The organism is Streptomyces sp. NPDC050619, assembly GCF_040654815.1.
Taxonomy (GTDB): domain Bacteria; phylum Actinomycetota; class Actinomycetes; order Streptomycetales; family Streptomycetaceae; genus Streptomyces.
The window spans coordinates 75,199-190,541 of the sequence record NZ_JBFAIR010000017.1; the positions used below are offsets into that span (position 1 = coordinate 75,199).

Genomic DNA, 115,343 nt, shown 5'->3' on the forward strand with positions numbered 1-115,343 from the left:
ATCCCGACGTTCAGCCAGCGCCGAACCGACCTTCATCCTGCGACGGCCCCGACGTTCAGCCAGCGCCGAACCGACCTTCATCCTGCGACGGCCCCGAGGTTCAGCCAGCGCCGATCCCGAGGTTCAGCCAGCGCCGAACCGACCTTCATCCTGCGACGGCCCCGACGTTCAGCCAGCGCCGAACCGACCTTCATCCTGCGACGGCCCCGACGTTCAGCCGACGGCCGGATGCCCCCACCGCAACCCCGCCAACGCCCTCGCCCGCGCCTCCACGACCGCCATCCGCGCCTCGCGTTCCGCCGGGTCCACGTGGGACGCCTGGCCCGTCGCCTGCCCCTCCCACTTGCGGTAGAGGAGCCCCACCTCCGCCGAGAACCAGCCGCGGCTCACCGCGTTCAACGCCAGCAGCAGGCCCGTGTCCTCGGAGGCGGGCAGCGCCATCCACCCGCCGAGCGCGAGGAGCAGATCCCGCCGTACGCACAGCGTCGCCGGATGGACCTGCGCACGGAAGCCGTTCGCCTTCCAGTGGTCGAGTAAGGCTCCCCGTCCGATGGGACCTGCCTCGGGGTCCCCGGGGAAGCCGGCCGTCGAGCCGTCCGGCAGGTAGTCGAGGACGCGTGAGGTCGCCCATCCGAGGGTGCGGTCGGCTTCGAGGACGGACAGGTCGCGGGCCAGGGTGTCCGGGGTGAGCCGGTCGTCGGCGTCCAGGACCTTCACGTACTCCCCGTCGGCGTGCGCGAGCGCGACGGTGCGGGCGACGCCGGGGCCGCCGGGCCGTCCCTGCCGGAACGTCACCCGGGCGTCGTCGGGGACGTACGGGGCGACACCGTCGGTGAACCCGTCCTCCTGGATCACCCAGTGCCACTCCCAGCCGCCCGGCAACTCCTGCTCGCGCAGCGACTTGTAGGCGTCCGGCAGGAAGGCGGCCGACGGGGCGTGGACCGCGGTGACGATGACGATGCGCCGGTTCACGGCGGCGTTCACGACCTTTCCGACGAGTCCGACGAGTCCGACGAGCCAAAAAAACGCTCGACCGCTGGCGACGGGGGATGCGCCAGCGGTCGAGCTATGGCCAAGACTAACAAGACTGCCTGCTCGGCGGGACCCGACTGCTCACGCACACCGAGGAGTTGTGATCGGGATCACGTTTTTCTCACTGCTCGCACGGAGCTTCGTAAGAGAGCCGTGGCAGGTACTCGTGCCACTTTTCCCTCGTCAGGACGCCCCGAGTGGTCGAGCAGATACGGCGGATGGCCTCGTCGACGTCCAGATTCCAGAGCCGGACGGTGTCCGTGCCGCTCGACACCCCGAGCATGTTGCTCTCGGGGCTGAACGCCAGGAAGTTGCCGGTCTTGGCGTTCGGGCTCATCGACTGGCCGATGGGCTCGGCGTCGGAAGGCCGGGCCATGTTCCACAGCCGGATCGTGTTGTCGTTGCCGCCGCTCGCCAGGGTGCGGCCGTCCTGACTGAACGTCAGCGACACGACCGCTTCGGTGTGGCCGGTGAGCGGGGAGCCCAGCCGACTCGCCCGGCCGGGGTCGGTGACGTTCCAGAGCCGGACCGTGTCGTCGTCGCTGCCGCTGGCCAGCGTATGGCCGTCCGGGCTGTAGGCGAGCACGTTGACGGGTCCGAGGTGCCCCTTGAGCGGTGTGCCGAACAGGGTGACACGAGCGGGGTCGGTGACGTTCCACAGCCGGACGGTGCCGTCCGCGCTGCCGCTGGCGAGGCTACGGCCGTCCGGGCTGAAGGCGAGCGAATTGACGTACCCCTTGTGCCCGGTGAGCTGCGCGCCGAGCGGAACGACGCGGGTCGGGTCGCTGACGTTCCACAGCTGAATGGTGCTGTCCTCGTAGCCGGTCGCCAGCGTGCGCCCGTCCGGAGCGAAGGCCAGCGCGTCCGGGCCCGTGAACCGGGTCCGCAGGGTGACGGGCGGACCGTAGGAGACCGGCCGGGCCGGGTCGGCGACGTTCCACAGATACACGTACCGGTTCGACGTCAGCACCGCGAGGGTGCGGCCGTCGGGGGAGAAGACCATCGAACGGAAGCCGTCGTCCGCGGGCATGAACGGTTCGCTCAGCGACACCGGCCGGTCGGGAGTCTGCACGTTCCACAGCCGGACCCGTCCGTCGCGCGCGGCCGTGGCGAGCACCTGCCCGTCCGGGCGGAACGCCCCGCTGCGGCCGATCATGTCCGACGTCGGTATCGACCACAGCCGGACCTTGCTGTCGCCGCTCCCGGTGGCCAGGGTCCGGCCGTCGGGGCTGAAGCCCAGGGCGTACATCTCGCCGCTGCTGCCCGCGAGCGGCTCGCCCACCTGCGAGGGGTAGGCCGGATCACTGACGTTCCACAGGCTCGCCGTGCTGTCCGCGCTGGCCGCGGCGAGCATCCTGCCGTCGGGACTGAAGGCCACCGACCACACGGGACCGGTGTGGCCGGTGAGCGGCGTGCCGATCTGTCCGGCATGCCGGAGGTCGGACACGTCCCACAGGCGGATGGTGTCGTCCGAGCTGCCGCTGGCGAGGGTGCGGCCGTCGGGGCTGAAGGCCACGGAGTGCACCGTGCCCGTATGGCCCTTCAGCACCGTGTCGAGCTGGGTCGGCCGGCGCCGATCGGCCATGTCCCACAGCCGGATGGTGTTGTCGTCGCCGCCGGCCGCCAGCGTCCGTCCGTCGGGGCTGAACGCCACGGAGCGTACGGCGGCGCTGTGGCCGGTCAGAACAGCGAGCTTGGCCGCCCGGCGCGGGTCGCTCATGTCCCACAGGCGGACGGTGCCGTCCTCGCCGGCGGAGACCAGCGTCCGGCCGTCCGGGCTGAAGGCGAGCAGGTAGATCGTGCCGGCGTGGCCGGTCAACGGCACCCCGAGCGGGCGCGGACGGCCCAGATCGCGTACGTCCCACAGCCGGATCGTGCCGTCGTCCGAGGCGCTGGCGAGGGTGTGGCCGTCCGGGCTGAAGACCGCGCTGCTCACCCAGCTCTTGTGCCCGGTGAGCGGCTTGCCCAACGCCTTGGGGCGAGACGGGTCGCTCACGTCCCACAGCCGTACGGTCCGGTCGTAGCTGGCGGTGGCCAGGGTCCGCCCGTCCGGGCTGAACGAGGTGAGGTAGACGGCGCCGGTGTGGCCGAGCAGCGGTGTGGCCAGCGGCGCGTTCACGATCGAGGCCAGCCGGTTGTTCGTCCCCTCGTCGTCCGGACGCAGCCGGTGGGCCACGAGGTCGAGCTGGGCGGACAGTGAGGGGTCCGTGTACTGGACGCGGTCGGCCTCGGCGACCACCTGCTCGAACACCGCGTCGTTGCGCTGCTGCCAGGCGACCACCGCCGCACCGACGGCCAGCATCGCCAGGACGACCAGCGCCGACACCGCACTCCGGCTGATCCACACGGTCCGTCTGCGCAGCCGTACCGAAGCGGCCAGGAAGTCCACCGCGCTGCGGGTCAGAAAGGTGTCACCGGCGGTCTTCGCCCAGTTGTGGGCCTGCTCCAGCCGGGAACCCCGGTAGAGCAGGGAGGTGTCGCGGTTCGAGCCCTCCCAGGCCCGGCCGTCCTCCTCCAGCCGCTGGCGCAGCAGATGGTCGCTGCGGTCCTCGTCGATCCACTCGCGCAGCCGCGGCCAGGCGTGCAGCAGCGCCTCATGGGTGATCTCCACGGTTTCCGCGTCGAGCGTCACCAACCGGGCGCGCACCAGCGCTTCGAGCGACTCCTCCGTCTTGTCCGGATCCGTCGACTCCTCCGCCAACTGCCGCCGCGTCCCCCGTCTCCGGGTGGCCTGGGTGTCCTCGCCCAGCCGCACCAGCCGCAGCAGGAGCAACCGCGCGGCCGTACGCGCCGCCGGGTCGAGGCTGGTCCAGGCCCGCTCGGCGGTGGCCGCCACCGCTCCCTGGATCCCGCCCGCCGCACGGTAACCGGCCAGCGTCAGCCGTCCCCCCTTGCGCCGCAGCCAGGTGGCGAGCAGGGCGTGCGAGAGGAGCGGCAGCACCCCCGCGTCATGTGCTCCCCGGGGGCCGTCGGCGCTCACCTCCCGGACGATCAGCTCCGCCAGCCCCGGTTCGAGCTCCAGCCCGACGGCCTTGGCCGGCCCGGTCACCGCGTCGCGCAGCTCGGCGGTGGTCAGCGGCCCGAGCACCATGTGGCGGTGCTGCAAGGCGTCGGCCAGTTCGGGGTACCCGAGGCACTGCTCGTAGAAGTCGGCCCGGATGCCGAGCACGACGAGGACGGGGGCCGGATCGTCCGGGCCGGCGGGCGTGCAGGCGGCATGCAGCAGCTGGACGAAGGTGCGCCTGCTCTCCTCGTCGGTACAGAGGGTGAACGCCTCCTCGAACTGATCCACGATGACGACCGGAGGGGCGGCGGAGGGGGAGGGGGTGTCGCGCCGCGCCCACGCGGAGAGGGCGTTGCGTACGGCGTGGGCGAAGGCGGGGGTACCGGGTTCGGCTACGTCCTCTACGTCCTCTACGTCGCCTACGTCCTTTACGTTCCCGGTCGGCACGACGGACTTGAGTTCGGGTATACGACCGGTCAGCTCGGCGAGCGGATCGGCGCCCGGCACGAGCTGCACCACCTCCCTCGCCGTCCCGTTGCGCAACGCGGGCACCAGACCGGCGTGCAGCAGGGAGGACTTTCCGGCCCCCGAGGCGCCCACGAGCATGACCAGACCCCCTGTCGGCTGCGCCGCGCACAGCTGAGCGACGAGGGCGTCCGTGCTCCGCTCCCGCCCGAAGAACCAGCGGGCGTCCTCCTGACGGTACGAAGCCAGGCCCCGGTAGGGGCACACGCCGGGGACGGTCGGCGCTTCGCCCGGTTGCGCCTCCGCCCCGTCCGCGGAGCTCTCGGAACGGTCGCCGCCGACCGGATCGGCCACGGCCCGCTCCCACAACCGCTGCCAGTGCCCCATGTCGTACAGCCCCGTGGACACCGGCGCGGGCCGCGAGCGCCGAGCCGGCGGGATCAGGATGTGCAGCACCGCGGCGAGGGCGGCGAACTGGGCGGGCACGTTCTTGGCCCGCCGCCAGTCGCTGATCCGCTGGGCGGACACCCGCACCGGCCGCCCTCGTTCGTCGACCCGCTGAAGGCGGACGACCGCTTCGGCCACACTCTTGAGGGGAGGGTTGCCGGCCTCCTTGTACAACAGGGCGAGACGCTCCGCGAAGGCCGTGCGTGCCCCTGAGTCGGAACTCAAGGTCTCCACCCCTTACTTCGCCGCGTTGGAACATCCGGTTGGAACATCCGGACCGGAAAACTCACTTTATATGGCTGACCTGCGGATTAGGCCGTCCGGTGGCACCGGAACCTCCTCGCGGTGAGCCACAACTGGCAGGATCACGTCCCACCAGCGCAACGATCGGGTATCGCCCGGATCAGGCCACCAGCTCAGCGCTCGGAGACACGACTCGACGCCGCGTGTTCTCGGCCAATTTTCACGGCTGCGGAACCTACGAGACCGACGAGACCTACGAGACGGTACGAGATTTACGAGGCCTACGAGACCTGCCGGTCTGCGCGATCTACGCGATCTACGCGATCTGCGGAACTTGCGGAGCCGCCCACATGGTTCGGCACCGGTCCCCACGAGGGGAGGGACCGGTGCCGAACGAGCACCCGGCGTCGTCCGGCTGCCGAAGCGTGCCCGCGCTCTGGTCGAGATGAACCGCCTCGGTGAAGAAATTGTCATGCCCTTGACATGCCTGTAAGGCGCAACTATACACGTGTGTCCGTTGTGTCTCCAGAGCAAGAAGGGCCCGGGGGATGGCAAGGCTCCGCACGTCATTGGTCAGCACGTTGGCCACGGTTCTGGTCGTCACCCTGATCGGTGCGGCTCCCGCGCCCCAGGACCAGAAAGACCAGCAACCGAAGGCGGTGGCGGCCGCCGACAGCGATCCGCGCGACGGCTGGAGGCCGAACAGCGAGAAGGACCGCGACGATTGGGCGAACGACGTCGAGGCCGGAGGGGACATCTCGCTCGACCGCTCACTGGGCTCGAAGGGGCCGGCCGGTGCGGGCGCCTGGAAGGTCGGCGGGATCGCCGACGGCTTACGGCTGGGCGCCTCCCGCCTCCTGCGGGCCACTGGCGCGGACCTGTCCTGGACCCCGTACACCGGCGACGACCTTGTCGAATACCAGGTGCACCGCGGCACGGAGAAGGGCTTCAAGCCCTCCGCCGCCACCCTGGTCGCCCCGCTCTCCCCGGACACCCACCGCTTCTCCGACCGTTCCGCACCGCCGGCACGTTCCGGCGAGGGGCGCACGTACCACTACCTGATCGCCGCCCGCACGAAGGACGGCAGACTGCTGACCAGCCCGGATCGGTCCTTCGAACTCCCGGTCGTCGGCAGCCTGCTGAAGAGCCTTGCCGGCCAGGACGGCGGCGACTCCGAGGACAGCACCCAGCTCACCCCCGCCGCCGACAAGGGGGCGACCTACTCCCTCCCCTACACCCCCACTCGCGCCATCCCCGGCCACCGCTACACCGTCGAGGCCACCCTCACCAACACCACCGACGAGGTGTGGCAGGCCGACCGGCGGATGCTCTCCTACCGCTGGCACCTCGAAGGCCACGACGTCTCCAACCTCTTCAACCAGAAGGCCACCAAGCTCCCCAAGGACCTCGCCCCCGGCGAGAGCACCACCTTCAAGGCCACGCTCCAGGTCCCCAAGCTGGCCAACCTCCTGGCCTCGCGCGTCGAGTACGAGCTCCAGTGGGACCTGCGCGACAAGCTCACCAAGCAGTGGCTCTCCGAGACCGACGACGTCCCGCCGTCCCAGCACGACGTGGTGGTCGAGAAGCCCACATCCAACGAGCTCGGCCTGGAGCAGTTCCACTCCTACGCGGGCCGGAACACCGGCGCCAACTCCACGCTGATGGGCAACCTCCACTCCGGCAACGCGGTGTGGTCGTACAACGCCTTCAACAACCCCTCGCGCGGCTTCTCCACCTCCGCCCGCCTCGCCTACAACTCGCAGGACTTCTCCAGCAGCCCGGCCGGCCGCGGCTGGTCGCTCCAGCTCGGCTCGCCCCTGCGGCTGGGCACGCCGCTGCACTTCTCCCCGTTGGGCCTGCTGCCGCTGAAGGTCCACATGACCGACGGGGACGGCACCACGCACGTCTTCCGCAAGGACAGCAAGGACAGCAAGGACAAGAAGAGCCACACCTGGCGAGCCCCCGCGGGCGTCAACATGCGGCTCAAGCAACTGCACAAGCCGTGCCTGCCGCTGCTCTCGCGCGAACGTGAGGCGTGGGAGCTGCTGCGCCCGGACCGCACCCGGTTCCTCTTCGACTGCCAGGGCTATCCGACGGCCATGGTGGACAAGAACGGCAACCGGATGGAGTTCACCTACGAGGAGGGCCTGCTCGGCAAGCGGCTCAAGAGCATCATCGACGCGGCGGGCCGCCGTACTCTCACCGTCGACTACTGGGACACGCTCGAGGACTACCGCTGGATCGACAAGGACGGCGAGGTCCGCGACGGCAAGCTCCTGCTCAACCCGCTCATCATCGGCAAGGTCAAGAGCGTCACCGACGTCTCCGGGCGGACGATGGAGCTGACCTACACCAAGAAGGGCCAGCTTGGCAGGCTGGAGGACGGCGCCGGCTCCGAGCAGCCCAAGGTCTTCCGCTTCGGTTACGGGCACGCCTGGGGGCTGCCGATCAGCAAGCTGGACTCGGTCACCGACCCGCGCGGGAACACCACCAAGCTCGACTACGTCTCCCCGCACGACGAGGGGCAGCTCCGCTACAAGGGCGACCTGAAGGAAATCACCGACCGGCGCGGCCATCCGACCAGGTTCACCTACGACGACCCGGACGGCCTCAAGGGCTCGTCCATCCGCAGCGTGGTCCGGGACGCCGAGGGCAACTCCACCCAGCAACTGCTCGACGGCTACGGCCGTCCGACCGAGATCACGGACGCCAAACAGCGGACCACCAAACTCGGTTGGGACCCGGAGAACAACGTCACCCGTCTCGAAGAACCCAACGGGGCCGTCAGCACCTGGAAGTACGACCAGAAAACCGGCTATCCCCTGGAGATCCGGGACGCCGAGGCCGTCGAACACGACCGGCCCGCGGCCAAGCTCGCCTATGCCAAGGGCGAGGACGGCTACATCGCCGACCTGAGCGAACGCATCAGCCCCGAGGGCCGCAAGTGGCGCTTCGGATACGACGACCGCGGCAACCTCACCTCGGTCACCGACCCCAAGGGCGTCGAGTCCGACGAGGACGGCGACTACACCACGACGTACGCCTACGACGACCTCGGCCAGCTCACCCGCGCCACCGACCCGGGCGGCCACGCCACCACGTACGGCGACTACTCCCCGGTGGGCTACCCCGGGACCGAGACGGACGCGCTGGGCAACCGCACGGTGACGACGTACGACGAGCGCGGCAACGTCACGGCCTTGGAGGAGGCCAACGGAGCGGAGACGACCCAGACCTACGACGTCTTCGGCCGGCCGCTGGAGAACCGGGCCCCCAAGGACCAGGACGCCGGCGAGTACATCACCACTCCGGCGCCCGAGTACGACGCCAACGACAACACCGTACGGTTCACGGCCCCCAACAGGGCCTCGACCACCAGCACGTACGACGCCGCCGACCAGCTCACCTCAGAGGTAGCCCCCAAGGACGACGCCGACTCCGACGAGCGCAAGACCACGTACACCTACGACAAGGTCGGCAACCAGCTCACCAAGACCGACCCGGCGGGCAACCTCACCGAGGACCCGGACGACTTCACCACGCGGACGAGCTACGACGAGAACAACCAGCCCGTCGCCGTCACCGACGCGGCCGGCAACCGGACGACGATGGCGTACGACTCGGTGGGCAACCAGATCAGGACCACCGATCCGCTCAAGAACGAGAGCGCGGACCCGGACGACTACACCAGCAAGTACACGTACGACCTGAACGGCCAGCTCACCAAGAGCACCGACGTGGCGGGCAACTCCACCGGCACCACCTACGACTGGGACGGCCTGGCCACCGTCGCCACCGACGCCGACGGCAACCGCACCGAGCAGGTGCTCGACGCGCGCGGCGCGCTCGCCGAGTCCAGGGTCCCGCACACCAAGGACACCACCAACGTCACGCGCTACGAGTACGACGAGACCGGCAACCAGACCAAGGAGATCACCCCGCGCGGCGTCGCCACCCCCGGCGACCCGGACGACTTCACCGCCGAGACCGTCTACGACGAGCTGAACCGGGTCAAGGAGACCCGTACCGCCTACGACCCGGACAACTCCCGGTACGACTCACCGGACAGCACCTTCTACAGCTACGACGAGGTCGGCAACGTCTCCAGGGTGAGCGCCCCGCCCTCCTCGGGCCAGGACGACCGCAACATCACCCGGTACTCGTACTTCGACAACGGCTGGACGAAGAGCTCCACCGACGCGTACGACATCCGGAACTCCTACGAGTACAACAACCTGGGCCAGCAGACCCAGAACACCCTCACCAGCGCGGGCGGTTCGGTCTCCCGGACCATGGACACCGCGTACTACCCGAGCGGCGCCATGAAGTCGCGTTCGGACGACGGCGTGCCCGTCGGCAAGGACGCGGTACTGGTGGACAACTCCGACATCAACAACACGTCGCGGCAGGGGACCTGGGACACCGGCAAGCCCGCGGGCGCGTACGGCCCCGACACCCACACGCACGCCCGGGGCAACGGCGACGCACGCTTCGCCTGGCAGCTGAACATCCCCAGGGGCGGAAAGTACGAGGTGTACGTCCGCTACCCGAAGGTCGACGACGCCGCCACCAACGCCTCCTACGAGATCAAGCACAAGGACGGCGAGACCAGGAAACGGGTCGACCAGACCGAGAACCCCGGCGCTTGGCGGTCCCTCGGCGCGTACGACTTCACGGAGAACGGCGCGCAGGCACTCACCCTCACCGATGACGCCGACGGTACGGTCGCAGCCGACGCGGTGCGGCTGGTGCGCGACAACTCCGGCGAGACCGACCGGGAAGCCAAGGACTTCGGCTACCGCTACGACGCCAACGGCAACCAGACCGAGGTCACCGACCGCAGCCCCGGCGCCGACATCGACCGCTACACGATGGCCTACGACGGCCTGAACCAGCTGACCAAGGTCCAGGAACACGACGGCGGTTCGGTCCGCAACACCACCAGCCTGACCTACGACGCGAACGGCAACACCCTCACCACCGAGCACGATCTGACCTGGAGCAAGCTCGAGTACGACGCCCTGGACCGGGTGCAGAAGATCACCAACGCGGACTCGCCGGACGCGGGCGACAAGCAGGTCACCGAGGTCGACTACACCGCCCGCGGCGAACTGGCGCGGCAGAAGAAGCCCAACGGCAACATCGCCACGTACTCCTACTACCTCGACGGCCCCACCCGGCAGCAGCGGGAGGAGCAGTCCGGCGGCGAACTGGTCTCCTCGCACAACCTCGAGTACAACCGCAACGGCCACAAGACCGAGGACGAGGTCCGGGTACGGAACGCCGACGGCGGCGGCACCAAGGACAACACCTACGCCTACTCCTACGACCCGCAGGACCGCATCTCCAAGGTCGAGAAGACCGGAGACAGCGCATCCACCGAGTCGTTCGTCCACGACGCGGCCGGCAACGTCACCAGCCAGACCGCCGACGGCCTGACAACCACCCACAGGTACGACCGCAACCGCCTGCTGACCTCCAGCGCGGGCGGCGTCTCCACGTCCTACAACTACGACCCACTCGGCCGCCTGGACACCACCTCAAGCGGCGGAGAGGTCACCCAGAAACAGCGCTACGACGGCTTCGACCGCACGGCGTCCACGACCACGGGCACCGGGGCGGCGAAGAAGACGAAAACCTTCTCCTACGATCCGTTCGACCGCACGACGAGGGAGAGGACGAGCGGGAACGAGAGCAAAACCACCGCCTTCACGTACCTAGGGATCACCTCGAAGTCCGTACGCGAGACGGTCACCGGCGAGGGCGCCGACTCCACCTCCTCCTTCCAGTACGCGCCGTGGGGCCAGAAGCTGACCCAGATCAAGGACAAGGACGGCGAGGCCGAGGAGACCGCGCAGTACCTCTACCACCCGCACGGCGACGTGGAGGGACTGACCAAGCCGAACGGCGACCCGAAGACGACGTACGGCTACACCGCCTACGGCAAGAACGACGAGGAACAGTTCAGCGGCATCGACAAGCCGGACGAGGACGGCGAGGAAAAGGAGGACCCGTACAACGCCTACCGCTACAACTCCATGCGCTACGACACCTCTTCGGGCTCGTACGACATGGGCTTCCGCAACTACGACCCGGGCCTCAACCGCTTCCTGACCCGCGACATGTACGGCGGCGCACTCGCCGACCTGAGCCTCACCACCGACCCGTACACCGGCAACCGCTACGCCTTCGCGGGCGGCAACCCGATCAGCTTCGTCGAGATCGACGGCCACCTGTTCGGGCTGTCATGGTCGGACGTCGGCCACGCGACCCTGGACGTCGCGGGCCTGATCCCGGTGATCGGTGAGGCCGCCGACCTGGGCAACTGCGCCTGGTACGGCGCCGAGGGCAAGGCCGTCGACGCGGCCCTCTCCTGCGCCTCCGCCGTCCCCTTCGCGGGTTACGCGGCCAGCGCGGCCAAGGGCGCCAAGTACGGCAGCAAGGCGGTGGACGCGGCCAACACCGCGAAGAAGACGGACAAGGCGGCGGACGCGGGCGATGCGGGCCGCAAGGGCGGCGACGGCGGCAACGGGTCTGGCGGCAACAAGGGAGGCGGCGACAGCGGCGGCTCTACGGGCGGCGGCAACAAGGGAGGGGGCGACAGCGGCGGCACTTCGGGCGGCGGCAACAAGGGGGGCGGCAACTCCGGCGGCAACACCGGCGGTGGAAGGGGCGGCGACACGGCCCCCGCCCCTTCCACGGCCCAGAAGGCCCCGGAGGCACCCCCGAACAGTGGCGCGACCTGCCGGGTCCCGAACAGCTTCGTGCCCGGTACGAAGGTCCTGATGGCCGACGGCAGCACGAAGCCGATCGAGGACGTGAAGACCGGCGACAAGGTAGCCGCGACGGACGTCGAGTCCTACGACTCCCGCGCCCGTACGGTCACCGACACCATCACCGGCAAGGGCGAGAAGCACCTCGTCAAGCTCACGGTCGACACGGACGGCCGCGACGGCAAGCACACCGACACCCTCACGGCCACCGACGAACACCCGTTCTGGAGCCCTGATGTCGGGCGCTGGATGGACGCGGGCGACCTCAAGCCCGGCGACTGGCTCAAGACCAGCAGCGGCACGTGGGTCCAGGCCAAGGCCATCAAGTCGTGGACCCAGAAGACCACGGTCCACAACCTCACTATCGCCGGGACGCATACGTACTATGTGGTGGCGGGGGCTACGCCGGTCTTGGTGCACAACGTCAATTCGCCGATTGACTGTGGACCGGGTGGTGAGCCGATTTACGACATCCCGGCGGGTTCGAGTGGTGGCTTCGGTGCCGGGAAGAAAATTCCGGCGAGTCAGCTAAAGGATTATGACGTCGGGAAGAATGCAGAGCCAGGATCGATCACCCCGCTCTGCTCGTATTGTCGAACCAATCCGGCAACGTCAATCGATCATGTTGAACCCCGGATCGGTGGCGGAGACCTCACTGATGCAAATACGACGCCCGCTTGCACATTCTGCAATAGCTCGAAACGCGACAGGCTGGCTCCGTTGAATCCGCCACCAAATTACACTGGTGCCTGGCCGCCGCCCTGGTGGCCTTCGAGGATGACGCCACCATAAGAGCCGCAAAGGGCAGAGATGGCCTGCGATAACCGGTATTTCTTCCAGCTATCGCAGGCCATCACGTTTGCCGCGGTCATCGTCGTGACTCCGCCAGATCACCTAGACTGCATGCGACTGTAGTCACCCCCCGTCCAGCCCTGACCTGGAGTGCCGCATGAAGTTCATCGTCCACGAGAGCCCAGTTCGACGGGGCGACAGCAACTATGTTGCGCGGGCTGACCTTGCGCCGTTTGGCCTGGATGGCGAGATGGAGCAGCTCTGGCTCCAGCGACTCGAAGGTGATCTTCTTGAGTTGTGCTGTATCCCCTTCCGAACCTATGGCCTGGCGCTCGGGGATGTTGTTTCACTTTCTCCGGATGGGACCACAGTGGTGCGGCTCGTTCGCAAGTCTGGGCGGCGGGTCTTGAGGACTCTCTTGATGCCTACCCCTAATGCGTCAGACGTGGCGAGTCAGATCGACGTTGAGGTCTCGAGGGGTGGCCTGATGAGTGAATGGAGTGGTGACAGGCACGTTGCAATCGATGTACCGACTGATACAGATGTCACCGAGCTGATCGGCATCTTCGAGCGAGAAGAGGCGGCGTCTCGGGCCTATTGGGAATGGGCTGATGTCACACCATTTTCTCCGACGAAAGCGTAAATTCGTGGCCCAGAGAGCGAATTTGAGGCCCCACCAGAAATGATTCCGTGGGGCCTTTGGGGTGTCTACTGAGGTTGAACTCGTGGTGTCGCAGGGGCTGACGGCTGGCTGTCGGCCGCCCGACAACAGTTCCCCCTCAACGACTCCTCATCGCCCCAACCAAGACAGCGAGGTTAGATCGCTGATGAGACGTCTGGCCGACCGCGCCTACGGGTGCGTGTCCGTGATCGCGATGACCTTGTCGAGGTGGTCCAGGGCGGCCTGAAGGTCGTCGATCTTGGCCTGGATGCGTTCGCGCTCGGCTCGCAGCATGGCTCGTTGCCCGGCGTCGGTGTGCCCGGCGTCCCAGCACGGCAGGAGTTCGGTGATCCTTCGGCTGGTGAGGCCGGCGGCGAACATCTGCTGGAAGAAGCGGACCAGGGGGATGGCGTCCTGCCGGTACAGGCGCTGGCCGGACGGGCTGCGCTCCGCGATGAGCAGCCCTTGCTGCTCGTAGTAGCGCACGGCGCGCACTGAGACGCCGGCACCTCGTGCCACCTCGCCGATGCGGATCAACCGCTCGGCTGCGGCCACTGTGACAGTCATGGTGATTCCTCTCACCCCTGGCCCTGACGAGCAGCACTTGCCTCTGACGCTAGCGTCAGGTTTTAGCGTACCGGCCATGGATATCAACAACTCCGTCGCCCTTGTCACCGGAGCCAACCGCGGCCTGGGCCGCGCCTTCGCCCAGCGCCTGCTCGAACGGGGCGCCCGCACGGTCTACGCGACGGCCCGCCGACCGGAGACCGTGGACCTGCCCGGGGTCGAGGTGCTGCCCCTCGACATCGCCGATCCCGCATCCGTGAGGGCCGCCGCCGAGGCCGCCCCGGACGTCTCGCTCCTCATCAACAACGCGGGAATCAGTACGGGGACCGACCTGGTGACCGGTTCGCTGGACGCGGTGCGGCACGAGCTGGAGACCAACATGTTCGGCCACCTGGGAGTGATCCGGGAGTTCGCGCCGGCGCTCGCCAGGAACGGCGGGGGCGCGATCGTCAACGTCCTCTCCGCCATGTCGTGGTTCGGGGGCAAGGGCGCCAATGCCTACCACCTGACCAAGGCCGCCGCCTGGGCCATGACCAACGGCGTCCGCCTGGAGCTCGCCGAGCAGGGCACGCTCGTGACAGCGGTACACCTCGGCCTGGCCGACACCGACATGGCGGCGGGCTGGCCCGTGGACAAGATGGCTCCGTCGGACCTGGCCGACGCGGCGCTCGACGGTGTTGAGGCGGGTTCCGCCGAGGTTCTCGCCGACCAGTGGAGTCGGGACGTCAAGTCCCGTCTGCCGCTGACGCCGGAAGAGTTCAACGCCGCAATGAACCGCGCCCTGGCGGCGCTGATGGCGGCCTGAGGGACCCCTCGGGCCGCACGGACTTCGGTCGGCTGCTTCTCCATCGGCCTCTCGAACTCCTCTACTTGAGGTTGAACTCGTGGTGTCGTGTCGCTGATCAGGCGGCTCCGATGGTCAGGCCGGTCTCGGCGAGGCAGCCGTCTATGAGGAGAAGCTTTTGCGCCCGTCGCGTCGGCCGTCGTCTCTGCGTGGCCACTGGTGGACTGTCGGTATTCGAGGGTTGCAGTATTCGCCGTAGAGCGAGCAGTTCCGTACCCGGCTCGGTCACGTCAGCGGTAACAAGGTGTAAAGCTCTCGCCGAACGGGCGCTGTCTGCGCGAAGACGCCGGAGCAAGAAGAAGACCAGCCTCTTGCGGTGAACCCGCGCCGGCCGCCCGCGCTCCGGTGCGGGCCTTCGCCCTCTGCCACCGCGCCGTACGGGCCCCTCCCGGCAGCGGCCATCCCGCGCGGCAGAAGGCTCACCCGGCGCTACGAGGTTCACGGCGCCGGTAGGGCACCGATCTGCTGCATCACCCCGAGGAGATCGGGCTGGCCCCGTTCGCCGACGATCCGGCCGTCGGCCAGGTAGTAGAAGTTCATGGCCTGCACCGAGATCTTGTTGCCGCTCGCCGGGATCCCGAAGAATTCACCGTCGTGGGTTCCCCGCATGGTGAACCGCGCGACCACGGTGTCGCCTTCGGTGACCGTCTCCTCCAGCGTCCACTGGACGTCCGGGAAGGCGCCGCGCATCATCCCGATGACTTCCATGTACCCCTCGGGCCCCCGCAGTGGTTCCGGGTGACTGGGCGCGTGGAACACCGCGTCCGGAGAAATGACCTCGCGGGCGAGATCCTCGTTGCCCGTGTTGATGAACTCGACGAAACGGTTCATCACTGACTCGGTGGACTGCGACGGCATCTGGCTGCCTCTCCAGAGACGTTTGGACGGGTAATTGCGAGCCTAACATCGAATCGATGTTCACATCGATTCGATGTCTGCGTGCGAAGATGGACTCATGCTGGAACTCGCGATACTCGGCTTCCTCGCCGAGGGACCCCTGCCCGGACACGAGCTGCGCCGCCGCATCTCACAGCTGACCGGCTATACGCGGCCGGTCAGTGACGGCAGCCTGTATCCGGCGATCAACCGCCTGACCAGGGCGGGCTTGATCGAGCGGCGCGCCGACCCGGCCGCGGGGGCGGCCCGATACGTGCTCAGCCTCACCGCGGCCGGACGGGCCGAGATGCTTCAGCGGCTGCGCAAGCCCGCCGACCACGAGATCACCGACTTCACCCGGTTCTACGTCGTCCTGGCATTCCTTTCCCACCTGCCCGACGTGGCCGAACAGCACGCGGTGCTGCGCAGACGGCTGGAGTTCCTGGAAGAACCGGCGAGCTTCTTCTACGACAACGAGCGGCCCCTGCGTGCCGAGGAGATCGCCGACCCCTACCGGCGAGGCATGCTGCTCACCGCCCGCGCCACCAGCCGCGCTGAACGGACCTGGCTGCGCGAGACCCTCGGGGAGAAGCCGCCCGTATTCGACACCGCATGCACCGACAGCGATCCGCATGCGCCCGCCGCTCCCGCGAGCTGACTGTCCACGGAGGTACCCCCATGCTTGCTTCCTGGTACGACGACCAGGGCACCGCCGCCGATGTCCTGCGCGTCGGTGAACTCCCTGATCCCGTCCCCGGCCCCGGCGAGGTCCGCGTCCGCGTCACCGTCTCGGGCGTCAACCCCGGCGACACCAAGAAACGGCGCGGCTGGCTCGGCTCGTCCATGCCCTTCCCGCGGGTGATCCCGCACAGCGACGCCGCCGGAGTCATCGACGCTGTGGGCGCCCAAGTCGACGTCCACCGCGTCGGACAGCGGGTCTGGGTATACGGCGCCCAGTCCTACCGCCCCTTCGGCACGGCCGCCCAGTACACAGTCGTACCTGACCACCAAGCCGTACCTCTGCCCGACCACCTCAGTGACGAGCTGGGGGCGAGCCTCGGCATCCCCGGAATCACCGCCCACCGCACCGTCTTCGCCGACGGCCCGGTCGACGGCCAACTGGTTCTGGTCCACGGAGTTCTCGGCGGCGTCGGCTCCCTGGCCGCCCAGCTCGCCCACTGGGCCGGCGCGACTGTGATCGCGACCGTCCGCCGCACCGCGGACCTCGACCACGTCGACCCGGCCGTCGTCTCCCACGCCATCGCCCTGGACACTGGCGAGCCCGCCGCGGCCATCCGCTCGTACGCGCCGCGGGGCGTCGACCGGATCATCGAGGTCGCGCTGTCCGACAACGCCGATCTCGACAACGCCGTCGCCGCCAACAACGCCGTCATCGCCGCCTACGCCACCCGCACGGACCGCACTGAGATCCCCTTCTGGCCGCTGCTGTTCAACAACGTCACCCTGCGGCTGCTCGGCAGCGACGACTTCCCCGCCGAGGCCAAGAGCCAGGCCGCCCGCGACCTCACCTCCGCAGCCGCCGTCGGCGCCCTCACCGTCGCCGTCGGAGACCGTCACCCGCTGGACGACATCGCCAAGGCCCACGACCACGTCGACGCCGGCGGTGGCCACGGCCGCATCCTGCTCACCATCACCCAATAGCGCGGACTCGGAACACTGCCCCTGCTCAACTGCCTAGCCCTACGGGTCGGCCCGTCGCGCTGCCCAGTAATCGAACCAGTACCCGCCGGCGAGAGTGGCCCAGCGTTCGGCTGTCTTGGGGTGGATGCCGAGCAGGTCGGCGATGACCATGGGCGGCAGGTCTACCAGGGCGTCCATCATGGCGGTGTTCCGTGCAGCGCGGGCGGGCAGACCGTGGTGTCTCAGGGTGTCGGCGAGGCCGAGGGGGTTGCGCGGGCGTCCAGGGCTGTGACCGGGCAAGAGGTATCTGCATCTGGAGAAACCGCGCGAACTGCTGCCGAGCCCTATGGATCACCGACAGCCCCGCCGGACGGCCGACACCCTGCCGACGTGGTGGCTCGCCAGCTGGGCCTGGATACGTCGGCACCCGTAGGTGCTGTCGGACATGCCGAAGGTCCGGCGCCGCGAGGCGTCACACCTTCTTGACGACGACCCTTCGCGGGACGAGCCTCTCCAGGTCGTCGACGTCCGACGTGAAGAGGGTGACGTTGCCCTTCTGCTGCCGCGCGATGACGGCGAGCACGGCATCGATCGCGTACTTGTGGCCGTGCAACCCGGCCCCGGCAAGAAGCCGACGCGCCTGTCGCGCTTCCTCCTTCCCCACATCCGCGACACCGACCCGGGAAAGCACCCAGTCCCAGCGTCGTTCGGTGGTCCGTCCGTCGTACGCCTCGACGAGCGTCAGCGGAGACGTGATCACCTCTGCCTCACCCTCGGCGGCGAGACTGAGCCGGGCGATCATCATCCGGTCGCCGCGCACAGCGAGCGACAGGGCCTCGCAGTCGAGGACGAAGACCCGGAGCGGTGGCTGATGCACACCGCTTCGCTTCTTCACGCGGCCTCCCCGGCGCGACTGTCGTCGGCATTGCGCTGCGCGTGCTCGGCATCGAGGTCCTCCAGCTCTCCCAGAGCCGCGGCACGCTCGCTGTCGGAGACTGGACCGTGCTCCTCCTCCAGCCAGCCGACCAGTTCCCGGAGCCGACCCCGGTCCCGCTTGAGACGAAGCGCTTCGGTGACATAGGCCGACATACCTCGCTCGCCCACCTCCGAACGGATCTCCTCAAGCAGGTCCTCGGGGATCGTGACCGTCACCTTCTTGGTTGCCATACAAAAAACCATACTCCTGGTACCTGTTCTCTTACCGTCTTGGCGGGAACGATCCCCTGCCCGGTCTGCCGCTCGGTGATCAGCAGGCCGCCCGACGCAGTCGCTCCCTGGACCGGCAGTCCCGGCACCGTCCGGGTTCCGGTGCGCGGAAGGCGAGGATGCCTGCCGGACGGGCGAGGAAGTCGCCGGGGAGCCTTGCGGTGAGCACCTCGGTGATCTGGTGTTCAGCCCACTAGGTCAGCTCCACACGACGTACCCGCACCGGCCGCACGCCCAGCGCACGAACCGCCCGGCAGCGGTGCCGGCCAGGGCGCCGCCGCACCACCGGAGGCAGGGCAACGGGTTCGGGTTCACTCCTCGCGCACCACGAAGGCGACCCAGGCAGCCGACCGGCTGAACTGCGTGTGGCCGCTCCTCCCGGTGTGCTGCATGCAGGCCAGGTCGACAGCCTCGGCGTCGGTGGTGGACAGCTCTGAAGCCCAACCGCAGGCGCTGCACTTCGCCTGGTGCTCCGGCTCGATATCCGGGTGCCGGATGATCCGATGCCGGACGTAGCGGAGGACGGCGCGGGTCATGAGGGCGCCTCAGCGGGCTGTGCGCGGCCGTCATCCAGAGCCAGGGGGAGGGTGTTCAGCAGCTTCACCGCCGAGTCGAGCGGGAGCGCCCCGATCTCCACGTACGCGTGGCCCTTGCCGGTGACCAGGGCTCGCACTCTTCGGGTGTGCTCCTCGGGGATTCCGGCACGCATGAGGGCTGCCCGTACCAACGCTGCCGTGTGCTCTGCCTCAGCGCGTGCGCTCTTGTACTGCGCCATGGGGATCATCAGTGCCGCCGCCCCTTGCTCTTGTGAGGGTGGTTGCGGATTTCGACATCGGCGTCCGTTGCGGCCGACAGGTCGCCTCTGTCGCGCGCTTCCTGTCTCTGCCGGACCAGCGCGGCGCAGACATCGCACTTCGGCGCCGGTTCGGGAGTCGCGAGCGGAAGCGACAGGTTCACCGGTCCCGTCATCGTCGTCTGCTGCCTGTGGCGCGTGGCTGCCATCGTGTCTCCCCGGCTTCGCTGTGCTCCGTGTTCAGCACGCTAGGGACACGGAGCCTGCCGTCTCAAGCGATGTTCACGAATGTTCGCGCTCACCTATTAGCCCTAGCCACTGGGGATTTGCGGTCTTGACGCGTCGCCCGTGTCGGGCAAAAGTTGCGAACATTGGTGCACGCGGTAGGAGTTAACCTGTGTCATTACAGTTCATCGGGATCGATCCGAACACCGGAGAAGGCGAGAGTCCCACCGTGTGGGCCGACCAGGAACGGCAGGAACTCGTCTTCCAGGGGTGGAAGGCCGGTCCTGAACTCGAAGCCGAGTGCGCGGCCTTCGAGGTTCCCGATCACGCGAAGGGCATCCCGGAGCATGAGGCAGTGATCCGGATCCCGGCCAGGATGGTGCAGATCGTCAGGGAGGCATGCGATGCCATCGAGCGTCCCCACGTGGGATGAACTCCTCGGCTCCGCCCAACGGTCGGCTGTCCACTGGGAGATGAGGGACTCGTACGCGGTGGACTACGAGACGGGGCCCTTCGCCGACTGGCGGGCCGGCGTGCGCCTCAACCCCGAGGACCGCGAGTCCTGGTGGCGCCCCTGGCACTCCCTGATCGCCGAGACGGTCGCCCGTCGTGTCGTCGTACGGCGAGTCCGGATCATCAGCGAACCTCCGAGCGAGTACACCCGCTTCCTGTACGACGGCACGTTCAAGAACATCAGTGCTGGGGAGCAGGTGCGTTGGCTCCCGCGCCGTCAGGCCTCGGACATCGCCCTCCCCGGCAACGATGGGTGGCTGATCGATGGCCGCCTCATCCGGTGGAACCACTTCACCGGGGACGGCGCCTCGGCGGGCGGCGAGATCAGCGAGGACCCGGCGGCGGCGAAACTGTGCGCCGACGCCTTCGAGGCGGCCTGGGCGCGGGCCATTCCGCACGAGAACTACAAGATCCGCTAGCGCAAAGGCAGACCAGCCAGCTCATGCCCATCTCTCCGTCGTCCGCTGCTCAGGCCGCGCGTGAATCTGTTGCTCAACGACTGCGCGAGCTTCGCTCCGAGGCTGGGATCACGGGAAGTGAGCTGGCCGTGCGCTGCGGGTGGACACACCCGAAGACCTCCCGGATCGAGAACGCGAAGACGCCTCCGTCGCCCGAGGACATCCGTCGGTGGAGCGAGGCGTGCGGCGCGGCCGACCAGGCGGCGGACATCATCGCCCAGTCGCACAATGCCGAAGCGATGTACATGGAATGGCGGCGCAAGCTGCAAACCGGGCTCAAGCAGCTCCAGAACAGTTATGTTCCGCTGTTCCAGGCCACCAACGTCTTCCGCATCTACTCCGGCACTTTGGTGCCCGGCCTGTTGCAGACCGAGGGGTACGCGACGGGGCTGATGACGGCCATCACGGACTTCCGCGAGATCCCCAACGACGTCACCGAGGCGGTCACGGCCCGCCTTGAGCGCTCCCGTGTCATACACGAGCCGGGGCGGCGGTTCGTCATGGTCGTCGAGGAGTCCGCCCTGTACCACCAGGTCGCCGACGCCGAGGCGATGGCCGCCCAGCTCGGCTATCTCCTGACCGCCGGAGCCCTTCCCGCCGTGTCCTTGGGCGTGATCCCGAAGGCGACACCGGCACGCGCCGTCTGGCCCATGGAGACCTTCCACGCGTACGACGACGCCCTCGTTTCGGTCGAGCTGCTGTCGGCCCGCGTCACGGTCACCCAGCCCAGCGACATAGTCCTCTATCTGAAGGCGTTCGAGCAGCTGCGGGGTCTGGCCGTCTACGGCGCCGAAGCACGCGCGCTGATCGTCAGGGCCATCGAGGCGCTGTAGGAGGCTCGTACGCGGGCCCCGAGGAGACCTTCGAGGAAGCGTTGGAAATCTGCGAGCTGCTTGGACTTGGCCACCCGCAGACTCTCAGCCCCTCGGCGACACGACGACCGAGATTCCGGTCCAGTAAAGGAAGAACTCAGGCGGCAAGGCGCACCACTGCTTGGCACAGCGCATCCACCTGCTCGGGCGTCATGTCGAAGTCGTACGCGATGTCCTCGATGGCCTCCCCGGCCTCCCACAGGTCGGTGATCGCCTTGACCGAGACACGATTGGCGGCCAGCACGGGAAGACCATGACAGAACCTGGGATCGATCACGACAGGGACCGAGTCCGGGTACTGCCTCAGCCGCAGGCTGGAGGGGAAGTCGTCGTCCGGCTCCCAAGTCAGGTAGCGGAGATAGTCGGAGGCCACTTCTTGGATGGGGGCCTGGCCGTCGCGGGCTCTGCGGAGATCGCCCAAACCATGTTCGACGAAGATGTCCTCACCGTCCGTGGCGATCCGCTTCGACACGAGGCCGTAGGGGGTGTCGAAGGCGTCCCGTACGGCGGCAGCCGCCTCCCTGATCTCGCTCATGCGGAGTCCCAGGGAACGCAGAGACCGGAGGGCGTGGGCCTCGGCCACCGCGATGAAAGGCACCGAAGGCTGACGCTTCCGTACCGGTTCCACCTGGTGCACCAGAGGCGCTCCGGCAGCCTTGCCCTTCAGCCATGACGTGAGGGTGGACTGCGGAATCTCAAGGTAGGAGGCCGTTTCCCTGGGCGTAAGAAGGCCGTCCTTGAACCTGTCGACCATGCCCCGCCTCCTCTTGATGCCGGGCCTCGCATCGTCCCACGTCAAGCCTCCCACCTGCGGGGCTACCGCACACCCAGCCATCGGCTCAGCCGGCCGCACGAAGACGGTTCCCGGCCCGGCAGTCCCGGCAGCGTCCGGGTTCCGGCGCGCGGAAGGCCCGGTCGCAGCCGTCGCAGGTCTGGAAGGGCAGGACAGCTGGACGTTCCACCGGGTCCGCTGCGTCGCGCAGGCTCACCGAGGGCGGTGGCCGGCACCGCCTCCAGCGGGGAGCGATACCCCCCTCAGCGGACCCCTCCCCACCCGGCCTCCGCGCTGCCCCTGGCAATCCTCGGGCGACTGCCCGCAGGCCAGCGGGGGTGACCTCTGCGGATCCAGCTGTCCGAGGCCGCGGGGCCGTCCTACACTGCTGGCGTGACCGCTGCATACGACTACGAGGACATGCACCACCTGGTGGACCGGCTCACCCCGACCCAGGTGCGACGCCTGCGTCTGCTCGTGACCCAGGATGAAGAACTGTCACAGGTTGCCCAGTCGCTGCCAGCAGTCGACGCGAACGAAGCCGAGGAGTCGGTTCCGGCCGGGCTGCTGGCCCTGATCGGCAGCGTGAATGGCCCAGAGGATCTGGCTGAACGGCACGACGACTACATCCGCGAGCGGATGCGCGAGCGCTTCGGCGACTCGGCGTGATCGCCACGGTCCTGGACACCGGCCCTCTGGCTGCGGCGTTCAACGCGGCCGACCGGCGTCACCCGGAGTGCGCCTCCCTGCTGACCTCGCTGACCGGCCGCCGTCTGCTGCCCAGCCCGGTCATGACCGAGGTTTGCTGGCTGCTGGAGCGCTGGCCCCAGGTCGAAGCAGCGTTCCTCGCCGAGGTCGCACGGGGAACATTCGAGCTGGTGCACCTCACTCCCGCCGACCTGACGCGCATGGGTGAGCTGGTCCTCCAGTACGCCGATTTCCCGCTCGGCGGGGTCGACGCCTCGGTCATCGCGGTGGCCGAGCGCTTCGGCGTGGACCGGGTAGCCACCCTCGACCGGCGGCACTTCAGCGTCGTCAAGCCCACCCACGTCCCCGCGCTGACACTCCTGCCGTAGTCTCTGAGGTGGCTCGTGCACACCGCTTTGCTTCTTCACTCGGCCTCCCCGGCACGGCCGTCGTCGGGATCGCGCCGCGCGTGCTCGGCATCGAGGTCCTCCAGCTCGCCCAGAGTCGCAGCGCGCTCGCTCTCGGAGACTGCTCCGTACTCCTCCTCCAGCCAGCCGACCAGTTCCCGGAGCCGGTCCCTGTCCCGCTTGATCAGCAGGCCTGACGCAGTCGCTGCCCGGACCGGCAGTCCCGGCACTGTCCGGGTTCCGGCGCGCGGAAGGCCCGGTCGCAGCCGTCACAAGTCTGGAAGGGCAGGACAGTCGGGCGGTCCATAGGGTGTGCCGGCGGGGGCGGGGCGGGCAGGGGTGTCTCGCGTAGGCGGAAGGCGAGGATGCCTGCCGGACGAGCGAGGTCGTTGGGGAGCCTTGCGGTGAGCAGCTCGGTGATCTGGTGTGCGCCGACGCCCGCTGCGAGCCACTCGGTGACGGCCGGTGCCAGTCGTGCGGCGTCTCGTCCGGAGAGGATCAGACGGGGATCGATCCGGCGCAGGGCGGTGAGTACGGCGATGGCTTGCGGGTCGGCGTCGGCCAGCGGGATCGGCTTCTCTGCCTCGGCCTGCGCGGGCGCGGCTTCCTCAACGGTGTCGGGTCGCTTTCGTGGCCGAGGCGGCTTCGGCGGCCCGCCCGGGTCAGGGGCACCGCCCGGTACGTCGTAGAAGCAGGTCCGGGTACGGATCTGCCCGGAGGACAGTCGCTCGCGGCGCCGCTCCAGGTACCCAGCCGCTTCAAGCTCCCTGAGCGCCCGAGAGATCAGGATCTCGCCCTCGCTGAAGTGCTCGCACAGGGCGGCGATGCTCACGGGGGAGCCGTCGGGCAGGGACAGGATGTAGACGGCCACGCCGATCGTGACCGCGCTGCCGCGCCGCTGTGCGAGGGCGTTGGAGATCACGGTGAAGTCGGCGGTGAGCCGGGTGCGAACGTGGATCACGCCGGTAGTCGGAGCTCCGGCGTCGGCGCGCAGGCGCGCGTTAGACTGCGGGTCAGCCATCGGGAAGGTCCTGTCTTCCTGGTTGGTCAGGCCCTCGATCGGGATTGCCGTCCCGGCCGGGGGCCGTATCTGTTTTCGGTTGTCGCGGCGAACGTAACCGTCCGTATCCCGCCCTCGCAAGCCGGTCACTCGGACGGGTGACGCGGGCCGGGAGGGTGGGTGGGTGGGGAGTTCTTTCCCCCGGTTCTTTAGGAGGCCGGCGGCCCGCCGGACCCTCGCGGACAAGGATCCGGCGGGCCCAGAAGACGGGTCGTGACCGGTGCTTGGTCGGCTCAGATGCGGTGCTGACCAGCCCTCAACTCGCCTATGAAGGCCGCCCAGGAGCCGGCTTCGAAGGTCAGAGCGGGCCCGTTCGGGACCTTGCTGTCACGGACGGGGACGGCGCCGGGGAACCCGCCCGCCACCTCCACGCAATCGCCCCCCTCCTGATTGCTGTAGCTGCTCTTGCGCCACACGGCGACGCTCAGATCGGGACGGGACATTCGCTCCACGGTTATAGCCCTCCATCACGGATCGGATCATGTCGAGCGACATGAGCGGGGGCAGGGCCTCCGCCCGTAGCCGATCGTAAGTCACCGCGAAGCGCCTGACCTGGCCCGGATCCTCGATGAGTTGGCCGAAGTGCGCGCCCTCCGTGTAGGCGACCTCGGAGCCGTCGGGCAGCGTCAGGACCGTCAGCGAACCGCCCATCGCGTCGTGCGCGCCCTGGTCGAACGGCAGCACCTGCACGATGATGTGGCGCTCCGCCGCCGCTTCGAGCAGCCGCTCCAACTGCGCACGCATCACCTCGCGCCCACCGATCGGACGCCTGAGGACCGCCTCGTCGAGCACTACCCACAGCTCCGGCCGGTCGGGCGAACTGAGCCGTTCCTGCCGTGTCATGCGGGCGGTGAGGCGTTCTTCCAACTGCTCGTCACCGGTGAGTGTCAGGCCGACGCTCAGAACGGCTCTCGCGTAGTCCTTGGTCTGCAACAGACCGGGCACCACATGCGCCACGTACTGCCGGATGGACACCGCCCGCTCCGAGTACTCCATGAACTTCCGCGACCAGTCCGGGAAGGTCTCCCGGTACACGTACGGCCACAGCTCGACCAGCAGATCATCCGCACCGAGGACGGCGTCGAGCGCCCGCGCCAGTTCCAGCGTCGGCTTCGCCCCGGAGGCCCGCTCGACCTGGGTGATCCGGGTGCTCACGACGTGCGTCTTCGTGCCGAGTTCCGCCTGGGTCAGTCCGGCAGCCGTACGGAGTCTTCGTACCCGCGAACCGAACAGCGCCGCCATCGACGTACTGGGGTCAATTCCGTTGGCCAAGGCGTCACTTCCGTTCCTTACGAACCAAAAGGTAAGGCTCTGTCACCTTCCGAGCGTAGGACTGTCTGCCGACTCTTGAGTACGGAACGTGACGACTCGCGCACACCACGAGACGTCCCAGGACTCGACGGGCAAGGACGGACACGCTGTGCTGACAGGAACCACCACCACCTCAGAGGAACGCCCCACGCTCGCAGCGCAGTTCGCCTCCTCGCCCCGAGGTGCGCGGCTCGCTCGACGGCTCGCCGTGCGGCGCATGGAGGAGTGGGGATACCCGCCGGCGTCGGACGCGTCGTGCACGGTCGCCCTCGTCGTCGGCGAGCTCACCGCGAACGCCGTACAGCACGGCCGCGTACCGGGCCACGACTGCCACCTCCGGCTCTGCCTCGACGAGGCATCGGGCCTGGTCCGTATCGAGGTCGCCGACGCGGCCACCACGAAACGGCCACCCGTCGCCCCACCCTCGTCGTACCCCGACGGCGAGTCGGGCCGCGGCCTGCTCCTGGTGGACGTCCTGGCCGTGCGCTGGGGGTCGGCGCCTCGACACCCCGTGGGCAAGACGGTCTGGGCGGAGTGTGCCTTGTAAGCGACTGTTCGATCACCTTGGCTCAGTCTCAGAGCCGACGCAGGCCGATCAGCACTCTCTCCATCAGCGCTTCGCACGGGGCATCGTCGGCGTCGGTCGCCGCCTCGTGGACGACGATCACCCCACGATCCGCCAGGTCACCGAGGAGCACCTTGGCCACGCCCAGCGGCACTTCGAGCAGCGCCGCCACCTCGGCCACCGACCTCGGTTCGCGGCACAGGTCCAGCACCGCGAGGTCCGACTGCGTCGTAGCGCTGGGAGCGAAACTCGGGTCCGCGGTAGAGACCAGGGTCTCGACCTCGAAATGATGGTGCGAACTGGTCCGGCCGCCCGTCCACACGTAGGCGCGAGCGAATGCGGCCTGCTCGAGCGGCTCGGCGGCAGGCTGCGGCTCGGCTTCGTCGCTCTCGTGGTGCGCCATGTCCTGCGGCGTGCCGCGCGTCCCGGAGTTCTTCCGCTTGCGTCGTCCGGTGCCGAAACTGAACGCGTTGAGCACGTCGGCGAAGGTCTGTTCGTCCTCCGCTTCCGGATCTCTTCGAGGGTCGGACGGGCCTCCACCGGCGCTCATGATCTCCCCGTCCCGGCTATCCGGCCGCAGCCTGCTGGAATTGCTGCAACTCGGTACGGAGTTCCGGAGTCAGCATCTCGCCGACCTGGTTGACGAGCACGGACATCTCGTAGGCGACCTGGCCGATTTCGCAGTCCGGAGCGGCCAGGGCGACCAGACACGAGCCGTCCCGGATCGACATCATCAGCATGTTGCCGCGCTCCATCTGGACCACCGTGCGCAGCACGTTCCCGGTGTCCAAACAGAGGGCAGCACCCTGGGTCAGGCTGATGGCACCCGCCGCGATGGTCGAGATCTGCTCGGCGCGATCGTCCTCCAGCCCGTCGGACGCGATGAGCAGCAGTCCGTCGGCTGAGATCACCACGGCGTGCGCCACATTCGGAACTCGCTCCGTGAAGTTGGTGACCAGCCATCCGAACTGGCTCACCTCCGGGGAGTGGGGGGATGTCATGGGTTCTTCCTGCCCGTCGCCGATGGATTCTGCGTCTGGTCGGGCTGCGCCGCCCGACGGATGCCCGACTGGTAGCTACTGAGGAAGCTCTGGGCGCGGCGGGCGGCCGGGCTCGCATCCGCTCCGTCCTCGGTGGCGCTGGTGGCCCCGGTGGCCCCGGTGGCAGACCGTTCAGCCGGAGCCGGAGCGGATGGCCTACTGCGAACCCTCTTGGGCAACCCGGCCTGTGTGACGCCGGCCGACTGGTCGGACTCCTCCGTCGCGGCGCGCCGCCGCACCGGTGTGGCCACGGTGTTCCCTGCGGCACCGGCGGCACCGGCGGCACCGGCGGCCCCGACGGAGATCGGCCGCCGCGGCAGGCCTGTGCGGGCCGGCGCCGGAGCCTGCGCCTGCGCCTGCGCCTGCGCCTGCGCCGTGATCAGTCTGGCCGGTACCAGAACATGGGCCCGCAGTCCCGTTCCCGTGACGCTCCTGCGCGGGCTCAGGTTGACGGCGATGCCATGCCGGCCGGCCAGGCGACCGACCACGAACAGTCCCAGCTGCCGCGACTCGGGCGTATCCGTCGAGGCGTCCGCCGCCACGCGCCGGTTGGCGTTGGCCAGGTCGCTCTCGGTCATCCCGATTCCCTCGTCCTGGATCTCGATCAGTAGCGAGCCGTCGGGCCGCCGGTTACTGCCGATGACCACCTGGGTGTGCGGCGGGGAGAACATGGTGGCGTTGTCGAGCAGTTCGGCGACCAGCCGGCCCAGGTCACTGGCCGCGTACCCGACCACGTCGACGGGAGGGCTGGGCTGAACGAGCACGCGCTGGTAGTGCTCGATCTCGGAGACGGCACCCCTCAGCACGGTGTCCAGCGCCACACTGTGGGAAGGGCGCACCAGAGTGCTGCCGCACAGGACCATCATGTTCTCGTTGTTGCGCCGCATACGGGTCGCCAGGTGATCGAGCGTGAAGAGGCTGGCCAGTTGCTCCGGGTCCTCTTCGTGCCGCTCGAGGTGCTCCATCAGCAGCAGCAGGCGGTCCACCAGGCTCTGGCTGCGCCGGGAGAGGTTGACCAGGGTGTTCCTGAGGTCGCCGCGCAGTGCGGCCTGCTCCGCTGCCAGGCGCACGGCCTGAGAGTGCACCGTGTCGAACGCCCTGGCGAGCTGACCGAACTCCTCTGTGGTGTGGACCGGCACGACGTCGACCACGGCGTCCGCCTTCCGCCCCTCGCGCATGCTCACGACCGCGGCGGGCAGCCGGTGCTCCGCCACATCGAGTGCTGTCGAGCGCAGGACGGTCAGCGACCGCAGCAGATGCCGGCCGATCGCGAGACCGATGGCGAAGGCGAGCAGGAGCACGGCGAAGAGGATGACGGACGTCACGCCTGCTTGGTTGCTCGTCTGGTCCTGGAGCTTGGCCGACGTGGTGCGCATCGTGTGGAGAAAGCCGTCCGCCACCTTGTCGACGAGCGTTCCGGTGGCCTCCGAATCGCGGTTCCAGTTGTCGACCGAGACAGACAGCGAGGTGGTGGCGTCCTGCTGTGCGCCCGACCCGAGGGGCGCAGCCAGCGCGGCGCGCACCACGTGCGCACGCCGGCTGACGGCCGGGCCGGTGACCGTCCGCTGGTAATCGCTCAGCTCCGTGGGGGTGGCCACGGCCCGGAAGTCGCCGAGCTTGTCCCGCAGGCGTATGTCGGCCTCTTGCAGCGCCTTGATGAGTGCGGGGGTCATCGGATGGCCCCGGTCGGGTGCCTGTAGCAGGATCGCGTGTTCGAGGTGGATCTGCTCCTCGGCCGCCTGTAGGTCGTACAACGCGGTCGCCGGCCTGGTGAGTTGGGGGGCGGCGAACCCGCCGACGAGTGCTTCCTCCAGGTCGAGCAGCCCCGTGGTGATCGTGTCGTAGTCATTGAGCGCGGTCCAGGAACCGATGCTGCCGGACGCCACCTTGGCGCGCAGGGCAGGCAGGTGGGCCAGGAGGCCGAGGGCGTCCTGATAGCGCCGCGCCGCAACGCCCTCGAGAGGGACTTCCTGCTTCCTCGTGCTGATGACGGCGGCCTGGGCGCTGTCGACGTCCCGATTCCGCTGTCGTAGATCGGACGGATCAACGGCGGCGTCGCCACTCAGCCGCTCGACGGACATCGTGCGTTCCATCTGCAGAGCTTCCAGGAAAGTCCGCAGTTCACCATGCATCTTGACCAGCCGTTGCATGTCCGCGTAGGAGTTGGCGCGCGCGACGTCACCATGGATCTGTTCGACGCCCAGGCCGACGGCGAGCAGGGCGGGTACGACCAGCACCGCCGCCAACTTCACCAGCAGCCGCCAGTTCCGCCACTGCACTAGTGGAGCCCACCGCGATGGCCTCGCTGTGCGTTCGGCCGCATGCCTCGCCGCGGTCACGAGATGAGCTCCGGGAATCCATCTCTCAGTTCTCGGATGTGATCCGATCCCCACACGTTATGTGCCCACCCGTCAAGTTCTGTGAATCCTGGCGAGTTTAGGACAGTCGGTTGAACGGCAACAACCCGGTCACCGAAGAACCAACCCCTTACTCACACGTTCTGCACACTCTGCGGGGCCGGTCGGCGACGCCGTGCGACGAATTCCTCGGTTTGGCAAAGGTAAACCAAAGGGAAGATCAAGTCACCTTAAATTGACCATCGCTCAGGACGTCGATCGGTCAAGCAGACCCCAAGGGCACGTCAAGACGTCCATGCGGTTCTCGGTAACTCACCGCGTGAGCCGTGGGCCGTTGTTTGACGGCGCGCGGCACCTCACTACACTCTCCATCCCTCACCAAGGAACAGGAAGAGGAACGTGACCAGGTCGGAGTTCATCGACCCCAGTGGCGAAGGCGAGCCCGACTACCGCGCGATTCAGGAGAGTCCGGAGTTCGTCCGGCTGCGCAGACGGCTTCGGTTGTTCGTCTTCCCGATGACCGCGCTCTTCTTCTTCTGGTACATGACGTTCACTCTGCTTTCCGCCTACGCCCACGGGTTCATGAGTCACAAGGTGACAGGCGAAATCAACACGGGCACCGTCCTCGGCCTGATGCAGTTCGCGTCCACGCTCGCGATCGTCCTGGCGTACCGGCGTTTCGCCCGGAAGAAGCTTGATCCGGAGGCGGACAGGATCCACGAACTGGCAGGAGCCGACAAGGAATGACATCGCAGCTCGCGGCTCCCGCGACCGGTAGCCCCACGCTCAATCTGAGCGTGTTCCTGATATTTGTCTGCATCACTCTGCTCATCGTCTACAAGGTCACCAACAGAAATCAGACGGCGTCCGACTACTACGCCGCGGGCAGCGCCTTCACCGGTGCGCAGAACGGCATCGCGATGTCCGGCGACTTCCTCTCCGCGGCCTCCTTCCTGGGGATTTCCGGAGCGATCGCCGTCCATGGTTACGACGGATTCCTCTATTCCGTCGGATGGCTCGTCGCCTGGCTGGTCGCCCTCCTCCTCATCGGTGAGCGACTGCGCAACACCGGACGATTCACCGTGGGTGACGTGATGGCCTTCCGCATGCGGCAGCGCCCGGTGCGCGCCGCGGCGGCCAACGCCACCCTGGTGATCACGTTCTTCTACATGCTCGCCCAGATGGCCGGCGCCGGCGGGCTGATCGCCTTGCTGCTGAACGTGCACACCAAGGGCGGGAAGGCGCTCCTCATCACCGGCGTGGGCGTCGTCATGCTCCTTTATGTGCTGGTGGGCGGAATGAAGGGCACGACCTGGGTGCAGATCATCAAGGCCGGTCTGCTCCTCATCTGCGTGACCTTCATCAGCGTTTTCATCATCGCCAAGTTCGGATTCAGCTTCTCCGCGCTTCTTCACCAGGCCACACAGAACAGCCCGTTGGGCGAACGACTGCTCGAGCCGGGCAACACGTACGGCCAAGACGCGACAAGCCGACTCGACTTCGTCTCGCTGGCCCTGTCACTCGTCCTCGGCATCTCCAGCCTGCCGCACGTACTGATGCGCTTCTATACCGTGCCCAATGCCAAGGAGGCGCGCAGGTCGGTGGTGTGGTGTTCCTGGTCGATGTTCACGTTCTACCTGGGAATCCTGATCGTCGGTTACGGTGCCACCGCCCTGGTCGGTTCCGACGCGATAGTTCACGCCCCCGGCGGGGAGAACTCCGCGGCGCCTCTGCTCGCCTTCCACATCGGTGGAGTCGTGCTCCTGGGAATCGTCTCGGCGGTGGCCTTCGCGACGATCCTGGCGGTCGTGGCCGGTCTGACGCTGGCCGCTTCGGCTTCGTTCGCCCATGACGTCTACGCCAACGTGATACGGCGCGGAAAGGCGGATCCCCGCTCCGAGATACGGGTCGCCCGCCTGACGGCGATCGTGATCGGTTTCCTGGCCATCGTCGGCGGCATCGTGGCCGAAGGCCAGAACGTCGCCTTCCTCGTCTCGCTGGCCCTCGCGCTCGCCGCGTCCGCCAACCTGCCGACGTTGCTCTACACCCTGTTCTGGAAACGCTTCAACACCTCAGGGACGTTGTGGAGCATTTACGGCGGCCTGGCGTCCTGCCTCGTGCTCATCGTTTTCTCACCGGCGGTCTCGGGCACCCCCACGTCGATCATCACGAGCGTCGACTTCCACTTGGTCCCGCTCACCAACCCCGGCATCGTGTCGATTCCGCTCTCGTTCCTGTGCGGATTCCTCGGCACCGTGTTCAGCAGGCGCCCCGCGGATCCGGACAAGCAGGCGGAGATGGAAGTCCGGGCGCTGACCGGGATCGGCGTCGAGTTGTAGGCGGCCCGGGCCCCAGGTGGGGCCTGGTGCGCGAGCCCTCGAGGGGGAGGAGGAAGCTTTGTGCTGACAACTCTCCTTGGAGGTACGTGAGATGACGAGCCGTCTGCCGCGCCGTACGGTGCTGGGCGGAATGATCGGCGGTCTGGCGCTGGCCTCGGCCGCCGCCGGCGCGGGGGCCGGATCCGCCCTCGCCGCAGGACGCGCACCGGGCGCCACCGGACAAGGGGCCGGCTGGGAGCCGTACGTGCCGGTGGCCGTGGGCAGTGGGGGCGGACCCGTCGGATCGGACCAGGTGCACGTCCTCAAGGTCGGTCCGGACACGGCGGACACCGTCCTCGTGCTGGTGCCTGGCTTCTTCGGCGCGGCCAATGACTTCCGCCTCGTGGCCCGTGACCTGGTCGCGGCCGTGCCCGGGTTGCAGGTGTGGGCCTTCGACCGGCGGGAGGAGAACCTGGCCGACAAGTCGGGGTTCGCGACCGCCGACCCCGTCGGCTACTACCTGGACGGCCACTACCGCACCCAGGACCCGGCCGCCTCCCCCTTCGCCGCGCACTGGGGCCTGCCCCTCACCCTCACGGATCTCCGGGCCGTCGTCCGGGCGGCGGGCCGGGGTGGCCGGCGCGTGGTGCTCGGCGGGCACTCCTGGGGAGCGACGACCGCGATGGCGTACGCGGCCTGGGACTTCGACGGCTCCCCCGGATACCGGGGCCTTGCCGGGCTGGCGGTCATCGACGGCGGGGTGCGCGGCGCGTTCGACGGGACGGGCGATACGGTCCGCGACTCACCGGAGGAGGTAAAGGAGCGGCTGGCGGACATCGACGCCGGGGCGGTCTTCGACCTGACCCTGAGCGCAGTGGGGCTGGGCAGCCGCGTGGAGAGCACCCAGATCTGGTATCAGCTCGCCGGCCACTACGCCCTGCACGACCCCGACGGCCGCTCGGTGCTCCAGCCCCGCCTGCCCGACGCCCTGCGCCCGCCGTACACCGTCACCAACGCGGGCCTGCTGGGCGTCCTGGTGGACGCGAGCTTCGGCTGGCCGAACACCATCAGCGTGCACTCCGGACACCTCGCCGACAGCGGGGACATACGCGGCTGGGTCGACACCGGCATCACGCCGATCGGCGGGGTCGCCGAGGCGTACGCCGGACCGGTGCCGGCCGTGTGGGAGTGGTACTGGCCGGCCCGGATGTCCATCGACCTCGACGTCACGGACGCCTACACCGACTCCGCGCTGGCCCGCTCCCTTGACCTGCGCCTGCGCCACGCCGACCAGCTCGACGTACCGCTGTACGCCTTCGAGACGAGCTACGCCAAGGGCACGATCAACAAGGCGGCAGCCACGGTGGTAGCCAACTCCCGCATCCCGTACGCCACCTACGAGACCGACAACGCCATGAACCACCTCGACCCACTCTTCGCCGCCCGGACCCACAACACCATGACCCGGACACTCGCGGCGTTCCTGAACGGCCCGGCGACGCACTGACAGAAGAGAACCCGAAACGAACCTGTCCGGCCGGTCGCCCTTCCACAGGCACCGGCCGGATGTGCATGCCGGCCCCCGGCTACGGCTGGCTCTTCTTCACGCGCCTTATGTAGAAGGTGTAGCCACCCCAGAAGAGGATGACGGCCGCGACGACCACCCCTCCGCGAGGCCTTCCCGACGTGAGGGTCAAAGTTTCGCGCGCCGGTGACGCCGCGCGGGCTGTAGGCAGTCCCAAGACGGTCCGCCGCTGGTTGCACCGCTTCAACTGCCTGGGCCTGGACGGGTTGGAGGATCTGGGTGGGCAGGGCCGCGGCGGCGGATCACCGAGGGACCGGACGTCCGCTCCGCCAGCGTGTTCCCGAGGACGGCCAGCAAGGCCCCGACGAGCATGACCACGGCGCCGGCCACCTGCGTGCCGGTGAACGACTCGCCCAGGAAGACCGTCGAGAAGAACGTGCCGAACACCGGCACCGTGAACATCATGACCGTGGCCATGGAAGCACTGACGCTGCGCAGCCCACGGTAGTAGAACAAATAGGCGATCGTGGTCGGTCCTACCGCGAGGAAGATGACGTTCGCCCAGGCCAGGCCGGGGACCGCGGACCACGCGACGTCGTCGGCCGTCGGAGCCGCCAGCACCCCGAGCCCCAGTGCGCCGACGGCGGTTCCCCAGGCTGTCGCCCGCAGCGGGGCGATCCCCGCCAGCAGCGACTTCGACAGGATGCTGTACGCCGCCCAGCACGCCGCCGCCGCGACGAAGACGAGGTCGCCGAGGAGCCGCTTCGTACCAGTGGTGTCCCCGCCTGCCCCGAGCAGGAAGACCGCCGCGCCGGCGAGGCCGACGAGCAGGCCCGCGATGCGCACCCACGACGCGCTTTCACGACGCAGCATCAGCAACGCGGCGGTGGTCAGGATGGGGCTCAGCACGGGCACGACAATGCTGCCGTCGAGTGCCGGGGCCAGCGACAGCCCCCAGAAGAAAAAGAAGTTGTAGGCCAGCACGCCGAGCAGGCCGACCAGACCCGCACGGATCGCGGCGGTCCGTCCGATGGGGGCGGACCGCCGGCGCAGCCCGGCGGCCAGAACGATCAGCAGCACCCCTCCGCCCCCGAACCGAAGCGCCGCGGCCATCTGGTGCGGCATCGCTTCGACGACCACCTTGGAGCTGGCGAACGCGCTGCCGAACATGACCATGGTCACGAGCAGATTCAGATACGGAGCGGCGGCGGGGCCCGCCGCCGCGGCCGGACGCGTAACGTCGGATGTCATCGCTGTTCTCCAGCTTCTAGCGGCCGGCCACTCGGTCCCGGACCTTGTCACCGTCGGGGCCGCGCCGCGCATTGATGATCTTCTTGTGCGGGTCGCTGTCCATGACCAGGGGGAGGACCCCCGTCTGAGTGCCCTTGTCGGCGGACGGTGACCACAGCGGCCCGTCGTGCAGCGCCCGAAGGTCGGTCAGGCTCAGCCCGCTCAGCCGCTCGAGGCGCGCGGCGAGCCAGCCATGTGTCTCCTGGCCGGCCAGCGTCGCGCGGATGCGGTCCTCCTCGGGCAGCAGGTCGGGGCACTCCCCGGCCAGGTACGCGTGCAGGTTCGCCGCCCGGCCGGCGAAGGGCGAGTAGACCATGCAGACCAACTGCTCGGTGTCGACTCCGAAGGCGTCCTCCCCGTAGCGGGTGGCGGCCTCGCGCATGCGCTCGACGCCTTCCCCGGTGCGGTAACGGTCCGCTATCTCCTCGACCAGGTGCTCGGGGAAGTGCTTCTTGCGCATCAGCTCCAAGGCGAAGTCCACGTACTGGGCGATGCCTTCGCGGTAGCTGCGCCCATACGCGCGCTCGGTCCGCAGCCCCCGCAGATGCGCCATGAGCGCCGGGTTGGCGCAGTCGGACTCGGTGAAGTTGAAGGCGATCTCGTCGAAGACGAAGCCGAGGAAGTCCGTCAGCAGTCGCCAGTGCGCCCCGGAGGCGTAACTGGTGTAGTCGTAGATGGAGTAGAACTCCAGTGTCGTGGGGACGTCGGAGGTCACACCCCGCTCCCTGACCCGGTCGGGGTTGCCCAGGCCGTGGATCTCCTGGAAGTACGCCTGCGCCAGTCCGTCCAAGGTCTCCAGCGTCCCCCGGAACCGCTTCTTGCTGTCGGCGGGCTTCTGCCCCGCCCCGCGGGCCAGTTGACGGATCCACAGCGCGTAGTCCCGCTGCTCCTGCGGCGAGTCACCCGTGATGATCAGGTCGACGCCTGCCCCGTGGCGGGCGGCGACGCCGAACGAACTGGCCACGTTCAGGTTGCAGGCGTTGCAGAACGTTGCACGGCCGTCGCCGTAGGTGCGGTGGCCGGACATCAGCATGTCGGTCCGGTTGAAGGCGATCAGACGGTGCGGCATGCTCCGGTCCCGGTCGAAGGGGACCACGCGGTCGCGCTCGATCAGCAGCAGTTCGACATCCGGGTCCTCGTACAGGCCCAGCGCCTGATAGGTCCGGTCGATGTTGAGCATCACCTGGTAGGGCATGCCCGCGTGCCGCATGGTCACCACCCGCAGGTTGAAGGTGGCCCCGTGGCGCTCGGCGAGAGCCAGGTGGACCGCGCGCACGAACGACACCGCGTACGCGCTGTCCTTGCCGCCGCCGTAGGCGACCATGACGGTGTTCCGGCTGAGGTCGTCCTTGTACGGCAGGGCTTCGTGCAGTTCCGTGACGCACTCCTCGACGGCCGGAACATCGTGTTCCGGCAGTGCGCCCCTCAGGTTGTCCAGCACTGTCGCGCGCATGTGCCCCTCCTGGGTTCTGGGTTCTGGTTCCGACGGCGGCGAATTCGACACACGGACGGTAAAGGCCGAGGAGCGGGGTTGAGCGGCCTGGACCGTGCATTGCATCGAAAGATGTAGGCCGCACGGCCCCGCCCCGCACCTTTCGTCGCATGCCGCCCCGGTACGCCGCCGCGTGCTGCACGGTCGTATCGGATTCGCGGTGACCCAAGCGGACCCATTCCCAGTGCTTCGGAGGACGAAGATGCATGAATCCCGCTCCCCGCAGTTCGCGGCACAAAACGTCGAGATTCTCGACGCGACGCTGCGGGACGGTTCCTACGCGGTCGACTTCCAGCTCGACGAGGAGTTCGTGAGGAAACTGCTGCGTCGGCTCGAGACGACACCTATCAACAGGGTGGAGGTCGGGCACGGTCTCGGGTTCGAGGCGGAGCGGTCCGGAATCAGGGCGAGCAACATCGATCTGCCGAAATGGTGCGAGATCGCCGGCCAGGAGCTGTCCACCACGCCCTGGGGAATGTTCGCCCAGCCCGGCTTCAGCCGGCTCGAGACGCTCGCCGACCTGTGCAAGGAAGGCATGTCGTTCGTGCGGATCGGCATGGAACCGGAGAAGGTCCCGGACCACCTCGACTACCTCGAGCGCGCCGTCGGGATCTGCGGCGAGGTCCACCTCAACCTGATGAAGACCAGCAGCACCCCCGCACACGAGCTGCCCCGACTGCTCCGCGGCATACCCGACGTGGACGGCCTGTACGTCGTCGACTCCTGCGGTTCGATGATGCCCGACGACGTGCGCCGGTACGTGCGCGTGGCGAAGGAGATCTGCCCCGTCGTCGGATTCCACGGCCACGACAACCTCGGCATGGCGAACGCGAACAGCATCGCGGCCTTCGAGGCGGGCGCGACGATCGCCGACGGCACACTCGACGGAATCGGACGCGGTGCGGGGAACGCGGAGACGGAATCGCTCGCCGGAATCATGCGCGTGCTCGGCGAGGACCGGTTCGACTACCAGGAACTGGCCAGGCTCGCGCATTTCTGCCGAACCAGCCTTGAACCTCTTCCGGAGGACCGCAATATGCAGGTCCTCGGCGGAGTCATCGGAATTCACTCCGGTTTCTTCCCGTTCATCGACCAGCTCTGCGAGGAAATGGCGGTCGAGCCGGCGCCGCTGATGGAGACCGCTGTCGGCCTGTCCCGGTACAGCGCCGAGAAGAGCGACCTGCGAGCCGCCGCGCGGTATCTCTCGCGGCAGACGGTCGCGGCCTGAGGCTTCGCCGGCACAAGTCGCGGCTTGAAGCTTCGCCGGCCCAACTCGAATCGCCGGGCACAGCTCGAATCGTCGGCGCACAACTCGAATCGTCGGCACAACTCAAGAGGAACGACATGCGATTGGCACGCATCAACACCCAGGACGGCCCGCGGACGGCAGTAGCCCACCGCGACCGCTGGATACCGCTCTCGGCCCTGGAGGCTGTCGCGGGCCGGCCCCTGCCGGCCCGTCTCGGCGACCTGCTGGGCGCCGTTCAGCGGCAGGAACTCGCCGGGCTCCTCGAGCGCGCGACGTACGTCGAGCCGCTCGACGTACGCCTGGAGGAGGCCCTCACCATCATCGACACCGGCGACATCTGGGGCGCCGGCCTCAACTACCTGGGACACTCCCAGGACCTCAGCACCCCGCAGCCCGCTTCCGGGCCCGGCTCGTACCTGCGACCGCGGGGCTGCCTCATCGACAACGGCGGGCAGATCGAACTCCCCGCGCAGAGCGGCCGGGTGACGGCGGAGGCGGAACTCGGGCTCGTCATCGGCACGGAGTGCAAGAACGTGCGGCGTGAGCAGTGGCGCTCGGTGGTCGCGGGCGTGACGGCGGTCCTGGACCTGACCGCGGAGGACGTGATCCGCGAGAACCCGCGATACATCCCCTGGGCGAAGGGCTTCGACACGTTCTGCAGCGTGGGCCCCCAGCTGGTGACGCTCGACGAGTTCGACGACGAGGCGCTGCGGTCGACGCGGGTCTCCACCGTACGCAACGGGCAGGTCGTCGCCTCCGCACCCGTGGCGGACATGAAGTACGACCTCGCCCACCTCGTCGAGTACTTCAGCGCCGGACGCACCCTCGTGCCCGGCACCGTCATCTGCACCGGCACGCCGGGGGCGGCCGTGATCGAGCCGGGCGACACGATCACCTCGCTCGTCGAAGGCGTCGGCACTCTCTCCCACTCGGTGAAGGGCTGAGACCTTGACCAGAGCACACATCTCCGTGGCGGACGCCATCTTCCTGGCGGTCGAACGTCATCCGGACCGCGCCGCCGTCGAGACCGCGGACGACACCGTCACCTACCGTGAATTCGGCCGACGGGTCGGTGAGTTCGCCTCCGAGCTGGCGACGCTCTCGTCGCCCGGCGAGTTCATCGGCATCGAGGCCGTGCGCACTCCGGCCTCCGTCATCGCCATGGCCGCGGCCTTGCGGGCCGAGCGCCCGTTCGTGTTCCTCGACCCCCGCGACAGCGCCTCCTCCAACCATGCCAAGGTCTCCTCGCTCGGCGTCGAGTGGATCGCCGAGACTTCGGCGGGGACCCACTCGCCGGTGCTCGTGCCCACTCCCTCGCAGTGGCGCGCCACCGCTGAGGACCGCTCCCAGCCGGTCAGCACGCCGGTCGTGCCGCCCCAGGACCGGGTCGGTTACGCCATCCACACCTCGGGGTCGACCGGTGAGCCCAAGTGCGTGCTGGTCGGCGCCGACCCCTTGGCCGGGGTGATCGAGGACCACGTGCGCGTCCTGGAACTGGGGCCCGAATCCCGGACGCTCCAGTTCGCGCGGCTGACCTTCGACGGATGTCTCACCGAGATCCTGTGGACGCTGACCGCCGGCGCGTGCCTGGTGGTCCTGAGTGAGGAGAACCTCGGCCCCGGCGCCGTACTGCGGACGACGCTGGAGAAGTACCACGTCACCCACCTCAAGAGCACGCCGTACGCCCTGACCGCGACGGATCCGACGACGGCGATGAGCCTGCGGCACGTGGTCAACGGCGGCGGGGCCTGCCGTCCCGCGGTGGTCCGCAAGTGGTCCGGCCACGCGAACTTCCACAACGCCTACGGGACCACGGAGAGCACCGTCTGCAATCTCCTGAGCGCCCCGCTGGACCCCGGCGACTGCACCGATGCCGTTCCCCTGGGCACGGTGGTGGGGGAGTGCGGCCTGGAGGTGGTCCCGCTGCCCGGGGCGCAGGACGCGCCCGCGACCGGATCCGGTCCCCGTCGGGGGGAGCTGGTCATCACGGGGCCGAGTGTGGCCATCGGCTACCTCACCTCCCGCGGCCTGCGCCGCTTCGTCGACGACGACGCGAACCCTGCCTACCGCACGGGCGACCTCGTCGAGGTCCGCGACGGTCAGTACTACTTCGTCGAACGTCTGGACCGGCAGCTGAAGGTCCGCGGCTACCGACTCGACCCCGGAGAGATCGAGAGCGCGGCCTGCCGGCTCGACGCCGTCGTCGAGGCGGTGGTCGACGCCGAGGCGTACGACGGTGCGGACACCTCGGCGGCCGACGCCCTGGTGTGCCACTACCAGGGCGAGGCGACCCCTCGCGAGCTGCGCGCGCACCTGGAGGCGGTGCTGGACCCCTACAAGGTCCCCTCGGTGCTGCACCAGGTCGACGCGCTGCCCTACACCCGCAACGGCAAGGTCGACCGGGACGCCCTGCGGGCCGAGCGGCGGCGATCGAGCACGGCGGAGCGGAGCGCCGGGCCGGGGGAAGGGATCCTCGCCCTGGTGCGCCACCTGACCGGCGTGGACGACGCGGGCGAGGAGGACAACTTCTTCGACCTGGGAGGCGACTCGGCCTCCACCGTCATCCTCGTCAACAAGCTGAAGGCACTCGGCTGGATGGACGCCGGCGTACGCGACGTCCTCAGGGCACAGAACCTGAAGGTGCTGATCGACGCCGTGCGGACAAGGGAGGCGTGACCGGCATGTGTGGTGTGTGCGGGACCTACTCCCCGTCCGGCGTGACCGACCGCGGCATCGCCGCGGCCATGCAGGCACAGCTGGTCCACCGCGGACCGGACGAGACCTACTCACTGAACACCGAGTCGATCTGCGCCAAGCTCGGCCGCCTCGGCTTCACCGGTCTCACCGACGGCTGGCAGCCCGCGGAGGACCGCGGTGGCCGCTACGTCGCCATGACGAACGGCGAGATCTACAACGCCCGCGCGATACGGGCCCGGCTGGGGCTCGACGGGCGGGGCAACGGTGTCGACGTCTGCGTCATCCCCGAACTCTTCGCACGGTACGGATTCGAGGGACTGCGCCTGGTGGACGGGCAGTTCGCCACCGTTGTCCTGGACCGCGCCGACAACGCCCTCTACCTGGCGCGGGACCGCTTCGGCATCTGCCCGATGTACTACACCCAGGCCGGCTCCCAGGTGCATTTCTGCTCGGAGCTCAAGCCGCTGGTGCGGTGTGTCGACCGGTCCCGGAAGGTGGACCTGGGCGCGGTCGACCAGTACCTCTCCCTGGGGAACATCGTCGCGCCGCGCACTCTGGTGGAAGGGGTCCGAGCGGTTCCCCCGGGGTGCGCCGTCCGATTCGACGCCGACGGAAGCCGGACGCTGCGCTACTGGCGGTACGGCGAGTTCACGCCGGCGGCCGAACCCGTCACCGGTGAGGCGCTGCGGGAGGCGATGCGCGAGTCCGTACGAGCCCGGCTCGACGCGGATGTGGAGATCGGCGCGTATCTGAGCGGCGGCTTCGACTCGACCGCGATCGTGATGGAGGCGGCCGCCCTCTCCGATCAGCCGGTGCGCACCTTCTCGGTGGTCTTCGACGACCCCGGCCTCGACGAGGGCCGCTTCCAGCGGGAGGTGGCGCGGACCGTCGGCAGCAAGCACGAGCAGATCGCGTGCCGCCACGACGACATCACCGCGCGGTTCGAGGAGATGGTCCGGCACTGCTGCTACCCGCAGCGCGAGACCTACAACGTCGCCGCGATGATGCTCGCGGGCAGCGTACGGGACGCCGGTATCAAGGGTGTCGTGTCCGGGGAGGGCGCCGACGAGCTGTTCTTCGGGTACGACTCCTACGCCTTCGACGGCGTGGCCCGCGCACGCCGCCCCTCCTGCGCCCAGAACGAACAGGCCTGGGGGCGGCCGGACTTCGGATGGGAGGTGGACTGGGGCAAGGTCGCCCGCCGGCGGGCAGCCTTCCTGACGCCTTCGGCGCGCGAGGCCCTGGCGGGCGACGAGTTCTGGCGCTCACGGCTCATCCCGTTCTCCGACCAGGAGGTGCGGCGCCTCTCCCGGATGCAGCTGCGCTCCATCGCCGACGTGTACGTCCAGATGTCCGGCCACCTGCTCGGCGACCACGGGGACGCGATGGTCATGCGCCACTCCGTCGAGGGCCGCTATCCGTTTCTCGCCAACTCCGTCGTCGCACTCGCCCTCCAGACACAGGACGACAGGAAGATGGCCTCCTTCGAGGGCAAGGCATGCCTCAGATCGGCCTACGAGGGCATCGTCCCGCAGTCCGTCCTGCGACGCGGAAAGCACGGCTTCACCGCCTACGACCTGCGCTCGAGCACGAGCGCCCGCACCTGGGACGACTGGCGTGCCCTGGTCGAGGCCTGCGGCCTGTTCACCCCCGGCTGTCTGGACCGGCCGGCGGAGGCCGACAAATGGGACTTCAGGATCAGCGCGATCAGCATGGCGATGATCATGGACGAGCTGGGCCTCACCCTCTGACCCGAAAAGGAGAAAGGGAGAAAGGGAGACACCGGTGACTACGGAAGTGACTGCGGAAGTGACTACGGAAGTGACTGCGGAAAGGCTGGGCACTCTCGTCCTGCCCGGGGCAGGATCCTTCGGCGGTGAACTCAAGCCGCTCCTGGACGAACTGCGGCCCTCTGCCCGGATCGCCCGGTACCCGGGCCGCTTCGGCCGCGACTTCGGCAAGGACACGACGTTCGCCGAGGTCGTCGACGCCTGCGCGGACCAGGCGCGAAACCTGCCCGCTGAGCGGGTGATGCTGGTGGGCCACAGCTTCGGCGCCTACGTCGCCCACGCCACGGCGGCGGAACTGGAGCGGCGCGGGACCCCCGTCCACGCGCTGGTCGTCGTCGGTGCCGACGCGCCGCGGCTGCTCGCCGTACCACAGGCCGTGGGTTCGGACCGGGAGGCCGTCGCCGCCTATCTGGAGCGCATCGACCCCCGCCTGCTGCCGGATCCGTCCGACGAGTGGCGCGATGTCGTCCTGGACACCGCCATGCGGGACCTGCGCCTGCTCAGGCACTACAGCGCCGCACCGCGGCCCCACCCGCGGTGCCCGGTCTTCGCCGCCCGAGGGGCGAGGGATCCGCTCACCTCCGCCGAGGGCACGGGGGAGTGGGCCGGCGCCACCGCCGGAACATGCGCCCAGCGCACCTTCCCCGGCGGCCACTCCGATCTGCTGAACACCTCCGCGTTCGCCGACTGGCTGCGCGCCGTCGCCACGCGCGCGTGACACCTGTTCCCACACGAAGAGAACCGGTCGCCACACGAAGAGAACGTGTCGCCACACGAAGAGAAATGGACACACAACCTGTGGACAGCCGTCCTCTCGGAGCCGGTGGACGCCTCGTGGTCGTCGGCGCCGGAGCCTCCGCCACCGCCGTGCTTCACCAGCTCGCGCGGCACGTCGACGTCCGGCCCGGCTCGGTGACAGTGGTCGACCCCCGGCCGGCCGGGTTCGGGGTGGCCTTCGGTACCGCCGACCCGCGCCTGCGCTGCAACACCTCGGTCGACGTCACCTCACTGCGCCGGGCCCATGAGTCCGACCTGCTGCGCTATCTGGCCGCGCGAGGATGGCCGGTGAGCCGGTCCGACTTCGTCCCGCGGGCACTGGTCGGCCAGTACTGCCGTGAGCGCTTCGCCGAGGCGCGCAGAACACTGGTGGCACGCGGCTGCACGTTGCGCCAGGTGACGGCCCGGGCCGACACGGTGCGGCCCGTCACAAGGCCGGGCCAGGGATACCTCGTCACCCTGGACGACGGCAGCGTCCTGGAAGCCACGGACGTGGTGGTGGCGGTAGGCGGCGACCGGCCCCGCCTGCCGGAAGAGCTTCGCGACCACGCGGACCATCCCGATCTGCTGGTGGGCCCCTACCCCTCCGACCGTCTGCGAGCACTGCCCGAGGACGCCAGGCCGCTGGTCCTGGGATCCAAGTTGTCCGCGATCGACGCCGCTCTCGTGCTGTGCGCGGCACCGCGGCATGTCACCCTCTGTTCGCCCTCCGGCGAACTCCCCGCCGTCCGGGACCAGCTGTGCCGCCCGGCCCGCCCCGCCGGTCTGCTGGCCGGGCTGCGCGATCTGGACCCCCGGTCCCCGAATTTCGACCTCGCGTTCACCAGGCTCCTGGTCCGCGCCGTACGGAACGCCTCACCACAGCCCTCGCCCACCCTCAAGAAGCAGTTCGGAACCGAACCCGAAGCGCTGCGGCGACTCGGCACCGAACTGCGGCAGACCGAGACCGGCGCCAACGCCTGGCAGTCCGTCATCGCCGAACTCATCGAGGCCGTGAACGACTGGACTCAGGGGTGGCCACGCCGCGACCGGGACCGCCTGCTCACCCGCTTTCGCCCACTGATCGCCCGCCATATCTCGGCCATCCCCGTCTCCAGTGCCCGAACCCTGGCACAGCACGGGCTGGCCGGCCGGCTCGTGGTACGGCGGGGGACCCCCACGTCACTCGCCCCCGCGCCCGGCGGCTGGCACGCCCGTTGGCGCCCTGAGGGGGCTGCCGAGCACTACACCCACGTGGTCGCGGCGTCCGGGTACCGGCCGCCCGCCTTGTGTACGCACGGGCCCGCCCTTCTCGCTTTCGGCACGGCCGCCTGCTCTCCCGGCTGTGCTCCGCCCCCCACCGACGCCCGCCTGAGGCTCACGCCCCCTGACGGCGGCGGCCCGGAGCGGATCTGGATGGTGGGAGCCGCGGGCGGGGCCCGCACCGCCATCGTCAACTACCTGTGGACCGCGGCGGCCCAGGCCGAGGTGGTGGCCAAGACCCTGGCCGCCACGTAGGGCCCGCCCCCAGCACGCACGAACTCGACTAAGACTCGACTAAGAGAGGCACCCGCATGTACGTACTCGTCGACCCCGTCTCCACCGGCCGTGAACTCGCCGCCGCCTTCCGTGAGGAGGGCGCCCACGTCCTCCACCTCTACGAAGCCGCCCTGCACGCCGAACACGCCCTCGACACCGCAGCCCACACCCACCTGCTGACGCGGACCGGCCCCGACGCCGTGCGGGAGGCGGCGGACGTGCTGCGCGACGAACCGGTCACGGCGGTGATCGCCGCGAGTGAGCGGGGCGTACTGTTCGCCGACGAACTCGCCCAGGTGCTCGAACTCCCGCACCACGAGCACCGGTTGGCCGCCGCCCGCCGGGACAAGGAGCTCATGGTGCGCGCCCTGGAAGACGCCGGCGTACCGGCGGCCCGCACCCGGACCATCGCCTCCGTCGCCGAACTCGACGAGGCACTCGACGCGTGGGGCACCGCCCCCGGTACACCAGTGGTGATCAAGCCGCGCGACAGCGCGGGCAGTGACGGCTGCACCGTGGTCACCAGCCGCGCCCAGGCGCACGCCGCGGTCGAGGCCACCCTGCTGCGGCCCAACCTCATGGGGGAGACCAACACCGACCTGCTGCTCCAGGAGCACCTCGCGGGCACCCAGTACATCGTCAACACGGTCAGCATGGCCGGCCGGCACCTGCTCACGGAGGTCTACCGAGAGCGCATCGACACCATCGACGGGGCCCCGGTCCTGCGCCACATCGTCTCCCGCCCACAACTCGACGAGCCTGAGCGCGACCTCGTCGACTACGTCCTGCGCTGCCTGGACGCCCTGGGAGTCAGGGAAGGCGCCGCCCACACCGAGGTGATGCTCACCGCCGCCGGACCGCGGCTGGTGGAGGTGAACTCCCGAGTCATGGGACCGTCGCTGGCCCCCGATCCGTACCACGCCGCCTTCGGCTACAGCCACCAGCACCTGGTGGCCGAACGATTCCTGCGGCCACAGGAGTTCGCCCGCCGGTTCGATCTCCCTTACGGCGGCTGCCGCACCCTCGCCAAGATCTTTCTGCGCGGCTTCCAGGACGGAGTACTCGCCTCCGTGGAGGGCGCGCGCATTCTGCGCCGCCTGCCCGGTTTCCACTCCATCGACAGGCTGCCCGCCATCGGCGCCCCGATTCCCGACCCGACCCTGACGACCGGGGCCCCGGGTATCGCCTACCTCGTCCACGAGGACGAGGAACTGCTGCACAGCTCGCTGGAGTTCGTCCACCATCTCGAGGACGACCACGCCTTCTACCGGATGGCCGACGTTCCCGCCCACCCGCGGCTTGCCGCGGCACCCGAGGGAGCGGCTGCCTGACCGTGCGCCCCATCGCCCTCATCGCGTTCTCGGTGCTGATGCAGGCCGCCGCGGAGGCCTTCCTCTCCGGCCGCATCAGCAGCGGTGACAGCCTCCGCTTCTCCCTGCTGGCCTTCCTCGGTTGCACCCTGCTCTTCACGGCGGTGGGCCGGGTGGGCCGGGTGGGCCGGACGAAGAACCGCCGACCCGCCCGTCCGTCGCCAGGTCCTGGGGCATGGCGCCTGTTCGCCGAGCTCAATGTGGCCAGCGCGGTGACCTTCCTCGGCCTGTATGTGGCGCTGGTGTGGGTACCGGCGGCGTTGGCGGCCAGCCTGATGGCGGGCATCGGCCCCCTTGCCGCGAGCACCCTCGCCCGCCTGTCGGGAGAAGCCCGGCCGGCCGCATACTGGGCCCGCTCAGTGGGCCTGTTCGGAGCCTCCCTGGTCTGCGCGGCAGCCGTGCAGCCCGCTGTGCTGGACACCTCTTCCTGGCAGTCCGGTCCGGCCGCGAGCGCCGCCGGAGCCGTACTCGCCCTGCTCGCGGGCATCGGAGCCGCGGTGCTCGCCCGGCTCTCCCGTCGGCTCGGGGAACGCGGAATCGCGCCGTCCGTCGTGATGACCCATCGCTTCCATCTGACCTACACGGTCGCCGCGCTCGCCCTGACCAGCCACCAGCTCGCCGAGCCGCCGCGGCTGGGCTGGGCGGTGACCGCCCTGGTCGCCTTCGGTGGCGTGGTCATCCCGCTCTACGCCCTCCAGATCGGCGCCCAGCGCACCGCGGCCCCGGTCACCATGGCCCTGCTCGCCGCTCAGCCCGGCCTCGCCTACCTCGTCCAGGGCGCTCTCGGCTACCCCGTCACCGTGCAGGGGACCGTGGCCGTCGTACTGCTGCTCCTCGCGGCGACCGCCGTGGCCCGTGCCGAACACCGCCTCCCTCGGGACGAGGCCGCGGCTCCCGTCCGACGCCACCCGGCAACACACCCGAGCGACGCCGCCGAAGCCCCACGCTGACGTCGGCCAGAGGCGTATCGCGGTACGTCGAGGTTGTTCAACTCCTGCCACCTTGGTAGTAGAAGGCCCCCGATGCGACAGGGGGCCTTCTACGCTCCGGCACATGGTTTCCACGGAAATGATGACCAGTCCCCGTTTATCCAGATGGATGACGATTCACGACGCCATGCGAACCGCCGGCCTGTGCTGGACGGAAGCACGGCCGGCCGTCCAGGGCGCCTTCCTCCTGAGGTTCGTGACGGGGGCGGCCTTCGCGATGCGAGACGATCTCGATCCTTCCCGACTCCTGGCCGGAGCGTCGGCCTGGTCGTGCGCGAGCGTCTCCGCTTACCTGTTCAACGGTGTGATGGACGTGGACGAGGACCGTCGCAACGGTTCCGACCGCCCCATCGCCCGCGGTGAACTGGCCTTCCGCAGCGCCGTCGGCGTCACGCTGGCGGCGGCGCTGCTCGCCCTGGCACTGTCCGTTCCAGCCGCCGGACTGATCGGCTGGGTCATCGCCTTCCTCGCACTGGGATGGGCATACTCGGCGCCGCCACTGGCCGCGAAGCGAAGAAGCCTTTCCTGCGCGATCGTGGTGTTCGGCCTCGGCTGGACGTCCTACGCGGGCGGTGCGGCAGTGGCCGGCAACGGCCTGGACGCTCCCGCCATCGTGTTCGCCACCGCCATGGCCGCATGGATGGCCCTGGTCGGTGCCGTGGTGAAGGACTTCAGCGACGCCGAAGGTGACAAGGAGGCCGGGAGACGCACGCTCGCCGCCACCCGCGGCCTGCACGTTGCCCGACGCCTCGCGGTCGCGGGGGCCGTGATCGTCGGTGCCGGCGCTCCCGCAGCCGCGTGGACCTGGGCGCCCGCCGCACTGCCGGGCACACTCCCGCTGACTCTCGGTGCCGGATGGGTGGTCGTGCGCTGCCTGCGTGGCAGGGACACCGAGCACAACGACCGGCATACGCGGCGCGACGCCTACCGGGCGTTCATGGTCACGCAGTACGTCGCGAATGTAGTCATGCTCGTGGCGTTAGTGGCCTCGCGATGACTCCGTCGCCCCTTCGACAGCCGGTCCTGGCCCGCCCGTGGAGACGGTCAATTTCGCCGTGCGCCTTGTGCGCCTTTCAGAACGGCGTCCATCCGGGACGTCGCCCCGAGTTTGTTGAAAACGTTGTAGAGATGGCGTTTCACGGTTCCCTCGCTGATGCCCAGCTTGCGGGCGATCTGCCGGTTGGTGAGGGCGCAGGCCACCGCATCGAGGATCTGACGCTCCCGCGCGGTCAGTTCCTCCGAGGAATCGTTCCTTTCCTCCCGTGCCGGTGCGGCGGCCGTGCGCGGCTGCGTCTCGCGGGAGTGGGAGTGGGAGGGGGAGTGAGGGTCGGCGGAGGTGAGGATACGATCACGTGTCTCGTCGTATCCCTGACACCCGGCGTAGAGGCGCACCGAGGCCGCGGCCCGGAAAGCCGCGCTCGCCTTCTGCTGGATCACCGCTCGTTGGTGCGGGGCCGCGGACGCCGCAGCCGCATGCACGGCCGGCTGAACGGCCGACCACAGCACCTCGGCAGCCCGCACCGACTCCGCGACCGAGACCCTCTGGAACGCCCGGTTCGCACCGAGAAGCCGGGTGTACTCCTGAGCCGCCGTCGTGTCCGGCGGGCATCCGTTCTCCAGCGTGGCGATGCAGTCCTCCAGGATCGCCACCGCCTGACGCCGGCACGACTGCCATGGCTCGGGCTGCTCGGTCAGCGCACTTTCCACATGCAGCAGACCGGCCTGGTAGGCGTCCAGCACGTCGGGTATGGCGGATCTCAGCGCCTGCGCGGCCCTTCGGTGAGTTTCGCCCTCCACGGATCCCCGGTCGACAGAGGGCTCTAATCCGTCAATTGCAATTCGGTTACGCGAACGAGGGCCGACGAGGTCCATACATCCTCCCAATTTCCACGCCGAGGAAGGGTCGAGCATCATCGGCGAGCCACGGTTCCCTGCTGGGGCAAGGGGTCCGCGGCAATGTAAATTGTTTGTGATGGTGTTGCAACGGCCGTTCCGCCCCTCGGACGCCCGGGCCGCCACCTCACCCCACAGCGCCTGCCTGAGCAGGACTCTTTCGAATCGCAAACGATCCAGGCTCCAGGATCCGCAGCGAGTAATCCGCGCACAGCGACACCCCACCCCTCTGCGACGAAGCGGGCGCCGTCGGTGCTCGCCGGCTCGCTTCTTCACGCGGCCTCTGCGGCGTAGTGCGTCACGAGCACGCGACGATGTGGCGCCGCCTTGGGGTGAGACCTGCCACCGGAACTCCCGATCCCTGCGCCACGGACGCGAAGTACTGCATCGAGTGCCCTCAGCCGCCGCACTGATTTCTCCAGGGCGTCCGTCGTACGCAGCCCGGCCGGGCAGCCGACTCTTCAGTCAGGGCCGTTCCAGTCGAATGGGAAGTACTTGCTCGATTTGCCGGAGCGTTCCCAGGAGAAGCCGAATGCGTCGGCGCGGTCGACGGTGGCCCGGCCCCACGTGGCGATCTGGCCCGGCCCCACTTCGGCGCCTGGGGCGTTGTGGACCTGGACGCGTGCGCCGTTCGGGGTGGTCGGGCCGGTGAGAGCCTCGGCCGTCGCCATGACAAGGCCTGGGATCTCGGCTCGCCAGGTGGCAAGGTCCTCGTCGATCTCCACGTGGATGGGGGCGATGTCCATGCCACGCATCTCGGGGTGGAACATCTCCCCGAACTGTGCCGGCCATCCGCCCGCCTCACCGCCGAAGACGGCCCCGAGTGCAGCCCGCTGCTGGTCGTCGGCGCGGTCGTCGAGGAATACCGCGGCGTACGGATCGGTATGCGTGCCGGCCCACGGGTTGCCCTCGAAGGAGCCGAGCATCAGGACGTTGAGACCGTCGAGCCGTACGTCGCCGAAGTTGCCTTCCCGGACGTGCCAGACCAGTACGCCTTCGCAGTCACCGTAGGTCGGGGGCTGCGCGAACGTGCAAGGGCAGGGTATGGCGCACTTGCACACGTCGAACCAGTCGCCGGCCAGGTGCCAGCGCGCAACTGTGGTGGCCTGTTCTGCCATCTCGCTTCCCTCCTGCCGAGCCCGAAAGAGCTCACTCGGAATCGCGAGACCGCGTATCCCGAGCCCGCTCCCGGGACCGGGAGGGTGGCCTCCCTTCCAGCTTGCACCTCACGCCCCGGCCGGGAAACCGGCCCACGTCGCCGATCGCCCCTGCGGTGGGCAGCGGCGCCGAGCCGCTCATCGAACGGACCCACATCTGACGAGTCGGCGGGAGCGCCAGGGAAGTGACCGCCCTCCGAGCGGAATGAGGACGACCATCAGTCCGGCGCAGCAGCCGACACAGTAGCCGCCGCGGTGGGCGCCCACCCACAGGTCGCGGACCGGATGGCTCAGCGGATCGCGGCAGCGCCGCAGGCAAACGTGCTTGAGGGGACCGAGTTGGTACAGGCCGCCCAGCAGAAAGGCGATCGAGCCGATCCAGCGTCCGGCGGTCGGATGGTCGTCCACCAAGCCGCCGGTGAAGGCCAGGGCCGCGATACGCAGCTCGTCGATGGGGGTGGACCTGGCCGGCGAAGCGCGCCGTTGGGGCCATGATCTTCGAGGTTCGAGCCAAGGCGGTGGGCCAAAAAGCACTGGCAGTCATCAGGGCACAAGACGTGGCACGCCGTGCCGAAGTCTCCGCTGACACGGTGCCCAATGTCCTCTTACCCGCCCGTTGCCGGCGCCCGCCTGACGATGTCGGACAGCGGTCCGCGATAGGTGGTACCGAGCTTGCTCACAACGCCCAGGGTGGGGCCGGGTCCGTTTTTCATGCGACTCACGTAGTTTTCGGGCACCAGTACCCGGTCGCCAACCTCAAGCGGGGTGCTCCCGCGCCAGCGGTAGGCGTATCCGCCGACATCCACAACCTGATGGCCGTCGATCTCGTACACGCGCTTCGCGTCGTCCAGTTGTTCCTCAAGCTCTTTGACGCGCTGTTCCAGTCGTTCGATCCGGGATTTGGAAAAGCTCGCGCTGCTCTCGCTGCCGGATTTGTAGCCTTCGCTCCATCCGCGTCGGTGGGCCTCGGCCACGGCTTTGTCCTGCTCCGTGGCATGCGTGCCGCACGCCACGTCCGAGCCCGATATCCGGACCTTGCACGGGTTACCGGAGCGGGTCGGGCGCCCGCAGGTGCGGTTGTGCTGGTCGGTCATGTGAGATCCCCCTGGAAGCAGCTGACCGTGATCTTCTCTCAGGTTTCTGCCGGGGGGACGGCGGAAATCAGACATACCTCGGATCTCTTGATTGGTGCGTGGCGGTGTCGTCGACCTGGCTCAATGGACGTATGGAGACCGGGGAATGCTGGGCGTATCGGGCCACACCGAAGGAGCTGGGTGGCGCGGTGCGCCAAGTGGAGATCGTCCGAGTCCGCGGCTCTGGAAGATCAGGGCGCGCGTACACGTCCGGTTCCTGGACGGTGATGAGGCTGGCCTGCAGGAGTGGGTGAGCCCCGTCTGCCTGGTGGCCTCGTGGAATGACGTCGAGTCCTTCAGGGCGGATGACACGGCGGAGCTGGCTCTGGCCGAGGTGTCGAGGGAGGTCCGGGGAAGCACGGAGTTCGAGGCGGCCCGGATGATCCTCGGCTTCGTCCGGCCCAAGGGCCGCTTGCGTCTGCGTAGGGCGGTGGCTGACGCGGGGGTCCTGGAGTTGGGCCACCTCGACGAGACGGCACCGCTTGTTGGCGCGGATCCCACCGGACTACGAGGCGATCCCGTGGTCCATGAGGACCGCAACGGCTTTTGCACGGTGGGCTGGCCGGTTACCGAGCGGATCGCACGGCAGGTCGCCCGGCGCCTGGCGGAGGAGATCCTGCCCGAGGTGGACCGCAAGCAGCAGGCAGTGGACGAGGAGCGGGCTCGCCCCGCCTACTACTCGTACCAGCGTCGGGACCACCGCAAGCTGGAAGAGGAGGCAGCCGTCCTGCGCACGGTGCGGGAGTGGTGCGGTGAGGACAAGGCGGAGCGCTACGACGAGTTGGTTGCCCTGCGCGCCGAGGTCATCCGGATCGGAGAGCTGGTCGAGATGGCGGTCAAGGCCCTACGCGACCGCGGCCACGGAGTCATCGCCTCCACCATTGAGCGCGACCTTGGCGTCCATATCTCCAGCCTTGATCCTGACGTGCGTCGATGAGACCGCGCCACGGATCTTGCTCCGCCTTGGGCGGCGCCGGCTGTGTAGCGGGCTTCTTCCCCTTCTCCGGCCGGTGTGGGTGCCAGCCGTCGAGGAACGGCCGCAGTTGATCTCCCGTCGGCTCCGCGTGGAAGTTGAGAGAAGCCAGGCCCTTGCCGCCAAGGGTGGGGTCGAGCCGGTCGGCCTCCGCGTTCCCCCAAGCCGACCACTCTCGCAGTCTCTCGGTTTCGAGGGCGCCTTCCGACGCGGCGGCGGCTTCATCCAGAGCGGCGCAGAACGTCCGGATCTCTCCTGCAGCCTGCCACCTCTCAAGGGCCGTACCGAAGTGCTCGGCCCGTACCGTGTGAACCGCCTTGATCGAAGCCACACTGACGGCGGCCTCCCACTCCCGCCGCTCGCGCTCCTCCCGCTCCGCTTCCAGGCGCCTGCGCTCGGCCTCCTGTCGCACCCGCTCCTCTCGCAGGCGCTGTTGCTCCGCCTCACGTTCCGGCCGAGCCCGCTCCTGCTCCTCCGCGCGGGCCTTCAACGCCCTGAAGACTGAACCGATCTGCTCTTCCAACGGCATCTTGGCGGTGTCGGCCCATTCCTTCTTCCAGCCGTAGCTGTAGTCCGACTGCTGGCTGACCAGCAGTTCCAGTTCGCCGGACGGCTCGAACTTCTGGGCTGGGGTGACGCGTTGCCAGTCGTACGTACGGCGGCCCGGCTGCTTGGGGACGTACCGGACCTGCTTCTGCCCCTCGCGGAAGCTGATCTCGTACGTCCTGCCGTGGACGGTGAGCAGCGGCCTCGGCTGCCTGCGCTTCATCGACACCGCGATCTCGCCGTGGCGTGAGAGGGCTTGCTCGGCGAGGAGACGGAGCAGCGAGAGCACCCGGGGGAGCACATCCCCCGAGATCCCGAAGACGCTGTGGTCTGCAGTGACTGCGGCGATCACGTCCTCGCCATCGGTGATCACACGACTGCGCGCCAGCCGTATCCGATTCCACTCGGTCTCGTCCTCGCCGGTCACCCTGAGCAGGCCGAGGAAGAAGTCCCCCTTCGCCCGCCCGCTGTACTTCAGGTGGTACCCGCACACTGCCGGGCTGCGTCGAACGCTCTGCGGTAGCGGGCCCGCTCCTCGGCGCTGGGATTCGGGATCCGGAGGAACCGCCCAGCCTGCTGAACCTCCGCGATCAAAGCGGCGCCGACTTCCGCCGGCGACGGCTGTGGGGGTTTGGCGGCACGCTGCGGCGCCGACTTCGTCGTGGGCGGGGCCGTGGCTTGCTCCTGCGGTCGAGAAGCCGGTAGCGCCTTTGGCTCAGAAGCCTTCGAACGTCGCTTGCGCGGTGCCGGTTCCGGCCGGTCCGGGTGATGGCCGTGCTCTAGGTAGAAGCGTCCCGCGTCCGCGATCTCTGCCTGCCACTTCCCATTCTGCTTGGGCATGGTGATCAGGCGCCGCTCCTTGAGCGCGCGGGCGGTAAGAGAGAGCTCGGTGCTGTCCGACGTGACGGGGTCGGTTCCGTCCTCGATGCGGGTGAGGAGTGCGAGCTGCCGGTCGTTTAGCGGAGACCATGGGTGCATGGCGATCGCCGTACTGTCTGTGGTCACCTCGGCACAAGCCAGACAGGGCTATTCGTCTTGGGGACCTACGAGTTCAACGGGCACGAATGCGTCAGCGTCAGCGTCCGGCGCCTCTAGCATGCTGGTCTGACAACCGGGCCCCAGGAGTAGTTGATTCCGGTCTTTCACCCGCTGTGGTGTGAGCTGAGGGCCGTGTGCTTGCTCGGATCGCAGCGCACGGTCTGCCCTGTGACCGGAGGGCTGGCGCTGGGCTCTGCGTTACCGGCCTTTGGCGTGATTTCGCCGGGCATGGCCATACGGAGTGCCATCTGCCGTGAGGCTTTGGCTGGGCGTGGGGGCGCTCTCGAAAACGGCCCATGGGGAGGAGACTCGGGTGAACGAGGATGGGGAGCTCATCGCGGCAGTGGAAGCACTGCTGTCGGATCCGCGTACAGATCCGGGTATCGATGTCGAGACCGTTGAACAGGCCGCTTGCGCGGTGGGGCTACTTGAAGAGGGACTTCGGACTGGGCCCGGCGTTTTCCGGCTGATGGCCGAGGGAGGGCAGAGGGGTGCAGAAACCCTGTCATCGGACCGGCTGCAAGTCTTGTCCGAAATGGTGCAGAACGCCGATGACATGGGGGCCTCCCAAGTCCGATTCATTTGGCGCCCCAAGGAGTTGTTGATCGCGCACGATGGCAAAGGCGTGCGCCTGGCCGACATCCTGTTGCTCGGTTTGCCGTGGCTCAGCGGAAAGACCTCCGACGCGGAGGCCACGGGACGATTCGGCATCGGGCTGGCGACCTTGCGCGCCCTGGCGACCACCTGGGAGGTTCACTGCCGCCCCTTCCACGTACGGTTCGCCGATCTGTCGATTCAGGCGGTCAAGCCGTTGATGGTGCCGGAACAACTCGCGGGGCCCGACTGGACGGTCTTCCGAATCCCCCTAGCCACCGGCGTACTGTCCGCCTCGGAGCTCTTCGAGTGGTTCGAGACGTGGAACGACAGCTCCTTGCTCTTTCTCCGGCATGTGACGCGAGTCGAAGCCCTCAGCGACTGCCCGGACGATCAGGAACCCGATGACGAGACGTCGCCAGTGACGCTCAGGCTGAGTTGGACGGAGATCGATCGACGAAGCCTTCGTATCGACGGTGAGGAAGCGGATGTCCGGGTCCGTGAGGCCAGGACGACCAGTGGAGCACTGTGGCGGGTCTACGACGCCCACGTCACACCGCACGGCACGAGTACCCGTCGGCACAAGGCGGTGGGATCCTCCACGCCGGTCGCCGTCGCGCTGCCGGTGCTCGGACCGGAACGGGGAAGTGTGCACGCAGGGCTACCGGTGGCTGAGTTGAGAACCGCAGCCCGCGTGCACGCCCAGTTCGACCCCGTCGTCAGCCGTGAAGGATTCGCTGCCAGCCGATGGAACAAGGATCTCGTCCCACTGGTCGCGGACCTCTGGGCTGCTGCCGTCCTCGACGTACTCAGCGGCGTCGAACCTTCGGCTTGGCACCTCGTTCCGCTGCCTTCACCCTCCGGCCCCTCGTCACCCACCCGGCTCCAGGACAGCATCCGGGCGGCGCTGGTCGACCGTTCCCGCACGTGGTTGGCGTCCCGGATCTCCCTGCCCTGCCCGGACGGGACCACGAAGCCACTCTCGGCGCTTGCCGTTGAGGAGCCGCAGTTGTCGGGAGTGCTGGCTGACAAGGACATTGCCCTGCTTGCCGGGCTGTCGAGTACGTTTCCGCGACGCGCCCGCGACGGTGCTCACCTGTGGCGCGAGGTCCTGACGGACTGGCGCTGCGAAGGCACCGCAGAACTCGCCGATGAAGTGCGGGTGAGGGACGCGCTCATCTCACTCGACGACACCGAGTACGACATCGGGCAGACCATCCGTCTCACGGCGGTCGCCATCGAGGAGGACCTCGGCTACCTGCTGCGCAGCCAGCCGTGCGTCATTGCTTCCGATGGCCGGCGTCTGCGACCTACAGCAACTGGCGTCGCGTTCGCGGAGTACCAGGACGACGAGCTACGCGGCACCAGCCCGCTGGACGCGCTGGGTATCGTCGTGAATCTCCATGCCGGTTACGCGGAGAACTCGCAGTGGTCCCAACATGTCCTTGAATGGCTGCGGAAACAGGACTGCCTCGTACGGCGTGATGACACCGCGGCCGTACTGCGCCGAATCGAACGGATGGGACGCGCGGGCAGGCGAATCGGAGGTGACACCGCATGCGAAGTCGAGCAACTTGTCGCCATCCAGCGGGGCTTGGGCGAAGTATCGAAGAAGGTACGTGAGCGACTCGGCCCCGGCATTGGACGGGCCGTGCTCCTGGACGGCTACACGCACGACCGCGAAGGCAACGAAAAGCCGTGCGTGGTGCAGCCCGCACATGCCTACCTTCCGCAAGCGCTGGAGAGCACGGACGGAGATCGTTTCGCCGTCGCGGCGGGGAAGACCCCCGGTATCAGATGGGTGCAGCGCTCATATGCCCGAACCCTGCTGTCGCAAGCGCAGTGCGGGCTGAGCCGTACGGCTTTCCTTCGACTCCTCGGGGTGGCGGACGCACCCCGGCTCAAGGAGATTCAGCCGGGCCGGGAGACCAAGGAGTACGAGGCGGACTCCCGCATAGGGTTGTCGCGTGACTGCTGGCTGTCGCCGCCTGCGCGTACGAGCGAGCTGCGCCGACTGGGCGCGTACTACACGCTGGACGACCGCAGCAGCCCGGACGTGGACGCTGTGGTGCAACACATCATCGCCGAGCAGAACCCGCTGGAGCGCAGGCGTCGTACGGCGGCCATGCTGCAGACGCTTGGCAGGCCCGGCATGATCAGCTCCTCCGAACACGCAGACGTACAGGCGGCGGACGCGTATCACCGCTGGAACGTGCGTGGCCAGACGGCAGCCCTCTGGGTCTGGCGCCTTCGGGAGACGGCCTGGCTGGAGGACAGCAGCGGCAAACTTCGCACTCCGCAGCAGGTGCACTTGCGCACACGTGACGCACAGGCGCTCTATGGCCAGGATGACCCGGGGTACCTGCACCCTGCGATCCAGCAGACCACGTCCAACAGAGTTGATGTCCTGGCCGCTCTTGGGGTGAACGGAGACCCTGATGTTCCTCAACTGATCAATCGATTGCGGGAACTTCGGAAGCGTTCCACGGCCCCTGGCTTGGTGGACGACCGTCTCAAGGCCGAGGTTTATCTCGTCTATCAGGCTCTGGCGGGGCGGCTGAGGAGCGAGGCGCCGGGAACGTCCCACAACGAGCTGCGAAGGAAGGTCCGGGATGCCTTCAACCGCACCGACTTCGTGCTCACCGACCAGGGGTGGCGGAGGCCGAGCGACTGCTTCCGTGGTCCCACGATCCTGCGCGGCTTCCGGCCTTTCACCATCCCTGACCCCGAGTTGAATCCGCTCTGGGACGCTCTATGGATCGAGGAGCCGAGGCCCGAGGACCTCGCTGATGTGCTGAAGGAGATCGCTCAGTCCGGCGCTCAGCTCCAGGCCGACCAGCAGCGTGTGATGCTGGAGGCGTTGAGGTCCCTTGCAGACACGGTCACTTCGGCTGATGGCCCCGTCTCCCTCGGCCTGCGGGCCAAGCTGCGCTGGCTGCCGCTCCGCACCACCCTCGGCTGGACAAAGGAGCGGCCCGTCTACGCGGTAGACCACCCCGCCATCGCGCGCACGCTCGGCGAGCACCTTCACGTTTGGCAGCCCGGCGGAGATCTGCAGCAATTCGCCGGCCTGTTGGGTGTTCTCAAGGTGCACAGGATGGAGGCGTCGGAAGCGTGTGTCGTCGCTCCGGACCGTGCTCGCCCTGATCGGCAGATGACCGAGGGCTTCCGGTGGGCGGTTACCAGTCTGCAGGACATTCTCGTACGGGACGAGCCGGCCGCCGCTGAGGCTTTCACGGACTGGGCGTGGCTTATGGAGCTTGAGGTACGAGTCTTGCCGGGGCTGCGGATTCGGCTGAACTTGGGCGAGGGCCATGACGTGATCGAGGTCCCGGTCGATGCACATGTCGATAGGGAAGCCAAGGCGCTCTTCGTCAGTGACCCCGAGGCGCTGAAGACGACCCGGGGAGGCGGGTTGGCCGTGGCCGCCCTCTTCTCCGCGGAGCGCGCTCACGTCGGCCACCGCTGGCGTGATCTCTGGGAGGAGGACCGGCCGCAGGACGCTCCCGTCACCCCGCTCGTCCCGTCCGGCCAGCAAGACCATGAGGACCGCGAGCGTTTGGCCTCGCAATTGCGGAAGCGAGAATTGTCGAGGCCCTCGGGCCCTGTGGTTCCGGCCCAACCGGGCGGTCCGGTGAACCCACCCACCGGAGTCCCGTCACCTCCGTCGACCCCTGCGCCTCTGCTGACTCCCACGCCTTCTGGCGTGGCGTCCCCACCCATCCCGCCGTCGGCTGAGCCTCGCAAGCTGGTCTCCTTGGCCGAACTGCAAGCGCGTAGTCCACAGGCGACCCGTACTGTTTCCCCGTCGCAGCCTCGCTCCGCGTCCTCCTCGAAAGGCCGACGTGCAGCTTCCCTGCCGCAACCACGCCAGGGCGGGGCCGCACCCAACGAGCGCTCCGGGCTGCTCGGCTACCAGGACCGGGACAAGGAGAAGACCGTCCTGGCATTGCTTGCCGGAATTCTTGGCGAGAGCGGGAGGACGCTGGAAGACCAGCGAGGTCTTCAACGACTGGGGGCGGACGCCGTCGACTCAACAGGCCATTTCTACGAGATCAAGGCTCACGGCGGGTCTGAGCCCGCCGACGTCTCACTCACCAGCGCGGAACTCACGCGTGCGCTTGCAGAGGGAAGCAACTACTCGCTCGTCATCGCCTCGAACCTGGAGGAGGGCAGGGGAGTCCCGACGCTGCGGATCATCACTGATCCGTTGCGCTTCTTCGAGGTCGAATCCATGGCTGACGTGAAGCTGAAGGGCGTACGTGACGCGGATGCCGACGCGACCTTGTGGCAATGGCCGGATGCCGGGGTGTGAGAGGTCTGCCCCGTGCGTCGCGCGGATGCTCACACACGCTCTGACGATCGTGAGGGACGAAGAGCACGGCTTCCCGCGCGCCGTGCTTGGTGAGTGATCGAGCGGCCTTGGCGACGGGGTGATGGGAGTCGTTTGGGAGCCGGGATATGAAGTCGGCTCCCAAACGGCTCCCAAAACGGTCCCCGGAACCACTCAGAGGCCTGACCCGCGATGCGGATCAGGCCCCTGACCTGGTGTTACAGCTGTCGGGGTGGCGGGATTTGAACCCACGACCTCTTCGTCCCGAACGAAGCGCGCTACCAAGCTGCGCCACACCCCGATTGTCGCTGCTCGTCGCGGCGACGTCGTTTACTTTAGCCCACCGGTGGCCCGAGGCGAAATCCGGTTTTCGGGCGGTGGCGGGTCGGGTTGGGGCGGAGGTGGTCGAGGGCTACGAGGAGGAGAGCGAGGGCGTAGATGGAGAGGCCGAGGAGGAGGGCGTTGGCGAGGACGCTCTTGTAGCCGTGGTGGTCGACGTCCAGGAAGGGGTAGAGGTAGCGGCCGGGTGTGCCGGGGGCGAGCAGTTCGCCGCGGATGAGGGAGAACGCCAGGTAGGCGACGGGGTACAGCAGCCATGTGCTCGCCTGGCGCAGGTGCAGGCGGTCGGGGGCCGTCAGGAGGAGCCAGTCCAGGAGTGCCGCTACGGGGACCGCCGTGTGCAGGAGCGCGTTGGAGAGCGCGTGCCAGCCCGTCGCGGTCGCGGCCTCGCCCGTCAGGGCGAAGGGGCTCGCCTGGTTCGCCAGGAGCAGGTGGTACACCAGGCCTGTGATGGTGATGTAGAGCAGGGCCGCGCCTGTCAGGGCGGACGGCAGGGGGCGGCGGGCCGTCCAGGCCCGGCCGGCCGAGAACACGAGGACCAGTGCCAGCAGGGCGTTGCTCTGGATCGCGAAGTAGCTGACGACCTGGGCCGGGCTGCCCAGGAGCAGCTCGATCGTCACGCCCGCTGCCGCCGAGAGGGCGATCAGGAGGCGGTACACGGCGACCAGGGGGCGGCGTACAGGCGTCACCACCGCCGTGGCGGGGACGGGCGTGGGCAGCAGCGTGGGCATGCCCGGGAGGGCGGGCAGGTCAGGGATGTCCCTGGGTATCGGGGCGGTCATGCCCCTCACGCTAAGCAGGGTCGACAAAAGGGGCGATACGGGCGGGCCGGGTGGGTTAACCCCGGCTCACTGTCATGACCCCCCGACTGATCAACACCCACCAACACCCGCCAACACCCAGTAACCCGGTTACTCCCGCTCCACCAACGTCAACAACGTCACCTCCGGCGGGCAGGCGAACCGTACCGGCGTGTAGCGGTTCGTCCCGCAGCCCGCCGACACGTGCAGGTATGCCGTACGGCCCTCCGCCGTATGCGTGGACAGGCCCTTCACGCGGTCCGTGTCCAGGTCGCAGTTGGTGACGAAGGCGCCGTAGAAGGGGAGGCAGAGCTGGCCGCCGTGGGTGTGGCCGGCCAGGATCAACGGGTAGTCGTCGGCCGTGAAGGCGTCCAGGACCCGAAGGTACGGGGCGTGGGCGACGCCCATCGAGAAGTCGGCGTCGGCCGACGGGCCGCCGGCCACCTGTGCGTAGCGGTCCCGTTTGATGTGCGGGTCGTCCAGGCCCGTGAGCTCGATCGACGCGCCCTCGATCTTCAGCGTGCCCCGGGTGTTCGTCAGGTTCAGCCAGCCCGCCGCGTCGAAGCCGTCCCGCAGGTCTTCCCAGGGGTTGTGGATCGCGTTCACGGCGGGCGGGTTGCCGTTCAGGCCGTAACGGCCCTGGGCCCTCTCGAACAAGTACCGGGCGGGGTTGCGGAGTTTGGGGCCGTAGTAGTCGTTGGAGCCGAAGACGTACGCCCCCGGGAACTCCATCAGCGGTCCGAGTGAGTCCAGGACCTCAGGGATGCCCTCCGGGTCGGAGAGGTTGTCGCCCGTGTTGATCACGAAGTCGGGGCGCAGGCCGGCCAGCGAGCGCAGCCAGCGCTGTTTCTTGCGCTGGCCGCCGACCATGTGGATGTCGGAGACCTGGAGCACGCGCAGGGGGCGCATCCCGGCAGGGAGGACGGGGACCGTCACTCGTCGGAGGCGGAAGGAGCGGGCCTCGAAACCCGCCGAATACACCAGACCGGCGGCGCCGGCCGCCGCAATGGACAGGGGTACTCCGTATCGCGCGCGCATACGACCATCGTGTCAGACCGGCAGACGCCGAGACCCTGCCGGTGTCCCCGTCCCCCACTGCCCCTAAATGAGCGGGCACCGAGCCGCCCGTACCTGCGACAATCAAACCCATGACCACGCTCAAGTCGAAGCTGCAGGAAGACCTCAACGCCGCCATCAAGGAGCGCGACGAGCTCCGCTCCTCGACGCTCCGGCTGACGCTCACCGCGATCACCAAGGAGGAGGTCGCGGGCAAGCAGAAGCGCGAGCTCTCCGACGACGAAGTGCAGAAGGTGATCACGCGCGAGGCGAAGAAGCGCCGCGAGGCCGCGGACGCCTTCGCGCAGGGTGGTCGCGCCGAGAGCGCCGAGCGGGAGAAGGCGGAGGGCGAGGTGCTTGCCACGTACCTGCCCAAGCAGCTCGGCGACGAGGAGCTGAACACCATCGTCGCCCAGGCCGTCGAGGAGGCGAAGGCGGCGGGTGCCGAGGGGCCGCGTGCCATGGGTGCGGTCATGAAGATCGTGAACCCGAAGGTCGCGGGCCAGGCCGAGGGCGGCCGCGTCGCCGCCGCGGTCAAGAAACTCCTGGCCGGCTGACCAACCCGGTCACCCGTTAACTCCGGTCACCCGTTAACTCCGGTCACCCGTTAACTCCGGTCACCCGTCAACTCCGGTCACCCGTCAACTCCGGTGACCTGCGGGCCCAAACAGTCCCTAACAACAAACGGCCCCTTTCTCCCCGTACGGGAAAAGGGGCCGTCCCCGTTCACCGGCGATCTCCGGCGACCTCAGGCGCTTTCAGAGCACCGCCTCACCCACGCCCCCCGCCATTCCCGTTCCCCCCATTCGTCTGCCCCTGGAAGAACCCCTCGGGGATGGAGAAGGTGGGATCCGGGGTCGTGCCGCCGTCCGTGCCGCCGTCCGTGCCGCCGTCGGTCAGGCCCCCGATGAAGCCGCCGTCGTCATCGCCGTTCCCGTTCCCGTTCCCGTTGCCATTCCCGTTTCCGTTGCCGTTCCCATCGCCGTCGCCCTTCTTCTTGGGGTCCGGGATGTTGACGAGGTTGAAGTTCTCCGCGGTCTTGCCCTCCAGGGCGCCGGACATGGCGTCCCGCCAGATGGGGCCGGGGGTGTCACCGCCGTAGACCTGGGCGTGGTAGACGCCGCCGATGGTGATTCGGTTCATCTCGACCTGCTGGGAGGCGCTGCCGACCCAGACGGCGCCCGACATGTTCGGCGTGTAGCCGGCGAACCAGGCATTCTTCCGCTTGTCCGTCGTACCGGTCTTGCCGGCGCTCTCGCGGCCCGACAGGCCGGCCTCCTTACCCGTACCGGAGTCGACCACGCCGCGCAGGAGCGTGTTGATGGTGTCCGCGGTCTTCTCGCTCATCGCGCGCGAGCACGTCGACTTCGGCACCTCCAGCGACTTCTTCTCGCCGGCGACGGTCCGGGTGATCGACTCGATGGCGACCGGCGTGCAGTACATGCCCCGGCTGGCGAAGGCCGCGTACGCGCTCGCCATCGTCAGCGGGGAGAGGCCGGTGGAGCCGAGAGTCATCGACGACGGCACCTCGGGGACCTTCGTGCCGTTGCCCTGAACCACGCCCAGCGCGTTGGTCATCTTCACCACGGGGCACATGCCGATGTCGGCCAGCATCTCCACGAAGTAGGTGTTGACGGACTTTTCCATGGCCGTCTTGAGCGGGTAGGGCCCGACCTCGGACTTGCTCTCGTTCTCGAGCTTGTAGTCCTTGTCGTTGACCCAGGGCTTCCCGCTGCACGTCTGGACCTTGGCCGGGTACGGCATCTGGTACGGCGCGGGGTAGATCTGGGTGGGCGGCTTGCCCTCCTCCAGTGCGGCCGCGGCCAGGAAGGGCTTGAACGTCGAACCGGTCGGGAAGCCGTAGTTGGAGCCGCCGTAGGCGGCGTCGACCGAGTAGTTGATCACGGTCTGGTTCTGCTTGACGTTGGTGCCGTACGGCTTCGACTGCCCCATCGCCACGATCTTGCCGGTGCCGGGTTCGACGAGGGTGGCCGCGGCGGCGACCTTGTCGCTCTCGTAGACGCGGTCTTTCAGCGACCGCTGGACGGAATCCTGGGCCTGAGGGGCGAGCGTCGTACGGATCGTCAGACCGCCCTGGTTCCAGACCTTGGCCCGGGCCTCTTGGGTCTTACCGAAGACCGGGTCGCTCAGGAACACCTCGCGCACGTAGTCGCAGAAGAAGCCGGCGCCCTTGACCGCGGTGATGCAGCCGTTCCTGGGCCGGCTGATCTTCAGGCCCAGCGGCTGCTTCATGGCCTCGGCGGCCGCGGCCCGGGAGACGTCACCGACCTCGGCCATGCGCTGGAGCACGATGTTGCGCCGCTTGGTGGCCTCCGTCTCGTCGTTGACCGGGTCGTACCGGCTGGGCGACTGGACGATGCCCGCGAGGAGCGCCGACTCCTGGAGGTTGAGGTCCTTCGCGTGCTTGGAGAAGTAACGCTGGGCCGCGGCCTCGACGCCGTAGGCCTGCTGGCCGAAGAACGTGATGTTCAGGTAGTTCTCGAGGATCTTCTTCTTGCCGAGCTCCTCCTCGACCTGGATCGCGTACTTCAGCTCCTTGATCTTGCGGCCGAGGGTCTGCTGCGTGGCCTGCGCGACCTTCGTCGGGTCGTCGCCCGCCTCCTCCACGAAGACGTTCTTCACGTACTGCTGCGTGAGCGTGGAGGCACCCTGCGAGACGCCGCCGCTCTGCGCGTTCTTGTTGAGCGCGCGCAGGACGCCCTTGAGGTCGACCGCGCCGTGCTTGTAGAAGCGTGAGTCCTCGATCGCGACGATCGCCTTCTGCATGTCCGGCGCGACGTCCTTGAGGCCGACCACCGTGCGGTCGCGCGAGTAGACCGTGGCGATTTGGCCGCCGTTGGCATCGAGGATCGTGGTGCGCTGGCTCAGCGGCGGTGCCTTGAGGGTGGCCGGGAGCTCGTCGAAGCTCTCCACCGATCCCTTGGCCGCGAGTCCGAGCGCGCCGGCCGCAGGCAGCGCGATGCCGGCCATCACGGCTCCCGCGAGCACACTGACTCCGAGGAACTTGGCGGCCTGCTGTGTGGAGGTCAGACCACCGCCCGAGCGCTTTTTTGGCATGGGGGCAGCCTACGTTCTCATTCGCCGGACACGCGTATAGGCCTTGGCCTAAGCTGCTCTCAACTGTCACAGCAGTAGGGCTACGTATCAATACGTCCGGCGACCCCGAATCGTTCCGGTCGGCACCCAACTTTTTTGTTGGGCACGTGTCCGAATCCGCCTTGTGTGTCACCCGGCGTCCGTTGTGACGCCATGCAACTGTCCCGGTTTGCCGGAACAGTCACGTATGTCGCCAGCTCACTCCCCCGGGTGATCTGCCGCTTACCCATAGTCCGTTCGGGCCATTCAAGATTGGGCCCGAAGGGGGTGTTGCGCTGTGCCCACCTTCCGTAACGTCCTCAACTGGCGGCGGTGAATATGCCGCTGCCGCCGTGGGGGAGCCTCGATTCGGGAGAGGACGGCGCCGGTATGGGCTGGGTAACCGACTGGAGTGCGCAGGCGGCCTGCCGCACTACCGATCCAGATGAACTGTTCGTTCAAGGAGCAGCGCAGAACAGGGCCAAGGCGGTGTGCACCGGATGTCCGGTGCGGACCGAGTGCCTTGCCGACGCGCTGGACAACCGCGTCGAGTTCGGCGTGTGGGGAGGGATGACGGAGCGGGAACGCCGCGCGTTGCTGCGCAGGCGGCCGACTGTCACTTCATGGCGCCGACTCCTTGAGACTGCGCGCACGGAGTACGAGCGGGGGGCGGGCATTCTGCCTCTCGACGACGACGAGGTCTACGAGCACTACGCAGCGGTGGGCTGAGGGGGCATCGCCGGGCGCCAAGGCCCTACGCGGGGTTACGGCACCACCGGGCGCTACGGCTTCGGCGCATAGGCGCGCTACGGCTACGGCACTACGGCGCGCTACGGCACTACGGGGGACTAGGGGCGCAGCTCGGAGGCACGCGGGGGGACTGAAACTGCCCCTCGGGTCCCCCGGGCCCCCTCGCCCTCGGGTCTCCCGGGCTCCTTTCGGGCCCTCCTCGGGCCTCTCAGGCCTCAGGCCCTTCAGGTGCCGACTTCGGGGACCTTGGGTTCGGGCAGCTCCGGCCGACCGGCCGCGAGCCGGTTTCCGATGTCCCGCAGCCCCGCCAGATCGTGTACATCGCCGGGCAGCGCGGCCACTTCGGCCACCGCCACCTCGGGGTGGAGCGAGGTGAAGCGGTCACGCGTGCGCTGCTCGCGGGAGAGCAGCCGCATGCGCTCGGCGTGCAGCCTCAGCAGGCCTGCCGTGAGTTGTTCGACGGTCCGCTCCCGCTGCGTGGCGTCCGCGTCCTGGTCATCCTGGTCCGCAGCGGCGTCCGTAACTGCGTCCGTAACTGCGTCGGTAGCAGCGTCTGCGGCGGCCGAGGGATCCGTGGTGGCGGTGTCCGTGGTGGCGGGGGAGCCTTCGTCGGGCGCCGGTGACGCGGAAGCGGGAGAGCCGGAAGCGGAAGATTCGGAAGTGTCGGAAGCGGGGGGTTCTGAACTGCCGTACGTGTCAGGAGAGTTACGAAGTACTGCTTTCCCGTCCCCCTGATCCACAATGCGGGGCTCTTCAAGATTTTCCGCCGCGGCGAGCGCCCGCTCGGCCGACAGCCGGGCGGCGCCGCTGCCGTGGACCCGGTTGAGCACCAGGCCGGCCAGCGGCATGTCCTCGGCGGCCAGCCGCTCCACGAAGTACGCGGCCTCCCGCAGCGCGTCCCGCTCCGGCGCCGCGACCACCAGGAACGCCGTCCCGGGCGCCTGGAGCAGCTTGTACGTCGCGTCCGCGCGCGTCCGGAACCCGCCGAAGGTGGTGTCCATCGCCGCCACGAACGTCTGGACGTCCTTGAGGAGCTGACCGCCGAGCAGCTTGCCGAGGGTGCCGGTCATCATCGACATCCCGACGTTCAGGAACTTCATCCCGGCGCGGCCACCCAGCTTCGCCGGGGCCGTCAGCAGCCGGATCAGCCGCCCGTCCAGGAAGGACCCCAGCCGCTTCGGCGCGTCCAGGAAGTCGAGCGCCGAGCGGGACGGGGGCGTGTCGACGACGATCAGGTCCCACTCGTCCCGGGACCGCAGCTGCCCCAGCTTCTCCATCGCCATGTACTCCTGCGTGCCCGCGAAGCCCGCCGAAAGCGACTGGTAGAAGGGGTTGTTCAGGATCGCGGCCGCCCGCTCGCCGTCCGCGTGCGCCTCGACGATCTCGTCGAAGGTGCGCTTCATGTCGAGCATCATGGCGTGCAGTTCGCCGCTCGCCGAGTCGTCGACGCCCTTCACTCGACGCGGGATGTTGTCGAGCGAGTCGATGCCCATCGACTGGGCCAGCCGACGGGCCGGGTCGATGGTGAGGACGACGACCTTGCGGCCCCGCTCGGCCGCGCGCAGGCCGAGGGCCGCCGCCGTGGTCGTCTTGCCCACGCCGCCCGAGCCGCAGCACACGACGATGCGGGTCTTCGGATCGTCGAGCAGCGGGTCGATGTCGAGCACGCGCGTGGGGGAGAGATGGTGGTGCCGGGCGCTGTCCTGGGTGTGGGCCGGGTCCGGACTCATGACATCCCCTGTTTCCGCAGCTCGGTGGCGAGTTCGTACAGGCCCGCCAGGTCCATTCCCTCGGCGAGCAGCGGCAGTTCGTGCAGCGGCAGGCCCAGCTCGGCCAGGACGGCCCGCTGCTCGTGCTCCAGCGCGTACCGCTCGGCGTACTCCCCGGCCTGCTCGACGAGCGGATCGACCAGCCGCTCGGCATGGCCCCCGCGCCGCGCCCCGCCGAGCCCGGCCGCCGACAGCGACTTGGCGACGGCCGTGCGCGGGGCCGTCCGTACGAGTTCCAGGTCGGCCGCGTCCAGCACCTCCGGCCGCACCATGTTCACCATGATCCGCCCCACCGGCAGCCGGGCCGCCCGCAGCTCGGCGATCCCGTCGGAGGTCTCCTGGACGGGCATCTCCTCGAGGAGCGTCACCAGGTGGACCGACGTTTCCGGCGACTTCAGCACCCGCATCACGGCCTGCGCCTGATTGTGTATCGGCCCGATCTTGGCGAGCCCCGCCACCTCGTCGTTGACGTTCAGGAAGCGGGTGATGCGGCCGGTGGGCGGCGCGTCCATGACGACGTAGTCGTAGACGAACCTTCCGCTCTTGGTCTTCCGCCGTACCGCCTCACACGCTTTCCCGGTCAGGAGTACGTCCCTGAGGCCGGGCGCGATGGTGGTGGCGAAGTCGATCGCGCCGAGCTTCTTCAGGGCCCGGCCGGCGCCGCCCAGTTTGTAGAACATCTGGAGGTAGTCCAGAAGGGCCAGTTCGGGGTCGATGGCGAGGGCGTACACCTCCCCGCCCCCGGGAGCGACGGCGATCTTCCGCTCCTCATAAGGCAGCGCTTCCGTTTCGAAGAGCTGCGCGATGCCCTGCCGGCCCTCGACCTCGACGAGAAGCGTCCGCTTCCCCTCGGTCGCGAGGGCCAGCGCGAGGGCTGCGGCGACCGTCGTCTTTCCGGTCCCGCCCTTGCCGCTGACGACCTGGAGCCTGCTCACGTATTCGAGCCTAACCAGTCCGCGTCCGCAGTACGCCGGAGGCTGTGGACAACGTGGCTGTATTCGACCACGCGTTCGGTAGACGGCGGAGGTTGCGACAGAGGTTAGAGTCGGCCGCATGACCAAGTGGGAATACGCAACCGTGCCGCTGCTCGTCCACGCCACGAAGCAGATTCTGGACACCTGGGGCGAGGACGGCTGGGAGCTCGTCCAGGTCGTGCCCGGGCCGAACAACCCCGAGCAGCTCGTGGCCTACCTGAAGCGGGAGAAGCAGGCGTGAGCGTGGTGGAGACCCGGTTGGCCGAGCTGGGCCTGACGCTGCCGGAGGTCGTCGCGCCGCTGGCCGCGTACCAGCCTGCCGTGCGGAGCGGGGTGTACGTCTACACGTCCGGCCAGCTGCCCATGGTGGAGGGCAAGCTTCCGGTCACCGGCAAGGTGGGCGCACAGGTCACGCCGGAGGAGGCCAAGGAGCTCGCCCGCCTCTGCGCGCTCAACGGCCTCGCCGCCGTGAAGTCCGTCGCCGGCGACCTGGACCTCGTCGCGCGCGTGGTGAAGGTCACCGGCTTCGTGGCCTCGGCCCCGGACTTCACCGGCCAGCCGGGTGTCGTCAACGGCGCGAGCGAGCTGCTGGGCGAGGTCCTCGGCGACAAGGGCGTGCACGCGCGCAGTGCGGTGGGTGTGGCGGTGCTGCCGCTGGACGCGCCGGTGGAGGTCGAATTCCAGGTCGAGCTGACGGAGGCGTAACCGCCCGCCGTCCGGCCCGGGCCGTTGATCGTCGCCTCTCGAACATCCGCTCACCAAGAGATAGCCTCCGCCCATGGCGAACGGTCAGTGGTATCCGAAGGAGTGGCCCGAGCTCATCCGCGCGCTGGCGGACGGCACCCTGACCCCGGTGACCCCGAAGCGCGCCGCCACCGTCATGCTCCTGAAGGACACCGGCAGCGACACCGGTCCCGTCGTCCACATGCTGCGCAGACGCGCCTCCATGGCCTTCGCCGGAGGCGCGTACGCGTACCCGGGCGGCGGCGTCGACCCCCGCGACGACGACCACCACGTCCGCTGGGCGGGCCCCACGCGCGCGTGGTGGGCACACCGGCTCGGCGTCGACGAGACGGCGGCCCAGGCGATCGTCTGCGCGGCCGTACGCGAGACGTACGAGGAGGCGGGCGTCCTGCTCGCGGGCCCGGCCCCCGACTCCGTGGTCGGCGACACCACGGGCGCGGACTGGGAGGCCGACCGCGCGGCCCTGGTCGCCCGCGAGCTGTCCTTCGCCGAGTTCCTGGACCGCCGCGGGCTGGTCCTGCGCTCCGACCTCCTCGGCGCCTGGACGCGCTGGATCACCCCCGAGTTCGAACCCCGCCGCTACGACACCTGGTTCTTCGTGGCCGCCCTCCCCGAGGGCCAGCGCACCCGCAACGCCTCGACGGAGGCGGACCGTACGGTGTGGATCGCACCGGCCGACGCGGCGGCCTCGTACGACCGGGGCGAGCTGCTGATGATGCCGCCCACGGTCGCGACCCTGCGCCAGCTGACCGCGTACGGCACGGCCGCCGAGGCGCTCGCCGCGGCTCCCGCCCGCGACCTGACCCCGGTCCTGGCGCGGGCCCGCCTGGAGGAGGGCGAGATCGTCCTGTCCTGGCCGGGCCACGACGAATTCACGAAGCACATCCCGACCGAGCGCATGGCGACCGATCTCCAGGCCGATCTCCCGGCCGATCCTCCGACTGACCTGCCGACCGACCTCCAGACCGGTGGAGACCCCCCATGACGGACGCAGCAGCCCTTCCCGGCCAGCCACGGGGCGGGGTCCTCTCCGGTCCCGCCACCCCACGGGCCGTGAACGTCCTCGCGCCCAACGCCTCCGCGATGACCCTGGACGGGACGAACACCTGGATCCTCGCGGAGCCCGACTCCGCACTGGCCGTCGTGGTCGACCCGGGCCCGCTGGACGACGGGCATCTGCGCCATGTCATCGGCGCGGCGGAGGAGGCCGGCAAACGCGTCGCGCTCACCCTCCTCACGCACGGCCACCCGGACCACGCCGACGGCGCCGCCCGCTTCGCCGAGCTGACCGGCACGAAGGTGCGGGCACTGGACCCGGCGCTGCGGCTGGGCGACGAGGGGCTGGCCGCGGGGGACGCGATCGAGGTGGGCGGCCTGGAGCTGAGGGTCGTACCGACCCCCGGCCACACCGCGGACTCCCTGTGCTTCCATCTCCCGGCCGACCGGGCGGTCCTGACGGGTGACACCATCCTGGGCCGCGGTACGACGGTCGTGGCCCACCCTGACGGCCGTCTCGGCGACTACCTGGACTCGCTGCGGCGGCTCAGATCGCTCACGGTCGACGACGGCGTCCACACGGTGCTTCCCGGCCACGGCCCCGTCCTGGAGGACGCCCAGGGCGCCGTCGAGTTCTACCTCGCCCACCGCGCCCACCGGCTCGCCCAGGTCGAGACGGCCGTGGAGAACGGCTACCGGTCGCCGGCCGAGGTCGTCGCGCATGTGTACGCGGACGTGGACCGTTCCCTGTGGCCGGCGGCGGAGCTGTCGGTACGGGCGCAGCTGGAGTACCTGGCGGAGCACGGCCTGATCTAGCTGGGCCAGTACTCCGCGAGGTCCTCGCCGAGCAATGGGGTGCACGGGCAGGCGCGGAACCACCCGACCGCGCGGAATCGACCCGTAGAGGTACGCGCTGTGCAGCCGCGCCCCGAACAGAGCGATCAGCCGGTCCCGGGCGGCTGCCACGACGGGACGGAAGGCGTGGGGGATGCGTCCGAGGGAGCCCTCGCGTGCGATGTACCCCTGGGCGTCGAGACCATTGCCGGGGACGTCAGGCAGCCCCCACGGACCTCAGCGCGAACGCTTCGCGAGCCGTTCGACGTCCAGAAGGATCACTGCCCGCGCCTCGAGGCGGAGCCACCCTCGCTGCGCGAAGTCCGCCAGCGCCTTGTTCACGGTCTCGCGGGACGCGCCGACCAGCTGGGCCAGCTCCTCCTGCGTCAGATCGTGGACGACGTGGATGCCCTCCTCGGACTGCACGCCGAAGCGGCGGGAGAGGTCGAGGAGCGCGCGCGCCACCCGGCCGGGGACATCCGAGAAGACGAGGTCGGACATCGCGTCGTTGGTGCGGCGCAGCCGCCGGGCCACGGCGCGCAGCAGGGCGCCGGCCACCTCGGGGCGGGCGTTCAGCCAGGGCTGGAGGTCGCCGTGGCCCAAGCCCAGCAGCTTGACCTCGGTCAGTGCGGTCGCCGTCGCCGTGCGCGGGCCCGGGTCGAAGAGCGACAGCTCGCCGATGAGCTCGCCGGGGCCGACCACGGCCAGCATGTTCTCGCGGCCGTCGGGGGATGTGCGGTGGAGCTTCACCTTGCCCTCAGTGACGACGTAGAGCCGGTCACCCGGGTCGCCCTCGTGGAACAGGGAGTCGCCACGGGCCAGGGTCACCTCACTCATGGAGGCGCGGAGCTCCGCGGCCTGCTCGTCGTCAAGAGCCGCGAAGAGCGGGTTGCGCCGCAGAACGTCGTCCACGAGTTCTCTCCTTGTCGACCTGCTCAGGGGATCTTGCTCCCCTACGTACCAGGGGACCGTGCTCCCCATTTTGCCGGACGGTCCAAACAGTGTGATCTGTCACAAGGATGCCGCACAGGTGTCCCGGGGTACGCGGCAGGGGTCCAATTGGGCGCCGATCTTCAGGGTCCGGGGCAGATGTCAGTGCCGGGCTCTAGGCTGGCCGGGTGTCCAAAACGCGGTGAGAGCACAGGCCAAGGGGGCTGCGCGGGTGGTTGTACGTCGTGATTCCGCTATGGGCGAACAGAGCCCCGGTGGCGGAAAGAAACCGGCAAAAGCGGCAGCGAAGGCTCCGGTGAAGAAGACGGCTTCTGTGAAGAAGGCTGCTTCCGTGAAGAAGACGGCTTCCGTGAAGAAGCCGATCGTCGCTCCCGAGAAGGCCACGGCCTCCGTGAAGAAGGCCGCACCCGCGAAGACCGTCGCCCCGAAGACGCCGAAGAGCGAGTCGCGCACCGCCCTCGTCCGCCGTGCCCGCCGTATCAACCGCGAGCTCGCCGAGGTCTATCCGTACGCTCACCCCGAGCTGGACTTCGAGAATCCCTTCCAGCTGATCGTCGCCACGGTCCTGTCCGCCCAGACCACCGACCTCAGGGTCAACCAGACGACACCCGCCCTCTTCGCCAAGTACCCGACCCCCGAGGACCTGGCGGCGGCCAACCCGGAGGAGGTCGAGGAGATCCTGCGGCCCACCGGCTTCTTCCGGGCCAAGACCAGGTCCGTCATAGGGCTGTCCAAGGCCCTCGTCGAGGAGTTCGGCGGCGAGGTGCCGGGTCGGCTCGCAGACCTCGTCAAGCTGCCCGGCGTAGGCCGCAAGACCGCCTTCGTCGTCCTGGGCAACGCCTTCGGGCACCCCGGTCTCACCGTGGACACGCACTTCCAGCGCCTGGTGCGGCGCTGGCAGTGGACGACCGAGACCGACCCCGACAAGATCGAGGCGGCCGTCGGCGCGCTCTTCCCCAAGAGCGACTGGACCATGCTCTCGCACTACGTGATCTTCCACGGCCGCCGCATCTGCCACGCTCGCAAGCCCGCCTGCGGCGCCTGCCCCATCGCCCCGCTCTGCCCGGCGTACGGCGAGGGCGAGACGGACCCGGAGAAGGCGAAGAAGCTGCTCAAGTACGAGAAGGGCGGCTTCCCGGGCCAGCGACTGAAGCCCCCGCAGGCATATCTGGACGCGGGCGGGAAACCCGCGCCTCCGCTGGGGGCCGGATGACACACCCTTGGGTACGTCCCCCGCTTTCCCCGGTTTCCCCGCGTTCCGAGCGTTCCCCGCTTTCCCAGGAACGATCTCGGGACCGCCGGGCGTTGGATCGAACAGAACGACGGGGGTGGCGATGACGCGCGCGAGCAACACACAGGGCGGTCCGGTGGCGCTGAGCAAAGAGGGCCTGCCGTCCTGGATGGATCCGGTGGTGCACGCCGTGGAGACGGTCGAGCCGCTCCAGCTGAGCCGCTTCCTGCCGCCCAAGGACGGCGCGGGGCGGCAGTCCGCCGTCCTCGTCCTCTTCGGCGAGGGCGAGCGCGGTCCCGAACTGCTGCTCATGGAGCGGGCCAGCTCGCTGCGGTCGCATGCCGGCCAGCCGTCCTTCCCCGGCGGCGCGCTCGACGCGGAGGACGGCGACCCGCAGGGCGACGGCCCGCTGCGGGCCGCCCTGCGCGAGGCGGAGGAGGAGACCGGCCTCGACCCGTCCGGCGTCCAGCTCTTCGGCGTGCTGCCCAAGCTGTACATCCCGGTCAGCGGCTTCGTCGTCACGCCCGTGCTGGGCTGGTGGCGCGAGCCGAGCCCGATCGGGGTCGTCGATCCGAACGAGACGGCGCGCGTCTTCACCGTCCCCGTGGCGGATCTCACGGATCCCGCCAACCGCGCCACCACCGTCCACCCCACAGGCCACAGAGGTCCGGCATTTCTGGTCGAATCAGCCCTGGTGTGGGGTTTCACAGCGGGAGTCATCGACCGGCTCCTGCACTACGCGGGCTGGGAGCGGCCCTGGGACCGCGAGAAGCAGGTCCCGCTCGACTGGCGCGCATGACAGGGTGTCTGCTGCCGTGCTGTGCAAAGTGATGAGGCGAGGCTCGAACCGGTGAACGTGCTGGACATCCTGTTGCTGCTCGCCGCCGTGTGGTTCGCCGTCGTCGGCTATCGCCAGGGCTTCGTCGTCGGCATCCTGTCGGTGATCGGCTTCCTGGGCGGCGGTCTCGTCGCGGTCTACCTGCTGCCCGTCATCTGGGACGCGCTGACCGACAGCGCCGAGGTCGGTACGACCGCCGCCGTCGTCGCGGTCGTCGTCGTCATCGTCTGCGCCTCCGTCGGCCAGGCCCTGACCACCCATCTCGGAAACAAGCTGCGCCGGTACATCACCTGGTCCCCGGCCCGCGCCCTGGACGCGACCGGCGGGGCTCTGGTCAACGTCGTGGCGATGCTGCTGGTGGCCTGGCTGCTCGGTTCCGCCCTCGCGCAGACCACGCTGCCGACGCTGGGCAAGGAGGTCCGCAGCTCCAAGGTGCTGCTGGGTGTGTCGGAGGCGCTGCCCAAACAGGCCGACACCTGGTTCCAGGACTTCACCTCCGTCCTCGCGCAGAACGGCTTCCCGCAGGTCTTCAGCCCGTTCTCCAACGAGCCGATCAAGGAGGTCCGGCCCCCCGACCCGGCCCTCGCCAACAGCGCGGTGGCAGCCCGTGCCCAGCGCTCCATCGTCAAGGTCATGGGCACCGCCCAGAGCTGCGGCAAGGTCCTGGAGGGCACGGGCTTCGTCTTCGGCGACCGCCGCGTGATGACCAACGCGCATGTCGTCGGCGGCGTCGACGAGCCCACCGTCCAGATCGGCGGCGAGGGCAGGAAGTACGACGCGACGGTCGTCCTCTACGACTGGCAGCGCGACATCGCCGTACTCGACGTACCCGATCTGAGCGCGCCCGCACTGCGGTTCTCGACCGAGGACGCGGCCGGCGGCGACAGCGCGATCGTCGCGGGCTTCCCGGAGAACGGCGGGTACGACGTGCGGTCCGCCCGCCTGCGTGGCCGCATCACGGCCAACGGACCGGACATCTACCACCGCGGCACCGTCCGCCGCGACGTCTACTCGCTGTACGCGACCGTCCGCCAGGGCAACTCCGGCGGCCCGCTGCTCACCCCCCAAGGGGAGGTGTACGGCGTGGTCTTCGCGAAGTCCCTCGACGACGCGGACACCGGCTACGCCCTCACCGCGGACGAGATCCAGGAGGACATCGCCGACGGCCGCACCGCGAACCAGCAGGTGGACAGCGACAGCTGCGCGCTGTGATCCGCTGGCTGTGAGTCGCTGTCAGCCACCGGCTGTCAGTCGCTGCGATCCGCTGGCTGTGAGTCGCCGTGTGAAAGGCGCGTCAGCCGCGAGGGTGGCGCAGCCGTACCGAGACCCAGCGGGCCCGGCGCCGCAGGATGCGCGGGATGCCCACCCTCAGGTCCGTCCCCGCCATCTGCGGGGCACCCCCTCGTTGGTGGGAGCTCAGGCCACTGCCCGAGCGTCGATTGCGTGCTGCGTCACTGTAGTCGTGCGTCCAGCCCATACCCGGACGTCTGCCCCTGCCCCAAGGTCGATAACCGCCCCCAGGCCCTCCAATTGGCCTATGCGTCAGGCAATTGGCTGTTCGTAGGACACGTGTTCAGTTCCGGATACCGGGCGCATTGGCCCGATCACCGATCGGGTTCGGGATCCTTCAGCCAGTTGATGAGCTCCGTGGAGAACGCCACCGGATCCTCCTCGTGCGGGAAGTGACCCAGCCCGTCGAACAGTCGCCAGCGGTACGGCGCTTCGACGTACTCCCCGGAACCGGCGGCGCTGCGCGTGCGCATCACGGGGTCGAGCGAGCCGTGCAGATGCAGCGTCGGCACCCGCACCGGCCGCTTCATCCGCCGGTTGAACTGGATGCCGTCGGGACGCGCGATCGACCGCACCATCCACCGGTACGGCTCGATCGAACAGTGCGCGGTCGACGGGATGCAGATCGCGCGCCGGTACGTCTCCACCGCCTCGTCGTCCGGCAGCCGCGGGCCGGACCAGTCCCGGATGAGCCGGGCCACGAGAGCCCCGTCGTCGGCGGTGAGCTGCCGCTCGGGGACCCAGGGGCGCTGAAATCCCCAGATGTAGGAACCCGACCGGGTCTGCTTGACGTCCGAGAGCATCGCCGAGCGCCAGCGCCGGGGGTGTGGCATGGACGCGACCGCGAGGCGTCGTACGAGCTTGGGGCGCATCGCCGCCGCCGTCCACGCCAGGTAGCCGCCCAGGTCGTGCCCGACCAGCGCCGCGTCCGGCTCGCCGAGGGAGCGGATCACGCCGGTGATGTCGAGGGCGAGGTTGGCCGGGTCGTAACCGCGCGGGGTGCGGTCGCTGCCGCCGACTCCCCTGAGGTCCATGGCGACGGCCCTGAAGCCCGCGTCGGCGAGCGCGGTGAGCTGGTGCCGCCAGGTCCACCAGAACTGGGGGAAGCCGTGCAGCAGCAGCACCAGCGGCCCGTCGCCCATCTCCGCGATGTGGAAGCGCGCGCCGTTGGCGGCGACCTCCCGGTGCGTCCAGGGACCGTCCGGTCGTACGACCGAGACAGGTTGCGCGGGTGTGGCGGGGTCCGTCATGACGACGAGCGTGCCACAGCCTCGATGGCTTCGGGCGCGCGGCCCTCCAGGGCCGGCGTCGGGCGCGGGTGCGGCTTGGCCTTCTGAAGGACGCCTGCCGTCTCCTTCACCGAGGCGGCGACCTTCTGCGGACCCTTGCTCTTCTTGGCCTTCTTCGCGAAGACGATGCCGATCAGCGCGAGGACGCCCGCCACGAGCACGTTCGCCGCGAAGGACAGCACGAAGCAGATCGCGAGGTTCCAGTCGCTCCAGGTCCGGATGCCGTACGCCAGCGCGAAGTTCAGCATCGGCAGCGAGAAGAGCAGGATGGCGCCGGCCACCGTGAACGCGCCGCCGCTCGTCGCGCCGCGCTTGACGTCCCGCTTGAGCTGCGCCTTCGCCAGCGCGATCTCGTCGTGCACCAGCGCGGACATCTCGGTCGTCGCCGAGGCGAACAGCTGGCCGATGCTGCGTTCGGCGCCGACCGGGCTGCCGTCGGGTGCGCTCATCGCGTTCTCCCTTTTCTGCTGTGTGCCTGACCGGGAACGGTCGATTTGTGCGGTCGATTTGTACGGTCCATTTGTACCGTCCCGTCAGATCATGCCGGACGGTCGCCCTGATCGCCTGCCCCGCCCGCCACTTCGGCAAGCGCGTTGCGCTCGGCGGCCTTCACTTCGGCGAGCCGGCGGTGCTCCGCGGCCTTGCGGTCGTAGATGGCGGCCATCCGCAGGTGGTACTCCGGCTCGTCCTCCTCGTAGATGTCCGGGATGCCGTCGAGGTCGTCGTCGCGCTCCTCGACCTCGCAGAGCCTGCGGTACTTGGCGTTCCGTACCTTCAACAGGACGCTCGCCAGGACGGCCGCGATCAGCGAGCCGATGAGGACGGCGGCCTTGACCTCGTCGGTGAGCACCGTGTCGCCCTCGAAGGCGAGTTCGCCGATGAGCAGCGAGACGGTGAAGCCGATGCCGGCGAGGGTCGACACGGCGAACACGTCGGCCCATTCCAGGTCGTCGCTGAGCGAGGCCCGGGTAAAACGTGCCGTCAGCCAGGTCCCGCCGAAGATGCCGAGCGCCTTGCCGACGATCAGCCCGAGGGCCACGCCGAGCGTCTCCGGCTTGGTGAACACGTCGCCGACCGCGCCGCCGGAGATCGAGACACCCGCACTGAACAGGGCGAACAGGGGTACGGCCAGGCCCGCCGAGAGCGGCCGTACGAGATGCTCGATGTGCTCGCCGGGGGAGTGCGCCTCGCCCTCGTGGCGGTGGCAGCGCAGCATCAGACCCATGGCGACGCCCGCGATGGTGGCGTGCACGCCGCTGTTGTACATCAGCGCCCAGATGACGAGCGCGAGCGGGATGTACACGTACCAGCCGCGTACGCCCTTGCGCAGCAGCAGCCAGAAGACGAGCAGGCCGACGACGGCGCCGCCGAGCGCGGCGAAGTCGATGGAGTCGGTGAAGAAGACCGCGATGATCAGGATCGCGCAGAGGTCGTCGACGACGGCGAGCGTCAGCAGGAACGCGCGCAGGGCGCTCGGCAGGGACGTACCGATGACGGAGAGTACGGCGAGCGCGAAGGCGATGTCGGTGGCGGTGGGCACCGCCCAGCCGCTCAGCGAGCCGCCGCCGGTGAGGTTGGTGAGCGTGTAGACGAGCGCCGGTACGGCCATCCCGCACAGGGCCGCCACGACTGGCAGCATGGCCGCCTTGGGGTCCTTGAGATCACCGGCGACCAGCTCGCGCTTGAGCTCGATGCCGGCGACGAAGAAGAAGACCGCGAGGAGCCCGTCGGCGGCCCAGTGCTGGATCGACAGGTTCAGGCCGAGCGCCTCGGGGCCCAGGTGGAAGTGGCTGACGCTCTCGTAGCTGTCGTGCAGGGCGGGGATATTCGCCCAGATCAGCGCGGCGACGGCGGCGATGAGGAGCAGGACACCGCCGACGGTCTCCGTGCGCAACGCGTCCGCGACGAAGTTCCGCTCGGGCAGGGACAGACGTCCGAAGGCTTTGCGGGTGGGGGCTGTGGGCGGCGCGGTCACGGGGGGAGACCTCCGGTTGGCGGGCAGGACGGAACACATGCCGACCAGACTTCCCGGCGCACCTTGATTGTTTAGTCTACCTAAAGTGCGCGGGGGCGCATCCGATGGTCTCTACGGTAGGCGCGCGGGCACCCGGCGGGTCTGCCACCGGGTGCCCCTTCGTGGCCGTACGTACGCTCAGTCCTCGCTCGAAGCCGCGGGCAGCTTGGTCTGGATGAGGTCCATGACCGTCGAGTCCGTCAGGGTCGTCACGTCACCGAGCTGGCGGTTCTCGGCGACGTCCCGCAGCAGGCGCCGCATGATCTTGCCGGAGCGGGTCTTCGGCAGCTCGGCCACCGGCAGGATCCGCTTGGGCTTGGCGATCGGGCCGAGGGTGGCGCCAACGTGGTTGCGCAGGTCGCCCACGAGGCTCTCCGTCTCCGACGCCGTACCGCGCAGGATCACGAAGGCGACGATCGCCTGCCCGGTGGTCTCGTCCGCCGCGCCGACCACGGCCGCCTCGGCGACCGACGGGTGGGACACGAGGGCCGACTCGACCTCGGTGGTGGAGATGTTGTGCCCGGACACGAGCATCACGTCGTCGACGCGGCCGAGGAGCCAGATGTCGCCGTCGTCGTCCTTCTTCGCTCCGTCACCGGCGAAGTACTTGCCCTCGAAGCGCGACCAGTAGGTGTCGAGGAACCGCTGGTCGTCGCCCCAGATGGTGCGCAGCATCGACGGCCACGGCTCGGTCAGGACCAGGTAGCCGCCACCGCCGTTGGGCACCTCCCGCGCCTCGTCGTCGACGACCGTCGCGGAGATACCGGGCAGCGGCGTCTGCGCCGATCCCGGCTTGGTCGCCGTCACACCGGGCAGCGGAGAGACCATCATCGCGCCGGTCTCGGTCTGCCACCAGGTGTCGACGATCGGGGTCTTGTCGGCGCCGATGTGCTTGCGGTACCACATCCACGCCTCGGGGTTGATCGGCTCGCCGACGGAGCCGAGGACGCGGAGGGAGGACAGATCGAACTTCGCGGGGATGTCGTCGCCCCACTTCATGAACGTACGGATGGCGGTCGGCGCCGCGTACAGGATGGTCACCCCGTACTTCTGCACGACCTCCCAGAACCGGCCCTGGTGCGGGGTGTCGGGCGTGCCCTCGTACATGACCTGGGTCGCGCCGTTGGCCAGCGGCCCGTAGACGATGTACGAGTGCCCGGTGACCCAGCCGACGTCGGCCGTGCACCAGTACACATCGGTCTCCGGCTTGAGGTCGAAGACCGCGTGATGCGTGTACGCCGTCTGCGTGAGGTAGCCGCCGGAGGTGTGCAGGATGCCCTTCGGCTTCCCCGTCGTACCGGACGTGTACAGGATGAACAGCGGGTGCTCGGCGTCGAACGCCTCCGGCGTGTGCTCGGCGGACTGCCGCTCGACGATGTCGTGCCACCACACGTCGTGGCTGTCGTTCCAGGCGACCTCCTGGCCGGTACGGCGGACGACGAGGACGTGCTCGACGTTCTCCACGCGCGCGACCGCGTCGTCGACGGCCGGCTTGAGCGCGGACGGCTTGCCGCGCCGCCAGCCGCCGTCGGCGGTGATGACGACCTTGGCGTCCGCGTCCTCGATCCGGGTCGCGAGCGCGTCCGCCGAGAAGCCGCCGAAGACGACGGAGTGCGCGGCGCCGATCCGGGCGCAGGCGAGCATCGCGATCGCCGTCTCCGGGATCATCGGCATGTAGACGGCGACCCGGTCGCCCTTCTCGACTCCCAGCTCCAGCAGCGCGTTCGCGGCCTTGGAGACCTCGTCCTTGAGCTCGGCGTAGGTGATGGCGCGAGAGTCGCCGGGCTCGCCCTCGAAGTGGATGGCGACCCGGTCACCATGTCCGGCCTCGACATGCCGGTCCACGCAGTTGTACGCCACGTTCAGCGTGCCGTCCTTGAACCATTTGGCGAAGGGCGGGTTCGACCAGTCCAGCGTCTCGGTCGGCTCCTTGGCCCAGGTCAGTCGGCGGGCCTGCGCGGCCCAGAAGCCGAGCCTGTCAGCCTTGGCCTGTTCATACGCCTCCGCGGTGACGTTGGCGTTCGCGGCCAGGTCGGCGGGGGGTGCGAACCTGCGTTCCTCGCGCAGCAGGTTGGCCAGGCTTTCGTTGCTCACGACATCTCCCGATCTCAGGGTCGTCCGCTGTGTCCCAGGCCACAGCTCATCAGACCGGGCGGCCCGATGACAAGGGTCGACGGAAAATTGGTTTAGACCTATACGCACGTTCGTGGCGCCTGCGTTTCGGCGGCCGTGGTCATCCGTACCCACGGACGCCGGCCAGGCAGAGTTCAGCGCCTGTAACGCCTTTCACACTCCTGCTCCGCCTCGGCAAGCGGATCGCGAGGGGTCACGACGGGTCACATCTGTTCACGCCGACAGGTCAGCCGCGCGCACGTGGTCGAACACTTCGTCGTCTCCGGTCTCGGTGAGCAGGTACGCCTGGGCCTCGCCGACGTGGAAGTACATCCCGTGCAGCTCCAGTTCCCCCTTCCGCAGGGCCCGGGCGACCGACTCGTGGGCGCTCAGGTGCTCCAACTGCTGGACCACGTTGGTCAGGCAGAGCTGCTCGACCGCGTCGGCGGGTGCCCGCCCGGCCAGCCGGGCCCACGGCCGGCTGTCGTCGGCCATGCGCTCCAGGCTCGGCAGTCCGTGCCGCAGCCACCGCTTGAGCGGGGTCTGGGCGCCCCCGGGCTCGGAGTTGAGCAGTGCCTGCATGGCTCCGCACCCGGAGTGCCCGCACACCGTGATGGACCGCACGTTCAGCACGTCCACCGCGTACTCGATCGCCGCCGCCACCGAGTCGTCCCGGCTCTCCCGGCCGGGCGGCGGCACGAGGTTGCCCACGTTGCGCACCACGAAGAGGTCGCCCGGACCACTGGAGGTGATCATCGACGTGACCAGTCGCGAGTCGGCGCAGGTGAGGAAGAGCTGGGAAGGCCGCTGTCCCTCGCGCGCCAGCCGGGCCAGCTCACCCCGCACCAGGGGCGCGGTGTTGCGCTGGAACGCGCTGATGCCACGCGCCAGTTCATGCCCGCTCGGCTCATCGGACGCCCCGGGCGCGGTGGGGTGTCCGTCGTGGGCCGGCGCGGACTGCGGGCGCTCGCACTGGTGGTTGCGCCAGGCCGTCCAGGGGCGGCAGCGGCAGTCGGCGGCGTCGGCCGTCGGCTCGGTGCCTCCGCCCTCGGTGTTCGGGTCGGCCGTACTCCCGGGCTCGCCGATCCGGACCCCGGCACGGCGGCCGGTCAGCTCGACGGTGCCGCCCTGTGCGGTGTGCGTGTTCTGCCAGTCGTGCAGTGACTCGTACGCCGCGTGGTCCATGAACGATCCGTCCAACTCCACGACGGCATGGGCGCCTTGGGGTACGAGATGCAGGGCCCGGCTGAGCCGTGGCACGGCGAGGAACGTCAGCTGTCCTTGGACATGTACGTGATGGACTCCTTCCTTCTCGTGATGCGTGATGCGGGTGTGGGCGAGGCGGTTGAGGGCGACGGCGACGGCGGCGGCGACTCCCAGCGTCACGCCCTCCAGGACGCCGAGGATGACCACGCCGAGTGTGGTGACGGCGTACACCAGCACTTCTCGGTGGCGGGTCACCGTGCGGATGTGGTGCAGGGACACCATCTGGATGCCGACGGCCATCACCAGGGCGGCGAGTGAGGCGAGCGGGATGAGCTCCAGGATCGGGACCATCAGCAGCGCGGCGACTACTACGAGAACGCCGTGCAGCATCGTGGAGTTCCGGCTGACGGCGCCGGCTTGGACATTCGCCGAACTGCGCACGGCCACCCCGGCGACGGGCAGTCCGCCGAGCGTGCCGGAGACGATGTTGGCGGCGCCCTGCCCGAGCAGTTCGCGGTCCAGGTCGGAGCGCGGGACGCGGGCGGGCAGGCCGGGCTGGCCGGCCACCAGCTTGTCCACGGCGACCGCGCCGAGCAGCGACTGCACGCTGCACACCAGCGTGACGGTGAGTACGGCGGCGACGAGTCCGAGCACCGGGCCTTCGGGAAGTCCGGCCAGGGCGTGGCTGCTCCAGGACGGCAGGTCCACCTTGGGCAGGGTCAGTCCGGCGAGCGAGGCGGTCGCGGTGGCCCCGGTGACGGCGAGGAGCGCGGCCGGGACCTTGCGCAGCAGGCGCCCCGCCCGGCCGGGAATCCGCGGCCAGAGCAGCAGCAGGGCCAGGGTCAGCGCGCTCACCGCCACGGCGGCCGGATGCAGGTCCGCCAACTGGGCGGGCAGCGCACGGAGGTTGTCGAGGACGGCGCTCTGCGGGGTGCCACCGAGGACGATGTGCAGCTGGGCGACGGCGATGGTGACGCCGATGCCGGCGAGCATGCCGTGCACGATGGCGGGGCTGACGGCGAGGGCGCTGCGGGCCACGCGCAGGCAGCCCAGGCCGAGTTGGGCGAGGCCGGCCAGGACGGTGAGGGCGCAGGTCGTGCGCCAGCCGTAGCGGTGGATGAGGTCGGCGGTGACGACCGTGAGCCCGGCGGCGGGGCCGCTGACCTGGAGCGGGGAGCCGCCGAGCCATCCGGCGACGAGGCCTCCGACGGCGGCGGCGACGAGGCCTGCCTGAAGGGGCGCGCCGGTGGCGAGGGCGATGCCGAGGGACAGGGGGAGAGCGATCAGGAAGACCGCGATCGAGGCCGACACGTCGGCGCCCGCGATGCGGAAGCGGCGGGGCGGGCCCGGCGGCGGGCTGTGGGGCTGGTGGTGGCTGCGGAGAGCTTGAGGGCGTGGGGGGACGCAGGCTGACATGTTCCCGTCTCCTCCGGGGCAGCGCGGTCGCGGATTGCGGCCGTGGGTCACGGCGTACAGCGGCGGGATGGATCAACTCATCGATCAACTCTTGGTAAACGAATCGTAATGGAGAGTAAAGGCTCAGCATGGATTTTCCCGGCAAATGGGTTAATAAATCACTCCAGCGAGTGAACTGAGCTTTTAGTCGGCTTGTCGTATTAATTCCTTCTTGGGTCCGTGCGACCTTGGCGGCGCTTTCGTTGGCCCGAGAGAAGGAAGAAGGTGGGCGGAATATGGCCGCCACCCAGAGGATCACCGCGGGCGCCGTGGCCGCCGCGGCCTGTGCCGCGTCGCTCGCCGGTTGCGCGATGGGTACCGACGCTTCCGAGACAGGGGCCCCCGGCCCACGGAAGGCGAAGCCCGCCCAGGCGCCCAGGAGCCCGGTCCGGCTGATCGGCGACGGCTCCACCTCGTACACCGGAGCGCAGCCCCACCTGCCCAGAGCCGAACGCCTGCGGCCCGGCCACAAGCCCCCGCAGTTCGTGGTGTTCTCCTGGGACGGCGCGGGCGAGGACAGTCAGCGGCTGTTCTCCCACTTCCGCAAGGTCGCCAAGGCGAACAACGCGACGATGACGTACTTCCTGAGCGGCGTGTACATGCTCCCGGAGGACAAGCGCGACCTCTACCGGCCCCCGCAGCACTCTCCGGGCCGCTCCGACATCGGCTTCAACGACGAGCAGGGCATCGCCGACACCGTGAAGCAGCTGCGCCTGGCATGGCTGGAGGGCAACGAGATCGGCACCCACTTCAACGGCCACTTCTGCGGCAGCGGCGGCGGGGTCGGCGAGTGGTCGGTGAAGGAGTGGAAGGACGAGATCGCCCAGGCGAAGCACTTCGTGAGGTCCTGGAAGACCAACACCGGCATGAAGAAGGCGTCCCCGCTGCCCTTCGACTACGACAAGGAGCTCATCGGCGCCCGCACGCCCTGTCTGGAGGGCCAGGAGAACTTCATGAAGGCCGCCCGGCAACTGGGCTTCCGTTACGACACCAGCGGTGTCAACAACCAGGTCTGGCCGCAGAAGAAGGAACGCCTGTGGGACCTGTCGATGCAGCTGGTGCCCTTCCCCGGGCACTCCTACGAGCAGCTCACCATGGACTACAACTTCATGGTCAACCAGTCGGGCACCAGGACCCAGGGCGACCCCCGCAAGCACGACTACTGGGGCGACCAGATGCGCGACGGCCTGCTCAAGGGCTTCCACCGGGCCTACGACGGCAACCGCGCGCCCCTGATCATCGGCAACCACTTCGAGTCCTGGAACGGCGGCACCTACATGCGGGCCGTCGAGGAGGTCATCGAGCGGGTGTGCACCAAGCCGGAGGTGCGCTGCGTTTCCTTCCGCCAGCTCGTCGACTGGCTGGACGCCCAGGACCCGAAGACCCTTCGGAAGCTGCGCTCCCTGGGGGTCGGCGAGGCCCCGAAGCAGGGCTGGGCCACCTTCCTGTCGGGCCGCCCCGCCCCGGCCCCGAAGGGCGTGCCCGGGGCGCCGGCGGCCAAGCGGTAGGCGTGGTCGGGGGGGAGTGACTCAGGCGTGGGTCAACTCAGGCGTGGGGGAGGTCGGACGGAGGTGAACTCAGGCGTGGGGGAACTGAGACGGAGGTGAACTCAGGCGTGGGTGGACTCAGGCAGGGGTGACGACGCCCTCGCCGAGCACGAACCCGGGGTCGACCTGCGCCGCCAGGTCGGCCCCGGTGCGCTCGTTGCCCCAGGACTGGGCGTTCTTCAGGTGGAAGTGCACCATCTGGCGCGTGTAGCGCTCCCAGTCGCGCAGCTCGTACGTCGCGTCGGCGGCCGTCCGCAACTGGCACAGGGCGCGGCGGTTGATGTCCTCCAGGAGCTCGAACCGGTGCGGCCGGCCCTTCTCCAGGGCGCGCACCCAGTCCGAGTGCCCGACCGTCACGAGCAGGTCGTCCCCGACTTCGGCGCGGAGGAAGTCGAGGTCGTCCTGACCTTGCACCTTGTTGCCGACGACCTTCAGGGCGACGCCGAAGTCGCGGGCGTACTCCTTGTACTGGCGATAGACGGAGACCCCCCTCCGGGTCGGCTCGGCGACGAGGAACGTGATGTCGAAGCGGGTGAACATGCCGGAGGCGAAGGAGTCCGAACCGGCCGTCATGTCGACCACGACGTACTCGTCGGGGCCGTCCACCAGGTGGTTCAGGAACAGCTCCACCGCTCCCGTCTTGGAGTGGTAGCAGGCGACCCCCAGGTCGGCGTCCGTGAAGGGGCCCGTGACCATCAAACGGACGGTGTCGCCGTCGAGTTCCACCGGCCGGACGCAGGCGTCGTACACCGGATTGTCGTCGCGTACCCGCAGCAGCCGGGAGCCCTCGCCGGGCGGGGTCGTCTTGATCATCGTCTCGGCGGAGGGGATGCGCGGGTTGGAGCCGCGCAGGTAGTCCTTGATCAGGGGGAGTCGATCGCCCATCGCGGGCAGCGCGGCCGCCTCCGCCTCGGCGAGGCCGAGGGCCGGGCCCAGGTGCTGGTTGATGTCGGCGTCGACGGCCAGGACCGGTGCGCCGGCGGTCGTGAGGTGGCGGATGAACAGGGAGGACAGGGTGGTCTTGCCGCTGCCGCCCTTCCCGACGAAAGCAATTTTCATGTTCACCAAGGGTAGTGGCGCGATAGCTGTGGGTGGCACGCGTGCGTGAAGAAGACCACTCCTTCGTGGGGTCCGGCCCCGGGCTGCGTAGGGTCGTACTTATGAGTACGACAGGCGCGACCGCCGATCCGCTTGCGACCCTGGGCTCGCTGCCCGGCGTGGCCGAGTCCGTGGAGTCCGTGCGCAAGGCCGTGGACCGGGTCTACGGGCACCGGGTCATGCGGCGCCGCAGCAACGCGGTCACTTCCGAGGCGGCCCTGCGCGGCGCCCGCGGTTCGGCGGCGCTGTCCGGCGCGGACTGGGCCCTGGAAGAAGTGCGCCGGCGCACCGACTTCAGCGGCGACGACGACGCGCGCGTGGTGGGCGCGGCCCTGCGGCTGACGGCGGAGGCGGGCCAACTGCTGTCCATCTGGCGGCAATCGCCGCTACGGGTGCTGGCCCGGTTGCACCTCGTCGCGGCCGCGACCAAGGATGACGAGGTCGGGCGTCCGCGCCAGGAGGGCGAGCCGGTCGACGAGCCGCTGATCGAACTGCCGCTGCCGGGCGCGGCCGAGGTCTCCGGCCGGCTCGAAGGGCTCTCCGGGCTGATCATGGCGGGAGGTTCGGCCCCGGCGCTGGTCACGGCGGCCGTCGTGCACGGCGAACTCCTCGCGCTGCGCCCCTTCGCCTCGCACAACGGCCTGGTCGCGCGCGCGGCCGAGCGCATCGTCCTGGTCGGCAGCGGTCTCGACCCGAAGTCCGTCTGCCCGGCGGAGGTCGGTCATGCCGAACTGGGCCGCGCGGCTTACCTGGCGGCGCTCGACGGCTACGTCTCCGGCACTCCGGAGGGCATGGCCGCCTGGATCACCCACTGCGGCCGGGCCGTCGAGCTGGGGGCGCGCGAGTCGACGGCGGTGTGCGAGGCGCTTCAGCGCGGGGCGGCGTAGAGAACTGGGGAAAAGGGTTGCGGCGGTACGAGGATTCGTACCGCCGCTGGCATGTTCACCGGGTTACCAAGCGTCCTCGAATAGTGCCCATCAGGTCGGGAACTTCGCCCGTCCCTGGTGCGGCTGGCCCGTAATCGACGGGTCGACGTCGCGTGGGTGCTCGATGTTCATGCGCGGTCCGTGGGGCCATATGCGGTTAAAAGGTGATCCTCTCGGATGTCCTTGGTCTCGCGGGCCGTTAACTTCTTTGTACTCCAGGGCCGGAGCAAGCGGAAGCCCTGGCCGCACTTCTTTACTTTTAGGTTTAAACAGTTTAAGAGGCAAACAAACAGCGCATATGGGTCAGGCCGGAGCTGAACGGCGCCGGTTCGCGTACCAGACGAGGCCCGCGGTGGCCGCCGCGGCACCTATCGCCGCCATCGCCACGAGCGCCGGACGGGGCGGCACGGAGAACGCGGGGAACCGCTGCTTGAGCCGGACCGGCCGGTGGAAATCGAGAATCGGCCACCCGCGCGCGAGTGCCTCCCTGCGCAGCGCGCGATCCGGATTCACGGCATGGGGATGGCCCACGGCCTCCAGCATCGGCAGGTCGGTCGCCGAGTCGCTGTAGGCGAAGCAGCGCGAGAGGTCGTATCCCTCGGACACGGCCAACTCCTTGACCGCCTCGGCCTTGGTCGGGCCGTACGCGTAGTACTCCACCTCGCCGGTGAAGCAGCCGTCGTCGCCCACCACCATGCGGGTCGCCACCACCCGGTCCGCGCCGAGCAGTTCGCCGATCGGCTCGACCACCTCGGTGCCCGACGTGGACACGATCACGACGTCGCGTCCGGCGGTGTGGTGCTCCTCGATGAGGGAGGCGGCCTCGTCGTAGATGATCGGGTCGATGAGGTCGTGGAGGGTCTCGGCGACGATCTCCTTGACCTGCTGGACGTTCCAGCCGCGGACGAGCGCGGACAGGTACTCGCGGGTCCGCTCCATCTGGTCGTGGTCCATGCCGCCCACGAGGAAGACGAACTGGGCATATGCGGTACGCAAGGCGGCCCTGCGGTTGATCAGCCCGCCTTGGTAGAACGACTTGCTGAAGGTGAGCGTGCTCGACTTCGCAATGACCGTCTTGTCCAGGTCAAAGAAGGCCGCTGTGCGGGGCAAGGAGTGGTTTTCCACAACCATGAGCATAGGCGCTGCCCATTCGGCGTAAGGTTGGCGCGTTGGTTTGCCTGAGAGGCCTCTCGGGTACACCATGGAAGTCACGGATCGTTCGCGACCGTGCTAACCCGGTCCGACTCCTCCCCCCCCGAGTCGGCCGTGGAGACGACCCCCGCTCTCCCCCCCGGCGGGGGTCGTCGCATGTCCAGATGGGTTTTTGCTCCCCGTGCGAGGCCGTGAGGCCGGACTGAGGCGGCTGCGGCCGCCTCTTTCGCATGCCCCGATCCGTCACTGTGCGTAGTCGTGGCGCTGCTCTCCGGAAGTCGCACAGCCAGTGGTACAGGGGTCACCGGTATGGGTGACGGCGATATTCACAACCACTGAGTTGTCCACAGTTATCGACCAAGATCCACACGATTTCCGGGATCGCTGCACCGTGATTCCAACGCGTCCCGCTCGGGCCGAGTTCATGGCCGGTTCCGTTTCGGCGCTCGCGTTTGGCCGGTTCGTATCGGCCGTTCATATGGAGGCCGCTTGCCGGTTCTCCACACGCATGGGAATCGCGGGGCCGCAGGGGCTCCGTGGAGAGACGCATCGCGGGGTCCTTCGGGGCTGTGCGCGGTGCGGCGAAGGGGGATGGAGACCGTGGCCGCAGCCGTCACACATGATCCGCCGCACGCCGCCGGAGGGCGGCAGGGCAAGCCGTTGATCCTCACGGAGGACGCCGGACTGCTCGACGACCTGCTGCGCCTGTGCGCGGCGGCCGGCGCGACACCCGAGGTTCATCACGGGGTGCCGGAGCACAGAGGCAGCTGGGAGTCCGCGCCGCTCGTCCTGGTCGGCGACGATGCCGCACGGCGGGTGCGCGGGGCCGCGCGCAGAAGCGGCGTGGTGCTGGTCGGCCGCGACCAGGACGACTCCGGGGTCTGGAGGCGGGCCGTCGAGATCGGCGCCGATCACGTCCTGATGCTTCCCGACGGGGAGCAGTGGCTGGTCGACCGTATCGCCGACGTGGCCGAGGGCGTCGGCCGGCCCGCCCTCACCGTCGGCGTCATCGGCGGCCGGGGCGGGGCCGGAGCGTCCACGCTCGCGTGCGCCCTGGCGGTCACCTCCGCGCGTGAGGGACTGCGCACACTCCTCGTGGACGCCGATCCGCTGGGCGGCGGACTCGACGTACTCCTCGGCGGTGAGAGCGCCGACGGACTGCGCTGGCCCGCGTTCGCCGCCTCGCGTGGGCGGGTCGGCGGCGGCGCCCTGGAGGAGTCGCTGCCCAGGCTGCACTCGCTGCGGGTCCTGAGCTGGGACCGCGGCGACTGCGTCGCCGTCCCGCCCCAGGCCGTCCGGGCGGTGCTCGCCGCGGCCCGCCGCCGGGGCGGCACGGTCGTGGTCGACCTGCCACGCCGTATCGACGACGGGGTCGCCGAGGTCCTCGCACAGCTCGACGTGGGGCTCCTGGTGGTCCCCGCCGAACTACGCGCCGTCGCGGCGGCCGGCCGGGTGGCCGCAGCCGTCGGCATGGTCCTGAGCGACCTCAGGGTGGCGGTACGCGGCCCGTACGCGCCCGGCTTGGACGACCGCGAGGTGGCCCGGCTGCTCGGACTGCCGCTGGCCGGCGAGGTGCCCGTGGAGTCCGCACTGCTGCGGCCGCAGGGGAGCAGGACGCCGCCCGGCGCCTCCGGACGTGGGCCGCTCGCGCGCTTCTGCCGGGAGTTCTGGGAGCGGGCTGTGCTGGAGGCGGGGGCCGCATGAGTACGTTTTCCGGGCTTGCCGGGGCCGGCGAGACGGGCGTCGGCGGGGCGGGCGAGCGGCGAACTGTGTCCGGCGGGGCGAGTGAATGGCGAAGGCTGTCCGGCGGGGAGAGCGAGCGGCGAAGGCTGTCCGGCGGAGTGGGCGAGCGGCGAAGGCTGTCCGGTGGCGTGGCGGCCGTGGCGGCGACCGGTGCGGACATGTCGCCGGGGCTGCTCGACGGGGTGCGGCAGTGGCTCGCCGAGAGCGGGGGTGAGCCGACTCCCGCGCGCGTGGCGCAGGCGCTGCGTGAGCAGGGGCGGGTGCTCGGGGACGCGGAAGTTCTGGGCGCCGCCGAGCAGTTGCGCTCCGAGCTGGTCGGCAGCGGGCCGCTGGAGCCGCTGCTCGCCGACCCCTCGGTGACCGACGTACTGGTGTCGGCCCCGGACCGGGTCTGGGTGGACCGCGGTGGCGGCCTGGAGCTGACCGCCGTCTCCTTCCCGGACGCCGCCGCCGTACGACGGCTCGCGCAGCGCCTGGCCGCGGTGGCCGGACGCCGGCTCGACGACGCACGGCCCTGGGCCGACGCCAGGCTGCCCGACGGAACCCGGCTCCACGCGGTGCTGCCCCCGGTCGCCGTCGGCTGCACCTGCCTGTCCCTGCGGGTCGTACGGCCACGGGCGTTCACCCTCGACGAACTGGTGGCGGCGGGCACGGTACCGCCCGGCGGGGACCGGGTGCTGCGGGCGCTGCTGCGCGCGCGGCTCTCTTACCTCATCAGCGGCGGGACGGGCAGCGGTAAGACGACCTTGCTGAGCGCCCTGCTGGGGCTCGTCGGGCCGGACGAGCGCATCGTGCTCGCCGAGGACTCGGCGGAGCTGCGGCCGGAGCATCCGCATGTCGTACGGCTGGAGAGCAGGCCCGCCAACCAGGAGGGCGCGGGACTGGTCACACTCCAGGACCTGGTGCGGCAGGCGCTGCGAATGCGGCCGGACCGGCTGGTCGTGGGCGAGGTGCGGGGGCCCGAAGTGGTCCATCTGCTGGCCGCGCTGAACACCGGCCACGAAGGCGGCTGCGGGACCGTGCACGCGAACGCGGCGGCCGATGTGCCGGCCCGGCTGGAGGCGCTGGGTACGGCGGCCGGGCTCGACCGGGCCGCGCTGCACAGCCAGTTGGCGGCGGCGCTGGCGGTCGTCCTGCATCTCGTCCGCGATCGGAGCGGGCGGCGGCGGATCGCCGAGGTGCATGTGCTGGAACGGGACCCGTCGGGGCTGGTGCGGACGGTGCCGGCGCTGCGGTGGGGCACGGAGGCGTTCGCGTACGAGCGGGGGTGGGAGCGGCTGCGGGGGCTGCTTCGGGACGAACTCTTCGAACAGGGATGCGGTGGTGATGGGGATGGGTGAGATGTCCATGGGCGCGGCGGCGGTGTGCGTGGGAGCCGCCGTCTGGCTGCTCGGCGGGCGGCACTCCGGGGCGCGACGGGCCCAACTGCTGCTCGCGAGCGGCGCAGTGGTGGGGGCCGGGCCGCCCTCGTGGCGGCGACTGGCCGGCGACCTGCGGCGGATCCGGGGGCGGCTGCGGGCCGAGTGGTGGTCGGCGGTCGCCGGGCTGGTGCTCGCGGTGCTGGGCGCCTCGGTGCTGCCGTTCGTCGCGGGACTGGCCGCTGTGCCGTTGCTGCGGCGGGTGCGGCTGGCCGGGGAGGCGAGGCGCGCGCGGGAGCGTCTGGGGGACGCGGTGATCGCGCTGTGCGGGGCACTCGCCGGCGAGGTGCGCGCCGGACGGCAGCCGGGCGAGGCTCTGCTGCGCGCCGCGCACGACTTTGGCGGGCTCGGTGACGCGCAGGCCGCGGTGCTGGCGGCGGCGCGGTTCGGCGGGGACGTACCGGGCGCGCTGGCGACCGCGGCGCGGCAGCCGGGGGCCGACGGGCTGCTGGGCCTCGCGGCGTGCTGGCGGGTGGCCGTGGACCAGGGCGCGGGCCTCGCGGCCGGACTCGACCGGCTCGAAGGGGCGTTGCGCGCCGAGCGGGACCAACGGGCCGACCTGCGCGCCCAGTTGTCCGGTGCTCGCTCCACCGCGGCGATGCTCGCCGGACTGCCCGTCCTCGGGCTCCTCCTCGGCACCGCTCTCGGCGCGGACCCCTTGCACGTACTGCTGCACACGGGGGCCGGGCTCGGCTGCCTGCTGATCGGCGGCGTGCTGGAGGGGCTCGGGATGTGGTGGGCGCTGCGGATCGTGCGGGGAGCGGAGGCGGCGTGAGTGCGGAAGTTGTCCACAGGCTGGGGGTTGTTGTGGGGGCGGTGCTCGTCCTCGGTTGCTTGGCCGGGTGGGTGGAGGCGGTGCGGCGCGAGCGGAGGGTGCGGCGGCGGCTGACCACGCTGCTGGCCGCCGTGGGAAAGACCTCCGTCGGCCCGCGCTTCGAAGTGCGGGACATCGCGCGGTGGTGGCTGCCGGTCGTGAGCGTGGCGTGCGGCGTGTGGATTCTGGTCGGCGGTGTCATCGGGGCCGTGGTCGGGCCGGCCGTCGCGGCGGGGCTGTGGCGGTGGCGGCTTCGGCAGGCGGCCTCCGGGGCCGCGCCGGACATCGACGCCCGTGAGGCGGCCCGGCAACTACCGCTCGCCGCCGACCTGCTGGCGGCCTGTATCGCGGCGGGCGCCGGTCCGGTGATCGCGGCGCAGGCCGTGGGCGAGGCACTCGGCGGCACCGTCGGGGAAGCGCTGGCGCGTGGCGCGGCGGAGGTTCGGCTGGGCGGCGAACCGGGCGAGGCCTGGCGAAGGCTCGCCTCGACACCGGGCGCGGGCGCCCTGGCGCGGCTGCTGGAACGGGCCGGCGTCTCCGGACTGCCCGCGGCCGGACCGGTCGCCCGGCTCGCCGCTGACGCCCGCGCCGACTGGATGCGCACCGCGACGGCACGGGCACGGCGAGCGGCCGTGCTGGTCAGCGCGCCGGTCGGGCTGTGCTTCCTGCCCGCGTTCATCACGGTCGGCATCCTGCCCGTCGTGATCGGGCTGGCGGGCGGGGCGCTGGGAGGGGGAGGGGCAGGGGGAGGAGGTGGCGGATGACGGGATGGATACGGGAGTAACCACGACGGCGATTGGCCGGTGACGAGCAGCTAGCAGTCACCGGTAACGAGCGGCTAGAAGTCAACGGCATGAATCCTTACGGGGGTTGAGATGTATCAGGTGTTCAAGCAGGTACGGGCGCGGATGGGTGCCCTGGTGTGCGCGGCGCGTGCGGCGCGGAGGGACGCGGGGATGGTCACCTCCGAGTACGCCATGGGGATCGTCGCGGCGGTGGCCTTCGCGGTGGTCCTCTACAAGGTGGTGACGAGCGGACAGGTCAGCGCGGAGTTGCAGGCCATCGTGAAACGGGCGCTCGATGAGGGGATGTGAGCGGGAGAGGGACGGGGGTTTCGTCACGGCGGAGTCGGCCGTGGTGCTGCCCGTGCTGGTGCTGTTCACGATGGCGTTGGTGTGGGGGCTGCTGGCCGTGGCCGCGCAGATCCAGTGCGTGGACGCGGCGCGGACCGGCGCCCGCGCGGCTGCCCGCCAGGACCCGGTCGACGCGGTCATCGAGGTGGCCCGGCAGACGGCGCCGGGCGGGGCGGACGTCACGGTCAGCCGGGAGGGGGACCAGGTCCGGGTGACGGTCGTGGCGAAGCCTCCGGCACTGCACGGCCTGCCCTTCGAGGTACGGGAGGAGGCCGTGGCGTCGGTGGAGGAGATGGTGGGAGTGGGGAGATGAGCGAGCGTTCTCCGGGGCGGTGGCCCGCGACCGCCTGGCGCTCCGACCGCGGCTCCGCCACCGTCTGGAGTGTCGGTGCGATCGCCGTTCTCTGCGTGGTGTTCGGCCTCGTGCTCGCGCTGGGGCAGGCCGTCGTGGTCCGGCATCGCGCGGCCGGCGGCGCGGATCTGGCGGCCCTCGCGGCGGCGGACCACTGGGCGGAGGGCGGTACGGCGGCCTGCGCCCGGGCGGACCGCGTGGCGCGAGCCCAGGGCACGCGGCTCGTGCGGTGCGTGATCGTGGGCGAGATCTCGGACGTGACGGCGACGTCGGGACGGGGGCCGTTCGCGGCGGAGGTCAGGGCGCGAGCGGGTCCTGCGGGGCCGGTTCCCGCAGAGCCGGTTCCTGAGGGGCAGGTTCCTGGGGGGCTGGTTCTTGGCGGGGTGGCTGGTGGCGGGCCGGTTGCTGAGGGGTTGGCTCGTGAGGGGCAGGTTCCTGGGGGGCTGGTTCTTGGCGGGGTGGCTGGTGGCGGGCCGGTTGCTGAGGGGTTGGCTCGTGAGGGACCGACTCCTGGGGGACAGGTTCCTGACGGGCCGACTCCTGACGGGCTGGCTCGTGACGGGCCGACTCCTGACGGGCTGGCTCGTGACGGGCCGACTCCTGACGGGCTGGCTCGTGACGGGCCGACTCCTGAGGGGCCGACTCCTGACGGGCAGGTTCCTGGCGGGCCGGCTCGTGGCGGGCCGGTTGCTGGCGGGCTGGCTCGTGACGGGCCGACTCCTGACGGACCGGTTCCCTCGACGGCTCCTCCCCGGGAGGCGCACCGGGAGGCGCACCGGGAGTCGCTGCGGAAGGCGCCGCAGGCGGCTCCTCCGGCGCCCCCCGCAACAGCACCGTAAGCAGCCGTACCGCCCCCCTCTTGTGCAGCGGATCGTTGCCGTTGCCGCACTTGGGGGACTGGATGCAGGACGGGCAGCCGGCCTCGCACTCGCAGGAGGCGATGGCCTGGCGGGTGGCGGTCAGCCAGGCGCGGGCGGTGTGGAAGGCGCGCTCCGCGAAGCCCGCGCCCCCGGGGTGGCCGTCGTACACGAAGACCGTCGGCAACAGCGTGTCGGGGTGCAGCGGGATGGAGACGCCGCCGATGTCCCAGCGGTCGCAGGTGGCGAAGAGCGGCAGCATGCCGATCGACGCGTGCTCGGCGGCGTGCAGGGCGCCGCCGAGGATCTCCGGGTTGATCCGGGCGGCGTCCAGCTGGTCCTCGGTGACCGTCCACCACACGGCACGCGTGCGCAGCGTACGAGGAGGGAGGTCGAGTTTCGTCTCGCCCAGTACTTCGCCGGTGATGAGCCGTCGACGCAGGAAGGAGACCACTTGGTTGGTGACCTCGACGGAGCCGTAGCACAGGCGCCCGTCGCCCCAGGGGACCTCGATGTCGGTCTCCAGGACGGAGATCGCGGTCGTGTCCCGGGCGACCGTCGAATACGAGGGACTCGCCTGCTCGACCAGGGCGGCCGAGTCCTGAAGGTCCAGCGAGCGCACCAGGTACGTACGGCCCTGGTGCAGGTGCACCGCGCCCTCGTGCACGGTCGAGTGGGCGGCGCCCTCGTCGACCGTGCCCAGCAGGCGGCCCGTTCCGGCCTCGACGACCTGGATCGGCCGGCCGCCCCCGCCGCGGATGTCGGTGAGGTCGGCGGCCCGCTCCCGGCGGGTCCAGTGCCAGGCCTTCGTACGGCGGCGCAGCAGCTTCGCGGCCTCCAGCTGCGGGAGCAGCTCCTCGCAGGCCGGGCCGAACAGGTCCAGGTCCTCGTCCGTCAACGGCAGTTCGGCGGCCGCCGCGCACAGGTGCGGGGCGAGCACGTACGGGTTGTCGGGGTCGAGGACCGTGGACTCGACGGGCTGGTCGAACAGGGCCTCGGGGTGGTGGACGAGGAAGGTGTCCAGCGGGTCGTCACGGGCGACGAGGATGGCGAGGGCGCCCTGCCCGGACCGTCCGGCGCGGCCCGCCTGCTGCCACAGGGACGCGCGCGTGCCGGGGTAGCCGGCGATCAGTACGGCGTCCAGGCCGGAGACGTCGATGCCGAGTTCGAGCGCGGTCGTCGCGGCGAGGCCGAGGAGTTCGCCGGAGTGGAGGGCCTGTTCGAGGGCGCGGCGCTCCTCGGGGAGGTAGCCGCCGCGGTAGGCCGCGACGCGCCGGGCGAGTGACCGGTCGACCTCGGTGAGGCGCTCCTGGGCGATCACCGAGATCAGCTCGGCGCCGCGCCGGGAGCGTACGAAGGCGACCGTTCGCACGCCCTGGACGGCGAGGTCGGTCAGCAGGTCGGCCGTCTCGGCGGTGGCGGTGCGGCGGACCGGGGCGCCCTTCTCGCCCTGCATCTCGGTGAGCGGGGGCTCCCAGAGGGCGAACACCAGTTCGCCGCGAGGAGAGGCGTCGTCGGCGACCTCCACCACCGGCAGGCCGGTGAGGCGCCGGGCGGCCACCGAGGGCTCCGCGGCGGTCGCGGAGGCCAGCAGGAACACGGGAGAGGCGCCGTAGCGGGCGCAGAGGCGGCGCAGGCGGCGCAGCACCTGGGCGACGTGGGAGCCGAAGACGCCCCGGTAGGTGTGGCACTCGTCGATCACGACGTACTTCAAAGACCGCAGGAAGGAGGACCAGCGGGGGTGTGACGGGAGTATGCCCCGGTGGAGCATGTCGGGGTTGGTCAGGACGTAGTTGGCGTACTGGCGGACCCACTCGCGTTCCTCGAACGGCGTATCGCCGTCGTAGACCGCGGGGCGTAGCGAATTGCCCAGGGGTTGTGAAAGTTCCTTCACAGAACGGCACTGATCCGCCGCGAGAGCCTTCGTGGGGGCGAGGTAAAGGGCGGTGGCGCCGCGGCCGTTCGGGGCCTCCGAGCCGTCCAGCAGCGTCGACAGCACCGGGACGAGGTACGCCAGTGACTTGCCGGACGCCGTTCCGGTGGCCACGACGACCGAGTCGCCGTCCAGGGCGTGCTCGGCCGCGCGTGCCTGATGGGCCCAGGGATGCTCGATTCCGGCGGTCTGCACCGCCGCGATGACCTCGGAGCGGATCCGGTCCGGCCAGACGGCATGGCGACCCTCACGCGGGGGCAAGTGCTCCGTATGAGTGATGCGCGAAGCCCGGCTCGGCCCGGAGGCGAGCCGGTCCAGGACCGCGCCGGGCGAGAGCCGGAAGACGGGGTCCGCCGAGGTTCGATCGGATCGGTGATTCTTGGCCATCGGGACCGAGTGTGTCACTGGCGTGACGGACAATGGGACCAAGGCGTCGTGCACGCCTGCCGTAAGTGATTGAATGCCATCGCGGCTGGCGAACCGTCCTGGGAGCTTCAAGCCGAGGTTTCCCGAGGGGCGACCGCTCGATAGCAAGGTGCTGGAGGATCCGTGGACCTGTCCCTGTCGACCGAGACCATCGGCGATCGCACGATCGTCAGGGTCGGTGGCGAAATCGACGTATATACCGCGCCCAAGCTGCGCGAGCAGCTGGTCGAGCTGGTGAATGACGGCAGTTTCCACCTTGTCGTCGACATGGAGGGCGTGGACTTCCTCGACTCCACCGGTCTCGGCGTGCTGGTCGGCGGACTGAAGCGGGTGCGTGCCCATGAGGGCTCGCTGCGCCTGGTCTGCAACCAGGAGCGCATTCTCAAGATTTTCCGTATCACCGGCCTCACCAAGGTGTTCCCGATCCACACCTCGGTCGAGGAAGCGGTGGCGGCAACCGACTGATCACCGATCCCGGGCGGACGCGGGTCCGCCCGGGACGGCAGAAGTCAACGCGGGGTCCGGGCTCGGCGGCCCGGTCCCCTCACCGCACGCCCGTAGTTCCGAGGGGGATGCATGGCCACCGTTGAACTCCGCTTCAGCGCGCTGCCCGAGCACGTCAGGACCGCCCGACTGGTGGCGGCAGCGGTGGCGCGCAGGGCCGGAGTGGACGAGGCCGTTCTCGACGAGGTCAGGCTCGCTGTCGGCGAGGCCTGCACCCGTGCCGTCGGACTGCACCAGAACGGCGGCATCACGGCGCCGGTGAAGGTGTCGCTCATCGAGGAGGAGAAACAGTTCTCCATCGAGGTCGGCGACGAGGCACCGCGTGCGGCGCCCGGCGACCGGGCTCCCGGTGCCGCGGGCGAAGACCCCGACGCCGAGATGGAGGAGGACGAGATGGGCCTCGCGGTCATCAGCGGGCTCGTCGACGACGTGGAGGTCACCGCCGGCGAACGCGGTGGGCTGATCCGTATGACCTGGCCGACCGCGTCCCCGATCGCGGTGCTTCCCTGACGTCACCGCTACACCCGCATCACCTGGAGGGCCCTGCTGAGCAGGGCCCTCCGGGTTTTTTCCCGGCGGTTTTCCGCGCGCCTCTCGAATTCGTGAAGGAATTCACGATCAATTCGGATCATCCGATCGGCTGAAAATGCTTTCGAGGCGTTACCGGGGTGTTGGCAGATTCCGTTTACCGCGTACTGTTTTGATCAGGAACAGATCTCTAGAATCCGTCCACAATCTTGAGCTCAGCCCAAGCGTCAAGGAGGACGAATGGCGGGGCTTTCTTCCCCAGACCAGATGGATCACTCCACAGCCCTCGCGGCCGCGGTACTGACGGACGGCAACCGAGTCCTGGTGTCGGTCATCGGCGTCGTGGCCCTGGCCGCCCTTGTGGTGGCAGGCGTCCTGGTGCGCCAGGTACTCGCGGCGGGCGAGGGCACCGACAGCATGAAGAAGATCGCGAAGGCGATCCAGGAGGGCGCGAACGCCTACCTGGCCCGGCAGTTGCGCACGCTGGGCGTATTCGCCGTCGTGGTGTTCTTCCTGCTCATGCTGCTGCCCGCGGACGACTGGAATCAGCGCGCGGGCCGATCAGTGTTCTTCTTGATCGGCGCGGCGTTCTCGGCAGCCACCGGTTATATCGGTATGTGGCTCGCCGTACGGAGCAATGTGCGCGTCGCCGCCGCCGCGCGCGAGGCGACTCCGGCGGCGGGCGAGCCGGAAAAGGATCTCACCGCCGTCTCGCACAAAGCCATGAAGATCGCTTTCCGCACGGGCGGCGTCGTCGGCATGTTCACGGTGGGGCTCGGTCTGCTGGGCGCCTCCTGCGTGGTGCTGGTGTACGCGGCCGACGCGCCGAAGGTCCTGGAGGGCTTCGGTCTCGGCGCGGCGCTCATCGCGATGTTCATGCGGGTCGGCGGCGGCATCTTCACCAAGGCCGCCGACGTCGGCGCCGACCTGGTCGGCAAGGTCGAGAAGGGCATTCCGGAGGACGATCCGCGCAATGCCGCGACCATCGCCGACAACGTGGGCGACAACGTCGGCGACTGCGCGGGCATGGCGGCCGACCTCTTCGAGTCGTACGCCGTGACGCTGGTCGCCGCGCTGATCCTCGGCAAGGCGGCCTTCGGCGACGCCGGACTCGCGTTCCCGCTGCTCGTCCCCGCGATCGGCGTGATCACGGCGATGATCGGCATCTTCGCCGTGGCCCCGCGCCGCGCCGACCGCAGCGGCATGTCCGCGATCAACCGCGGGTTCTTCATCTCCGCGGTGATCTCGCTCGTACTGGTGGCGGTGGCGGTCTTCGTCTACCTGCCCGGAAAGTACTCCAACCTCGAGGGCGTCACCGACGCCTCGATCCTGGACAAGGGCGGCGACCCGCGGATCCTCGCGGTCGTCGCGGTGGCCATCGGTATCGTGCTAGCCGCCCTGATCCAGCAGTTGACCGGCTACTTCACCGAGACGACCCGCCGACCGGTACGGGACATCGGCAAGACCTCGCTGACCGGCCCGGCCACCGTCGTCCTCGCCGGCATCTCGATCGGGCTCGAATCGGCCGTCTACACCGCTTTGTTGATCGGCCTCGGCGTGTACGGGGCGTTCCTGCTCGGCGGTACGTCGATCATGCTGGCGCTGTTCGCGGTGGCGCTGGCCGGCACGGGCCTGCTCACCACGGTCGGTGTGATCGTCGCCATGGACACCTTCGGGCCGGTCTCCGACAACGCGCAGGGCATCGCCGAGATGTCCGGCGACGTCACAGGCGCGGGCGCCCAGGTGCTCACCAACCTGGACGCGGTCGGCAACACCACCAAGGCCATCACCAAGGGCATCGCCATCGCCACCGCCGTCCTCGCGGCTTCAGCGCTCTTCGGGTCGTACCGGGACGCGATCACGACCGGAGCGCAGGACGTCGGCGAGAAACTCACCGGGCCTGATGCGCCGTTGACCCTGATCATGGACATCTCGCAGCCCAACAACCTCGTCGGTCTCATCGCGGGCGCGGCGGTCGTGTTCCTGTTCTCGGGGCTCGCGATCAACGCCGTGTCGCGGTCGGCGGGTTCCGTGGTGTACGAGGTGCGGCGGCAGTTCCGTGAGCATCCCGGGATCATGGACTACAGCGAGGAGCCGGAGTACGGCAAGGTCGTGGACATCTGCACCAGGGATGCCCTGCGCGAGCTCGCCACGCCCGGGCTGCTCGCCGTGTTGTCGCCCATCTTCATCGGGTTCACGCTCGGTGTCGGCGCCCTCGGCGCGTTCCTGGCCGGTGCGATCGGCGCCGGCACGCTGATGGCCGTGTTCCTCGCCAACTCCGGTGGTGCGTGGGACAACGCGAAGAAACTCGTCGAGGACGGCCACCACGGCGGCAAGGGCAGCGAAGCCCACGCCGCCACGGTGATCGGCGACACGGTCGGCGACCCCTTCAAGGACACCGCCGGTCCCGCGATCAACCCCCTGCTGAAGGTGATGAACCTGGTGGCGCTGCTCATCGCGCCCGCGGTCATCAAGTTCAGTTACGGCGACGACGAGAACATCGGCGTACGGATCGTGATCGCGATCCTGGCGTTCCTGGTGATCGCGGGCGCGGTCTACGTCTCCAAGCGGCGCGGGATCGCCGTGGGTGACGAAGACAACGCGGAGCAGTCGTCCAAGCCCGTGGATCCGGCGGTGGTCTCGTAGGCGGCTTCACGGGGCCCAGCTCAAGGAGCGGGCGGGCGGCGCGAATTGACGTGCCGCCCGCCCGCTCCCCGCATGTTCACGCCCTCGCCGTGAGCCTTCTCTCTCCGGTGCAAATCGCCATAATGAGGGTCTTCATGGACGTCCGGCCTGCGAGTGTCACCCACTTGGCGTGTATGTTCCGGGGCCGGGAGCCATGGAAGGGACCAATCCGGTGAACAAGAAGCTCGCGGCCGCACTGTCCGGCGGTGCGGTACTGGTAATGGCGCTGTCGGCATGCAGCAGCGACGACGGCAACGAGAAGCTGGATGCCTGGGCGAAGCAGGTCTGCGACGCGGTGCCGGCGCAGAACACGAAGATCACGGCTGCCTACGCCGCGATCACGAAGGCGGCCAAGGACACCACCAGCACGCCGGAGAACCTGCAGAAGACCGACTCCCAGGCCTTCCAGGACCTGGCTGACGGCTACAAGGCGCGCGCGACCGTCCTCACCGAGGCCGGCGCACCCCCGGACATCGAGGACGGCGCGAAGAAGCAGCAGGACGCCGTCAAGAAGCTCACCGCCCTGTCCGCGTCGTACGCCGACCTGAAGAAGCAGATCGACGCGCTCAGCACGAAGGACCAGGGGAAGTTCGCGTCCGGGCTGGACGACATCTCGACCGAGATGGAAAAGGTGGAGCAGCAGCGCAAGACCGCGTTCGACTCCCTGAAGCAGCTCGAGAAGGGCGATGCCAAGCAGGCGCTGACCAAGCAGACGGGTTGCCAGAAGGCGTCCGCCTCGGCCCCGGCCACCGACAGCTGAGTCACCTCGCGGCGGGCCGCGGGCCACAATGGGGGCGTGAGTAACTCCAGCCCGTCCCCCCTGCCCGCCTCCGACCGCCCCGACGTCACCGCCCGACTGCGGGACGCCCTGCTCGGGGCCTCCTTCACCGCCGACGGACTGCTCGAACTGCTGGGCGCCCCCGCGTACGCGGCGCTCGCCCGCAGCGAGACCGTGCCGGCACTCCGGGCGACACGCGGCGACACGCCGCTGGAGATGCTCGTACGGCTGTTCCTGTTGCAGCAGCCCGTGCCGCACGCGCGCGTGGAGGGCGTTCTGCCCGTCGCCGCGTGCCTGGAGAGCGGGTGGCTGGTCCCGGTCGGCTCGGACTCCGGCTCCGTTGGCGACGAGGTCGCCGCGACCGTGGACGTACGGCCGTACGGCGGGCCCGGCGGCGAGGACTGGTTCATCGTGTCCGACCTGGGGTGCGCGGTCGGCGGGGCGGGCGGCATCGGCAGCCGGGACGAGGGCGTCGTCCTCGGGGTCGGTGGTGCCTCCACGACCCTGGCCGGTATCGCCGTCCGCATGCCCGTCTCCGCCGCCCTCGACCTTGGCACCGGCTCCGGGATCCAGGCGCTGCACGCGGTCCAGCACGCCACGCGCGTGACGGCGACCGACGTCAACCCGCGCGCGCTGCACATCACCGCGCTCACGCTCGCCCTGTCCGGTGCCCCGGCCGCCGATCTGCGGGAGGGCTCGCTGTTCGAGCCGGTCCGGGACGACGAGACGTTCGACCTGATCGTGTCCAACCCGCCCTTCGTGATCTCTCCGGGCGCCCGGCTGACGTACCGCGACGGCGGAATGGGCGGGGACGATCTGTGCCGCACGCTCGTTCAGCAGGCGGGGGAGCGGCTGCGTGAGGGCGGGTTCGCGCAGTTCCTCGCCAACTGGCAGCACCTGGAAGGGGAGGACTGGCAGGACAGGCTCAGGTCGTGGGTGCCGCGCGGGTGCGACGCGTGGATCGTGCAGCGCGAGGTGCAGGACGTCACGCAGTACGCCGAGTTGTGGCTCAGGGACGCCGGTGACCACCAGGGTGACCCGGCCGAGTACCAGGCGCGGTACGACGCGTGGCTGGACGAGTTCGAGGCGCGCAAGGTGCGGGCCGTCGGCTTCGGCTGGATCACGCTGCGGAAGACGGGTACCGCGGTGCCCTCCGTCACCGTGGAGGAGTGGCCGCATCCGGTCGAACAGCCGCTCGGCGATACGGTCCGGGCACACTTCGACCGCCTCGACTACCTACGGGAGCACGACGACGCGGCCCTGCTCGCGGCGCATTTCAAGCTCGCCGCCGAGATCGTCCAGGAGCAGGTCGGACTGCCCGGCGCCGAGGACCCGGAGCACGTGGTGCTGCGTCAGAACCGCGGCATGCGCCGGGCCACCAAGGTGGACACGGTCGGCGCGGGCTTCGCGGGCGTGTGCGACGGCACGCTGAGCGCGGGCCGCATCCTGGACGCCATCGCCCAACTGGTGGGCGAGGACCCGGTGTTGCTGCGCGACCGGACGCCCGCGCAGATCCGGCTGCTGGTGGAGCAGGGGTTCATCGAGCCGGCGTGATGCCGGTGGACGGTCATGGCTCTCTTCGCGGGCCATGGGTGGTCATCACGAGGAATCTTGGCTGGGGACTTTCTTGTGTTCCTTCGCCCCAGGCGTTGCGCGGCCGCGTCGTCCCCGCGTTCACCCGGGGTTCGTCTGTCCGCCTCCCGTGCGTGTCAGCCTCCACAGACTGGACACTCGCAGACTGAGAAAAGGGGCACACAGAGTCATGGAGAGGGGACCGGCGATCTTCGCGGGAGTGGTGTTCGCGCTGTTCGGAGGAGGGCTCCTGCTGTGGACCGCGGCCCGCGTGCGGCACCGTGAACCGATCGCCCACGGTGTGAGCCCTGTCGCATCGGCGACCGTCGCGAGCCTCGCCGCGGTGAGCGCGCTGGCCCTCGGAACCTGGTGCTTCGCGCGGGTGTGAGTACCGCGCGAGAGCTGCGGCTCCGATAATTGGGAGGTAACCCTCCGGATAAGCTCGAAAAGGCCGGTGGGCACTCCGGGCGGCAGGAATGGCGGTAGTCGGGTTACCGTTCGAGTGGCCGTTGCGGGCTTTTCCCGTTTGACACGGGGGCGGGATGTACCGTCACACTCCGCAGCGTCACCATGACCCGACCCCGGGACGAAGACCTGGGGAGGCCCCAGCGTCGACCGGAGAGAAGAGCGAAGTTGTCCCCGACCAGCGAGACCGCACACGGCGGCCGCCGACTCGTCATCGTCGAGTCGCCTGCCAAGGCGAAGACGATCAAGGGCTATCTCGGCCCAGGCTACGTCGTCGAAGCGAGCGTCGGGCACATCCGCGACCTCCCCAACGGCGCCGCGGAGGTGCCCGAGAAGTACACCGGCGAGGTCCGCCGCCTCGGCGTGGACGTCGAACACGACTTCCAGCCCATCTACGTGGTCAACGCCGACAAGAGGGCCCAGGTCAAGAAGCTCAAGGACCTGCTGAAGGATTCCGACGAGCTCTTCCTCGCCACCGATGAGGACCGCGAGGGCGAGGCGATCGCCTGGCACCTCCAGGAGGTGCTGAAGCCCAAGGTCCCGGTCAAGCGGATGGTCTTCCACGAGATCACCAAGGCCGCGATCCAGGCCGCCGTCGCCAACCCGCGCGAGCTGAACCAGAAGCTGGTCGACGCCCAGGAGACCCGCCGCATCCTCGACCGCCTCTACGGCTACGAGGTCTCGCCGGTCCTGTGGAAGAAGGTCATGCCGCGGCTGTCCGCCGGCCGTGTCCAGTCCGTCGCCACCCGACTCGTCGTGGAGCGGGAACGCGAGCGCATCGCGTTTCGTTCTGCTGAGTACTGGGACCTGACGGGCACCTTCTCGACCGGCCGCGCGGGGGATGCCTCGGACCCGTCGTCGCTGGTCGCCCGCCTCCAGACCGTCGACGGCAGGCGGGTCGCGCAGGGCCGCGACTTCGACTCCCTGGGACAGATCAAGAGCGCGAACACCCTCCACCTCGACGAGGCGGGCGCCCGCGCGCTGGCCGCAGCCCTGGAGAACACCCAGTTCTCGGTGCGGTCCGTCGAGTCCAAGCCGTACCGCCGCTCGCCGTACGCCCCGTTCCGTACGACGACGCTCCAGCAGGAAGCTTCGAGGAAGCTCGGCTTCGGCGCGAAGGCGACCATGCAGGTCGCCCAGAAGCTGTACGAGAACGGCTACATCACGTACATGCGTACGGACTCCACGACGCTGAGCGACACCGCCGTCGCGGCCGCTCGTGCCCAGGTCACGCAGCTGTACGGCGGCGACTACCTGCCGGCGCAGCCGCGGACGTACGCCGGAAAGGTCAAGAACGCGCAGGAGGCGCACGAGGCGATCCGCCCCTCGGGCGACCGCTTCCGCACGCCTGGCGAGACCGGGCTGACCGGCGACCAGTTCAGGCTCTACGACCTGATCTGGAAGCGGACGGTCGCTTCCCAGATGAAGGACGCGACCGGTAACTCGGTCACGGTGAAGATCGGTGGCGCCGCCGCCGACGGCCGGGACGTCGAGTTCAGCGCCTCCGGCAAGACGATCACCTTCCACGGCTTCCTGAAGGCGTACGTCGAGGGCGCCGACGACCCGAACGCCGAGCTGGACGACCGCGAGCGCCGCCTGCCCCAGGTGAGCGAGGGCGACGCGCTGGGTGCCGAGGAGATCACGGTCGACGGGCACGCCACCAAGCCCCCGGCCCGCTACACCGAGGCCAGCCTGGTCAAGGAGCTCGAAGAGCGCGAGATCGGCCGCCCGTCGACGTACGCGTCGATCATCGGCACGATCCTCGACCGCGGCTACGTCTTCAAGAAGGGCACGGCTCTCGTGCCGTCCTTCCTGTCCTTCGCCGTGGTCAACCTCCTGGAGAAGCACTTCGGGCGGCTCGTCGACTACGACTTCACCGCCAAGATGGAGGACGACCTCGACCGCATCGCCCGCGGTGAGGCGCGGGCCGTGCCGTGGCTGAAGCGGTTCTACTTCGGCAAGGGCACCGGAAACGGCGGTGCGGCGGAGGCCGGCAACGGCGACGGGGACCACCTCGGTGGCCTCAAGGAGCTGGTGACCGACCTGGGCGCGATCGACGCCCGCGAGGTGTCGTCGTTCCCCGTGGGCGGCGACATCATGCTCCGGGTCGGCCGCTACGGCCCGTACGTCGAGCGTGGCGAGAAGGACTCCGAGAACCACCAGCGCGCGGACGTGCCCGAGGACCTGGCGCCGGACGAGCTGAGCGTCGAGTACGCGGAGGAGCTGCTCGCCAAGCCGAGCGGCGACTTCGAGCTCGGCGCCGACCCGGCCACGGGTCATCAGATCATCGCCAGGGACGGCCGCTACGGCCCGTACGTCACCGAGGTGCTCCCCGAGGGCACCCCGAAGACCGGCAAGAACGCCGTGAAGCCGCGCACCGCCTCGCTGTTCAAGTCGATGTCGCTGGACACGGTGACGCTCGAGGACGCCCTCAAGCTGATGTCGCTGCCGCGTGTCGTCGGCACCGACGCGGACGGCGTGGAGATCACCGCGCAGAACGGCCGCTACGGCCCGTACCTGAAGAAGGGCACGGACTCGCGGTCCCTCCAGACCGAGGACCAGCTCTTCACGATCACGCTGGAAGAGGCACAGGCGATCTACGCCCAGCCCAAGCAGCGTGGCCGCGCGGCCGCCAAGCCGCCGCTGAAGGAGCTGGGCGAGGACCCGGTCAGCAAGAAGCCGGTCGTCGTCAAGGACGGTCGCTTCGGGCCGTACGTCACCGACGGGGAGACCAACGCGACCCTGCGCTCCGGCGACAGCGTCGAGGAGATCACCCCGGAGCGCGGCTTCGAACTGCTCGCCGAGAAGCGGGCGAAGGCGCCCGCCAAGAAGACGGCGAAGAAGGCCCCCGCGAAGAAGGCTCCGGCCAAGAAGGCGACGGCCGCCAAGACCGCGGCGAAGAAGACGACGACGGCCGCCAAGAAGACGACGGCGAAGACCACCGCCAAGAAGACCACCGCGAAGAAGGCGACGGCTTCGAAGACGGCGTCCGAGGACTGAGGTTCTGAGGACTGAGGTTCTGAGGACTGCGGCTGCGTCGGACTGTGCCGGACTGTGCCGGACTGTGCCGGGCTGTGCCGGGCTGTGTGGAACGGCTCGCGTGAAGGCCCGTTCCAGGCCCGTTCCTTCAGGTTCGGTTCGCAAAGCGAACGCTCCGGCATCAGTTTGGTGTCGGGGCGTGCGCACGTTCGGACGGGCGAGGCAGGCTGTCGGTGGCGCCCGATAGGCTGAAAGCATGACCCGAGCCGAGCAGCCAACGGCCCTTCACCCGGCCCCCGACGACGCCCTGGTCGCGGACTCCCGCGAGCGCGCCGTCCGCGCCCTGCTGCGCCGCCCGCAGCTGAAACGGCTGTGGAGCGCGCAACTCGTGGGCGGTGTCGGCGATATCCTCGCCCTTTTGGTGCTGGTCGCCCTCGCCCTCCAGGCGGCGATCGACCAGGGCTCCTTCGGGGGCGGATACCGGGGCGTGGCGTTCGCAGTGGCGACCGTTTTCGGGGTGCGCATCCTGGCGACGCTGCTCTTCGGGGCCGTTCTCCTCGGCCCGCTGACCTCGCTCACCTCCCAGGAGGGCCCGCTCGACCGCCGCTGGACCATGGTCGGCGCGGACGGGCTGCGGGCCGCGGTGCTCATCGTGGCCCCCCTGTGGATCGACTGGATGCCCGACGACGCCCTGGCCGTCCTCCTGGTCACCGCCTTCGTGACCGGTGTCGCCGAGCGCTTCTGGACGGTGTGCCGCGAGAGCGCGGCGCCCGCCCTTCTTCCGGCCCCGCCGCCGGAGGGCGCGACGGTGCGCCCGCTGCCGGACCACATGGACGCCCTGCGCCGCCTGTCGCTGCGTACGAGCTTCGTGGCGATCCCGCTCGCCGCCGCCGCGCTCGTCGTCGCGGGGCTGCTCAACAACCTGCTGGGCTCCGGAATCGCCTGGTTCGCCCAGCACCAGGCGGCCCTCGCCGCGTACGTCGCGGCCGGGCTGTTCGCCGCGTCCCTGTCCGTGCTGAGCTTCCTGGAACTGCCCGACACGCGCACCCCGCGCGCGCGTTCGCCGCTGGAGGGGCTGCGCCGCCCCAAGACGGGCACGGGCGTCGACAAGGGCCGCACCGGCGCGATCCCGCTGCTGGTGCTCGCCTGCGCTGCCGTGGCCGCGGCGGTGGCGGCCGCGGTCGCCGTGTCCGTGCTGCACGCCAAGGACCTGGGCGGCGGCCCGGTGATGTACGGCCTGCTGGTGGGCGCGCTGACCGGCGGAGTGGTCGTCGGCATCCGTACGGCACCCTCCGTCCTGCCCACGTTGTCGCGGCGCCGTCTGCTGGCGCTGGCGCTCGCCTTCACCGGCGTCGCGCTGCTGGCCGCCGGGCTCGACCCGGACGTCACCAGCGTGGTGCTGATCGTGGCGCTGGCCGGTGTCGGCGCGGGCGTGGCCGCCAACACCGGGCACACGCTGCTCGACCAGGAGGCCGAGGACCACCGGCGGGCCCGCACGACCGAGCACCTGCACGCGGTCGTACGCGTGTGCGTGGCGCTCGGCGCGGTGATCGCGCCCCTGGTGGCGGCGGCGATCGGCCCGCACCGCCTGGAGAACGGCAAGTTCGTGTTCGCGCACGGCGGCGCGGCGTTCACGCTGATGCTGATCGGCGCGCTGCTGCTGCCGGTGGCCGCGCTGGTGCTGGCCAAGGTCGACGACCGGTCCGGCGTGCCGCTGCGGCACGACCTGCGGGACGCGCTGCTCGGCGGCGACGACCCCGTGACGGCTCCCGCGGGCAACGGCTTCTTCATCGCCCTGGAGGGCGGCGACGGGGCCGGGAAGTCCACGCAGGCCGAGGCGCTCGCCGAGTGGATCCGGGCCAAGGGGCACGAGGTCGTCGTGACGCGCGAGCCGGGGGCGACTCCGGTGGGCAAGCGGCTGCGGTCGATCCTGCTGGACGTGTCGAGCGCCGGCCTCTCGCACCGCGCGGAGGCGCTGCTGTACGCGGCGGACCGCGCGGAGCACGTCGACACCGTGGTGCGGCCCGCCCTGGAGCGGGGCGCGGTGGTCATCTCGGACCGGTACATCGACTCGTCGGTGGCCTATCAGGGAGCGGGACGCGACCTGTCCCCGACGGAGATCGCCCGGATCAACCGGTGGGCGACGAACGGGCTCGTGCCGCACCTGACCGTGCTCCTCGATGTCTCCCCGGAGATCGCGCGCGAGCGGTTCACCGAGGCCCCGGACCGGCTGGAGTCGGAGCCGGCCGAGTTCCACGCGCGCGTGCGGTCCGGTTTCCTGACGCTGGCCGCGGCCGACCCCGGGCGCTACCTGGTGGTGGACGCCGGTCAGGAGCCCGAATCCGTCACGACCGTCGTACGGCACCGCCTCGACCAGATGCTGCCGCTGTCCGAGGCCGAGGTGAAGGCCCAGGAGGAGGCGCGGAAGAAGGCCGAGGAGGAGGCCCGCCGCAAGGCCGAGGAAGAGGCCGCCCGCAAGGCCGAGGAGGAGCGCCTGGAGCGCGAGCGCCTGGAGCAGCTGGAGCGCCTGCGTGCCGAGGAGGAGGAGCGCAAGCGGCGCGAGCTGGAGGAGGCGCAGCGGCGCGAGGCCGAACGGCAGGCGGAGGAGGCCCGGCTGCGGGCCGAGGAAGCCCGTCGGCGGGCCGAGGAGGAGCGGGTGCGGCTCCTCGCGGAGGAGAAGGTGCGGGCCGAGGAAGAAGCGCGCAGGAAGGCCGAGGAGGACCGGCGGCGCAAGCAGGCCGAGGAGGAGGCGCGGCTGCGTGCCGAGGCCGAGGCGCGGCGCCTGGAGAAGCAGCGGAAGGCCGAGGAGGCACTGCTGCGGGCCGAGGAGGCACGACGACTGGCCGAGCAGGCGACGGCCGCTGCGGAGGCCGGGCCCGCGCAGCCGACGGCTCCGGCTGCGGACGCCTCGCGCAGGCCGCCGGCCGCCGGTGCCACGCCGCCGGACGCGGCGACCGTACCGACGCCGGTGGTGACGCCGACGAACGCGTCGGGCGGGCCGGTGGACGAGACGGCGGTGTTGCCGCGGGTCCGGGACGAACGGGCCGAGGGCGAGCATCGTGAACAGGCCGATGACCGGTTTTCGTCCGGTGAGCGGTCTACGTCCGCTGGCCGGTCGTCGGCCGATGACGACCGGTCGTCCCGGGAGCCCGATTCCGAGGTGACGACCGAGCTGCCGCAGCCGCCGGTTCCGCCGGGGGCGGCCGATGAAACGGCCGTACTGCGCCCCGTGCCGGGTGCCGCGGACGAGACGGCGGTGCTGCCGCAGGTTCCCCCGGGTGCCGCGGACGAGACGGCCGTACTGCCTCCCGTGCCGGGTGAGACTCCCGCGGACCGGGTTCCGCCCGGGTTCTTCCGGGACGAGCGGCCGGGGCCGCGGCCGGACGGGACCGAGGACCGCACGCGTGAGCTGCCGCAGGTCGACGAGGAGGGGGCGCCTCGGCGGCGTGCGCGCTCTGACTGGGCCGAGGAGACCCCGCTGGACGATCTGCCGACGCTGGCGGACGAACTGCTCGGGCCGCGCGACGCGGACGAGGAGGCCGACGAGGGGCGTGGGCGGCGCGGGCGGGGGCGTCGGGGCTGAGCCTCGTCGTTTCCCGTCGTTCCTCGTCGTTCCCGGTCGTTCCCCGTCGTCCCGTCGGCCGGGATCGCGTGTGCCGGCCGATGGCCGCTGCGTGCGGGCCCGCTGTGTGCGGGCCCGCTGTGTGCCGGACCCGTTGTCAGTGGTCGCCCCCACAATGGATCCCGCAAGGTGAAACGTGACGAAAGGGCGGGGTGAGGGATGACCGTCTGGGACGACCTGGTCGGCCAGGAGAGGGTGAGTGAGCAGCTCGCTGCCGCCGCCCGGGATGCCGACGCCCTGGTCACCGCGGCCACCGCGGACACGCCGCCGCCCGAGGCGTCGAAGATGACGCACGCCTGGCTGTTCACGGGGCCGCCCGGGGCCGGCCGGAACCAGGCGGCGCGGGCCTTCGCCGCCGCACTTCAGTGCGTCAGCCCCGACCGCGCCCTCGGCGGAGCCCCCGGCTGCGGATTCTGTGACGGTTGTCATACGGCGCTGATCGGCACCCACGCCGACGTCAGCTCCGTCGCCGCCGTCGGCTCGCAGATCCTCGCCGACGACATGCGGGACACCGTCCGCAAGTCGTTCACGTCACCGGCGACCGGCCGCTGGCAGGTCATCCTCGTGGAGGACGCCGAGCGGCTGAACGAGAAGTCGGCCAACGCCGTCCTCAAGGCCGTGGAGGAGCCCGCCCCCCGCACGGTGTGGCTGCTGTGCGCGCCCTCCATCGAGGACGTGCTGCCGACCATCCGCTCCCGCTGCCGCCACCTGAACCTCTCGACGCCGTCGGTCGACGCCGTGGCCGACATGCTCGTACGCCGTGAGGGCGTCGAGCCGGCCGCCGCCATGGCCGCCGCCCGCGCCACCCAGGGCCACGTCGACCGGGCGCGCCGTCTGGCCACCGACCCGGCCGCGCGCGAGCGCCGGGCGGCCGTGCTGAAGCTGCCGCTGCGGGTCGCGGACATCGGCGGCTGTCTCAAGGCCGCCCAGGAGCTGGTCGACGCGGCGGCCGAGGACGCCAAGCAACTCGCCGAGGAGACGGACGGCAAGGAGACCGAGGAGCTCAAGGCGGCGATGGGCGCGTCCCAGGGCGGCCGGATGCCGCGCGGCACGGCCGGCGTGATGAAGGACCTGGAGGACAAGCAGAAGCGCCGCAGGACACGAACGCAGCGCGACAGCCTCGACGTCGCGCTCACCGACCTCACCGCCTTCTACCGCGATGTCCTCGCCCTCCAGCTCGGCTCCCGGGTCGCGATCGCCAACGCCGACGCCCAGGACACCCTCGAGCGGCTCGCCGGCGGCGGCACCCCGGAGTCCACACTCCGCCGCATCGAGGCGATCGCCGCCTGCCGCGAGGCACTCGACCGCAATGTGGCCCCGCTGCTGGCGGTGGAGGCGATGACGATGGCGCTCAGATCGGGTTGACCACGTCGGGCTCAGATCGGGTCGACCACGTCAGGTTGACCGCGTTCACTCGTCCGAGGCATGGCGCGCACGGAGAGCATCCGTGTCGGTGCGCAGAGTTACGCTCTGTTGATGTACACCAGGCGCAGCTCCCGCCCGAGCACGACAGCAGACCGGACCGACCGGCCCGGCCCGAGCCGCCGAAGGCGCGGCACGCGCAGAGCCCGCACCGGCGGTGTCCTCCTCGCCGCCGCCACGCTGCTCGCCTCCGCCTGCTCCGCGGGAAGCTCGGCGAGTTCCGGCTCGGCGGCCGAGGCCGCGCTCGCCGCGCTGCCGCGTGCCATGCCCGCCGCCCTCGAGTCGTACTACGGCCAGAAGGTGAGCTGGCGCGAGTGCGGAGTCCCCGGCTTCCAGTGCGGCACGCTGAAGGCGCCGCTCGACTACGCGAACCCGGCCGCCGGTGACATCCGCCTCGCCGTCACGCGCAGGAAGGCCACGGGCCCGGGCAAGCCGCTGGGCTCGCTGCTCGTCAACCCGGGCGGGCCGGGCGGCTCGGCTGTCGGCTACCTCCAGGCGTACGCCGGGATCGGCTACCCGGCACAGGTCCGCGCCCGCTACGACATGGTCGCGGTCGATCCGCGCGGCGTCGCCCGCAGCGAGCCCGTCGAATGCCTCGACGGGCGGGACATGGACACGTACACGCAGACGGACTTCACGCCCGACGACGAGCGGGAGACGGCCGAACTCGTCGACGCGTACAAGAAGTTCGCCGAGGGCTGCGGCGCCCACTCGCCGAAGCTGCTCCGTCATGTCTCCACCGTCGAGACGGCCCGGGACATGGACATCGTGCGCGCGGCGCTGGGCGACGCCAAGCTGAACTACGTGGGGGCGTCGTACGGGACGTTCCTCGGGGCGACGTACGCCGGCCTCTTCCCGGACCGGGCGGGCCGGCTGGTCCTGGACGGCGCGATGGACCCCACGCTGCCCGCCCGCCGGCTGAACCTTGACCAGACGGCGGGCTTCGAGACGGCGTTCCAGTCGTTCGCGAAGGACTGCGTGCGGCAGCCGGACTGCCCGCTGGGCGGCAAGGGCACGACGCCCGGTCAGGTCGGCCAGAACCTCAACACGTTCTTCGAGAAGCTCGACGCGCACCCGATCCCCACCGGCGACGCGGACGGCCGCGAGCTCGGCGAGTCCCTCGCCACCACCGGCGTGATCGCGGCGATGTACGACGAGGGCGCCTGGGCGCAACTGCGCGAGGCACTGAACTCGGCGATGAAGGAGAACGACGGCGCGGGCCTGCTCGTCCTCTCCGACGGCTACTACGAGCGTGACGCCGGCGGCCGCTACGCGAACCTGATGTCCGCCAACGCCGCCGTGAACTGCCTGGACCTCCCGCCCGCCTTCGACACTCCCGACGAGGTCGAGCGGGCGCTCCCCGCCTTCGAGGAGGCGTCCCCCGTCTTCGGCGAGGGCCTCGCCTGGGCCTCCCTGAACTGCGCGTACTGGCCGGTACAGGCCACGGGCGAGCCGCATCGCATCGAGGCGAAGGGCGCGGCCCCGATCATCGTGGTCGGCACCACCCGCGACCCGGCGACGCCATACCGCTGGGCCCGCTCCCTGGCCGCCCAGCTCTCCTCCGCCCGCCTCCTCACCTACGAGGGCGACGGCCACACCGCCTACGGCCGCGGCAGCACCTGCATCGACTCCACGATCAACGCCTACCTGCTCCGCGGCACCCCTCCGACGGACGGGAAACGCTGTTCATAGCCCTGCGGCCGGCCCCGGGACCAGGCCCCCGGGGCCGGTTCGGAGCACCCTCGGAAACTGTGTAGACTTACCGGCGTTGCTGATCGCACCATGGTGCAGACGGCGCGCCGCCTTAGCTCAGATGGCCAGAGCAACGCACTCGTAATGCGTAGGTCTCGGGTTCGAATCCCGAAGGCGGCTCCATGGTGAACCCCAGGTCAGGCCTCTGACCTGGGGTTTGTTGTTTTGGTTGACCTTGGAATTCGGGCTAATCGGGCACGTGTGGTCTGTGCATCGCAATGCGTAGGTCTGCAGTTTGCGGTCGGCGGCGGTTTTGCTCTGTAGGGCTGTGAACTGGTCTTTTGCATCTTGGGGTCACTCTTTTTCGGGCTGTTCGGATTGGCGTGGTGGCCATGTGGTGGCCGAGCGTGCAGACCGGCTCCCGGGTAACCGCGAAATTGGTGGTTCACAGGGGAACGGTGGTTGTGGCATCCCGACAGTAGGGGCGTGCTCTTTGGACACTCCCAGGGGATGAGCCTGAACCTGGCTTTTACGTGTTGCGACTGCTGGATTCACGTGAACGGTTTCCGGTGGACAGAGCGGTGGACAGCCGTGCAGTGGCGGTGCAGATAGCGGCCGAACTCCGCGTTGAGGACTGTCTTGTCTGACCTTGGCGGCAGTGGGCCCGTTGTCTCTCCGGATTAGATGGTTTGGGGTATTTTTGTAGGGGTTGGTCTGCCTCGCCTGGTGTCCGAGAAGGTGAAGCGTTTGACCGGGCCGCCGTATGGCTGATCCAAGCCGGCTCGCACGAGATCGTCTTCGGTGACGCCGCGGGCTGGCCGCGCACGCCGTAGCTGCCGAGGTTGTGGACACCGGGGGGCGGCCTCGGTCTGGAGCGCGGCCCTCCCGGTGCACGGTGAGGCTGAGCGTCTCGAAGAAGTCCCGGTCGGGCCGGCCGTCCCCGGTCTCGGGAGGCCCGTGCCGGTGCTCCAGAAGGGCCAGAGCTGTGTCCCGCAGCGCGTCGTGTGCCTCGCGGGCCGGGTCACCTTCAGGGCCACCCCCTCCCTACGGGCGTCTGCCTGCCGATTCTTCACAGACCTTGTTGCATGAGTGGTGCCCGAGCAGCAGGCCGGAGTCGAGGGTGGTCGACTTGGACCGGATGGATGGGCCCTCGAGCCCGTGTGCAGCACCTCGGCCATCAGGCACTGGTCCTGGCGGACCTGCTCTGTGGCCTGGGTGTCGAGGCTGACGTACCTGTCTCCACATGCGCCACTGCCTGGCATCTCGGCCAGGGCGAGCCGTCCGCTGGCCATGGCAGCGAGTAGGCAATAGCGGCCCTGCCAAGGCGCGTCGCGGCCGCGATCTGCTCTGCGGAGATCCTGCGTCAGAGTCGGTGCTGCGCCGCCAGCTCCCTGCCACGTTTGCGTCCCGGCGTCGAGCGCGCCGCCGTGGCCCGCACCCGCCGCACCGTACGCGGCGGCCGAGCCACCGACACCCGCCGCGCACGCCACTACACCCGCCCGCAGGTCGCCCGGATCGCCGCCGCGTACAAGCCGCGCAAGGCCGACCACGATGCGGCGACCGCCTGCCTCGCGCCGTCACGGCGGCGTAGGCGGCACAACAGCGCCTCTGGGGGAGCTACCGCCCACGACGCTCAAGATCTTCGAAAGTGCGCATTCTACGCGTGCCCTACCAGACGGTAACCGACCTTGGGATGGCGCCCACCTGAACGGAGAAGGGACACCCACACCCGATCCGCCAAGGCCACTAAGACAAGAGGCAAGCGGCCTCGGTTCCGATGTTCACAGGGACAGGGTCCGAGGCGTGACGAGAACCTGAACCAACCAGGAGTGATCGTGAACCACACCGCACAGTCCGCTGCCGCCCTCGCTACCCCGTCACAGCTCAACACCGACGCCCGCCCCACCGAGCCCACCGTCCACGAACGTGCCGCCCTCACCCTCGTCCCGTCCGCGCCAGCGTGCGTCGTCTGGTCGTGGTGCACCGTCACCGGCAACCATGAGATGCACACTTCCCGCGACGTCACCATCGACCAGCCCGGCGGCAGGACCGTTCTGGACGCCCGTGTCATGGCCGAGGACGGCCGCGACGGCGACCCCGGTCTGGCCCCGTTCATCGGGTATTGCGAGACCGACCTCACCGCCGATGGGCTGCGCACCGAGGTCGCCAACATCCGCGCCACCCTGCCCCGTCTGGAGGCGCTGGCGGACATAGTGGACGGCACCCAGCCAAAGCTGTCGGCCGCCCAGGTGCTCGACAACCCGGACCGATTCCTCACCACCCACGGCGAGCCGAAGGCCACCGCCTTCGTCGGCTACGTCAAGGAACAGATCGGCGAGTCCGACGGCCCCGCCGCAAGGGTGGAGGACATCGCCTTCGCCACCGCCCACCACCGGGCCGGCAAGGCCGCCGAGGCCCGCCAAGCCCTCACCGAGTTCCTCGTCGAGCACGACATGACCCAGATTCCGGCCGACGGCCCGAACGGTGACTTGCTGACCGAGCCGCTCTACTTCCGCGAGCGCGACGGCCGCCGCTTCCTGGTGACGCCGGTCGGCGCGGCCCGGGCCGAAACGCTGGAGTACATGCGCGGCGCGTTCACGGCCCAGGAGTCGGCCGCGCCAAGGGCACGCACCTGGTCCATCAGCACGGAGAGCGGGACGACCGTGAGCGGCCACCTCCCGGCGTGGGCCGAGGACGACCCGAGCAAGACCGATCTGCCCGACGGCAAGCTGCACTGCCACCTCTCCGATGTGACGCACTACCAGGCCTTCCCCGGCCAGCCGATGGTGATCAACACTCCGTTCGGCATCGATGGGGGGCGCGAAATCTACGAAGAGAACGTGTTCTGCGCGACGATCACGTGCTCCCCGCATTCCTCCGTCCCCGACCACCGTGTCCCGACCGCGACCATCGCGGTCGTCGAGGACTGCGTCATGGAGGACTTGGACCCCCAGGGCGTCACGGACGTCGCAGCCAAGCTGCGGGCGCAGGCCGACCGCCTCGGCCAGGTCGCCGCCGACCTGGCCGACGCGCTGACTGGGCCGAGAACGCCCAGGTGACGGCGTGACGACCATCACCCGCGCCCACCTCAGCGGCGTCACCGTCCGGATCCGCCGCGGCACCACCGCGCAGGACAGTCCCATGGCGCTCGCCCGAAATGGCGACCACTTCGCCGTCGCCTACGACGCCGACGTGGCACCCCTCGACGCCACCTCCATGCTCACCCGCGTGCGCCTGGGCATGGAGGGCTACACCGTGACCGAGATCATCCTCGACTCGTACGGCGAGGTCCCCACCCCAGTCGATCGCTCCGACGCGCGACGCCGCGACCCAGAGCGGCCCGCAGCTCCCGATGACTGGCTTCACCAGCGCACCACGGCTGATACCAAGGTCACCAGTTGGTATCTCGCCCAGAAGTCACGCACCTACGACGGTTTCGGCCAGACCGGCATCAACGGCACCATATGCACCCGCTTCACCATCCCCGAAGAGCTTCAGAAGGCTCTGCTCCGTAAGGACTGACACAGCTTCACCGCGACCCAGATCACCATGCCTCGGCCGGACGGCCACCAACCACAGGACCTGGCTGCGCTAGCCGCCGCACTCTGCCACCAGTCCCTCGCCTGGGACGCCCGCACCCGCCATCCGGTCCCCCTCCAC

At 69.6% G+C, this 115,343-nt stretch carries 94 protein-coding genes, 2 tRNA genes and 4 pseudogenes (1 of these 100 running past the window's edge); 57 read left to right on the forward strand and 43 right to left on the reverse strand.

What is annotated here, in order from left to right; all coding sequences use genetic code 11:
- Positions 1 to 213 precede the first annotated feature (213 nt).
- Together AB0I77_RS26935 and AB0I77_RS26940 are read right to left on the reverse strand one after the other, a co-directional pair.
- Complete coding sequence (locus AB0I77_RS26935; RefSeq protein ID WP_363285265.1) at positions 214 to 984, reverse strand: glycosyltransferase; 771 nt, start codon at positions 982 to 984, stop codon at positions 214 to 216.
- A gap of 169 nt (positions 985 to 1,153) precedes the next feature.
- Positions 1,154 to 5,182 carry a WD40 repeat domain-containing protein gene (locus AB0I77_RS26940; RefSeq protein WP_363285266.1) on the reverse strand — a complete coding sequence of 1,343 codons (4,029 nt, stop codon included), beginning with the start codon at positions 5,180 to 5,182 and terminating at the stop codon, positions 1,154 to 1,156.
- A 557-nt stretch (positions 5,183 to 5,739) separates the two neighbouring features.
- Between AB0I77_RS26940 and AB0I77_RS26945 the strand changes: the two genes are divergently transcribed.
- Together AB0I77_RS26945 and AB0I77_RS26950 are read left to right on the forward strand one after the other, a co-directional pair.
- Positions 5,740 to 12,756, forward strand: coding sequence for a polymorphic toxin-type HINT domain-containing protein (locus AB0I77_RS26945; protein WP_363285267.1), 7,017 nt, complete (start codon positions 5,740 to 5,742; stop codon positions 12,754 to 12,756).
- A 157-nt stretch (positions 12,757 to 12,913) separates the two neighbouring features.
- Positions 12,914 to 13,399, forward strand: coding sequence for a DUF4265 domain-containing protein (locus tag AB0I77_RS26950; protein WP_363285268.1), 486 nt, complete (start codon positions 12,914 to 12,916; stop codon positions 13,397 to 13,399).
- A gap of 207 nt (positions 13,400 to 13,606) precedes the next feature.
- Here AB0I77_RS26950 and AB0I77_RS26955 read toward each other — a convergent pair whose 3' ends face one another.
- Complete coding sequence (locus AB0I77_RS26955) at positions 13,607 to 13,984, reverse strand: MerR family transcriptional regulator (RefSeq protein ID WP_363285269.1); 378 nt, start codon at positions 13,982 to 13,984, stop codon at positions 13,607 to 13,609.
- Positions 13,985 to 14,060: 76 nt separating this feature from the next.
- Between AB0I77_RS26955 and AB0I77_RS26960 the strand changes: the two genes are divergently transcribed.
- The gene (locus AB0I77_RS26960) at positions 14,061 to 14,789 is read left to right on the forward strand and encodes an SDR family oxidoreductase (RefSeq protein ID WP_363285270.1); all 729 of its coding nucleotides are present in this window, start codon (positions 14,061 to 14,063) and stop codon (positions 14,787 to 14,789) included.
- Positions 14,790 to 15,266: 477 nt separating this feature from the next.
- On the opposite strand, the gene AB0I77_RS26965 is transcribed toward AB0I77_RS26960, so the two are convergent.
- Positions 15,267 to 15,659 carry an ester cyclase gene (locus tag AB0I77_RS26965; RefSeq protein ID WP_363285271.1) on the reverse strand — a complete coding sequence of 131 codons (393 nt, stop codon included), beginning with the start codon at positions 15,657 to 15,659 and terminating at the stop codon, positions 15,267 to 15,269.
- A gap of 124 nt (positions 15,660 to 15,783) precedes the next feature.
- Between AB0I77_RS26965 and AB0I77_RS26970 the strand changes: the two genes are divergently transcribed.
- Entirely contained in the window at positions 15,784 to 16,362 is a 579-nt protein-coding gene (locus AB0I77_RS26970; protein ID WP_363285272.1) for a PadR family transcriptional regulator, read from the forward strand.
- A gap of 20 nt (positions 16,363 to 16,382) precedes the next feature.
- Positions 16,383 to 17,366, forward strand: a complete 984-nt coding sequence (locus AB0I77_RS26975) for an NADPH:quinone reductase (protein ID WP_363285273.1) — start codon at positions 16,383 to 16,385, stop codon at positions 17,364 to 17,366.
- A gap of 39 nt (positions 17,367 to 17,405) precedes the next feature.
- On the opposite strand, the gene AB0I77_RS26980 is transcribed toward AB0I77_RS26975, so the two are convergent.
- The 6 genes from AB0I77_RS26980 to AB0I77_RS27005 form a co-directional block, all read right to left on the reverse strand.
- Positions 17,406 to 17,546 carry a hypothetical protein gene (locus tag AB0I77_RS26980; RefSeq protein ID WP_363285274.1) on the reverse strand — a complete coding sequence of 47 codons (141 nt, stop codon included), beginning with the start codon at positions 17,544 to 17,546 and terminating at the stop codon, positions 17,406 to 17,408.
- Between the two features lie 271 nt (positions 17,547 to 17,817).
- On the reverse strand, positions 17,818 to 18,240 hold the full coding sequence (locus AB0I77_RS26985; RefSeq protein WP_363285275.1) for a hypothetical protein: 423 nt from the start codon (positions 18,238 to 18,240) through the stop codon (positions 17,818 to 17,820).
- The gene (locus AB0I77_RS26990) at positions 18,237 to 18,512 is read right to left on the reverse strand and encodes a CopG family transcriptional regulator (protein WP_363285276.1); all 276 of its coding nucleotides are present in this window, start codon (positions 18,510 to 18,512) and stop codon (positions 18,237 to 18,239) included. The genes AB0I77_RS26985 and AB0I77_RS26990 overlap by 4 nt, the downstream gene beginning before the upstream one ends.
- Positions 18,513 to 18,862: 350 nt before the next feature.
- The gene (locus AB0I77_RS26995; RefSeq protein WP_363285277.1) at positions 18,863 to 19,087 is read right to left on the reverse strand and encodes a hypothetical protein; all 225 of its coding nucleotides are present in this window, start codon (positions 19,085 to 19,087) and stop codon (positions 18,863 to 18,865) included.
- A complete protein-coding gene (locus tag AB0I77_RS27000; protein WP_363285278.1) occupies positions 19,084 to 19,335 on the reverse strand; it encodes a hypothetical protein in 252 nt (83 codons plus the stop codon). Before AB0I77_RS27000 ends, AB0I77_RS26995 begins: the two co-directional genes overlap by 4 nt.
- Entirely contained in the window at positions 19,335 to 19,553 is a 219-nt protein-coding gene (locus AB0I77_RS27005; protein WP_363285279.1) for a hypothetical protein, read from the reverse strand. The genes AB0I77_RS27000 and AB0I77_RS27005 overlap by 1 nt, the downstream gene beginning before the upstream one ends.
- Before the next feature lie 188 nt (positions 19,554 to 19,741).
- Here AB0I77_RS27005 and AB0I77_RS27010 point away from each other — a divergent pair, with 188 nt between their 5' ends.
- The 3 genes from AB0I77_RS27010 to AB0I77_RS27020 are packed head-to-tail and all read left to right on the forward strand — an operon-like array spanning position 19,742 to position 21,373.
- Positions 19,742 to 20,002 carry a hypothetical protein gene (locus AB0I77_RS27010; protein ID WP_363285280.1) on the forward strand — a complete coding sequence of 87 codons (261 nt, stop codon included), beginning with the start codon at positions 19,742 to 19,744 and terminating at the stop codon, positions 20,000 to 20,002.
- Positions 19,974 to 20,501 (forward strand): DUF6879 family protein, encoded by a 528-nt coding sequence (locus tag AB0I77_RS27015; RefSeq protein WP_363285281.1) that lies wholly within the window; start codon positions 19,974 to 19,976, stop codon positions 20,499 to 20,501. The genes AB0I77_RS27010 and AB0I77_RS27015 overlap by 29 nt, the downstream gene beginning before the upstream one ends.
- Before the next feature lie 23 nt (positions 20,502 to 20,524).
- Positions 20,525 to 21,373: a helix-turn-helix transcriptional regulator gene (locus AB0I77_RS27020; RefSeq protein WP_363285282.1), complete on the forward strand. Its 849-nt coding sequence runs from the start codon at positions 20,525 to 20,527 to the stop codon at positions 21,371 to 21,373.
- A gap of 136 nt (positions 21,374 to 21,509) precedes the next feature.
- Here AB0I77_RS27020 and AB0I77_RS27025 read toward each other — a convergent pair whose 3' ends face one another.
- Positions 21,510 to 22,166, reverse strand: a complete 657-nt coding sequence (locus AB0I77_RS27025) for a DUF433 domain-containing protein (RefSeq protein ID WP_363285283.1) — start codon at positions 22,164 to 22,166, stop codon at positions 21,510 to 21,512.
- Positions 22,167 to 22,577: 411 nt separating this feature from the next.
- Here AB0I77_RS27025 and AB0I77_RS27030 point away from each other — a divergent pair, with 411 nt between their 5' ends.
- A complete protein-coding gene (locus tag AB0I77_RS27030; RefSeq protein WP_334476569.1) occupies positions 22,578 to 22,853 on the forward strand; it encodes a hypothetical protein in 276 nt (91 codons plus the stop codon).
- Positions 22,850 to 23,260, forward strand: coding sequence for a PIN domain-containing protein (locus AB0I77_RS27035; RefSeq protein WP_363285284.1), 411 nt, complete (start codon positions 22,850 to 22,852; stop codon positions 23,258 to 23,260). Before AB0I77_RS27030 ends, AB0I77_RS27035 begins: the two co-directional genes overlap by 4 nt.
- Before the next feature lie 35 nt (positions 23,261 to 23,295).
- Here AB0I77_RS27035 and AB0I77_RS27040 read toward each other — a convergent pair whose 3' ends face one another.
- From AB0I77_RS27040 to AB0I77_RS27055, 4 genes are all read right to left on the reverse strand, one after another.
- On the reverse strand, positions 23,296 to 23,508 hold the full coding sequence (locus AB0I77_RS27040; RefSeq protein WP_363285285.1) for a hypothetical protein: 213 nt from the start codon (positions 23,506 to 23,508) through the stop codon (positions 23,296 to 23,298).
- Positions 23,463 to 24,299 carry a hypothetical protein gene (locus tag AB0I77_RS27045; protein ID WP_363285286.1) on the reverse strand — a complete coding sequence of 279 codons (837 nt, stop codon included), beginning with the start codon at positions 24,297 to 24,299 and terminating at the stop codon, positions 23,463 to 23,465. Before AB0I77_RS27045 ends, AB0I77_RS27040 begins: the two co-directional genes overlap by 46 nt.
- 272 nt (positions 24,300 to 24,571) lie before the next feature.
- Positions 24,572 to 24,754: a DUF397 domain-containing protein gene (locus AB0I77_RS27050; RefSeq protein ID WP_363285287.1), complete on the reverse strand. Its 183-nt coding sequence runs from the start codon at positions 24,752 to 24,754 to the stop codon at positions 24,572 to 24,574.
- Positions 24,666 to 25,580 (reverse strand): helix-turn-helix transcriptional regulator, encoded by a 915-nt coding sequence (locus tag AB0I77_RS27055; protein ID WP_363285381.1) that lies wholly within the window; start codon positions 25,578 to 25,580, stop codon positions 24,666 to 24,668. Before AB0I77_RS27055 ends, AB0I77_RS27050 begins: the two co-directional genes overlap by 89 nt.
- Positions 25,581 to 25,758: 178 nt before the next feature.
- On the opposite strand from AB0I77_RS27055, the gene AB0I77_RS27060 reads away from it, so the two are divergent.
- Positions 25,759 to 26,196 carry an ATP-binding protein gene (locus tag AB0I77_RS27060; protein ID WP_363285382.1) on the forward strand — a complete coding sequence of 146 codons (438 nt, stop codon included), beginning with the start codon at positions 25,759 to 25,761 and terminating at the stop codon, positions 26,194 to 26,196.
- A gap of 28 nt (positions 26,197 to 26,224) precedes the next feature.
- Here AB0I77_RS27060 and AB0I77_RS27065 read toward each other — a convergent pair whose 3' ends face one another.
- The 3 genes from AB0I77_RS27065 to AB0I77_RS27075 form a co-directional block, all read right to left on the reverse strand.
- Complete coding sequence (locus tag AB0I77_RS27065) at positions 26,225 to 26,692, reverse strand: DUF742 domain-containing protein (RefSeq protein ID WP_363285288.1); 468 nt, start codon at positions 26,690 to 26,692, stop codon at positions 26,225 to 26,227.
- 88 nt (positions 26,693 to 26,780) lie between these two features.
- Positions 26,781 to 27,215: a roadblock/LC7 domain-containing protein gene (locus AB0I77_RS27070; protein ID WP_363285289.1), complete on the reverse strand. Its 435-nt coding sequence runs from the start codon at positions 27,213 to 27,215 to the stop codon at positions 26,781 to 26,783.
- Positions 27,212 to 29,533 (reverse strand): nitrate- and nitrite sensing domain-containing protein, encoded by a 2,322-nt coding sequence (locus AB0I77_RS27075; RefSeq protein ID WP_363285290.1) that lies wholly within the window; start codon positions 29,531 to 29,533, stop codon positions 27,212 to 27,214. Before AB0I77_RS27075 ends, AB0I77_RS27070 begins: the two co-directional genes overlap by 4 nt.
- Positions 29,534 to 30,010: 477 nt before the next feature.
- Here AB0I77_RS27075 and AB0I77_RS27080 point away from each other — a divergent pair, with 477 nt between their 5' ends.
- The 3 genes from AB0I77_RS27080 (at position 30,011) to AB0I77_RS27090 (ending at position 33,436) form a co-directional block, all read left to right on the forward strand.
- Complete coding sequence (locus AB0I77_RS27080) at positions 30,011 to 30,358, forward strand: DUF485 domain-containing protein (RefSeq protein WP_363285291.1); 348 nt, start codon at positions 30,011 to 30,013, stop codon at positions 30,356 to 30,358.
- Positions 30,355 to 31,950, forward strand: coding sequence for a cation acetate symporter (locus AB0I77_RS27085; RefSeq protein WP_363285292.1), 1,596 nt, complete (start codon positions 30,355 to 30,357; stop codon positions 31,948 to 31,950). The genes AB0I77_RS27080 and AB0I77_RS27085 overlap by 4 nt, the downstream gene beginning before the upstream one ends.
- 91 nt (positions 31,951 to 32,041) lie before the next feature.
- The gene (locus tag AB0I77_RS27090; RefSeq protein ID WP_363285293.1) at positions 32,042 to 33,436 is read left to right on the forward strand and encodes an alpha/beta hydrolase; all 1,395 of its coding nucleotides are present in this window, start codon (positions 32,042 to 32,044) and stop codon (positions 33,434 to 33,436) included.
- Between the two features lie 261 nt (positions 33,437 to 33,697).
- On the opposite strand, the gene AB0I77_RS27095 is transcribed toward AB0I77_RS27090, so the two are convergent.
- The gene (locus tag AB0I77_RS27095; protein WP_363285294.1) at positions 33,698 to 34,705 is read right to left on the reverse strand and encodes a DMT family transporter; all 1,008 of its coding nucleotides are present in this window, start codon (positions 34,703 to 34,705) and stop codon (positions 33,698 to 33,700) included.
- Positions 34,706 to 34,721: 16 nt separating this feature from the next.
- Complete coding sequence (locus AB0I77_RS27100; RefSeq protein ID WP_363285295.1) at positions 34,722 to 36,197, reverse strand: PqqD family protein; 1,476 nt, start codon at positions 36,195 to 36,197, stop codon at positions 34,722 to 34,724.
- Between the two features lie 241 nt (positions 36,198 to 36,438).
- Between AB0I77_RS27100 and AB0I77_RS27105 the strand changes: the two genes are divergently transcribed.
- The 9 genes from AB0I77_RS27105 (at position 36,439) to AB0I77_RS27145 (ending at position 47,623) form a co-directional block, all read left to right on the forward strand.
- The gene (locus tag AB0I77_RS27105; protein ID WP_363285296.1) at positions 36,439 to 37,464 is read left to right on the forward strand and encodes a hypothetical protein; all 1,026 of its coding nucleotides are present in this window, start codon (positions 36,439 to 36,441) and stop codon (positions 37,462 to 37,464) included.
- A 116-nt stretch (positions 37,465 to 37,580) separates the two neighbouring features.
- Positions 37,581 to 38,429: a fumarylacetoacetate hydrolase family protein gene (locus AB0I77_RS27110; RefSeq protein WP_363285297.1), complete on the forward strand. Its 849-nt coding sequence runs from the start codon at positions 37,581 to 37,583 to the stop codon at positions 38,427 to 38,429.
- Positions 38,430 to 38,433: 4 nt separating this feature from the next.
- Positions 38,434 to 40,161 carry a non-ribosomal peptide synthetase gene (locus tag AB0I77_RS27115; protein WP_363285298.1) on the forward strand — a complete coding sequence of 576 codons (1,728 nt, stop codon included), beginning with the start codon at positions 38,434 to 38,436 and terminating at the stop codon, positions 40,159 to 40,161.
- A gap of 5 nt (positions 40,162 to 40,166) precedes the next feature.
- Positions 40,167 to 41,933 (forward strand): asparagine synthase (glutamine-hydrolyzing), encoded by a 1,767-nt coding sequence (gene asnB, locus AB0I77_RS27120; RefSeq protein WP_363285383.1) that lies wholly within the window; start codon positions 40,167 to 40,169, stop codon positions 41,931 to 41,933.
- A 70-nt stretch (positions 41,934 to 42,003) separates the two neighbouring features.
- Positions 42,004 to 42,690, forward strand: coding sequence for an alpha/beta fold hydrolase (locus AB0I77_RS27125; protein ID WP_363285299.1), 687 nt, complete (start codon positions 42,004 to 42,006; stop codon positions 42,688 to 42,690).
- A gap of 80 nt (positions 42,691 to 42,770) precedes the next feature.
- Positions 42,771 to 44,246, forward strand: coding sequence for an FAD/NAD(P)-binding protein (locus AB0I77_RS27130; RefSeq protein ID WP_363285301.1), 1,476 nt, complete (start codon positions 42,771 to 42,773; stop codon positions 44,244 to 44,246).
- A 56-nt stretch (positions 44,247 to 44,302) separates the two neighbouring features.
- Positions 44,303 to 45,598 carry an ATP-grasp domain-containing protein gene (locus tag AB0I77_RS27135; RefSeq protein ID WP_363285302.1) on the forward strand — a complete coding sequence of 432 codons (1,296 nt, stop codon included), beginning with the start codon at positions 44,303 to 44,305 and terminating at the stop codon, positions 45,596 to 45,598.
- A gap of 2 nt (positions 45,599 to 45,600) precedes the next feature.
- A complete protein-coding gene (locus AB0I77_RS27140) occupies positions 45,601 to 46,587 on the forward strand; it encodes a hypothetical protein (protein ID WP_363285303.1) in 987 nt (328 codons plus the stop codon).
- A 148-nt stretch (positions 46,588 to 46,735) separates the two neighbouring features.
- Positions 46,736 to 47,623 carry a UbiA family prenyltransferase gene (locus tag AB0I77_RS27145; protein ID WP_363285304.1) on the forward strand — a complete coding sequence of 296 codons (888 nt, stop codon included), beginning with the start codon at positions 46,736 to 46,738 and terminating at the stop codon, positions 47,621 to 47,623.
- Between the two features lie 47 nt (positions 47,624 to 47,670).
- Here AB0I77_RS27145 and AB0I77_RS27150 read toward each other — a convergent pair whose 3' ends face one another.
- The 4 genes and pseudogenes from AB0I77_RS27150 to AB0I77_RS27165 form a co-directional block, all read right to left on the reverse strand.
- Positions 47,671 to 48,498 carry a helix-turn-helix transcriptional regulator gene (locus AB0I77_RS27150; protein WP_363285305.1) on the reverse strand — a complete coding sequence of 276 codons (828 nt, stop codon included), beginning with the start codon at positions 48,496 to 48,498 and terminating at the stop codon, positions 47,671 to 47,673.
- A 482-nt stretch (positions 48,499 to 48,980) separates the two neighbouring features.
- Positions 48,981 to 49,637 carry a DUF1326 domain-containing protein gene (locus AB0I77_RS27155; protein WP_363285306.1) on the reverse strand — a complete coding sequence of 219 codons (657 nt, stop codon included), beginning with the start codon at positions 49,635 to 49,637 and terminating at the stop codon, positions 48,981 to 48,983.
- 222 nt (positions 49,638 to 49,859) lie between these two features.
- Positions 49,860 to 50,111 (reverse strand): annotated as a pseudogene (locus AB0I77_RS27160) (DUF2182 domain-containing protein); the annotation flags it as partial.
- A 170-nt stretch (positions 50,112 to 50,281) separates the two neighbouring features.
- Positions 50,282 to 50,770 carry a hypothetical protein gene (locus AB0I77_RS27165; RefSeq protein WP_363285307.1) on the reverse strand — a complete coding sequence of 163 codons (489 nt, stop codon included), beginning with the start codon at positions 50,768 to 50,770 and terminating at the stop codon, positions 50,282 to 50,284.
- A 289-nt stretch (positions 50,771 to 51,059) separates the two neighbouring features.
- Here AB0I77_RS27165 and AB0I77_RS27170 point away from each other — a divergent pair, with 289 nt between their 5' ends.
- A complete protein-coding gene (locus AB0I77_RS27170) occupies positions 51,060 to 51,746 on the forward strand; it encodes a PE-PGRS family protein (RefSeq protein WP_363285308.1) in 687 nt (228 codons plus the stop codon).
- Here AB0I77_RS27170 and AB0I77_RS27175 read toward each other — a convergent pair.
- Positions 51,676 to 52,821 (reverse strand): hypothetical protein, encoded by a 1,146-nt coding sequence (locus AB0I77_RS27175; RefSeq protein WP_363285309.1) that lies wholly within the window; start codon positions 52,819 to 52,821, stop codon positions 51,676 to 51,678. The two genes, AB0I77_RS27170 and AB0I77_RS27175, sit on opposite strands and share 71 nt — an antisense overlap.
- Positions 52,803 to 53,333 carry a hypothetical protein gene (locus AB0I77_RS27180; protein ID WP_363285310.1) on the reverse strand — a complete coding sequence of 177 codons (531 nt, stop codon included), beginning with the start codon at positions 53,331 to 53,333 and terminating at the stop codon, positions 52,803 to 52,805. The genes AB0I77_RS27175 and AB0I77_RS27180 overlap by 19 nt, the downstream gene beginning before the upstream one ends.
- A gap of 346 nt (positions 53,334 to 53,679) precedes the next feature.
- On the opposite strand from AB0I77_RS27180, the gene AB0I77_RS27185 reads away from it, so the two are divergent.
- Positions 53,680 to 58,275, forward strand: a complete 4,596-nt coding sequence (locus AB0I77_RS27185) for a hypothetical protein (RefSeq protein ID WP_363285311.1) — start codon at positions 53,680 to 53,682, stop codon at positions 58,273 to 58,275.
- Positions 58,276 to 58,520: 245 nt separating this feature from the next.
- On the opposite strand, the gene AB0I77_RS27190 is transcribed toward AB0I77_RS27185, so the two are convergent.
- The 3 genes from AB0I77_RS27190 to AB0I77_RS27200 all read right to left on the reverse strand — a co-directional run bounded on the left by AB0I77_RS27190 (position 58,521) and on the right by AB0I77_RS27200 (position 60,470).
- Positions 58,521 to 58,594 (reverse strand) — tRNA-Pro (locus tag AB0I77_RS27190).
- 34 nt (positions 58,595 to 58,628) lie between these two features.
- Complete coding sequence (locus AB0I77_RS27195) at positions 58,629 to 59,414, reverse strand: Pr6Pr family membrane protein (RefSeq protein ID WP_363285312.1); 786 nt, start codon at positions 59,412 to 59,414, stop codon at positions 58,629 to 58,631.
- A gap of 129 nt (positions 59,415 to 59,543) precedes the next feature.
- A complete protein-coding gene (locus AB0I77_RS27200) occupies positions 59,544 to 60,470 on the reverse strand; it encodes a metallophosphoesterase (RefSeq protein WP_363285313.1) in 927 nt (308 codons plus the stop codon).
- Positions 60,471 to 60,580: 110 nt separating this feature from the next.
- Between AB0I77_RS27200 and AB0I77_RS27205 the strand changes: the two genes are divergently transcribed.
- Entirely contained in the window at positions 60,581 to 61,045 is a 465-nt protein-coding gene (locus AB0I77_RS27205) for a GatB/YqeY domain-containing protein (RefSeq protein WP_363285314.1), read from the forward strand.
- Between the two features lie 214 nt (positions 61,046 to 61,259).
- On the opposite strand, the gene AB0I77_RS27210 is transcribed toward AB0I77_RS27205, so the two are convergent.
- Positions 61,260 to 63,566 (reverse strand): transglycosylase domain-containing protein, encoded by a 2,307-nt coding sequence (locus AB0I77_RS27210; RefSeq protein WP_363285315.1) that lies wholly within the window; start codon positions 63,564 to 63,566, stop codon positions 61,260 to 61,262.
- A gap of 408 nt (positions 63,567 to 63,974) precedes the next feature.
- Here AB0I77_RS27210 and wblA point away from each other — a divergent pair, with 408 nt between their 5' ends.
- Positions 63,975 to 64,313 (forward strand): transcriptional regulator WblA, encoded by a 339-nt coding sequence (wblA, locus tag AB0I77_RS27215; protein ID WP_172629207.1) that lies wholly within the window; start codon positions 63,975 to 63,977, stop codon positions 64,311 to 64,313.
- Positions 64,314 to 64,558: 245 nt separating this feature from the next.
- Here the strand turns inward: wblA and AB0I77_RS27220 are convergent, their stop codons facing one another.
- Complete coding sequence (locus AB0I77_RS27220) at positions 64,559 to 66,064, reverse strand: ArsA family ATPase (RefSeq protein WP_363285316.1); 1,506 nt, start codon at positions 66,062 to 66,064, stop codon at positions 64,559 to 64,561.
- Positions 66,061 to 67,038: an ArsA-related P-loop ATPase gene (locus tag AB0I77_RS27225; protein ID WP_363285317.1), complete on the reverse strand. Its 978-nt coding sequence runs from the start codon at positions 67,036 to 67,038 to the stop codon at positions 66,061 to 66,063. Before AB0I77_RS27225 ends, AB0I77_RS27220 begins: the two co-directional genes overlap by 4 nt.
- Positions 67,039 to 67,156: 118 nt before the next feature.
- Between AB0I77_RS27225 and AB0I77_RS27230 the strand changes: the two genes are divergently transcribed.
- The 4 genes from AB0I77_RS27230 to AB0I77_RS27245 all read left to right on the forward strand — a co-directional run bounded on the left by AB0I77_RS27230 (position 67,157) and on the right by AB0I77_RS27245 (position 69,633).
- Positions 67,157 to 67,318, forward strand: coding sequence for a DUF4177 domain-containing protein (locus tag AB0I77_RS27230; RefSeq protein ID WP_003975360.1), 162 nt, complete (start codon positions 67,157 to 67,159; stop codon positions 67,316 to 67,318).
- Complete coding sequence (locus AB0I77_RS27235) at positions 67,315 to 67,782, forward strand: RidA family protein (RefSeq protein ID WP_363285318.1); 468 nt, start codon at positions 67,315 to 67,317, stop codon at positions 67,780 to 67,782. Before AB0I77_RS27230 ends, AB0I77_RS27235 begins: the two co-directional genes overlap by 4 nt.
- Positions 67,783 to 67,855: 73 nt before the next feature.
- Positions 67,856 to 68,806 (forward strand): NUDIX hydrolase, encoded by a 951-nt coding sequence (locus AB0I77_RS27240; protein ID WP_363285319.1) that lies wholly within the window; start codon positions 67,856 to 67,858, stop codon positions 68,804 to 68,806.
- Positions 68,803 to 69,633 carry an MBL fold metallo-hydrolase gene (locus AB0I77_RS27245; RefSeq protein WP_363285320.1) on the forward strand — a complete coding sequence of 277 codons (831 nt, stop codon included), beginning with the start codon at positions 68,803 to 68,805 and terminating at the stop codon, positions 69,631 to 69,633. The genes AB0I77_RS27240 and AB0I77_RS27245 overlap by 4 nt, the downstream gene beginning before the upstream one ends.
- A 2-nt stretch (positions 69,634 to 69,635) precedes the next feature.
- Here AB0I77_RS27245 and AB0I77_RS27250 read toward each other — a convergent pair.
- Together AB0I77_RS27250 and AB0I77_RS27255 are read right to left on the reverse strand one after the other, a co-directional pair.
- Positions 69,636 to 69,876, reverse strand: a pseudogene (locus tag AB0I77_RS27250) (hypothetical protein); the annotation flags it as partial.
- Between the two features lie 12 nt (positions 69,877 to 69,888).
- Positions 69,889 to 70,563 carry a Crp/Fnr family transcriptional regulator gene (locus tag AB0I77_RS27255; protein ID WP_030668030.1) on the reverse strand — a complete coding sequence of 225 codons (675 nt, stop codon included), beginning with the start codon at positions 70,561 to 70,563 and terminating at the stop codon, positions 69,889 to 69,891.
- Positions 70,564 to 70,837: 274 nt separating this feature from the next.
- Between AB0I77_RS27255 and nth the strand changes: the two genes are divergently transcribed.
- From nth to AB0I77_RS27270, 3 genes are all read left to right on the forward strand, one after another.
- Positions 70,838 to 71,815 carry an endonuclease III gene (nth, locus tag AB0I77_RS27260; protein ID WP_363285321.1) on the forward strand — a complete coding sequence of 326 codons (978 nt, stop codon included), beginning with the start codon at positions 70,838 to 70,840 and terminating at the stop codon, positions 71,813 to 71,815.
- Between the two features lie 121 nt (positions 71,816 to 71,936).
- Positions 71,937 to 72,632 (forward strand): CoA pyrophosphatase, encoded by a 696-nt coding sequence (locus AB0I77_RS27265; protein ID WP_363285322.1) that lies wholly within the window; start codon positions 71,937 to 71,939, stop codon positions 72,630 to 72,632.
- A gap of 51 nt (positions 72,633 to 72,683) precedes the next feature.
- Positions 72,684 to 73,883 (forward strand): MarP family serine protease, encoded by a 1,200-nt coding sequence (locus tag AB0I77_RS27270; RefSeq protein ID WP_363285323.1) that lies wholly within the window; start codon positions 72,684 to 72,686, stop codon positions 73,881 to 73,883.
- An 82-nt stretch (positions 73,884 to 73,965) separates the two neighbouring features.
- On the opposite strand, the gene AB0I77_RS27275 is transcribed toward AB0I77_RS27270, so the two are convergent.
- The 6 genes from AB0I77_RS27275 to AB0I77_RS27300 all read right to left on the reverse strand — a co-directional run bounded on the left by AB0I77_RS27275 (position 73,966) and on the right by AB0I77_RS27300 (position 81,998).
- Complete coding sequence (locus AB0I77_RS27275) at positions 73,966 to 74,148, reverse strand: hypothetical protein (RefSeq protein WP_363285324.1); 183 nt, start codon at positions 74,146 to 74,148, stop codon at positions 73,966 to 73,968.
- A gap of 127 nt (positions 74,149 to 74,275) precedes the next feature.
- Entirely contained in the window at positions 74,276 to 75,211 is a 936-nt protein-coding gene (locus AB0I77_RS27280; RefSeq protein ID WP_363285325.1) for an alpha/beta hydrolase, read from the reverse strand.
- On the reverse strand, positions 75,208 to 75,699 hold the full coding sequence (locus tag AB0I77_RS27285) for a phage holin family protein (RefSeq protein ID WP_363285326.1): 492 nt from the start codon (positions 75,697 to 75,699) through the stop codon (positions 75,208 to 75,210). The genes AB0I77_RS27280 and AB0I77_RS27285 overlap by 4 nt, the downstream gene beginning before the upstream one ends.
- Positions 75,700 to 75,788: 89 nt before the next feature.
- A complete protein-coding gene (gene nhaA, locus AB0I77_RS27290) occupies positions 75,789 to 77,225 on the reverse strand; it encodes a Na+/H+ antiporter NhaA (RefSeq protein ID WP_363285327.1) in 1,437 nt (478 codons plus the stop codon).
- 177 nt (positions 77,226 to 77,402) lie between these two features.
- A complete protein-coding gene (gene acs, locus AB0I77_RS27295; RefSeq protein WP_363285328.1) occupies positions 77,403 to 79,358 on the reverse strand; it encodes an acetate--CoA ligase in 1,956 nt (651 codons plus the stop codon).
- Positions 79,359 to 79,610: 252 nt separating this feature from the next.
- A complete protein-coding gene (locus tag AB0I77_RS27300) occupies positions 79,611 to 81,998 on the reverse strand; it encodes a SulP family inorganic anion transporter (protein WP_363285329.1) in 2,388 nt (795 codons plus the stop codon).
- Positions 81,999 to 82,273: 275 nt separating this feature from the next.
- On the opposite strand from AB0I77_RS27300, the gene AB0I77_RS27305 reads away from it, so the two are divergent.
- On the forward strand, positions 82,274 to 83,545 hold the full coding sequence (locus AB0I77_RS27305; RefSeq protein WP_363285330.1) for a hypothetical protein: 1,272 nt from the start codon (positions 82,274 to 82,276) through the stop codon (positions 83,543 to 83,545).
- Between the two features lie 117 nt (positions 83,546 to 83,662).
- On the opposite strand, the gene AB0I77_RS27310 is transcribed toward AB0I77_RS27305, so the two are convergent.
- A complete protein-coding gene (locus AB0I77_RS27310) occupies positions 83,663 to 84,643 on the reverse strand; it encodes an ATP-binding protein (protein ID WP_363285331.1) in 981 nt (326 codons plus the stop codon).
- A 101-nt stretch (positions 84,644 to 84,744) separates the two neighbouring features.
- On the opposite strand from AB0I77_RS27310, the gene AB0I77_RS27315 reads away from it, so the two are divergent.
- Complete coding sequence (locus AB0I77_RS27315; RefSeq protein ID WP_363285332.1) at positions 84,745 to 85,569, forward strand: oxidoreductase; 825 nt, start codon at positions 84,745 to 84,747, stop codon at positions 85,567 to 85,569.
- 342 nt (positions 85,570 to 85,911) lie between these two features.
- Here the strand turns inward: AB0I77_RS27315 and AB0I77_RS27320 are convergent, their stop codons facing one another.
- Positions 85,912 to 86,745, reverse strand: coding sequence for an HAD family hydrolase (locus AB0I77_RS27320; RefSeq protein WP_363285333.1), 834 nt, complete (start codon positions 86,743 to 86,745; stop codon positions 85,912 to 85,914).
- 606 nt (positions 86,746 to 87,351) lie between these two features.
- On the opposite strand from AB0I77_RS27320, the gene ssd reads away from it, so the two are divergent.
- From ssd to AB0I77_RS27355, 7 genes and pseudogenes are all read left to right on the forward strand, one after another.
- Positions 87,352 to 88,464, forward strand: coding sequence for a septum site-determining protein Ssd (ssd, locus tag AB0I77_RS27325; RefSeq protein ID WP_363285334.1), 1,113 nt, complete (start codon positions 87,352 to 87,354; stop codon positions 88,462 to 88,464).
- 197 nt (positions 88,465 to 88,661) lie between these two features.
- Positions 88,662 to 89,843: a TadA family conjugal transfer-associated ATPase gene (locus AB0I77_RS27330; RefSeq protein WP_363285384.1), complete on the forward strand. Its 1,182-nt coding sequence runs from the start codon at positions 88,662 to 88,664 to the stop codon at positions 89,841 to 89,843.
- A complete protein-coding gene (locus tag AB0I77_RS27335; RefSeq protein ID WP_363285335.1) occupies positions 89,836 to 90,696 on the forward strand; it encodes a type II secretion system F family protein in 861 nt (286 codons plus the stop codon). The genes AB0I77_RS27330 and AB0I77_RS27335 overlap by 8 nt, the downstream gene beginning before the upstream one ends.
- Positions 90,693 to 91,499: a type II secretion system F family protein gene (locus AB0I77_RS27340; RefSeq protein ID WP_363285336.1), complete on the forward strand. Its 807-nt coding sequence runs from the start codon at positions 90,693 to 90,695 to the stop codon at positions 91,497 to 91,499. The genes AB0I77_RS27335 and AB0I77_RS27340 overlap by 4 nt, the downstream gene beginning before the upstream one ends.
- 120 nt (positions 91,500 to 91,619) lie before the next feature.
- Positions 91,620 to 91,829, forward strand: a complete 210-nt coding sequence (locus AB0I77_RS27345) for a DUF4244 domain-containing protein (RefSeq protein ID WP_363285385.1) — start codon at positions 91,620 to 91,622, stop codon at positions 91,827 to 91,829.
- A complete protein-coding gene (locus tag AB0I77_RS27350; protein ID WP_363285337.1) occupies positions 91,816 to 92,181 on the forward strand; it encodes a TadE family type IV pilus minor pilin in 366 nt (121 codons plus the stop codon). The genes AB0I77_RS27345 and AB0I77_RS27350 overlap by 14 nt, the downstream gene beginning before the upstream one ends.
- Positions 92,178 to 92,546 (forward strand): annotated as a pseudogene (locus AB0I77_RS27355) (Rv3654c family TadE-like protein); the annotation flags it as partial. The gene AB0I77_RS27350 and the pseudogene AB0I77_RS27355, both read left to right, overlap by 4 nt.
- On the opposite strand, the gene AB0I77_RS27360 reads toward AB0I77_RS27355, so the two are convergent.
- The gene (locus AB0I77_RS27360) at positions 92,518 to 95,397 is read right to left on the reverse strand and encodes a DEAD/DEAH box helicase (RefSeq protein WP_363285338.1); all 2,880 of its coding nucleotides are present in this window, start codon (positions 95,395 to 95,397) and stop codon (positions 92,518 to 92,520) included. The pseudogene AB0I77_RS27355 and the gene AB0I77_RS27360 overlap by 29 nt on opposite strands.
- 162 nt (positions 95,398 to 95,559) lie before the next feature.
- On the opposite strand from AB0I77_RS27360, the gene bldG reads away from it, so the two are divergent.
- The 14 genes and pseudogenes from bldG to AB0I77_RS27430 form a co-directional block, all read left to right on the forward strand.
- Entirely contained in the window at positions 95,560 to 95,901 is a 342-nt protein-coding gene (gene bldG / locus AB0I77_RS27365) for an anti-sigma factor antagonist BldG (RefSeq protein WP_024885807.1), read from the forward strand.
- A 111-nt stretch (positions 95,902 to 96,012) separates the two neighbouring features.
- Complete coding sequence (locus AB0I77_RS27370; RefSeq protein WP_363285339.1) at positions 96,013 to 96,450, forward strand: ATP-binding protein; 438 nt, start codon at positions 96,013 to 96,015, stop codon at positions 96,448 to 96,450.
- A gap of 258 nt (positions 96,451 to 96,708) precedes the next feature.
- Positions 96,709 to 99,114: a sodium-translocating pyrophosphatase gene (locus AB0I77_RS27375; protein ID WP_363285340.1), complete on the forward strand. Its 2,406-nt coding sequence runs from the start codon at positions 96,709 to 96,711 to the stop codon at positions 99,112 to 99,114.
- Positions 99,115 to 99,307: 193 nt separating this feature from the next.
- The gene (locus AB0I77_RS27380) at positions 99,308 to 99,913 is read left to right on the forward strand and encodes a small secreted protein (RefSeq protein ID WP_363285341.1); all 606 of its coding nucleotides are present in this window, start codon (positions 99,308 to 99,310) and stop codon (positions 99,911 to 99,913) included.
- Between the two features lie 36 nt (positions 99,914 to 99,949).
- A complete protein-coding gene (locus tag AB0I77_RS27385; protein WP_363285342.1) occupies positions 99,950 to 101,485 on the forward strand; it encodes a class I SAM-dependent methyltransferase in 1,536 nt (511 codons plus the stop codon).
- A gap of 208 nt (positions 101,486 to 101,693) precedes the next feature.
- Positions 101,694 to 101,891 carry a hypothetical protein gene (locus AB0I77_RS27390; protein WP_363285343.1) on the forward strand — a complete coding sequence of 66 codons (198 nt, stop codon included), beginning with the start codon at positions 101,694 to 101,696 and terminating at the stop codon, positions 101,889 to 101,891.
- Between the two features lie 245 nt (positions 101,892 to 102,136).
- Positions 102,137 to 104,968 (forward strand): type I DNA topoisomerase, encoded by a 2,832-nt coding sequence (gene topA, locus AB0I77_RS27395; RefSeq protein WP_363285344.1) that lies wholly within the window; start codon positions 102,137 to 102,139, stop codon positions 104,966 to 104,968.
- A 235-nt stretch (positions 104,969 to 105,203) separates the two neighbouring features.
- The gene (gene tmk, locus AB0I77_RS27400) at positions 105,204 to 108,530 is read left to right on the forward strand and encodes a dTMP kinase (RefSeq protein ID WP_363285345.1); all 3,327 of its coding nucleotides are present in this window, start codon (positions 105,204 to 105,206) and stop codon (positions 108,528 to 108,530) included.
- A 198-nt stretch (positions 108,531 to 108,728) separates the two neighbouring features.
- Positions 108,729 to 109,934: a DNA polymerase III subunit delta' gene (locus AB0I77_RS27405; protein WP_363285346.1), complete on the forward strand. Its 1,206-nt coding sequence runs from the start codon at positions 108,729 to 108,731 to the stop codon at positions 109,932 to 109,934.
- Between the two features lie 111 nt (positions 109,935 to 110,045).
- Positions 110,046 to 111,683, forward strand: a complete 1,638-nt coding sequence (locus tag AB0I77_RS27410; protein WP_363285347.1) for an alpha/beta hydrolase — start codon at positions 110,046 to 110,048, stop codon at positions 111,681 to 111,683.
- A gap of 106 nt (positions 111,684 to 111,789) precedes the next feature.
- Positions 111,790 to 111,866: transfer RNA gene (locus tag AB0I77_RS27415), tRNA-Thr, on the forward strand.
- A gap of 1,652 nt (positions 111,867 to 113,518) precedes the next feature.
- A complete protein-coding gene (locus AB0I77_RS27420) occupies positions 113,519 to 114,742 on the forward strand; it encodes a hypothetical protein (protein WP_363285348.1) in 1,224 nt (407 codons plus the stop codon).
- 4 nt (positions 114,743 to 114,746) lie between these two features.
- A complete protein-coding gene (locus tag AB0I77_RS27425) occupies positions 114,747 to 115,205 on the forward strand; it encodes a hypothetical protein (RefSeq protein WP_363285349.1) in 459 nt (152 codons plus the stop codon).
- A gap of 15 nt (positions 115,206 to 115,220) precedes the next feature.
- A pseudogene (locus tag AB0I77_RS27430) lies at positions 115,221 to 115,343 on the forward strand (RNaseH domain-containing protein); its annotated part runs 93 nt beyond the window's last position; the annotation flags it as partial.

Excerpts from the sequence above, each read along its gene's own strand:
- AB0I77_RS26945 (WP_363285267.1), top strand. The coding sequence starts at position 5,740 with ATGGCAAGGCTCCGCACGTCATTGGTCAGCACGTTGGCCACGGTTCTG.
- AB0I77_RS26950 (WP_363285268.1), top strand. The coding sequence starts at position 12,914 with ATGAAGTTCATCGTCCACGAGAGCCCAGTTCGACGGGGCGACAGCAAC.
- AB0I77_RS26955 (WP_363285269.1), bottom strand. The coding sequence starts at position 13,984 with ATGACTGTCACAGTGGCCGCAGCCGAGCGGTTGATCCGCATCGGCGAG.
- AB0I77_RS26960 (WP_363285270.1), top strand. The coding sequence starts at position 14,061 with ATGGATATCAACAACTCCGTCGCCCTTGTCACCGGAGCCAACCGCGGC.
- AB0I77_RS26965 (WP_363285271.1), bottom strand. The coding sequence starts at position 15,659 with ATGAACCGTTTCGTCGAGTTCATCAACACGGGCAACGAGGATCTCGCC.
- AB0I77_RS26970 (WP_363285272.1), top strand. The coding sequence starts at position 15,784 with ATGCTGGAACTCGCGATACTCGGCTTCCTCGCCGAGGGACCCCTGCCC.
- AB0I77_RS26975 (WP_363285273.1), top strand. The coding sequence starts at position 16,383 with ATGCTTGCTTCCTGGTACGACGACCAGGGCACCGCCGCCGATGTCCTG.
- AB0I77_RS26980 (WP_363285274.1), bottom strand. The coding sequence starts at position 17,546 with ATGATGGACGCCCTGGTAGACCTGCCGCCCATGGTCATCGCCGACCTG.
- AB0I77_RS26990 (WP_363285276.1), bottom strand. The coding sequence starts at position 18,512 with ATGGCAACCAAGAAGGTGACGGTCACGATCCCCGAGGACCTGCTTGAG.
- AB0I77_RS26995 (WP_363285277.1), bottom strand. The coding sequence starts at position 19,087 with ATGACCCGCGCCGTCCTCCGCTACGTCCGGCATCGGATCATCCGGCAC.
- AB0I77_RS27000 (WP_363285278.1), bottom strand. The coding sequence starts at position 19,335 with ATGATCCCCATGGCGCAGTACAAGAGCGCACGCGCTGAGGCAGAGCAC.
- AB0I77_RS27005 (WP_363285279.1), bottom strand. The coding sequence starts at position 19,553 with ATGGCAGCCACGCGCCACAGGCAGCAGACGACGATGACGGGACCGGTG.
- AB0I77_RS27015 (WP_363285281.1), top strand. The coding sequence starts at position 19,974 with ATGCCATCGAGCGTCCCCACGTGGGATGAACTCCTCGGCTCCGCCCAA.
- AB0I77_RS27020 (WP_363285282.1), top strand. The coding sequence starts at position 20,525 with ATGCCCATCTCTCCGTCGTCCGCTGCTCAGGCCGCGCGTGAATCTGTT.
- AB0I77_RS27025 (WP_363285283.1), bottom strand. The coding sequence starts at position 22,166 with ATGGTCGACAGGTTCAAGGACGGCCTTCTTACGCCCAGGGAAACGGCC.
- AB0I77_RS27045 (WP_363285286.1), bottom strand. The coding sequence starts at position 24,299 with ATGGCTGACCCGCAGTCTAACGCGCGCCTGCGCGCCGACGCCGGAGCT.
- AB0I77_RS27055 (WP_363285381.1), bottom strand. The coding sequence starts at position 25,580 with ATGGCGGCGCTGTTCGGTTCGCGGGTACGAAGACTCCGTACGGCTGCC.
- AB0I77_RS27070 (WP_363285289.1), bottom strand. The coding sequence starts at position 27,215 with ATGACATCCCCCCACTCCCCGGAGGTGAGCCAGTTCGGATGGCTGGTC.
- AB0I77_RS27085 (WP_363285292.1), top strand. The coding sequence starts at position 30,355 with ATGACATCGCAGCTCGCGGCTCCCGCGACCGGTAGCCCCACGCTCAAT.
- AB0I77_RS27090 (WP_363285293.1), top strand. The coding sequence starts at position 32,042 with ATGACGAGCCGTCTGCCGCGCCGTACGGTGCTGGGCGGAATGATCGGC.
- AB0I77_RS27095 (WP_363285294.1), bottom strand. The coding sequence starts at position 34,705 with ATGACATCCGACGTTACGCGTCCGGCCGCGGCGGCGGGCCCCGCCGCC.
- AB0I77_RS27100 (WP_363285295.1), bottom strand. The coding sequence starts at position 36,197 with ATGCGCGCGACAGTGCTGGACAACCTGAGGGGCGCACTGCCGGAACAC.
- AB0I77_RS27105 (WP_363285296.1), top strand. The coding sequence starts at position 36,439 with ATGCATGAATCCCGCTCCCCGCAGTTCGCGGCACAAAACGTCGAGATT.
- AB0I77_RS27110 (WP_363285297.1), top strand. The coding sequence starts at position 37,581 with ATGCGATTGGCACGCATCAACACCCAGGACGGCCCGCGGACGGCAGTA.
- asnB (WP_363285383.1), top strand. The coding sequence starts at position 40,167 with ATGTGTGGTGTGTGCGGGACCTACTCCCCGTCCGGCGTGACCGACCGC.
- AB0I77_RS27135 (WP_363285302.1), top strand. The coding sequence starts at position 44,303 with ATGTACGTACTCGTCGACCCCGTCTCCACCGGCCGTGAACTCGCCGCC.
- AB0I77_RS27145 (WP_363285304.1), top strand. The coding sequence starts at position 46,736 with ATGACGATTCACGACGCCATGCGAACCGCCGGCCTGTGCTGGACGGAA.
- AB0I77_RS27150 (WP_363285305.1), bottom strand. The coding sequence starts at position 48,498 with ATGGACCTCGTCGGCCCTCGTTCGCGTAACCGAATTGCAATTGACGGA.
- AB0I77_RS27155 (WP_363285306.1), bottom strand. The coding sequence starts at position 49,637 with ATGGCAGAACAGGCCACCACAGTTGCGCGCTGGCACCTGGCCGGCGAC.
- AB0I77_RS27165 (WP_363285307.1), bottom strand. The coding sequence starts at position 50,770 with ATGACCGACCAGCACAACCGCACCTGCGGGCGCCCGACCCGCTCCGGT.
- AB0I77_RS27195 (WP_363285312.1), bottom strand. The coding sequence starts at position 59,414 with ATGACCGCCCCGATACCCAGGGACATCCCTGACCTGCCCGCCCTCCCG.
- AB0I77_RS27200 (WP_363285313.1), bottom strand. The coding sequence starts at position 60,470 with ATGCGCGCGCGATACGGAGTACCCCTGTCCATTGCGGCGGCCGGCGCC.
- AB0I77_RS27205 (WP_363285314.1), top strand. The coding sequence starts at position 60,581 with ATGACCACGCTCAAGTCGAAGCTGCAGGAAGACCTCAACGCCGCCATC.
- AB0I77_RS27210 (WP_363285315.1), bottom strand. The coding sequence starts at position 63,566 with ATGCCAAAAAAGCGCTCGGGCGGTGGTCTGACCTCCACACAGCAGGCC.
- wblA (WP_172629207.1), top strand. The coding sequence starts at position 63,975 with ATGGGCTGGGTAACCGACTGGAGTGCGCAGGCGGCCTGCCGCACTACC.
- AB0I77_RS27220 (WP_363285316.1), bottom strand. The coding sequence starts at position 66,064 with ATGAGTCCGGACCCGGCCCACACCCAGGACAGCGCCCGGCACCACCAT.
- AB0I77_RS27230 (WP_003975360.1), top strand. The coding sequence starts at position 67,157 with ATGACCAAGTGGGAATACGCAACCGTGCCGCTGCTCGTCCACGCCACG.
- AB0I77_RS27240 (WP_363285319.1), top strand. The coding sequence starts at position 67,856 with ATGGCGAACGGTCAGTGGTATCCGAAGGAGTGGCCCGAGCTCATCCGC.
- AB0I77_RS27245 (WP_363285320.1), top strand. The coding sequence starts at position 68,803 with ATGACGGACGCAGCAGCCCTTCCCGGCCAGCCACGGGGCGGGGTCCTC.
- nth (WP_363285321.1), top strand. The coding sequence starts at position 70,838 with ATGGGCGAACAGAGCCCCGGTGGCGGAAAGAAACCGGCAAAAGCGGCA.
- AB0I77_RS27265 (WP_363285322.1), top strand. The coding sequence starts at position 71,937 with ATGACGCGCGCGAGCAACACACAGGGCGGTCCGGTGGCGCTGAGCAAA.
- AB0I77_RS27275 (WP_363285324.1), bottom strand. The coding sequence starts at position 74,148 with ATGGGCTGGACGCACGACTACAGTGACGCAGCACGCAATCGACGCTCG.
- AB0I77_RS27280 (WP_363285325.1), bottom strand. The coding sequence starts at position 75,211 with ATGACGGACCCCGCCACACCCGCGCAACCTGTCTCGGTCGTACGACCG.
- AB0I77_RS27285 (WP_363285326.1), bottom strand. The coding sequence starts at position 75,699 with ATGAGCGCACCCGACGGCAGCCCGGTCGGCGCCGAACGCAGCATCGGC.
- AB0I77_RS27300 (WP_363285329.1), bottom strand. The coding sequence starts at position 81,998 with ATGTCAGCCTGCGTCCCCCCACGCCCTCAAGCTCTCCGCAGCCACCAC.
- AB0I77_RS27305 (WP_363285330.1), top strand. The coding sequence starts at position 82,274 with ATGGCCGCCACCCAGAGGATCACCGCGGGCGCCGTGGCCGCCGCGGCC.
- AB0I77_RS27310 (WP_363285331.1), bottom strand. The coding sequence starts at position 84,643 with ATGAAAATTGCTTTCGTCGGGAAGGGCGGCAGCGGCAAGACCACCCTG.
- AB0I77_RS27315 (WP_363285332.1), top strand. The coding sequence starts at position 84,745 with ATGAGTACGACAGGCGCGACCGCCGATCCGCTTGCGACCCTGGGCTCG.
- AB0I77_RS27320 (WP_363285333.1), bottom strand. The coding sequence starts at position 86,745 with ATGCTCATGGTTGTGGAAAACCACTCCTTGCCCCGCACAGCGGCCTTC.
- ssd (WP_363285334.1), top strand. The coding sequence starts at position 87,352 with ATGGAGACCGTGGCCGCAGCCGTCACACATGATCCGCCGCACGCCGCC.
- AB0I77_RS27330 (WP_363285384.1), top strand. The coding sequence starts at position 88,662 with ATGTCGCCGGGGCTGCTCGACGGGGTGCGGCAGTGGCTCGCCGAGAGC.
- AB0I77_RS27335 (WP_363285335.1), top strand. The coding sequence starts at position 89,836 with ATGGGTGAGATGTCCATGGGCGCGGCGGCGGTGTGCGTGGGAGCCGCC.
- AB0I77_RS27350 (WP_363285337.1), top strand. The coding sequence starts at position 91,816 with ATGAGGGGATGTGAGCGGGAGAGGGACGGGGGTTTCGTCACGGCGGAG.
- AB0I77_RS27360 (WP_363285338.1), bottom strand. The coding sequence starts at position 95,397 with ATGGCCAAGAATCACCGATCCGATCGAACCTCGGCGGACCCCGTCTTC.
- AB0I77_RS27370 (WP_363285339.1), top strand. The coding sequence starts at position 96,013 with ATGGCCACCGTTGAACTCCGCTTCAGCGCGCTGCCCGAGCACGTCAGG.
- AB0I77_RS27375 (WP_363285340.1), top strand. The coding sequence starts at position 96,709 with ATGGCGGGGCTTTCTTCCCCAGACCAGATGGATCACTCCACAGCCCTC.
- AB0I77_RS27380 (WP_363285341.1), top strand. The coding sequence starts at position 99,308 with ATGGAAGGGACCAATCCGGTGAACAAGAAGCTCGCGGCCGCACTGTCC.
- AB0I77_RS27390 (WP_363285343.1), top strand. The coding sequence starts at position 101,694 with ATGGAGAGGGGACCGGCGATCTTCGCGGGAGTGGTGTTCGCGCTGTTC.
- tmk (WP_363285345.1), top strand. The coding sequence starts at position 105,204 with ATGACCCGAGCCGAGCAGCCAACGGCCCTTCACCCGGCCCCCGACGAC.
- AB0I77_RS27405 (WP_363285346.1), top strand. The coding sequence starts at position 108,729 with ATGACCGTCTGGGACGACCTGGTCGGCCAGGAGAGGGTGAGTGAGCAG.
- AB0I77_RS27410 (WP_363285347.1), top strand. The coding sequence starts at position 110,046 with ATGTACACCAGGCGCAGCTCCCGCCCGAGCACGACAGCAGACCGGACC.